Origin of the sequence: Haloarchaeobius caseinilyticus (genome assembly GCF_051207395.1) — an archaeon.
Classification (GTDB): Archaea; Halobacteriota; Halobacteria; order Halobacteriales; family Natrialbaceae; genus Haloarchaeobius.
This window is the reverse complement of sequence record NZ_JBPJZC010000003.1, coordinates 835,186-943,721: the sequence shown is the minus strand read 5'-3', so window position 1 is coordinate 943,721 and position 108,536 is coordinate 835,186. Positions and strand designations below refer to the sequence as shown.

Annotated in this window: 118 protein-coding genes, 8 tRNA genes and 1 other RNA gene (2 of these 127 only partly in view); 67 read left to right on the top strand and 60 right to left on the bottom strand. The window is 63.4% G+C overall.

Translation table 11 applies throughout. The annotated features are described in order from the left end of the window. The 5 genes in view from flaI to ACSC1P_RS17440 are tightly spaced (at most 3 nt apart) and all read right to left on the bottom strand, a layout consistent with a single transcriptional unit that may run on beyond the window. Window positions 1–953 carry the 5' portion of an archaellum flagellar ATPase motor FlaI gene (gene flaI / locus ACSC1P_RS17460; protein ID WP_435361470.1) on the bottom strand. 709 nt of this gene lie to the left of the window's left edge, so 953 of the gene's 1,662 nt are visible here — the first part of the coding sequence; its start codon is at window positions 951–953; its stop codon lies off the left edge, out of view. A 1-nt stretch (window position 954) separates the two neighbouring features. After that, window positions 955–1,686, bottom strand: a complete 732-nt coding sequence (gene arlH / locus ACSC1P_RS17455) for an archaellum protein ArlH (protein ID WP_435361469.1) — start codon at window positions 1,684–1,686, stop codon at window positions 955–957. Next, a complete protein-coding gene (arlG, locus tag ACSC1P_RS17450; RefSeq protein ID WP_435361468.1) occupies window positions 1,683–2,132 on the bottom strand; it encodes an archaellum stator protein ArlG in 450 nt (149 codons plus the stop codon). Before arlG ends, arlH begins: the two co-directional genes overlap by 4 nt. A 1-nt stretch (window position 2,133) precedes the next feature. Next, a complete protein-coding gene (gene arlF, locus ACSC1P_RS17445; protein ID WP_435361467.1) occupies window positions 2,134–2,568 on the bottom strand; it encodes an archaellum stator protein ArlF in 435 nt (144 codons plus the stop codon). A 3-nt stretch (window positions 2,569–2,571) separates the two neighbouring features. Continuing rightward, complete coding sequence (locus tag ACSC1P_RS17440) at window positions 2,572–3,537, bottom strand: FlaD/FlaE family flagellar protein (protein WP_435361466.1); 966 nt, start codon at window positions 3,535–3,537, stop codon at window positions 2,572–2,574. A 433-nt stretch (window positions 3,538–3,970) separates the two neighbouring features. On the opposite strand from ACSC1P_RS17440, the gene ACSC1P_RS17435 reads away from it, so the two are divergent. The 6 genes from ACSC1P_RS17435 (at window position 3,971) to ACSC1P_RS17410 (ending at window position 8,160) form a co-directional block, all read left to right on the top strand. Then, entirely contained in the window at window positions 3,971–4,546 is a 576-nt protein-coding gene (locus tag ACSC1P_RS17435; protein WP_435361465.1) for a flagellin, read from the top strand. A gap of 43 nt (window positions 4,547–4,589) precedes the next feature. After that, entirely contained in the window at window positions 4,590–5,048 is a 459-nt protein-coding gene (locus tag ACSC1P_RS17430; RefSeq protein ID WP_435361464.1) for a DUF7500 family protein, read from the top strand. Between the two features lie 220 nt (window positions 5,049–5,268). After that, the gene (locus tag ACSC1P_RS17425; protein ID WP_435361463.1) at window positions 5,269–5,850 is read left to right on the top strand and encodes a flagellin; all 582 of its coding nucleotides are present in this window, start codon (window positions 5,269–5,271) and stop codon (window positions 5,848–5,850) included. A gap of 3 nt (window positions 5,851–5,853) precedes the next feature. Then, the gene (locus ACSC1P_RS17420; RefSeq protein WP_435361462.1) at window positions 5,854–6,462 is read left to right on the top strand and encodes a flagellin; all 609 of its coding nucleotides are present in this window, start codon (window positions 5,854–5,856) and stop codon (window positions 6,460–6,462) included. Window positions 6,463–6,801: 339 nt separating this feature from the next. Further along, window positions 6,802–7,227: a DUF5807 family protein gene (locus ACSC1P_RS17415; protein WP_435361461.1), complete on the top strand. Its 426-nt coding sequence runs from the start codon at window positions 6,802–6,804 to the stop codon at window positions 7,225–7,227. A gap of 3 nt (window positions 7,228–7,230) precedes the next feature. Next, window positions 7,231–8,160 carry a carbohydrate kinase family protein gene (locus ACSC1P_RS17410; protein WP_435361460.1) on the top strand — a complete coding sequence of 310 codons (930 nt, stop codon included), beginning with the start codon at window positions 7,231–7,233 and terminating at the stop codon, window positions 8,158–8,160. A gap of 52 nt (window positions 8,161–8,212) precedes the next feature. On the opposite strand, the gene ACSC1P_RS17405 is transcribed toward ACSC1P_RS17410, so the two are convergent. Then, on the bottom strand, window positions 8,213–9,307 hold the full coding sequence (locus tag ACSC1P_RS17405) for a DHH family phosphoesterase (protein ID WP_435361459.1): 1,095 nt from the start codon (window positions 9,305–9,307) through the stop codon (window positions 8,213–8,215). A 178-nt stretch (window positions 9,308–9,485) separates the two neighbouring features. Between ACSC1P_RS17405 and ACSC1P_RS17400 the strand changes: the two genes are divergently transcribed. Together ACSC1P_RS17400 and ACSC1P_RS17395 are read left to right on the top strand one after the other, a co-directional pair. Beyond that, a complete protein-coding gene (locus ACSC1P_RS17400; protein ID WP_092936214.1) occupies window positions 9,486–10,217 on the top strand; it encodes a hypothetical protein in 732 nt (243 codons plus the stop codon). A gap of 32 nt (window positions 10,218–10,249) precedes the next feature. Continuing rightward, complete coding sequence (locus ACSC1P_RS17395; RefSeq protein WP_139246302.1) at window positions 10,250–10,453, top strand: hypothetical protein; 204 nt, start codon at window positions 10,250–10,252, stop codon at window positions 10,451–10,453. 45 nt (window positions 10,454–10,498) lie between these two features. Here the strand turns inward: ACSC1P_RS17395 and ACSC1P_RS17390 are convergent, their stop codons facing one another. Further along, window positions 10,499–11,581: a sensor histidine kinase gene (locus tag ACSC1P_RS17390; RefSeq protein WP_435361458.1), complete on the bottom strand. Its 1,083-nt coding sequence runs from the start codon at window positions 11,579–11,581 to the stop codon at window positions 10,499–10,501. 78 nt (window positions 11,582–11,659) lie between these two features. After that, the gene (locus tag ACSC1P_RS17385; protein WP_435361457.1) at window positions 11,660–12,091 is read right to left on the bottom strand and encodes a universal stress protein; all 432 of its coding nucleotides are present in this window, start codon (window positions 12,089–12,091) and stop codon (window positions 11,660–11,662) included. 480 nt (window positions 12,092–12,571) lie between these two features. On the opposite strand from ACSC1P_RS17385, the gene ACSC1P_RS17380 reads away from it, so the two are divergent. Continuing rightward, window positions 12,572–13,045: a universal stress protein gene (locus ACSC1P_RS17380; protein ID WP_435361456.1), complete on the top strand. Its 474-nt coding sequence runs from the start codon at window positions 12,572–12,574 to the stop codon at window positions 13,043–13,045. 17 nt (window positions 13,046–13,062) lie between these two features. Here ACSC1P_RS17380 and ACSC1P_RS17375 read toward each other — a convergent pair whose 3' ends face one another. Together ACSC1P_RS17375 and ACSC1P_RS17370 are read right to left on the bottom strand one after the other, a co-directional pair. Continuing rightward, on the bottom strand, window positions 13,063–13,611 hold the full coding sequence (locus ACSC1P_RS17375; protein WP_435361455.1) for a GNAT family N-acetyltransferase: 549 nt from the start codon (window positions 13,609–13,611) through the stop codon (window positions 13,063–13,065). Further along, window positions 13,608–13,976 carry a universal stress protein gene (locus tag ACSC1P_RS17370; RefSeq protein WP_435361454.1) on the bottom strand — a complete coding sequence of 123 codons (369 nt, stop codon included), beginning with the start codon at window positions 13,974–13,976 and terminating at the stop codon, window positions 13,608–13,610. Before ACSC1P_RS17370 ends, ACSC1P_RS17375 begins: the two co-directional genes overlap by 4 nt. Before the next feature lie 154 nt (window positions 13,977–14,130). On the opposite strand from ACSC1P_RS17370, the gene ACSC1P_RS17365 reads away from it, so the two are divergent. Then, window positions 14,131–16,185, top strand: a complete 2,055-nt coding sequence (locus tag ACSC1P_RS17365) for a beta-propeller domain-containing protein (protein WP_435361453.1) — start codon at window positions 14,131–14,133, stop codon at window positions 16,183–16,185. On the opposite strand, the gene ACSC1P_RS17360 is transcribed toward ACSC1P_RS17365, so the two are convergent. Then, window positions 16,089–17,069 (bottom strand): extracellular catalytic domain type 1 short-chain-length polyhydroxyalkanoate depolymerase, encoded by a 981-nt coding sequence (locus tag ACSC1P_RS17360; RefSeq protein ID WP_435361452.1) that lies wholly within the window; start codon window positions 17,067–17,069, stop codon window positions 16,089–16,091. The genes ACSC1P_RS17365 and ACSC1P_RS17360 overlap by 97 nt on opposite strands. 434 nt (window positions 17,070–17,503) lie before the next feature. On the opposite strand from ACSC1P_RS17360, the gene ACSC1P_RS17355 reads away from it, so the two are divergent. Together ACSC1P_RS17355 and ACSC1P_RS17350 are read left to right on the top strand one after the other, a co-directional pair. Beyond that, entirely contained in the window at window positions 17,504–18,220 is a 717-nt protein-coding gene (locus tag ACSC1P_RS17355; protein ID WP_435361451.1) for a DUF5806 family protein, read from the top strand. A 76-nt stretch (window positions 18,221–18,296) separates the two neighbouring features. After that, entirely contained in the window at window positions 18,297–19,121 is an 825-nt protein-coding gene (locus ACSC1P_RS17350; RefSeq protein ID WP_435361450.1) for a CPBP family intramembrane glutamic endopeptidase, read from the top strand. A gap of 20 nt (window positions 19,122–19,141) precedes the next feature. Here the strand turns inward: ACSC1P_RS17350 and ACSC1P_RS17345 are convergent, their stop codons facing one another. Both ACSC1P_RS17345 and ACSC1P_RS17340 read right to left on the bottom strand, forming a co-directional pair. After that, window positions 19,142–19,471, bottom strand: a complete 330-nt coding sequence (locus tag ACSC1P_RS17345) for a hypothetical protein (RefSeq protein ID WP_435361449.1) — start codon at window positions 19,469–19,471, stop codon at window positions 19,142–19,144. Window positions 19,472–19,590: 119 nt separating this feature from the next. Further along, window positions 19,591–20,103 carry a DUF7529 family protein gene (locus ACSC1P_RS17340; protein WP_435361448.1) on the bottom strand — a complete coding sequence of 171 codons (513 nt, stop codon included), beginning with the start codon at window positions 20,101–20,103 and terminating at the stop codon, window positions 19,591–19,593. Between the two features lie 105 nt (window positions 20,104–20,208). Here ACSC1P_RS17340 and ACSC1P_RS17335 point away from each other — a divergent pair, with 105 nt between their 5' ends. The 6 genes from ACSC1P_RS17335 (at window position 20,209) to ACSC1P_RS17310 (ending at window position 27,269) form a co-directional block, all read left to right on the top strand. Then, entirely contained in the window at window positions 20,209–22,677 is a 2,469-nt protein-coding gene (locus ACSC1P_RS17335; protein WP_435361447.1) for a dipeptide ABC transporter ATP-binding protein, read from the top strand. Between the two features lie 157 nt (window positions 22,678–22,834). Then, the gene (locus ACSC1P_RS17330; protein ID WP_435361446.1) at window positions 22,835–24,553 is read left to right on the top strand and encodes an ABC transporter substrate-binding protein; all 1,719 of its coding nucleotides are present in this window, start codon (window positions 22,835–22,837) and stop codon (window positions 24,551–24,553) included. A gap of 14 nt (window positions 24,554–24,567) precedes the next feature. Then, on the top strand, window positions 24,568–25,638 hold the full coding sequence (locus ACSC1P_RS17325) for an ABC transporter permease (protein ID WP_435361445.1): 1,071 nt from the start codon (window positions 24,568–24,570) through the stop codon (window positions 25,636–25,638). After that, window positions 25,635–26,615 carry an ABC transporter permease gene (locus tag ACSC1P_RS17320; protein ID WP_435361444.1) on the top strand — a complete coding sequence of 327 codons (981 nt, stop codon included), beginning with the start codon at window positions 25,635–25,637 and terminating at the stop codon, window positions 26,613–26,615. The genes ACSC1P_RS17325 and ACSC1P_RS17320 overlap by 4 nt, the downstream gene beginning before the upstream one ends. After that, window positions 26,615–26,956: a DUF7268 family protein gene (locus tag ACSC1P_RS17315; protein WP_435361443.1), complete on the top strand. Its 342-nt coding sequence runs from the start codon at window positions 26,615–26,617 to the stop codon at window positions 26,954–26,956. The genes ACSC1P_RS17320 and ACSC1P_RS17315 overlap by 1 nt, the downstream gene beginning before the upstream one ends. 109 nt (window positions 26,957–27,065) lie before the next feature. Further along, window positions 27,066–27,269 carry a hypothetical protein gene (locus ACSC1P_RS17310; protein ID WP_435361442.1) on the top strand — a complete coding sequence of 68 codons (204 nt, stop codon included), beginning with the start codon at window positions 27,066–27,068 and terminating at the stop codon, window positions 27,267–27,269. Here the strand turns inward: ACSC1P_RS17310 and ACSC1P_RS17305 are convergent. Together ACSC1P_RS17305 and ACSC1P_RS17300 are read right to left on the bottom strand one after the other, a co-directional pair. Further along, window positions 27,266–28,522, bottom strand: a complete 1,257-nt coding sequence (locus ACSC1P_RS17305) for a dihydroorotase (RefSeq protein WP_435361441.1) — start codon at window positions 28,520–28,522, stop codon at window positions 27,266–27,268. The genes ACSC1P_RS17310 and ACSC1P_RS17305 overlap by 4 nt on opposite strands. A gap of 24 nt (window positions 28,523–28,546) precedes the next feature. After that, window positions 28,547–29,251: a lipoate--protein ligase family protein gene (locus ACSC1P_RS17300; protein ID WP_435361440.1), complete on the bottom strand. Its 705-nt coding sequence runs from the start codon at window positions 29,249–29,251 to the stop codon at window positions 28,547–28,549. A gap of 53 nt (window positions 29,252–29,304) precedes the next feature. Here ACSC1P_RS17300 and ACSC1P_RS17295 point away from each other — a divergent pair, with 53 nt between their 5' ends. Beyond that, window positions 29,305–30,240, top strand: coding sequence for a DUF8155 domain-containing protein (locus tag ACSC1P_RS17295; RefSeq protein WP_435361439.1), 936 nt, complete (start codon window positions 29,305–29,307; stop codon window positions 30,238–30,240). A 13-nt stretch (window positions 30,241–30,253) separates the two neighbouring features. Here the strand turns inward: ACSC1P_RS17295 and ACSC1P_RS17290 are convergent, their stop codons facing one another. From ACSC1P_RS17290 to ACSC1P_RS17265, 6 genes are all read right to left on the bottom strand, one after another. Beyond that, window positions 30,254–30,970: a metal-dependent transcriptional regulator gene (locus ACSC1P_RS17290; RefSeq protein WP_435361438.1), complete on the bottom strand. Its 717-nt coding sequence runs from the start codon at window positions 30,968–30,970 to the stop codon at window positions 30,254–30,256. Between the two features lies 1 nt (window position 30,971). Then, window positions 30,972–31,973 carry a metal ABC transporter permease gene (locus ACSC1P_RS17285; RefSeq protein WP_435361437.1) on the bottom strand — a complete coding sequence of 334 codons (1,002 nt, stop codon included), beginning with the start codon at window positions 31,971–31,973 and terminating at the stop codon, window positions 30,972–30,974. After that, window positions 31,973–32,749, bottom strand: coding sequence for a metal ABC transporter ATP-binding protein (locus tag ACSC1P_RS17280; protein WP_435361436.1), 777 nt, complete (start codon window positions 32,747–32,749; stop codon window positions 31,973–31,975). Before ACSC1P_RS17280 ends, ACSC1P_RS17285 begins: the two co-directional genes overlap by 1 nt. Before the next feature lie 21 nt (window positions 32,750–32,770). Beyond that, a complete protein-coding gene (locus ACSC1P_RS17275) occupies window positions 32,771–33,859 on the bottom strand; it encodes a metal ABC transporter substrate-binding protein (RefSeq protein ID WP_435361435.1) in 1,089 nt (362 codons plus the stop codon). A 280-nt stretch (window positions 33,860–34,139) separates the two neighbouring features. After that, complete coding sequence (locus tag ACSC1P_RS17270) at window positions 34,140–35,093, bottom strand: aminopeptidase (RefSeq protein ID WP_435361434.1); 954 nt, start codon at window positions 35,091–35,093, stop codon at window positions 34,140–34,142. A 396-nt stretch (window positions 35,094–35,489) separates the two neighbouring features. Continuing rightward, the gene (locus ACSC1P_RS17265) at window positions 35,490–35,702 is read right to left on the bottom strand and encodes a hypothetical protein (protein WP_435361433.1); all 213 of its coding nucleotides are present in this window, start codon (window positions 35,700–35,702) and stop codon (window positions 35,490–35,492) included. Window positions 35,703–35,964: 262 nt separating this feature from the next. Between ACSC1P_RS17265 and ACSC1P_RS17260 the strand changes: the two genes are divergently transcribed. Together ACSC1P_RS17260 and ACSC1P_RS17255 are read left to right on the top strand one after the other, a co-directional pair. Further along, the gene (locus tag ACSC1P_RS17260; RefSeq protein WP_435361432.1) at window positions 35,965–36,978 is read left to right on the top strand and encodes a type II glyceraldehyde-3-phosphate dehydrogenase; all 1,014 of its coding nucleotides are present in this window, start codon (window positions 35,965–35,967) and stop codon (window positions 36,976–36,978) included. 130 nt (window positions 36,979–37,108) lie between these two features. Further along, window positions 37,109–37,498, top strand: coding sequence for an Hsp20/alpha crystallin family protein (locus ACSC1P_RS17255; protein ID WP_435361431.1), 390 nt, complete (start codon window positions 37,109–37,111; stop codon window positions 37,496–37,498). Between the two features lie 80 nt (window positions 37,499–37,578). Here the strand turns inward: ACSC1P_RS17255 and ACSC1P_RS17250 are convergent, their stop codons facing one another. The 8 genes from ACSC1P_RS17250 to ACSC1P_RS17215 form a co-directional block, all read right to left on the bottom strand. Further along, entirely contained in the window at window positions 37,579–38,454 is an 876-nt protein-coding gene (locus tag ACSC1P_RS17250) for an ATP-grasp domain-containing protein (RefSeq protein ID WP_435361430.1), read from the bottom strand. A 57-nt stretch (window positions 38,455–38,511) separates the two neighbouring features. Further along, window positions 38,512–39,042, bottom strand: a complete 531-nt coding sequence (locus ACSC1P_RS17245) for a 50S ribosomal protein L16 (RefSeq protein WP_435358153.1) — start codon at window positions 39,040–39,042, stop codon at window positions 38,512–38,514. Window positions 39,043–39,197: 155 nt separating this feature from the next. After that, on the bottom strand, window positions 39,198–39,428 hold the full coding sequence (locus tag ACSC1P_RS17240) for a helix-turn-helix domain-containing protein (RefSeq protein WP_435361429.1): 231 nt from the start codon (window positions 39,426–39,428) through the stop codon (window positions 39,198–39,200). A 567-nt stretch (window positions 39,429–39,995) separates the two neighbouring features. Then, window positions 39,996–40,190, bottom strand: a complete 195-nt coding sequence (locus tag ACSC1P_RS17235) for a cold-shock protein (protein WP_435361428.1) — start codon at window positions 40,188–40,190, stop codon at window positions 39,996–39,998. A 156-nt stretch (window positions 40,191–40,346) separates the two neighbouring features. Beyond that, window positions 40,347–40,541, bottom strand: a complete 195-nt coding sequence (locus ACSC1P_RS17230; protein ID WP_435361427.1) for a cold-shock protein — start codon at window positions 40,539–40,541, stop codon at window positions 40,347–40,349. Between the two features lie 186 nt (window positions 40,542–40,727). Continuing rightward, window positions 40,728–40,922, bottom strand: coding sequence for a cold-shock protein (locus tag ACSC1P_RS17225; RefSeq protein WP_435361426.1), 195 nt, complete (start codon window positions 40,920–40,922; stop codon window positions 40,728–40,730). Between the two features lie 155 nt (window positions 40,923–41,077). Then, the gene (locus ACSC1P_RS17220) at window positions 41,078–41,575 is read right to left on the bottom strand and encodes a histidine kinase (protein ID WP_435361425.1); all 498 of its coding nucleotides are present in this window, start codon (window positions 41,573–41,575) and stop codon (window positions 41,078–41,080) included. A gap of 222 nt (window positions 41,576–41,797) precedes the next feature. Further along, window positions 41,798–41,992 (bottom strand): cold-shock protein, encoded by a 195-nt coding sequence (locus tag ACSC1P_RS17215; protein WP_435361424.1) that lies wholly within the window; start codon window positions 41,990–41,992, stop codon window positions 41,798–41,800. A gap of 321 nt (window positions 41,993–42,313) precedes the next feature. On the opposite strand from ACSC1P_RS17215, the gene ACSC1P_RS17210 reads away from it, so the two are divergent. Next, entirely contained in the window at window positions 42,314–43,168 is an 855-nt protein-coding gene (locus ACSC1P_RS17210; RefSeq protein WP_435361423.1) for a DUF5995 family protein, read from the top strand. An 18-nt stretch (window positions 43,169–43,186) separates the two neighbouring features. Here the strand turns inward: ACSC1P_RS17210 and ACSC1P_RS17205 are convergent, their stop codons facing one another. Continuing rightward, a complete protein-coding gene (locus tag ACSC1P_RS17205) occupies window positions 43,187–43,441 on the bottom strand; it encodes a hypothetical protein (RefSeq protein ID WP_435361422.1) in 255 nt (84 codons plus the stop codon). A gap of 156 nt (window positions 43,442–43,597) precedes the next feature. Here ACSC1P_RS17205 and ACSC1P_RS17200 point away from each other — a divergent pair, with 156 nt between their 5' ends. Further along, window positions 43,598–44,683 carry a Gfo/Idh/MocA family protein gene (locus ACSC1P_RS17200; RefSeq protein ID WP_435361421.1) on the top strand — a complete coding sequence of 362 codons (1,086 nt, stop codon included), beginning with the start codon at window positions 43,598–43,600 and terminating at the stop codon, window positions 44,681–44,683. Window positions 44,684–44,913: 230 nt separating this feature from the next. Here ACSC1P_RS17200 and ACSC1P_RS17195 read toward each other — a convergent pair whose 3' ends face one another. The 5 genes from ACSC1P_RS17195 to ACSC1P_RS17175 all read right to left on the bottom strand — a co-directional run bounded on the left by ACSC1P_RS17195 (window position 44,914) and on the right by ACSC1P_RS17175 (window position 48,054). Then, window positions 44,914–45,915, bottom strand: coding sequence for a GNAT family N-acetyltransferase (locus ACSC1P_RS17195; protein WP_435361420.1), 1,002 nt, complete (start codon window positions 45,913–45,915; stop codon window positions 44,914–44,916). A gap of 660 nt (window positions 45,916–46,575) precedes the next feature. After that, window positions 46,576–46,649, bottom strand: a tRNA-Phe gene (locus ACSC1P_RS17190). Between the two features lie 345 nt (window positions 46,650–46,994). Beyond that, window positions 46,995–47,465, bottom strand: coding sequence for an LURP-one-related/scramblase family protein (locus ACSC1P_RS17185; RefSeq protein ID WP_435361419.1), 471 nt, complete (start codon window positions 47,463–47,465; stop codon window positions 46,995–46,997). 317 nt (window positions 47,466–47,782) lie between these two features. Continuing rightward, window positions 47,783–47,858, bottom strand: a tRNA-Ile gene (locus ACSC1P_RS17180). Between the two features lie 123 nt (window positions 47,859–47,981). Then, a tRNA-Asn gene (locus tag ACSC1P_RS17175) sits at window positions 47,982–48,054 on the bottom strand. A 130-nt stretch (window positions 48,055–48,184) separates the two neighbouring features. On the opposite strand from ACSC1P_RS17175, the gene cca reads away from it, so the two are divergent. Continuing rightward, window positions 48,185–49,540, top strand: coding sequence for a CCA tRNA nucleotidyltransferase (gene cca, locus ACSC1P_RS17170; RefSeq protein WP_435361418.1), 1,356 nt, complete (start codon window positions 48,185–48,187; stop codon window positions 49,538–49,540). On the opposite strand, the gene ACSC1P_RS17165 is transcribed toward cca, so the two are convergent. From ACSC1P_RS17165 to ACSC1P_RS17150, 4 genes are all read right to left on the bottom strand, one after another. Beyond that, a complete protein-coding gene (locus tag ACSC1P_RS17165) occupies window positions 49,519–50,532 on the bottom strand; it encodes a histone deacetylase family protein (protein WP_435361417.1) in 1,014 nt (337 codons plus the stop codon). The genes cca and ACSC1P_RS17165 overlap by 22 nt on opposite strands. 1 nt (window position 50,533) lies before the next feature. Further along, window positions 50,534–50,965: a histone family protein gene (locus ACSC1P_RS17160; RefSeq protein ID WP_435361416.1), complete on the bottom strand. Its 432-nt coding sequence runs from the start codon at window positions 50,963–50,965 to the stop codon at window positions 50,534–50,536. 78 nt (window positions 50,966–51,043) lie between these two features. Then, window positions 51,044–52,519 (bottom strand): single-stranded DNA binding protein, encoded by a 1,476-nt coding sequence (locus ACSC1P_RS17155; protein ID WP_435361415.1) that lies wholly within the window; start codon window positions 52,517–52,519, stop codon window positions 51,044–51,046. Window positions 52,520–52,673: 154 nt separating this feature from the next. Continuing rightward, window positions 52,674–53,180, bottom strand: coding sequence for a hypothetical protein (locus ACSC1P_RS17150; RefSeq protein WP_435361414.1), 507 nt, complete (start codon window positions 53,178–53,180; stop codon window positions 52,674–52,676). A gap of 160 nt (window positions 53,181–53,340) precedes the next feature. On the opposite strand from ACSC1P_RS17150, the gene ACSC1P_RS17145 reads away from it, so the two are divergent. Continuing rightward, window positions 53,341–53,413, top strand: a tRNA-Arg gene (locus ACSC1P_RS17145). Between the two features lie 297 nt (window positions 53,414–53,710). Here ACSC1P_RS17145 and ACSC1P_RS17140 read toward each other — a convergent pair. Further along, complete coding sequence (locus tag ACSC1P_RS17140) at window positions 53,711–53,935, bottom strand: DUF7564 family protein (protein ID WP_435361413.1); 225 nt, start codon at window positions 53,933–53,935, stop codon at window positions 53,711–53,713. A 211-nt stretch (window positions 53,936–54,146) separates the two neighbouring features. On the opposite strand from ACSC1P_RS17140, the gene ACSC1P_RS17135 reads away from it, so the two are divergent. After that, entirely contained in the window at window positions 54,147–54,761 is a 615-nt protein-coding gene (locus tag ACSC1P_RS17135; RefSeq protein WP_435361412.1) for a DUF309 domain-containing protein, read from the top strand. A 75-nt stretch (window positions 54,762–54,836) separates the two neighbouring features. Here ACSC1P_RS17135 and azf read toward each other — a convergent pair whose 3' ends face one another. Together azf and ACSC1P_RS17125 are read right to left on the bottom strand one after the other, a co-directional pair. Further along, window positions 54,837–55,598: an NAD-dependent glucose-6-phosphate dehydrogenase Azf gene (gene azf, locus ACSC1P_RS17130; protein ID WP_435361411.1), complete on the bottom strand. Its 762-nt coding sequence runs from the start codon at window positions 55,596–55,598 to the stop codon at window positions 54,837–54,839. A 100-nt stretch (window positions 55,599–55,698) separates the two neighbouring features. Further along, entirely contained in the window at window positions 55,699–56,079 is a 381-nt protein-coding gene (locus ACSC1P_RS17125) for a hypothetical protein (RefSeq protein WP_435361410.1), read from the bottom strand. A gap of 108 nt (window positions 56,080–56,187) precedes the next feature. On the opposite strand from ACSC1P_RS17125, the gene ACSC1P_RS17120 reads away from it, so the two are divergent. Next, window positions 56,188–57,174, top strand: coding sequence for a sialidase family protein (locus tag ACSC1P_RS17120; RefSeq protein ID WP_435361409.1), 987 nt, complete (start codon window positions 56,188–56,190; stop codon window positions 57,172–57,174). 48 nt (window positions 57,175–57,222) lie between these two features. On the opposite strand, the gene ACSC1P_RS17115 is transcribed toward ACSC1P_RS17120, so the two are convergent. Continuing rightward, a complete protein-coding gene (locus tag ACSC1P_RS17115) occupies window positions 57,223–57,453 on the bottom strand; it encodes a hypothetical protein (RefSeq protein ID WP_435361408.1) in 231 nt (76 codons plus the stop codon). Window positions 57,454–57,548: 95 nt separating this feature from the next. Between ACSC1P_RS17115 and ACSC1P_RS17110 the strand changes: the two genes are divergently transcribed. After that, a complete protein-coding gene (locus ACSC1P_RS17110; protein ID WP_435361407.1) occupies window positions 57,549–57,896 on the top strand; it encodes a dihydroneopterin aldolase family protein in 348 nt (115 codons plus the stop codon). A 168-nt stretch (window positions 57,897–58,064) separates the two neighbouring features. Then, complete coding sequence (locus ACSC1P_RS17105; RefSeq protein ID WP_435361406.1) at window positions 58,065–58,526, top strand: DUF5790 family protein; 462 nt, start codon at window positions 58,065–58,067, stop codon at window positions 58,524–58,526. Between the two features lie 45 nt (window positions 58,527–58,571). Here the strand turns inward: ACSC1P_RS17105 and ACSC1P_RS17100 are convergent, their stop codons facing one another. Both ACSC1P_RS17100 and ACSC1P_RS17095 read right to left on the bottom strand, forming a co-directional pair. Beyond that, window positions 58,572–59,288 (bottom strand): creatininase family protein, encoded by a 717-nt coding sequence (locus ACSC1P_RS17100; RefSeq protein WP_435361405.1) that lies wholly within the window; start codon window positions 59,286–59,288, stop codon window positions 58,572–58,574. Between the two features lie 75 nt (window positions 59,289–59,363). Next, window positions 59,364–59,558: a DUF7501 family protein gene (locus tag ACSC1P_RS17095; protein WP_435361404.1), complete on the bottom strand. Its 195-nt coding sequence runs from the start codon at window positions 59,556–59,558 to the stop codon at window positions 59,364–59,366. Between the two features lie 333 nt (window positions 59,559–59,891). Here ACSC1P_RS17095 and ACSC1P_RS17090 point away from each other — a divergent pair, with 333 nt between their 5' ends. Continuing rightward, the gene (locus ACSC1P_RS17090) at window positions 59,892–60,101 is read left to right on the top strand and encodes a DUF7511 domain-containing protein (protein ID WP_435361403.1); all 210 of its coding nucleotides are present in this window, start codon (window positions 59,892–59,894) and stop codon (window positions 60,099–60,101) included. A 113-nt stretch (window positions 60,102–60,214) separates the two neighbouring features. Here the strand turns inward: ACSC1P_RS17090 and ACSC1P_RS17085 are convergent, their stop codons facing one another. The 4 genes from ACSC1P_RS17085 to ACSC1P_RS17070 form a co-directional block, all read right to left on the bottom strand. Further along, the gene (locus tag ACSC1P_RS17085; protein ID WP_435361402.1) at window positions 60,215–62,143 is read right to left on the bottom strand and encodes an ABC transporter ATP-binding protein; all 1,929 of its coding nucleotides are present in this window, start codon (window positions 62,141–62,143) and stop codon (window positions 60,215–60,217) included. A gap of 143 nt (window positions 62,144–62,286) precedes the next feature. Then, window positions 62,287–62,586, bottom strand: a complete 300-nt coding sequence (locus tag ACSC1P_RS17080; protein WP_435361401.1) for a hypothetical protein — start codon at window positions 62,584–62,586, stop codon at window positions 62,287–62,289. Window positions 62,587–62,680: 94 nt separating this feature from the next. Continuing rightward, window positions 62,681–62,950, bottom strand: a complete 270-nt coding sequence (locus ACSC1P_RS17075; protein ID WP_435361400.1) for a DUF7538 family protein — start codon at window positions 62,948–62,950, stop codon at window positions 62,681–62,683. 65 nt (window positions 62,951–63,015) lie between these two features. After that, window positions 63,016–63,543 (bottom strand): DUF192 domain-containing protein, encoded by a 528-nt coding sequence (locus ACSC1P_RS17070; protein ID WP_435361399.1) that lies wholly within the window; start codon window positions 63,541–63,543, stop codon window positions 63,016–63,018. A 67-nt stretch (window positions 63,544–63,610) separates the two neighbouring features. Between ACSC1P_RS17070 and ACSC1P_RS17065 the strand changes: the two genes are divergently transcribed. The 5 genes from ACSC1P_RS17065 to ACSC1P_RS17045 all read left to right on the top strand — a co-directional run bounded on the left by ACSC1P_RS17065 (window position 63,611) and on the right by ACSC1P_RS17045 (window position 66,334). Continuing rightward, window positions 63,611–63,684 (top strand) — tRNA-Val (locus tag ACSC1P_RS17065). A 126-nt stretch (window positions 63,685–63,810) separates the two neighbouring features. Continuing rightward, window positions 63,811–63,945 (top strand): hypothetical protein, encoded by a 135-nt coding sequence (locus tag ACSC1P_RS17060; protein WP_435361398.1) that lies wholly within the window; start codon window positions 63,811–63,813, stop codon window positions 63,943–63,945. A 35-nt stretch (window positions 63,946–63,980) separates the two neighbouring features. Further along, window positions 63,981–64,187: a DUF7501 family protein gene (locus ACSC1P_RS17055; RefSeq protein ID WP_435361397.1), complete on the top strand. Its 207-nt coding sequence runs from the start codon at window positions 63,981–63,983 to the stop codon at window positions 64,185–64,187. Window positions 64,188–64,251: 64 nt separating this feature from the next. Further along, window positions 64,252–65,349 carry an aminopeptidase gene (locus ACSC1P_RS17050; RefSeq protein ID WP_435361396.1) on the top strand — a complete coding sequence of 366 codons (1,098 nt, stop codon included), beginning with the start codon at window positions 64,252–64,254 and terminating at the stop codon, window positions 65,347–65,349. A gap of 211 nt (window positions 65,350–65,560) precedes the next feature. Next, window positions 65,561–66,334: a mechanosensitive ion channel family protein gene (locus ACSC1P_RS17045; RefSeq protein ID WP_435361395.1), complete on the top strand. Its 774-nt coding sequence runs from the start codon at window positions 65,561–65,563 to the stop codon at window positions 66,332–66,334. A 64-nt stretch (window positions 66,335–66,398) separates the two neighbouring features. On the opposite strand, the gene rnpB is transcribed toward ACSC1P_RS17045, so the two are convergent. Beyond that, window positions 66,399–66,750, bottom strand: an RNA gene (gene rnpB / locus ACSC1P_RS17040) — RNase P RNA component. A 262-nt stretch (window positions 66,751–67,012) separates the two neighbouring features. On the opposite strand from rnpB, the gene ACSC1P_RS17035 reads away from it, so the two are divergent. The 3 genes from ACSC1P_RS17035 to ACSC1P_RS17025 all read left to right on the top strand — a co-directional run bounded on the left by ACSC1P_RS17035 (window position 67,013) and on the right by ACSC1P_RS17025 (window position 68,296). Then, a complete protein-coding gene (locus tag ACSC1P_RS17035) occupies window positions 67,013–67,621 on the top strand; it encodes a TIGR00296 family protein (RefSeq protein ID WP_435361394.1) in 609 nt (202 codons plus the stop codon). Between the two features lie 73 nt (window positions 67,622–67,694). Next, on the top strand, window positions 67,695–67,844 hold the full coding sequence (locus ACSC1P_RS17030; protein WP_435361393.1) for a TetR family transcriptional regulator: 150 nt from the start codon (window positions 67,695–67,697) through the stop codon (window positions 67,842–67,844). A gap of 239 nt (window positions 67,845–68,083) precedes the next feature. After that, window positions 68,084–68,296: a hypothetical protein gene (locus ACSC1P_RS17025; RefSeq protein ID WP_435361392.1), complete on the top strand. Its 213-nt coding sequence runs from the start codon at window positions 68,084–68,086 to the stop codon at window positions 68,294–68,296. A gap of 17 nt (window positions 68,297–68,313) precedes the next feature. Here the strand turns inward: ACSC1P_RS17025 and ACSC1P_RS17020 are convergent, their stop codons facing one another. Both ACSC1P_RS17020 and ACSC1P_RS17015 read right to left on the bottom strand, forming a co-directional pair. Beyond that, a complete protein-coding gene (locus ACSC1P_RS17020) occupies window positions 68,314–69,462 on the bottom strand; it encodes a nicotinate phosphoribosyltransferase (protein WP_435361391.1) in 1,149 nt (382 codons plus the stop codon). A 53-nt stretch (window positions 69,463–69,515) separates the two neighbouring features. After that, window positions 69,516–71,123 carry an Hvo_1808 family surface protein gene (locus ACSC1P_RS17015; RefSeq protein WP_435361390.1) on the bottom strand — a complete coding sequence of 536 codons (1,608 nt, stop codon included), beginning with the start codon at window positions 71,121–71,123 and terminating at the stop codon, window positions 69,516–69,518. A 94-nt stretch (window positions 71,124–71,217) separates the two neighbouring features. On the opposite strand from ACSC1P_RS17015, the gene ACSC1P_RS17010 reads away from it, so the two are divergent. From ACSC1P_RS17010 to ACSC1P_RS16985, 6 genes are all read left to right on the top strand, one after another. Then, on the top strand, window positions 71,218–71,793 hold the full coding sequence (locus ACSC1P_RS17010) for a cysteine hydrolase family protein (RefSeq protein WP_435361389.1): 576 nt from the start codon (window positions 71,218–71,220) through the stop codon (window positions 71,791–71,793). Window positions 71,794–71,906: 113 nt separating this feature from the next. Next, window positions 71,907–72,047 carry a hypothetical protein gene (locus ACSC1P_RS17005; RefSeq protein ID WP_435361388.1) on the top strand — a complete coding sequence of 47 codons (141 nt, stop codon included), beginning with the start codon at window positions 71,907–71,909 and terminating at the stop codon, window positions 72,045–72,047. Between the two features lie 270 nt (window positions 72,048–72,317). Then, complete coding sequence (locus tag ACSC1P_RS17000; RefSeq protein ID WP_435361387.1) at window positions 72,318–72,968, top strand: HVO_0476 family zinc finger protein; 651 nt, start codon at window positions 72,318–72,320, stop codon at window positions 72,966–72,968. A 30-nt stretch (window positions 72,969–72,998) separates the two neighbouring features. Then, complete coding sequence (gene pcm / locus ACSC1P_RS16995; protein ID WP_435361386.1) at window positions 72,999–73,628, top strand: protein-L-isoaspartate O-methyltransferase; 630 nt, start codon at window positions 72,999–73,001, stop codon at window positions 73,626–73,628. Between the two features lie 68 nt (window positions 73,629–73,696). Beyond that, window positions 73,697–74,614 carry a methyltransferase domain-containing protein gene (locus ACSC1P_RS16990; protein ID WP_435361385.1) on the top strand — a complete coding sequence of 306 codons (918 nt, stop codon included), beginning with the start codon at window positions 73,697–73,699 and terminating at the stop codon, window positions 74,612–74,614. Window positions 74,615–74,692: 78 nt separating this feature from the next. Then, window positions 74,693–75,418: a protein-L-isoaspartate O-methyltransferase family protein gene (locus ACSC1P_RS16985; RefSeq protein ID WP_435361384.1), complete on the top strand. Its 726-nt coding sequence runs from the start codon at window positions 74,693–74,695 to the stop codon at window positions 75,416–75,418. A gap of 18 nt (window positions 75,419–75,436) precedes the next feature. Here ACSC1P_RS16985 and ACSC1P_RS16980 read toward each other — a convergent pair whose 3' ends face one another. Next, a complete protein-coding gene (locus ACSC1P_RS16980) occupies window positions 75,437–75,883 on the bottom strand; it encodes a DUF7382 domain-containing protein (RefSeq protein ID WP_435361383.1) in 447 nt (148 codons plus the stop codon). 450 nt (window positions 75,884–76,333) lie between these two features. Here ACSC1P_RS16980 and ACSC1P_RS16975 point away from each other — a divergent pair, with 450 nt between their 5' ends. After that, window positions 76,334–78,202: an ABC transporter substrate-binding protein gene (locus ACSC1P_RS16975; RefSeq protein ID WP_435361382.1), complete on the top strand. Its 1,869-nt coding sequence runs from the start codon at window positions 76,334–76,336 to the stop codon at window positions 78,200–78,202. Between the two features lie 323 nt (window positions 78,203–78,525). Here ACSC1P_RS16975 and ACSC1P_RS16970 read toward each other — a convergent pair whose 3' ends face one another. The 4 genes from ACSC1P_RS16970 to ACSC1P_RS16955 all read right to left on the bottom strand — a co-directional run bounded on the left by ACSC1P_RS16970 (window position 78,526) and on the right by ACSC1P_RS16955 (window position 82,751). Next, window positions 78,526–81,537, bottom strand: a complete 3,012-nt coding sequence (locus ACSC1P_RS16970; RefSeq protein WP_435361381.1) for a bacterio-opsin activator domain-containing protein — start codon at window positions 81,535–81,537, stop codon at window positions 78,526–78,528. Between the two features lie 182 nt (window positions 81,538–81,719). Next, a tRNA-Asp gene (locus ACSC1P_RS16965) sits at window positions 81,720–81,792 on the bottom strand. 104 nt (window positions 81,793–81,896) lie between these two features. Next, window positions 81,897–82,355 (bottom strand): group I intron-associated PD-(D/E)XK endonuclease, encoded by a 459-nt coding sequence (locus tag ACSC1P_RS16960; protein ID WP_435361380.1) that lies wholly within the window; start codon window positions 82,353–82,355, stop codon window positions 81,897–81,899. A gap of 323 nt (window positions 82,356–82,678) precedes the next feature. Continuing rightward, window positions 82,679–82,751: transfer RNA gene (locus ACSC1P_RS16955), tRNA-Asp, on the bottom strand. Window positions 82,752–83,032: 281 nt separating this feature from the next. Between ACSC1P_RS16955 and ACSC1P_RS16950 the strand changes: the two genes are divergently transcribed. From ACSC1P_RS16950 to ACSC1P_RS16890, 13 genes are all read left to right on the top strand, one after another. Beyond that, a complete protein-coding gene (locus ACSC1P_RS16950; protein ID WP_435361379.1) occupies window positions 83,033–83,260 on the top strand; it encodes a DNA-directed RNA polymerase subunit H in 228 nt (75 codons plus the stop codon). Between the two features lie 3 nt (window positions 83,261–83,263). Then, the gene (locus ACSC1P_RS16945) at window positions 83,264–84,829 is read left to right on the top strand and encodes a DNA-directed RNA polymerase subunit B'' (protein ID WP_435361378.1); all 1,566 of its coding nucleotides are present in this window, start codon (window positions 83,264–83,266) and stop codon (window positions 84,827–84,829) included. 7 nt (window positions 84,830–84,836) lie between these two features. Beyond that, window positions 84,837–86,666 (top strand): DNA-directed RNA polymerase subunit B, encoded by a 1,830-nt coding sequence (rpoB, locus tag ACSC1P_RS16940; RefSeq protein WP_435361377.1) that lies wholly within the window; start codon window positions 84,837–84,839, stop codon window positions 86,664–86,666. A 1-nt stretch (window position 86,667) separates the two neighbouring features. Next, window positions 86,668–89,604, top strand: a complete 2,937-nt coding sequence (locus ACSC1P_RS16935) for a DNA-directed RNA polymerase subunit A' (protein WP_435361376.1) — start codon at window positions 86,668–86,670, stop codon at window positions 89,602–89,604. Further along, window positions 89,597–90,808, top strand: a complete 1,212-nt coding sequence (rpoA2, locus tag ACSC1P_RS16930; RefSeq protein WP_435361375.1) for a DNA-directed RNA polymerase subunit A'' — start codon at window positions 89,597–89,599, stop codon at window positions 90,806–90,808. The genes ACSC1P_RS16935 and rpoA2 overlap by 8 nt, the downstream gene beginning before the upstream one ends. A 5-nt stretch (window positions 90,809–90,813) precedes the next feature. Next, the gene (locus ACSC1P_RS16925; RefSeq protein ID WP_435361374.1) at window positions 90,814–91,233 is read left to right on the top strand and encodes a NusA-like transcription termination signal-binding factor; all 420 of its coding nucleotides are present in this window, start codon (window positions 90,814–90,816) and stop codon (window positions 91,231–91,233) included. Window positions 91,234–91,347: 114 nt separating this feature from the next. Further along, a complete protein-coding gene (locus ACSC1P_RS16920) occupies window positions 91,348–92,511 on the top strand; it encodes a tubulin/FtsZ family protein (protein ID WP_435361373.1) in 1,164 nt (387 codons plus the stop codon). Between the two features lie 74 nt (window positions 92,512–92,585). Then, window positions 92,586–94,460: a PAS domain S-box protein gene (locus tag ACSC1P_RS16915; RefSeq protein ID WP_435361372.1), complete on the top strand. Its 1,875-nt coding sequence runs from the start codon at window positions 92,586–92,588 to the stop codon at window positions 94,458–94,460. A gap of 575 nt (window positions 94,461–95,035) precedes the next feature. Continuing rightward, window positions 95,036–95,464: a 30S ribosomal protein S12 gene (locus ACSC1P_RS16910; RefSeq protein ID WP_435334789.1), complete on the top strand. Its 429-nt coding sequence runs from the start codon at window positions 95,036–95,038 to the stop codon at window positions 95,462–95,464. A 2-nt stretch (window positions 95,465–95,466) separates the two neighbouring features. Beyond that, window positions 95,467–96,081 (top strand): 30S ribosomal protein S7, encoded by a 615-nt coding sequence (locus tag ACSC1P_RS16905; RefSeq protein WP_435361371.1) that lies wholly within the window; start codon window positions 95,467–95,469, stop codon window positions 96,079–96,081. 134 nt (window positions 96,082–96,215) lie between these two features. After that, window positions 96,216–96,815 (top strand): biotin transporter BioY, encoded by a 600-nt coding sequence (locus ACSC1P_RS16900; protein WP_435361370.1) that lies wholly within the window; start codon window positions 96,216–96,218, stop codon window positions 96,813–96,815. Beyond that, the gene (locus ACSC1P_RS16895; protein ID WP_435361369.1) at window positions 96,815–97,519 is read left to right on the top strand and encodes an energy-coupling factor ABC transporter ATP-binding protein; all 705 of its coding nucleotides are present in this window, start codon (window positions 96,815–96,817) and stop codon (window positions 97,517–97,519) included. Before ACSC1P_RS16900 ends, ACSC1P_RS16895 begins: the two co-directional genes overlap by 1 nt. Before the next feature lie 9 nt (window positions 97,520–97,528). Continuing rightward, the gene (locus tag ACSC1P_RS16890; RefSeq protein WP_435361368.1) at window positions 97,529–98,263 is read left to right on the top strand and encodes an energy-coupling factor transporter transmembrane component T family protein; all 735 of its coding nucleotides are present in this window, start codon (window positions 97,529–97,531) and stop codon (window positions 98,261–98,263) included. 18 nt (window positions 98,264–98,281) lie between these two features. On the opposite strand, the gene ACSC1P_RS16885 is transcribed toward ACSC1P_RS16890, so the two are convergent. Continuing rightward, window positions 98,282–99,610, bottom strand: coding sequence for a serpin family protein (locus ACSC1P_RS16885; RefSeq protein ID WP_435361367.1), 1,329 nt, complete (start codon window positions 99,608–99,610; stop codon window positions 98,282–98,284). Window positions 99,611–99,714: 104 nt separating this feature from the next. Continuing rightward, window positions 99,715–100,467, bottom strand: a complete 753-nt coding sequence (locus ACSC1P_RS16880) for a DUF5781 family protein (RefSeq protein WP_435361366.1) — start codon at window positions 100,465–100,467, stop codon at window positions 99,715–99,717. 207 nt (window positions 100,468–100,674) lie between these two features. Here ACSC1P_RS16880 and ACSC1P_RS16875 point away from each other — a divergent pair, with 207 nt between their 5' ends. The 9 genes from ACSC1P_RS16875 to ACSC1P_RS16835 all read left to right on the top strand — a co-directional run bounded on the left by ACSC1P_RS16875 (window position 100,675) and on the right by ACSC1P_RS16835 (window position 108,123). Further along, complete coding sequence (locus ACSC1P_RS16875; protein ID WP_435361365.1) at window positions 100,675–102,861, top strand: elongation factor EF-2; 2,187 nt, start codon at window positions 100,675–100,677, stop codon at window positions 102,859–102,861. A 121-nt stretch (window positions 102,862–102,982) separates the two neighbouring features. Further along, complete coding sequence (locus ACSC1P_RS16870; RefSeq protein WP_435361364.1) at window positions 102,983–103,321, top strand: hypothetical protein; 339 nt, start codon at window positions 102,983–102,985, stop codon at window positions 103,319–103,321. A gap of 135 nt (window positions 103,322–103,456) precedes the next feature. Beyond that, complete coding sequence (locus ACSC1P_RS16865) at window positions 103,457–103,990, top strand: amino acid-binding protein (protein WP_435361363.1); 534 nt, start codon at window positions 103,457–103,459, stop codon at window positions 103,988–103,990. After that, complete coding sequence (locus ACSC1P_RS16860; RefSeq protein WP_435361362.1) at window positions 103,987–104,934, top strand: homoserine dehydrogenase; 948 nt, start codon at window positions 103,987–103,989, stop codon at window positions 104,932–104,934. Before ACSC1P_RS16865 ends, ACSC1P_RS16860 begins: the two co-directional genes overlap by 4 nt. Window positions 104,935–105,167: 233 nt before the next feature. Further along, on the top strand, window positions 105,168–106,433 hold the full coding sequence (gene tuf, locus ACSC1P_RS16855; RefSeq protein WP_435361361.1) for a translation elongation factor EF-1 subunit alpha: 1,266 nt from the start codon (window positions 105,168–105,170) through the stop codon (window positions 106,431–106,433). Between the two features lie 3 nt (window positions 106,434–106,436). Further along, the gene (gene rpsJ / locus ACSC1P_RS16850) at window positions 106,437–106,745 is read left to right on the top strand and encodes a 30S ribosomal protein S10 (RefSeq protein WP_435361360.1); all 309 of its coding nucleotides are present in this window, start codon (window positions 106,437–106,439) and stop codon (window positions 106,743–106,745) included. A gap of 103 nt (window positions 106,746–106,848) precedes the next feature. Next, window positions 106,849–107,469 (top strand): rhomboid family intramembrane serine protease, encoded by a 621-nt coding sequence (locus ACSC1P_RS16845; protein WP_435361359.1) that lies wholly within the window; start codon window positions 106,849–106,851, stop codon window positions 107,467–107,469. 33 nt (window positions 107,470–107,502) lie between these two features. Further along, window positions 107,503–107,574, top strand: a tRNA-Ala gene (locus tag ACSC1P_RS16840). A gap of 222 nt (window positions 107,575–107,796) precedes the next feature. After that, the gene (locus ACSC1P_RS16835; protein ID WP_435361358.1) at window positions 107,797–108,123 is read left to right on the top strand and encodes a hypothetical protein; all 327 of its coding nucleotides are present in this window, start codon (window positions 107,797–107,799) and stop codon (window positions 108,121–108,123) included. Between the two features lie 17 nt (window positions 108,124–108,140). On the opposite strand, the gene ACSC1P_RS16830 is transcribed toward ACSC1P_RS16835, so the two are convergent. Next, window positions 108,141–108,536: the 3' portion of a metal-dependent hydrolase gene (locus ACSC1P_RS16830; protein ID WP_435361357.1), read on the bottom strand. 177 nt of this gene lie beyond the right edge of the window; the window shows 396 of its 573 coding nt (coding positions 178–573); its start codon lies beyond the right edge, outside the window — the gene reads right to left on this strand; its stop codon occupies window positions 108,141–108,143.

Genomic DNA, 108,536 nt, shown 5'->3' with positions numbered 1-108,536 from the left:
CTCGGGATGAACGAGAGCGAGGCGTTGAGCGTCGTGGTCTTGCCCGACGCCGTCTCGCCGACGACGAACACGGTCTGTTCGTTCTCCAGACAGAGCCAGAGGTACGCCCCCAGCTCCGGTGAGAGCGTCCCCCACTTCGTAATCTGGAACACCGAGAGCGGGATGTCCTCACCCTGACGGATGGTGAGCGACGGGCCCTTGATGGACACGTCGTCGGAGAAGATGATGTTGATACGTGACCCGTCCGGCAACGTCGAGTCGATGATGGGGTGGGAGTCGGAGACGGGGGCGTCCATCCGCTCGCCCATGTTCCGAATCCAGTTTTGGAACGACTCGATGGAGCCGAAGTCGACGTTCGTGTTCACCATCCCGTACGTCCCGTGGTCGATGTCGCACTGGTGGGGACCGATGACGTGAATGTCCTCGTTCTCCGGGTCGGACATGACCGGGTCGAGTGGGCCGAGGCCGACGATGTCACGCTGGAGATGGTACCGAATCGCCTCGTAGGTTCCGCGGTCGACGGTTATGGAACTGCTCAGCCCACCCGTGAGTCCGCCGATGGCTCCTCCGACAGATACGACTTCGTCGAGCAGCGCGTCCAGGTGCTCTTCGAACTCGTCGTTCTCCGCGGGTGCCGGCCGCGTGACGGACCGGTCGAGGATGCGCTGGCGAACCTGCGCGTACACGTCACGTTGCTGGTCGGTGAGCGTCGGTTCGATGCAGTAGTACTGCGTGTTCATCCCGATGTCACCGTAGACGTGGATGTACACGTCGTCGCCCACCGGGTAGCAGACGTTTGGGCGGTCCGATTTGTAGTCGCCGGGGTCGGGGACGAGCGACGGGTACTCGCTGAACTCCGCGTGGAACTCTTCGAGGTGATCCATGAGGTGTGGGGTCTCCTCGGCCGCGTTTCGCAGTTCGGTCGTCATCCGACTGGTGCCGAACTCCGCCATCTCAGGCCACCGTCCGGTTCACGATAGTCATGCCACGCCCCTGCTGGACGTTGAACCCGATGGCGTCGTCCACCGGGTCGCGCATGTTCGCGTACCGCCGAACCCGAATGGTCCGCCGGGTGTCTTGCCCGACCGTCTTCGTCTCGATTTGGAGGAAGACGTCGGCCACGCTCCGGATGGGCATGAGTGCTTTCTCGGTCACTGCCTCGGGGTCGACGGTCAGGACGACCGATTTCCCCTGTTGGGTCATCTGCTGGAGGAAGGTGAGTACGGTTTCCATCTTGTGGTCCTCGTCGCCTTCACTGGTGATGGCGTCGAACGTGGGGTCGTTCCGCAAGAACGCGCTGAACGCGTCCACGACCACCACGTCGCCTTGCCAGAGCAGGCTGGGTTTGGTCAGTTGTGAGAGCAACTCGCGCTGCTCTTCGCCGCGATGCGTGTCCACGTCGACGTTGAGGAACAGCACCTTGCCGGTCAACAGCGGGTCGACGATGTCGTACGACAGCGAGTGCATCTGCTTGATGAACTCACTCGCCGCGAGTTCGGTCGACACGTACGAGACGTAGGCGTCTTCGCTCGCCATGCCGTAGGTCATCCGCTGGCTCAGCACCGACTTTCCTGCGCCGTCGACGCCCTCGATGAGGACGATACTCCCTTCGGGGATGCCGCCACCGAAGGCGTGGTTGACGCGGTCTGCGTCGGTCAGGCCGAGTGAGAAGTAGCCACGAGTCATACGTAGAACTCGAACACCTCTCTATCGCCGTTGACGACGATGACGACGCGGTGTGCGCCGGAGTCGAGGTCTTGGCCGGTGAGGTCGAGCTCGGCGACGTTGCCGCGCCGCCAGTCGGAGCCGTCGACGATGGTCAACGACTTCGACCCGGCGTACTGCCCGTCGACCAACACGTCGAGTCGACCCGCGTCGGTCGACAGCCGCGCGCTTCCCGTGTTCTTCACGAGGACGGTCACGGTGTCGCTCCCGCTGTCGTAGACGGCGGAACTCCCTGGGTCAGAGATTATCTCGACTTCGGTGTCGATTTTCTTCGCCGCATCTGCACTCTTTGCGTCTATCGAGCTACTCACCTCGCCGACGTTCGTCACCATCGTGCCCGCGACGCTCACGGCGATGAGCATCGCGGCGATGAACATGATCATACTCGAAACTGAGACACTCGCCATGTTACACCTCCACCACCGTCTGCGCGACACCGAATTCCGTCACGACCTTGACGCGACTCGGCGCCGACGTGACGCCGGTCAGTTCGAACTGGAGCTGTTCGCCCGGGACCCAGATATTCCGGCCAGCGTCGCCGTCGACGGTCGTCGTGGCCGCAGTCTGGAACGCACCCTCGACCAGTAGGTCGGTCTCGTCGACCGACAGCGCACGTGAGCCGACGTTCGTCACGTTCACGACGAGCGTCTCGGACACGTTGTCGTAGCTCACGTTCGTGACGTTGAGCGCGGTGTGACGCCGGTCCAGCGACCGCTCGTCCTGTGCGTCGCTCGCGCTGGTCACGCGCTCGTTGGCCGTCTCCACGACGGGGTAAACCGTCGAGACCATGACGAGGAGGGCCACGAACAGAATCGCCGCGGAGCCGCTGGTGCTGAATCCCATGTATCAGTTGGTGTCGTTCATCGCGTTCTGTACCGCCTCGAGTTTGAGGATGTACTCGTAGCTCTCGGCGTGGTCGTCACCGGTCAGTTCCTCTGGCTCTCTCGCGGGGTCGACGATCATGTCGAGGTCGGGCGCGGAGAGGACGTTCTCCAGGTGATGTTTCACCGCGGGCGAAATCCACCCCATCTCCTCGTAGTACGAAATCGCCCGGAGCGTCGCCGAGGGGCCACCCGTCCGCACGAGGTCGGTGAGCCACTCGAAGACGATGATGTCCGTCGCGTACGTATCCGCGAGACTCGCCAATTTGGCGTCGGCGTCGTCGGCCGCCGAGACGAAGCTGTCTGCTTCCGCGTCGTCCGTGTCCGCCGACTCCGCGTCGTCGTCGTGCGCATCGGACGACCCGGCGACCGTCTCGACCTCGATTTCGTTATCAGCGGCGGCCGGTCCACCCTTCAGGTCGTCGAACGAGACGGCCCCGCCGGACTCTTGCTGGCCGCCACCGAGACTCGGCACTGGTGCGGCTGCCTGCTGTTGTTGCGTCTGTTCCGGCCCGAAGCCGAAGCCTTCGACGTCGTCCTCGGCGACCCCGGGCTGGTTCGCCTCGACGAACGGGTTCGCGTTCGCGGTCAACTGGTCGTAGATACCGAGCAGTTGGCGAACCGTGTCGTTCATGTCCTCGATGCGCTCTGCGACCTGTTGCTGGGAGCCCTGGATGGTCTCCAGCTGTCCCGTCGAATCGTGGAGTTCGTCTTCGAGTCCGTCGAGCCGGTGCTCGAGCGTCTCGATCTGTTCTTCCTGGTTCAGGTCTTCGAGTGGAACGTCGTACGGTTCTGGGTCCGGTGCAGGCTCCTCCTCGTCCACCGCTTGTTCGTCGTCCGTCCCGTCTCCGTTTCCGGTCCCCGGTGCGGCCCCCTGGACGGGGCCACTGCCCGAACTGAGGAACTCGGTGAGGATGTCTAGCAGTCCCATATTGTGAACCTCAACTATCTTGTCTCACGTGTGCGACGCCGCAGTCGCAGTGCAGTACAGGACTGTCGTCCGTCGCGATACGTCTCGCAGTCATTGCCAGAAGGTAGAACAGATATCCGTATAGTACCGCGTACGGCCTCGACGGTCGACTCGGCGGACGTTTCGAGAACTGAGTCGAGCCCCGAATCGGGGGGTGTGGTGATACGTGTCTTGATAGGTGGAAGCGTCGATGGGGTACTCGGGGATAACTCCCCAAGCTGTGATGCGAAACATCGGCTCACCCCGGAACGGGGAACGAAGTTCGCGGCACTCCACCAGTGATGCCTCTCTCACGAGTCGGCGTCCGGAGCTGCCGGTCGGCCCTGCTGGGCCACGCGAAACGGTCGCGTCCATGTGGGCGCGAGTGGGCCACAATCACGGGGTGAATTTACCGATGTACGTAACGGAACAACAAGATGGTGACCGCGGACAGGTCGGAATCGGGACGCTGATCATCTTCATTGCGATGGTCTTGGTCGCTGCAGTGGCTGCTGGCGTGTTGATCAACACGTCCGGTATGCTCGAAGCGAAGGCGTCCGATACCAGTAGTGATGCACAAGCACAGGTCTCGAACCACATCTCAGTCGTCTCTGCGACTGGTGAAGTGAACGCTAGCGGAAATGGCGTCGATACGGTCAACATCACCGTGATGAAGGCCGCCGGCGCCGGCGACATCGACCTGACCAAGGCGTCGTTCGAGTGGGTATCCGACACGGCGGCAGTGACCCTGTCGTCCAGTGACTCTGCCGTCAATCTCACGGATATGAGTGGCGGCTCGGACACTACACTGAACAGCCGGTCCGACCGCATCCGCATCTCCATCAACGTAACTGATAGCGCTGTAGAAGGTGGAATGCTTCCAGAAGGCGAAAAAGCGATGCTGCAGATCGTCGACGCGTCCGGCGCGAAGACGCTCTACGGCGTCAACGTACCCTCGACTATCTCAGACGAGACGTACGTGAGAGTCTGACGGGAGCGACCACGGTGCCCCATCCGGGGCACACCGACCACACATGAACGAACGCACGAAACACGCAGATTCAACCGCGGACGGCGTCCTCTCACCGGAGGACCTGGCGCTCGACGAGGACCACGTCCGGTCGCTCGACGAACACCGCCAAGTCATCGCTGCCGGTGACGGCCCGTCTGCGAACTCGCACGGCGGCACGCCCCGAATGCCAGACATCGACGTGGCGACTATCCCAGACGCCACCGACACTGACGGCGACGGGGCGACGGCGACCACGGGGTCGCCCCAGCCCGCCGCTGCGTTAGCGGACCACAGTGCGCCGTACGGTGTGGACATCGCCGTGAAGACTGACGACGCTATCACGCACGAGACGATACACTCCAGCGACATCCGCGAGGTGTTCGAACGGCTGCTCCGCTGGTACGCACGGCAACTCGACGACGAGCTGCCACCGGAAGAGACCCTGGCGATCCTGCTCGACGCGTCCGGTCTCGAACTATAGTCAGAACACTGGTTGTTTCTCCAGTCCTGTTACCGTCCAGTCGCATCGTGACTGTACAACGCCGTAACTCAAAAGCGCAATACGAAGAGCGATTTCTGTACTGAATATCCAGCCCGTTACGAGTTCTGAGTCGAAGGCCGAATCGGCGTCCGAAATCCTACGGGCATTGATAGTAAGGGGGGTCCACGGAGTAAACGGGGCGCATCCCCCACAGGCAACAATGATAGTGGAAAATACAGTAGAGAACGAACGCGGTCAGGTGGGCATCGGTACCCTGATTATCTTCATTGCTATGGTGCTCGTCGCCGCAGTTGCAGCTGGCGTGCTCATTAACACGTCCGGCATGCTCGAGTCCCAGGCGTCCGACACGGGCGAGGACTCGCAGGCACAGGTTTCCAACCAGTACGACGTTATCACGGCAGTCGGTGAGGACGCTGACTCCAACCGCGCCGTCGAAACGCTGAACTTCACGGTCAAGAAGTCCGCGGGTGCGGACGCTCTCGACCTGAACCAGACGACTATCGAGTACCTCTCGGACGGTGACCGAGTCTCTCTCACGCACGACAACGGTGGGGCAAGCGGGAGTGCATTCGGCACGACCAGCGTCGCCGGGAACGGTGACGACGTACTCGAGAACGCGAGCGAGCGTCTCAAGATTACCATCGACCTCGCATCCGCCGCGAGTGAACTGAACGAGGGCGAAGAAGCGACCGTCCGCATCGTCGACCAGTCCGGTGCGACGACGATCTACGGCGTGAACGTCCCCGACACCATCTCCGGTGACACCTTCGTGGAGGTCTAAACAATGTTCGACGCAATCGCAAACAACGACGAACGCGGTCAGGTCGGTATCGGCACGCTCATCATCTTCATCGCGATGGTGCTCGTCGCTGCAGTGGCTGCTGGCGTGCTCATCAACACGTCCGGTATGCTCGAAGCGACGGCATCCGACACGGGTGAAGACGCACGTGGACAAGTCTCGAACCAGATCGACGTGGTCACGGCAGTCGGTAACGTCACCGGCTCGGACACCGTCGACTACCTCAACTTCACGGTCATGAAGTCCGCCGGCTCGGACACCATCGACCTTGAAGAGGCGACGGTCGAGTTCACGAGTTCGGACGCATCCGAGACGCTCGTCTTCGGAGACGGTGGGTACGCTGGTGACGGCACCTCGTTCATCGTCGCCGGTGCCGACGACCCGACCACGGGTCTCGCATCCGGTGCGAACGGCGTCGTCCTCCAGAACTCCTCGGACCGTGCAGTCATCGGCGTCAACCTCGGCGTAATCGGTGACTCGCTCGAAGAGGGTGAGGAAGCGACGGTCAAGCTCGTCGACCAGTCCGGTGCGACGACGATCTACGGCGTGAACGTCCCGGACACGCTCACCGGCAAGAGCTACGCGGCGGTCTAAACAGGCGGTTCCCAGCCGCTCCGAGTCATCGTCTGCGGGCGTAGCCACCTCCGGTCCGTCTTACGGATTCGGGGATGCGCCGGTACGAACGACCGGAGGCAAACCGCTGACAGCGTATCCAGCGAGGATGCGCTCGTAGACCCCGACCCGGACTTTCAGTACAGCACACAGACCGACGAAGTGGTGTATCCCACACCCCAGCCGCTCCCACGGCTGACAGAGGGACGGATAGTAGTCCCTCGCAGCAGGCAACACGCTGTTTTCGACTCGCGAGCCCCACGGGCACTTCCCACGTCCGTGACTCGCGTTCTTTTTACCCCTTCACGAGCAACTGCGACCATGAGCGACGCAGCCCGTGAGGAGTTCCTGACTGGCGAGCGACCGGACGACGTGGCACTGTATCTGGCCGATTCGTTCGTCGACGACATCGGCAGACTCGAAAAGTTCGGCGAGCGCACTGACGACGGCATTCTCATCGTCGTCGACGGCGAGAGTGGGCGGAACGCCTTCACCGTCGGTACTGGCGCGGACGCGATGACGTTCGCCCAGGAAGCGATGGGGACCGAGGGAACCATCGATGCCGACCTGACCGGTGGCGAGTGCCCCGAGTGCGACGACGGCGCGGTCGACTACGTGTTCGCGTTCGCCGAAGAACAGAACGAAGAGGTCGGTGGTCTGTACGCCGACGGCGACGTCATTCACGCCTACGCTCGCTGTACGTGTGAGGTGGCGTACAGCCACAAGTGGGTCGCTGGCGAGCGCTGAGTCGTGCCGACGGTCGTCACGGTCGGGAGCGCACTACTCGACCGACTCTACCCGGTGACGAATCTCCCGGAACCTGACGGTGGCGCGTTCGCCCGCGACGAGCAGGTCGCGGCAGGCGGTGTCGCGGCCAACGTCGCCGCCGGATTGACACGCCTTGGCCGGGAGACGGGCGTCGTCAGCCGCGTCGGCTGTGACCGTGCCGGCGACCGGGTGCTCGCAGATTTGCGCGACCGCGGCATCGACGCCTCACACGTCCAGTGTGGCGACGAGCGCTCCAGTTACACGATGGTGCTGCGCGACGACGACGGCGAGCGCATGATCATCGCGGGCGGTGAGAGCGTTCCGGCACTGCGACTGGACGAGAGCGATATCGAGTACTGCCGCGAGGCTGACGCCGTGTTCACCAGCGCCTACGCGCCCGACGAGGCGGTTTCAGCGCTCGCCGAGGCGGCACACGAAGACGATTTCCCACCACTCGTTTTCGACCTCGCAGGCCCGCTCGCGGAACTCGAGGGACGGGGAACTCGTCCCGAGACCATCGACGACCTGCTTCCAGTGGTAGACTGTTTCGTGTCGAGCGAGGTACCCATCGAGTCGTATCTCGGGTGTACCGGCCGCGAGGCAGTCGCCGAACTGCGCGACCGCGGTGTCACGCGTGCTGCGCTCACCCGCGGCGAAGACGGTGCGCTGTTGCTGGCGGACGACGAGACAGTCGACGTGCCTGCGGTGGCCGTCGACGCCGTCGACACGACCGGCGCAGGTGACGCGTTCTCGGCCGGCCTCCTCGACGCGTGGGTGCTCGACGGGCGGTCCGCCGACGCAGCGGGCCGGTTCGCGGCGGCAGTCGCCGCGGCGAACTGTGAGGCAGCGGGTGCTCGCGGTGGATTACCGACGCGAGACGCCGTGGAATCCTCGCCGGCGAAGCCGGACTAAAAGCGGGCTTCTCTCGGAATATTTCGAGGACAGACAGCAGACGTTCCGTCGATTAGCGTTCGGTCTCGACGCCTTCGTCGTCTTCCTCGTCGAGGTTCTCGAACGCGTTCAGGATGACCTGTTTGCAGGTCGCGCCGCGAGTCGTCCAGTGGTGGGAGTAGTCGAGCATGTCCGAGTAGATGCGGGGCTTGCAGCCGGCGGCTTTCGGGTGGCCGCCGCCGTTGACCTGTCCGGCGACTTCGTGGCAGCGCTCGAACGCGTCGGTGCCGCGGATGCTGGCCGAGCCAGCGGGCTTGACGATGACCGTCGCGTCAGCGCCCTGCTCGCGGAAGGCCTCGGCGACCTCGTTCTGTGAACAGCGACCGTAGGTGACGGCGACAGACCAGCCCTGAATCTGGCGAATCTCGCCGCGCTCGACGGCCTTCTGGATGAGTGCCTCTTTCTCGACGCGGCGCTCAGCGAGGAGTTCTTCTGCGTCTTCGGGCAGGTCGACGCCGTGTTCGGCGACGATGTCGACGTACTCCTCGGGGTCCGACCAGTACGCGAGGTCGGCGATATCGTCCGAGCGGGGGTCCTCGCGGAGCCAGAGGTCGTGGTCGCGGGTGACTGCGGCGAGTTCGGCGTACTTCTCGTCGAAGTCGAAGTCGAGCGAGCGAAGCGTCACGTCGGCGGTGCACTCCTCCTCGCTGTCGCCGACGACGAGGTCGACGCCCGCGGCGCGGACCTGCTCGGCGACCTCGTCGTCCCACTGGTGGTGGTCGAACCAGCGGACGGTGCCGGCGTGGTCCATGAGCGTCGCGAGTTCGTCCTCGACGTACTCGAAGCGGTCCGGGCAGAGGTCACAGACGAAGACGGTGACGCCGTCGTTGGCGTACTCCGCGACGAGTTCGAGTTTGTCCTCCAGTTCGTGGGGTCCGGCGGGGACCAGTGCGCCCTCGCCGAAGGCCTCGCGAATGAGTGCGACGCAGGCCAGTCCGTCGGCGTCGGGGTCGGCGACGACCGCGATAGATTCGCCGTCGAGTTCCTCGGCGACTTCCTGCTCTTCGCGGGCTTCGTCGATGTCGTCAGGGATAAAGAAGCCAGTCCCGGGGAGGATAGATTTCCGGGCCAGCGGCATGTCCTCGTCGTCGATAACGTCTTCGTACATGTCCAGCTAGTTCGGTGCCGTGCGGAAGAAACCGCCGGTTCCGTGGTCTCAGTGTGAGTTCGGGGCCGGGTCGATGTCCGAACGGGCTCACAAATTTGAGTGATTTTCGGTATTACTACCCAACACGAATTTCTTGCTTCCGATACTTTAATATCTAATGGCTATCACCAATGGTTGAATGTCAGATAGACGTTCGTTCCTGAAAGGTGTTGGTATCGCAAGCATTCCCCTGCTGTCGGGAACTGCACTCGCAGCGTCATCAAAATCAGCAGCAGAAGAGGGTGTCTGGTCGTTCGACCTGGAGAACGGCAAGCTGGTCGCAGACCAGAACAGTGCGAGTGCTTTGGATACACACTCTTCGAACGGAAACGCGGTCCAGATCGACCGGGAGACGGCATCCGATGTCACGGCCGAATTAAACGAACTCGAAAGTCGCGGCTTCGTCGAGTTCAGGAAAGCTGGCAAGTCCGAGCCCGGAAACGTACTCGTCACGCCAACCGACCGTATCGGTGAACTGTACCCGTCCTACGACACCGACTCGGACGTCGGTATTGCTTCCAGTCACTGTGGAAGCGGCGGCAAGAACGACTTCGAGGCGAAGTTGATCAGCGTCCCTCCGAAGTACAACTTCTACATCGACGATCAGGCGACGAGCGAACTCGTCGAAATCGCGATATACGGTGCGGGGGCCACCGCGGCGCTTACCTTCCTCCTGACTATTACCGGTGCTGGCTCGGTTCCTGCCGCTGTCACCGGCCTCATCAGTTCCCTGCTCGGAACGTCTGCGGCCCTTCTGAGTAACGAAAACGAGGGCGACGGTGTCATCATCCGAGTCAACTACATCCCGCCGTCGGGAACCTGGGCTGAGGTCGACTCCCAGTGCCACCCCGATGGCGGTATCCCGTGGTAATGATTAAACGATAGCACATCCAAGAGATGAACATGCCCGAGACCCGAGTACGACGCCCGACCCCGACCGCCATCGCGACGGTCAGCGCACTGGCGACGAGCTTCGCGACGGTCGCGTACGTGTACACCACGACCGCCACGACGGACGCCGTCGCGTTCGTGTTGGGAATCATGTTGATCTGCCTCGTGTACGTCACGCTGGACGCCTTCGGACTCGTCAGCGGTAACTGGTCATAACTCGCGCTCCCGGTCTTTTTTCGGGTCTGATACCACGATACAGCGTCACGCGTTCGGTAACGACAGCTGAACGACGGTCCCCTGCGGCTCGTTCGCCCCGAACGAGAGCGTCCCGCCGGACTTCGTGGTGACCCAGTAGATGAGCCACAGACCCAGTCCCGAGCCGTGCGTCAGGGAGTCTTCGGTCTCGCGGTCGAGCGCGAGGACTTCGTCGGCGGCGATGCCGCTCCCGGTGTCGGCGATGCAGAGTTCGACGGTGCCTGCCTCGTCGGCGTCGCTGACAGAGACGGTGACGACCGTGTCGGGGTCGTTGTGCCGAATCGCGTTCTCGACCGCTTCGGTCACGGCGAATCGGAGTCGAGGGTGGGCGACGACGGCGAGCGAGTCGGCCACATCGACGGCGATGGTCGCGTTCGGGTACACACTTTGCACGTCTTCGACGCTCTCGTCGACGACCGAGGCGAGGTCGAGCGTCGTGGTCTCGTCTTCGTCCCACACCTGATTCAGCCGCTTCGCGTGTTCGCTCAACCGCCCGACGTTGTCGGCGTGGGCCACGACTGTCTCCAGTGCGTGGCGAGGGGAGTCGTCCGTGTCGGACTCCAGCGCCTGCGAGGCGTAGCCACGGATGATGGTCATCTCGTTTCGCATGTTGTGCCGGAGGACTCGGTTGAGGACGGTGAGTCGATGGTTCAGCGCGTCGACGGCTTCGTTCTGTCGTTGCAGTGTCGCTTGCTGCGTGAGCAGTCGCTTTCGGAACTCGGCGATGCCGACGCCGATGGCGATGGTCGCGCCGGCGGCACCGGCGACGAGCAGTGGTTCGTTCCGGATGTCCACGCCGCTGAGTTCCTGCGTGGCGATGAACACGGTCGCGACGACGAAGCCGACGCCACCGAAGGCGAGGGCGACTCCGTTGAGCCGAAGCGCTTCGGTCGAGGTGAGCGACAACTGCGAGACGCGCCAGCCACCGTAGAGCAACCCCACAGCGATGACGAGCAAGAGAAGAGATTCGACGGCTGCCGGGACGGGTGTCTCCCGAGACAAGTAGAGATGTGCGACCCCGAACAGGAGGTACGCGACCCCAACGACAGCGACCGGTAGTCCGGGATACCGGTCCAGCACGTTTGCCATTCGTCACCAGATTCGCTGTGAGGGCTGTAAAGCTGTCGGCTAACTGTAAACTGCGGTGAAGTGTGCTAGAGCAGAGCGTCAGTCTTCTTCCTGCAACTGGCGAACCGTCAGCACTGGACGGTCGCAGGTGCGAACGACACGCTCGGCGACGCTCCCGATGAGGAACCGGTTTTCGCCGTGGCGACCACGCGTCCCGGTGGCGACCACATCGGCGTCGACTTCGCGGGCGAACTCGCAGATTTCGGCGGCCGGGCGACCTTCGCGAACCGCGGTGTGGACCTCGCGGTCGGTGCTCTCGGTGACCGATTCGAGGGCTTCCTCGCCCGATTCTTCGAGTGCGGTGCGGAACTGGTCTCTGACCGACTCGGGCGACGACTCCACCTCGGACGCGTCGACCACGTACAGGGCGTGCACGGTGGCGTCGAAGCGCTCGGCGAGGTCCAGCGCGACGGCGACGGCTCGTCTGACGCTCTGGGAGCCGTCGGTGGCGATGACGACGGTGTCGAACATACGCCGAGAGTCGGCGGCGTGTGGCTTAAAAGCCGCGCCATTCGTGGTGTGAACTCGTTTGTGGGTTGCCGGTGCTCTGTTTCGGTTGCGGATTGCTGTTGCTTGGTTCGGAATTGCAGTTGGAGGATTTTGCGTGGATGAGCAGTCGACTACTGCTGGTGTACATGACCGCCCCGCACAGCACCACGACTGGACCGTCGCCACAGCCTCCCCAACCGATTCGCGCCGCGGACTTCACGTCGTTCCGTCCGCGCCACTCATCCCTCGCGCGCTCCTCTCGGTCTCGCTTCGCTCACGGGTCGTTTTCACTCCCCGTTCACCACGAGGCGACGCCGTCGCCTCGCTGTCGCTCGACACGCTCGTCAACGCGCGCCAGACCGGTTGTGTCCCCGCACATCGCCCCGACGAGTCACGAGAACCGACACCACGCGGACGACCGACCCCTGTAGCTTTTTGGTTCCCCCCGTCCGAGATGTGGCTATGACCGACACTACGTCCGCGTCGCCCGGGTCGCTCGACATCGAGCTGGTGCTGGTCCCGGTCGACGGGAGCGACGAGTCCGTCACGGCGGTCGAGTACGCGGTCGCCGTCGCAGAGAAGTACGACGCGGCGGTCCACGCCGTCTACGTCGTCGGGCAGGACGTGGTCCGCGGTATCGAGGAGGGGGCCATCGAGCGGGCCGACGTGGCCGACGACGCCCAGTCGTTCATCGAAGACATCGGAGAGAGTGCGGGCATCAGCGGCGTCCCGTTGCAGAACTCGACGGCGTACGGCTTCTCGACCAAGCGCAAGACGCAGCATCCGGGCAGCGTCATCCTCGACACGGCCGACGACCTCGAAGCGGACTTCATCGTGGTCCCGCGCGAACCGATGACGAGCGACAGCGGCGACGTGCTGGCGAAGGCCGCGGAGTACGTGCTGTTGTACGCGAGCCAGCCGCTCCTCTCCGTCTAATCCGAAACCAGTCCGTCTCAGTCCTGCAGCAACAGGGCCATCTCCAGTTCGAAACTCTCCGAGCCGCAGGTCTCGAAGCCCACGTCGCGGTACAGCGACACTGCGGCCGAGTTCCAGCGTTCGACCGTGAGCCAGACGCGTTCGACGCCCTCCTCGTAGCCGTAGCCGAGCAGGGTCGTCAGGAGCTGGCGACCGATGCCGGCGCGCTGGTACTCCTGCAGGACGAAGATAGCGAGTTCGTAGGCGACCGCTTCGGTCTCGAACGTGCTGGTGTCGGGGACGAGCGTGGCGTGACCCACGACCTGGCCGTCGTGGCGGGCACAGATGTTGAGGCCGTCGCCGAAGATGACGTCGAGCCAATCGCGGACGCGGCTCTCGCCGGTCGGCGGGATGCCCTGTGCCCGGTCGGCGGGGTCGAACGCGACGTACATCGCGGTCACGTCGTCGAGGTCGGCCTCGTCGGCCGCGGTCAACTCGATGGTTCGTTCTTCCTTGTCGCTGAACGACCGCGGCGGGGTCGGAAACGGTCCGGCTGCGCTCTCTGGGTAGACGCGTTCTTTGCTCATCGAACGAGTTTGACGGTGATGTTGGCGTTGAGCAGGACGAACTCGGTGATCGGACCGAGTCGAATCTTTCCCATGGGGCTCTCGGTGCCGCCGCCGATGGCGAGTTCGTCAAATCCCTCGCGTTCGGCGATGTCGACGAGCGTACTTCCAGCGTGGCCCGAGACGGTTCGAACGTCGGCGTCGAGACCTTCCTTCGTGACGAGTTCGCGGGCTTGCTCGGCCACCTCGGACTGCGAGCGCGCCGCCTCGTCTTTCTCGACGACGACGATTGTGAGTTCGTCACCGGCCTCCTGTGTCCGCTGTATCGTCTTCTGGAGGGTCAGCATGGACTCGTCGCTCCCCTCGATACCGAGCAGCACTCTCATGTCTGTCGCTCAATGCGCTCGCCCGCGTGAAAACCGTTGCCCCGCGAGCGGTCGCACCGAACCGGTCGCAGCGAACCAGTTGCACAGCTAACAAGCTCAAATGGCCGTTTGAGGTTGGGATACTCCCTTTATCGTGAACGTCGTGGAGTCTCGTATGCGCTCGTCACTCCCCGCGCTCGCAGTGGCCGCCCTCCTCGTGCTGTCGGCGGTCGGTGCGGGCTACGTCGCCGTCACCGGCGGAATCGACTCTGGTCCACTCGACACTGGCCCCGACGATTCGGGGCCGGCCGCTGGTCCGAGTACCATTCAGACCGCCGAAATCGTCCAGTTCGACTCGGACGGCGAGTTCGAGACCTACGTCCGCCGGGCACAGTCCCGCGGCGGCTACGGTGGCATGGTCGCCTTCGGTGGCGGCGGTGCGACCGTCGATGTCGCGATGGAGTCGTCTACCGACTCCGCGTCGGGCGGTGCGCCCCAGTCCAACACCGCCGCTGGCAGCAGTGGCAGCGACGATGGGGCCTCGCGCGTCTCTGAGACCAACGTGCAGGAGTCCGGCATCGACGAACCGGACCAGTTGAAAGTCGCGCCCGACGGGTCGACGATGTACTACGCCGACCGACGAGGCTACTACGACGAGCGGGGGCAGACGCACGTCCTCGACACGAGCGACCCGGCCGCGCCTGCAGTCGTGGAGAACATCTCTGCATCGGGCAAGCTCATACTCGTCGGCGATACGCTCGTCGTCTTCGACAGCCAGTCAGTCGACGCCTACGACGTGTCCGACCGGGCGAATCCCGAGCGCGTCTGGACGAAGGCACTGAACTCGCACGTCGAAGCGGTTCGCCTGCTCGACGGGAGATTGTACATGGTGCTTCGCCAGCACGTCGACGCGGGCAGTCCGTGCCCAATCCGGCCGTTCGACGGCAGTTCGACCGTCCCCTGCACCGACGTGTATCACCCGCGCAGTCAGACCGACGCGAGCGTGACCTATACGACTGCAGTTCTCAGCCCCGAAACGGGCGAAACGCTCGATTCGGTCACCTTCCTCGGCACCTACGGCCAGTCGGCGACCTACGTCTCCGAGAACGCGGTGTACATGACCTACACGAAGCGCCCGAGCTACGCCGAGACGTTTGGCGCGTTCCTCCAGACTTCGGACCTGCTCGACTCGCAGGCCCAGGACAGACTCGACACGCTCGCAACCTACGACATCTCCCCGCGCGCCCGGCAGGTCGAACTCGGCGCAATCGTACAGGACTGGCTCGCCAGACAGGACCACGACGAGCGCCCCGAACTCCAGCAACGACTGTACGACGAGTACGGCCAGTACGTCGAGGAGCGAAAGCGTGACCTGCTCCAGTCGGGCATCGTCAAGGTCGCCATCGACGGTGACTCGCTCTCGGTCGAAGAAACGGGGCAGGTCCCCGGCCGGCCGCTGAATCAGTGGTCGATGGACGAACACGAGGGCAAGTTACGAATCGCCACGACGGTCGACCCATGGGGCGCGAACTCGACGAACGACCTGTACACGCTGAACGAAGACCTCTCCGTGGCCGGTTCGGTCGAGGACATGGGCGTCACGGAACGCATCTACTCGGTGCGGTTCATGGGCGAGTCAGCCTACGTCGTCACCTTCCGTCAGATAGACCCGTTCTACACCATCGACCTCTCGGACCACGCGAACCCCGAGGTGAAAGGCGAGGTGAAGCTCCCGGGCTTCTCGCGCTATCTCCACCCGCTCGGTGACGACCGGATGCTCGGTATCGGGCAGGAGGAGGGCAAGGTAAAAGCGACCGTTTTCGACGTGTCCGACCCGAACAATCCCGAGGTCGAGCACTCGAAGGTCCTCGACGCCCGGTGGTCTGCCGTCGCGCAGACCCACCACGCGTTCCTGCACGACCCGGAACACGACGTGTTCTTCCTCCCGACCGAACGCGGCGGCTACGTCTTCGCTGAAGACCTCTCGCAGCAGGTGTTCGTCGAGACCGACATGCCCGCGACTCGCGCGGCCTACCTCGACGACTACCTGTACGTGTTCAGCGACTCGGAACTCGTCGTCGTCGACGAGAACTCGTGGGACACCGTGACCGAGGTCGACCTCGGTGAGTCGCCCTACCAGCGCGAGAAGAACGACCAGAGTGCCTCCGAGGCATCCGGTGCCGATGGGGCGGTGAACGACTCGGCCGAGTCCCCGCCCGCCCAGTCGTGACCCATCCCGAACACCTGCCAGTACTCGACCAGCACGCGGCCTGACTCGTCGGCGAACCGTCGCCGTCGCCAGTCGTAGCCGCCCGTGGTTCCCGACACGTCTGCTTCTGCGGTCGTATCGACGGTGCCGTCGTCGCTCCCGTCGGTGACGAGGTCGTTCGTCTGGATGGCCTGTATCGTCGCCTGCGCGCCGTTGTCCGGGTCGACCGTGTAGTCCGCGCTCCCGTGGAAGACGATTGTGGGAACTTCGCCAACCACGCCGTTGTCCTGCATCGCGGCGTACGCTTCGTCGCCCTGGTTGTACGGGTCTGGCCCGCCGTAGGCCATCGACCACGTGGCACCACTGGCCGTCTCCGCGGCGTCGTACTCCAACCCGGAGTGAACACCGCCCGCGGCGTACACGCCCGGGTAGGCCGCCAGCAGGTTCGGGACCATCGCCGCGCCCGCGGAGAAGCCCGCGACGTAGACGCTGTCCGAATCGAGCGATTCTGTACTGACTGCGTGCTGGGCGATGGTCGTGATGGTCGCACCCTCGCCGGACCCCCGCGCCGTGTTGTAGTCGTAGTACCAGTTCCAGCAGTCGTAGGCGTTCGCGAGCGACGCCTGGTCCGGGTAGACGACGACGAAGCCCTCGCGCTCTGCGACGGCGTTCATTCCCGTCGCCCGGGCGAACTCGCGTGGCTCCTGTGCACAGCCGTGGAGCATCACGACGAGCGGTGCGCCCGCCGCGCCGCCGCTCGGCACGTACTTCGCGTAGTGATAGCCGTTCAGGTACTCGTCGGTGAAACTCCCGCTCGCCGCGCTCGCCGAATTCGCCGCCGCACCCAGCGTCGCCGTGGCCGCGAGCGTGGTGGCTGTCGATTTCAGAATGTCACGCCGTTTCATGACTCGTGTTGTCGTGGTGCGTGACTGTGCGATAGTTTGACGGGTTCATCTGTAAACCGTGACGGTGATTGGGAGTGGTGTCTGGCTGGCGGCGTCGATGGCGAATCAACCGCTATGGCGCGCGCTGGGTCGTCCGTCGAGCAATGCGAGACGGTCGACGTGTAGCCGCGCGAGGGATGAGCCAGACGGAACGTGCGAGGCGACAGAGTCGCCTCGGTGCGAACGGGGAGTGAAACGACCCGTGAGCGATGTGGAGTCTGGGGAATCGGATGGGGAGGGTGTGGCGGCGGTCATGTTCCATCGGCGCGAGTGATGTTGCAGGCAACACTACTCCGCTGGCTACGCTCCTGCCACAGTAAACGGCACGACACTCAGGCAGTCCATGGCTGATGTTCAGCGAAGCTTTTTCACCCTCCCCGATAGACCGCCTGCCAATGAGCGAGCAGACGCCGGAGCCGGACCCGGCAGGCGACGACGACTCGGCCGCCGAGGAATCGGCGACGGAGACAGGAGAAGCGACACAGGACGAATTAACAGTCGACGAGTCCCCGTCTGACGAGTCCCAGCAGACGACTGACCACACAGACGCTGCAACCGAGGCAGACGCAGCCGAGACCGACGACGAACCGACACCCGGCGTCCCCGACGAGGACAACCTCGACGTGCCCGACGACGTGGCGAAGTACGACCGGTTCAAGAAGATGGACGGTGCGGAGTACGAGCGCGTGAACGAGTTCCTACGCGACCGCACCTACATCACGGCCCGCGAGTGGGCAATCGCACGTCTCTGCTCCGACTTCCGCACGGAGACCGGCGTCGAGATGACCAAAATCGGCGAGAACCTCCCGGAACTCGTTCCGTTCATGACCGACACGTACACGCCGCAGGCCGTGAACCAGGCGCGCTCGGCGTTCGAGGACAAGGTGCGAACCGCGGGGGCGACGTTCCTCTACGGCGCGATGTGTGACTTCTTCACCGCCGAGGAGCTTGACGACGTGATGTACGAGGCCACGGAGGTGGCGAAGTTCCTGCTCGAAGTCGAAGGCGTGAACCTCACCGTCGAGGAGGAACTCGACGCCGAAGAGCGCATCTCGTCGGTGATGCGCGAAGTGAGGGAAGCGAGTTCGGAACTGCGAGAGAACGAGGAGTAAGTCGGATACAGGACGTCGGTTCCGCCTCGGTCTGCAACAACGTTTATCGTCGATTGGTCAGAACGCGTACGTAACGATGCGCGAGCCTCCGGGGAACTCCGGTTGGGGACGCGATGTCCCGAGTCCGGGCGACGACGGCGACAGCGACGGTGCCGACGATGGCGTGGTCACCGCCCGTCTCGGAACCTACTTCGGCGACACGCGCGACCTCGCCACGAGCCTCGTGCTCGTCTTCCCGCTGTTCGTGCTGTACCAGGTCGGCCTGCTGACGACCGGTGGGGTCAGAAACGGCGTCGACTTCGTGACGCGCCTGCTGTTCCAGCTCGTCGGGAGTAGCTGGACCGGGTATCTGGTACTCAACTTCGGACTCCTCGTGCTGTTCGGCTTCGGCCTCTTGCGCCTGCGCGACAGCGGCGACTTCGACCTGCGGGTGTTCCCCGCGGTGCTGGTCGAGTCGACGGTGTACGCGCTCCTGTTCGGCCGGGCCGTCTTGCTCGTGATGCAGACGTTCGGGTTCAACGCACTGCTCGCGACCGGCCCCGCGCTACAGGTCGGCCCGAGCTTCGGGCTCGTCACGATTCTCGTCCTGTCGGCGGGTGCTGGCTTCTACGAAGAACTCGTGTTTCGCGTGCTGCTCATGGGCGGCGCGTTCGTCCTCGGTGTGAAGGCGTTCGCCGTGAGTAAACCGGTGGCTGCGGCCATCGCTGTCGTCTTCTCCAGTCTGGCGTTCAGTGCGGTTCATCACGTCGGGGCGGGCGGGGAACCGTTCGCCCTCGGCGTGTTTCTGTTCCGATTCGTCGCGGGCGTGTTGCTCGCGGGCATCTTCTACGTCCGCGGCTTCGCTGTCGCAGTGTACACGCACGCAATCTACGACGTGGTCGTGATGACTGGGCTGCAGTGATTCGGGTTCGAGTGAGTGGGTCAGGCGGCCCGGGTCGACTCGTCGTCGGCCGGGTCGGGGTCGCTCCGTGGCTGTCGTGAGTCACTATCGGCTGTCGCCTTCTCGGGCATGATTCGGCTCTCTCCTGCTCGGTACTCGAGCAGTCGAAGCGTCGCGTAGCCCAAAGCGACGACGAGTGTCGCTAACTGGCCAGCGTTTACCAGCGCGCCGGGGAGGTCGGGCGAGACGATATGGACGAGTGGGAGGTTCCCGAGGACGACGCTGGAGAGGGCGAACCCGACGACGCCGAGGAGGAAGGTTCGCCACGCGAGTTCGAAGAGAAACCGGTATTCGCGCTCTTTATCGGTCATCTGGATAGCGAAGAGAGTCGTCGTGTCGGTGAAAAGGCATCGGCTATAGATGTGGGGGAGTGTGAGTTGTACTGCGTCGTTCTGACGATGCTACCGGAGCGCAAGAACTGTCTTCTACCTCACTCCTCGTCGTCGTCGCCGGGCAGGAACAGTTCCGGATTCTGTTGCGTGAAGGTGATGACTTCGCGTTGGTCGAGCGGTCGCAGGTGGACGCGGAGTTCGCCCTCCTCTTTGACCAGTTGCAGGAACTCCTGTGAACTGGTCGTGTCGTAGTAGAGCGGGACGAGCAGTGCGGTCTCTGTCGTCCGGTTCAACAACGCGGCGACGGCGAAGACGACGCCGCCCTCCTCGGCACGGAACACTTCGACCTCGTCGAACGCTCCCTCGGCCTCGTAGGCGGCCTGTACGTCGTCGAACTCGTTGTCCGGAAGCAACACGTCGAGGCCGGTGCGGCCGATATCGTCGGCCACGGCGGCCACGTCGCCGGGGTGGCACTCGATGGCCGCCCAGCCCTCTTCGCGGTACTCCTCGGCGGTCGCCTCCATGTCTTCGACGACCTGTTCCCACACCGGGACGACCCGGTCGGCGAGTCGTTCGACGTCGGCGACGTCCGGGGGCGTCTCGTCTTCCATACTCCGGGTCCGGGGAGGGAGCGAGAAAAGGGTTCCCCTTCGAGAAGTGAGAGCGACTGTCACGTGTGAAAAGGTATATCCCACCACCGTGGCCACGTTCGTATAATGAGTGACCTCCTATCGCTTTCCGACCTGCGGACGCAGTTCCGTACGGAACGCGGGAGTGTGAAGGCTGTCGACGGCATCGACTTGACCATCCGCGAGGGTGAGACGGTCGGGCTGGTCGGCGAGAGCGGGTCCGGCAAGAGCGTGACGGCGCTTTCGGCCATGCAACTCGTCGACGAGCCCGGCGAAATCGTCGGTGGGGACGTGACGTTCCACGACGCCGACCTCGCCACGCGACTGCAGGAGAAGTACGGTGCACGCGCCGACCAGTACGTCACGGACAACGTGGTCGACCTGACGGCCGCGCCCGAACACGTCCTTCGGGACATCCGCGGCGGCGAAATGAGTATGATTTTCCAGGACCCGATGACCTCGCTCAACCCCGCGATGACCGTGGGCGAGCAGGTCGCAGAGAGCCTGAACTTGCACCGCTACGGCGGCAAGCGCAAGGACTCGTGGCTCAACGCGGTTCGGGAAGTGTTCCCCGGCAACGACCTCGACGACGAGGTGGTCGACGACGTCATCGACATCCTCGACGCGGTCGGAATTCCGGAACCGGAGTCCCGGGTTCACGAACACCCGCACGAGTTCTCCGGCGGGATGCGCCAGCGCGTCCTCATCGCTATCGCGCTCGCCTGCCGGCCACAACTGCTCATCGCGGACGAGCCGACGACGGCGCTCGACGTGACGATTCAGGCCCAGATTCTCGACCTCGTCAACGACCTGCAGGACGACTTCGGCATGTCGGTCCTGTTCATCACGCACGACCTCGGTGTCGTCGCCGAGACCTGTGACCGCGTCGCCGTGATGTACGCGGGTGAAATCGTCGAAGAAGGACCGGTCGACGAGATATTCCACAACCCATCACACCCGTACACGTACGCGCTGCTCGAATCCATCCCCCGTGAGGACACCGACCGACTGACTCCCATAGAGGGGAACGTCCCGGACCTCATCGACATGCCCACTGGGTGCCACTTCGCGGACCGGTGTCCGTGGGCGCACGACGCCTGTCACGGGCAGGAGATTCCGTTCAAACAGCACAGCGGCGCCGACGTGGACCATCGAGCGAAGTGTGTCTTGGACGAGTTCGACGAGAGCGAGTATCTGGAGGACCATGAGACCACGACCGCTCAGACACAGACCTTCGACGGGGAGCCACTGGTCGAAGTCGACGACTTACACAAGTACTTCTCGCGGGCCGACGACCTACTCGACAAGTGGCTGGCGAACGAGCCACAGACGGTCAAAGCGGTCGACGGGGTCGACTTCGACATCTACGAGGGAGAGACACTCGGGTTGGTCGGCGAGTCCGGGTGCGGTAAGTCGACCACCGGTCGGAGTATCCTCCAGTTGCTCGAACCGACCGATGGGAGGGTTCTGTTCGCTGGCGAGGACATCACCGGCCTCGACAGCGACGAGTTGCGGAAGAAACGCCGCGACGCACAGATGATTTTCCAGGACCCACTGTCCTCACTGGACCCACGAATGACGGTGGGACAGACCATCACCGAGCCGCTGAAGATTCATGGCCTGCCCGAGGACACGGGTGGGCAGTCTCCTCGGGAGGCCCGGAAAGAGCGCGTCGTCGAACTCATGGAAGCGGTCGGCCTCGAACCTGCCCAGTACGACCGATACCCACACGAGATGTCCGGTGGACAGCGTCAGCGCGTCGGTATCGCCCGTGCACTAGCCGTCGACCCGGACTTCATCGTCGCCGACGAACCGGTGTCGGCACTGGACGTGTCCGTGCAGGCCCAGATTCTCAACCTCATGGAGGACCTGCAAGAGGAGTTCGGGCTGACCTATCTGTTCATCGCGCACGACCTCTCTGTCGTCCGGCACATCTGTGACCGCATCGCGGTGATGTACCTCGGGAAGGTCGTCGAGACGGCGGACACGGCCGAGCTGTTCGACGACCCACAACACCCCTACACGCAGGCGTTGCTGTCGTCGATTCCGAAACCCGACCCGCGAGCGGACACCGACGACCGTATCATCCTCAAAGGGGACGTACCGAGTCCCATCGACCCGCCGTCGGGGTGTTCGTTCCGGACGCGGTGTCCGCAGGTTATCCCCCCGGCAGACCTCGACGTGGACCAGGAGACGTTCCGCGCCGTGATGGACTTCCGTCAGCGCGTCGAACAGCGTGACCTCGCGCTCGACGCGGTTCACGAAGAAGTTGCGGAGGAACCACCGGAGCCCGAAGAAGCCGAGACACAGACCGCGACCGACGGTGGTGCCTCGACGAGCGACGTGGTCGAGACACTCCTCGACCGCGAGTTCGAGACGCGACCGACGGGTGAAGTCGGCAGCATCGTCGAGGACGCGTGTCGCTCGCTCGCGGCGGGTGACTGGGACGCTGCAGAAGACACACTTCGAGCGTCGTTCGAGAGTCCGTGCGAACGTGACGAACCGGCCCTCGCTGGCGACGGCCACCGCAACGCCTGTCACCTGTACGACAACTGATTTCGCTGCGCCGTTTTTTGCCGTTTTCGTCGGTCCCAGTGGCTATCACCACTGTTTCCTCGAACCATGGCAATTGTTGGCACAATAGGCCGCGGGATTCGATTATGGGGGTTTGTTCATCGTTATATTTATGCGTGGGCTGGTGCCATACGCGTTTATGGCACGTGACACGGTAGACCGTCGCAATTTCCTCAAAGCTGCGGGAAGTGCGACTATCGCGACAACTGCACTCGCTGGTTGTATCGGCAGCGACGACGACGGTAACAACGACGGGAACGGCGGTGACGACGGGAACGGTGGCACCGATGGGACCGACGGAACCGACGGCGGCGAGTCGGTGGAGCCGAAGGGGCTGCTCACCTACGCCCGTGGGAACAAATCCGGTACGCTGGACCCGCAGGCGACGACCAGTGGCGAGGACGCCAAGGTCATCCAGCAGCTCTACAACCAGGTCATCGAGTTCGAGCCCGGCAAGACGACGCTCAAATCCGGTCTCGCAAAGGAGTACAAACTCGAAGGCCAGGCGGTCAACCTCACGCTCCGCGAGGGTGTGACGTTCTCCAACGGCGAAGAGTTCACCGCCGACGACTTCATCGCCACGTACGAGCGCTTCATGAACGAGGACTACGAGTACTTCGTCGGCACCGAAAACCGCTCGTACTACGGTCCGTACCTCCTCAGCACCGTCACGAACGTGAAGAAGGACGGCGACTACTCGCTCACCCTCGAACTGAACGCGAAGCACGCACCGATGCTGCGTAACCTCGCAGTGTTCGCCTTCTCCATCATGTCGAAGAAGGCCATCGAGGGCGGCACCGACCTCACGCAGGAGGCCGCCGGCACCGGGCCGTTCACGCTCAACAAGTGGGACCAGGCGAACGCCCGCATCCGCCTGAAGCAGAACCCCGACTACTGGGGCGAGAAGGCAAAGGTCGAAGAAGTCGTCTTCTCCGAGGTCAAGCAGAACTCCTCGCGTGCGCAGTCGCTCACGAACGGTGAGGTCGACATCATCGACGGCCTCGGTCCGCAAGCGTCCCAGCAGGTCGAGAACGGTAGCTCGACGGAACTCGTGACGACGCCCGGCATCAACGTCGGCTACATGGCGATGAACATGGCCCGGATGGAGCCCTTCCAGAACAAGAAGGTCCGTCAGGCGATGAACTACGCCATCGACTCGAAGGCAATCGCCGAGTCCATCTTCAACGGTCTCGCAGTCGAGTCCAACCAGCCGGTTCCGGACAACATGACCGGCTACAACGACTCGCTCGAGATGTACAGCAAGGACACGGAGAAGGCCAAGTCGATGCTCGAAGAGGCTGGCTACGGCGACGGCTTCGACATGGAACTGTCGACGTTCCAGAACCCGCGGACCTACAACCCGTCGCCGCTCGACGCGGCCCAGACGGTCAAGTCCAACCTCAAGGAAGTCGGCATCAACGTCACCGTCAAGCAGATGGAGTTCAACGCCTTCATCGAGTACACCAACCAGGGCAAGCACGACGCGTGTTTCCTCGGCTGGATGACGGACAACGCCGACCCGGACAACTTCTTCTACGCCCTGCTCCACCCCGGCGTCGAGGAGATTCCGAGCGGGCAGGACTGGGTCAGCTTCGACAACGAGAACTTCAACTCGCTGAACGTCGCCGCCTGGGCGAACAGCGACTACAAGACGCTCGTCGAGGAGGCACAGTCCACCTACGACGAGGCGACCCGCAAGTCGAAGTACGAAGAGGCGTCCAAGATCGCCCACGACGAGGCCCCGTGGGTGTTCATGGACCACGCGAAGGAACTCCGCGGCGTCCACAAGCGTGTCAGCGGATTCACCATCGCGCCTATCAGTGGCCCGTACCTGAACAAGGTCACGCTCAGCGAATAAGCTGAGAACCACCCATGGTTTCGCTGCGATTCGTCACGAAACGGTTGTTGTTGCTCGTTCCAGTCCTCTTCGGAGTGGCGACGTTCGTCTTCGGGATGTTGCATCTATCACCCGGAGACCCCGCTATCCTGATGGCTGGACGACGTGCAGATCAGGCGTTCGTCGAGGAGATACGCCGTGAGCTCGGACTGAATCGGCCCATCTACGTCCAGTACGTCGACTTCCTCTGGCAGGTGGTCCGTGCGGACTTCGGTGAGTCGTTCATCCTCATGCGTGGGAGAGCCGTCTCTGACATCTTGGAGGCGCGCTTCCCCGTCACGCTCGAACTCGCGCTCTACGGACAGTTCCTCGGCATCCTCTTCGGCGTCCCGCTGGGCGTCGTGAGCGCCTTGAAACAGGACACCCTCACCGACCACCTCACGCGGGTAGGTGCACTGGCCGGTATCAGCGTGCCCATCTTCTGGAGTGGCCCGGTCCTCATCATGGTGCTGGCGAACTGGCTACGCGTGGTCCCGACAGGGGGCCGTATCGCCTACGAGTACTCGCCCGACACCATCACCGGACTCATCACCGTCGACACGTTCATCCAGTCGTTCGCCGACGCGGTGACGTTCCAGCCGCTGGACCTATACTTCAACTTCGACCCCGCGGACTTCGGGATGTTCATCGACGCGGCACACCACATGCTGTTGCCGTGTCTCGTCATCGGTATCTACTCGATGGCGCTCATCTCCAGGATGACCCGCTCGTCGATGCTCGAAGTCATCAGGCAGGACTACATGCGGACTGCCCGGGCCAAAGGACAGGGTGAGAAGATCACCATCCTGAAACACGGCCTGCAGAACGCCCTCATCCCGGTTGTCACCATCGTCGGTATCCAGTTCGGGACGCTGCTCGGCGGGGCCATCCTCACCGAGACGGTGTTCAACTTCAACGGTATCGGTACGCTCCTCGTCGAGGCAATCGCGGTCAGCGACTATCCCATCGTACAGGGGACTGTGTTGCTGTTCGCGTTCCTGTTCACGCTGGTGAACCTCGGCGTCGACATCACCTACAGCTACCTTGACCCGAGGATAGACCAATGAGTAACGTCGAAAACACACAACGAGTCGAGTCACGCGGGTTCCTCGATAGAGTCCGCGCCTCGCCGTTCCTCTCCGAACTGCTGTCGAACAGGCTGGCGGTCGCCGGCATCGCCATCATCGTCGCCATGGCGATAATCGCCATCGTCGCTCGGTTCACGCTCCACGATGCGGCCCACGTCGGGTCGTTCTTGAGCCAGCGACCGGAAGCACGCTACGCCTCGCCGAGCCTCGAATTCCCGTTCGGGACCGACAAGCAGGCGCGAAACATCTTCATCCGCGTCCTCTACGGGGCGTGGTACGCGCTCCTGTACGGTGGTATCACGGTCGCGGTTTCGACCGTCGCTGGTGTCGGACTGGGCGTCATCGCGGCCTACTTCGGCGACATGACCGACAACGTCATCATGCGGACGATGGACGTGCTGCTCGCGTTCCCGTCGCTGCTGCTGGCACTCGCACTCGTCGCCATCATCCCGAGCGAAATCACGCTTCCGAGCTTCGTGGCGGCGCTGCCCGGCGTGAACGAATCGTTTACACTCGGACTCTGGCGTGGCGTCGCCGCGCTGACGCTCGTGTACACGCCGCGGTTCGCCCGCGTCGTCCGCGGAGCGGCGCTGAAGGTGCTCGAAGACGAGTACATCGAGGCGTCGCAGTCGCTCGGGTCGACCCACCCACGCGTGTTGGCCCGTCACGTGGTGCCGAACTGTCTGGCACCGATTACGGTCCAGAGCACGCTCAACTTCGGGCTGGCTATCATCGACCTCGCCGCGCTGTCGTTCCTCGGCTTCGGTGCCGCTGTCGGCACGCCGACGTGGGGGATGATGCTCGACCAGGGCGTGAAGAAGGGGATGCTCACCGGCCAGTGGTGGTGGGCGTTCTTCCCCGGCCTGTTCCTCGCCATCACCGTCCTCGGGTTCAACTTGCTCGGTGACGGGATGCGAGACGCGCTCGACCCGCGGATGCGCGACGCGGTCGACTGATGGACCTCGCCCCGCGCGCCCGCCTCGTCGGCACGGCCGCCGGCAAAGGGACGGTCGTCGGCGCGGTTGTCACGCTGGTCGTCGGCCTCGTCATCGGCGACGTGGTCGCCGCCAGCGAACTCGTGTTCGCGCTCGGCGCGCTCGCGCTCGGCGGTAGCCTACTCGGTTGGTCCGGGTCGGTTATGGTCGGCGACGCGGTCGAAGCTCGCAACGCCCTGCTCGAAACAAACTCCGACTGGACCGAGGCGAAATCCCGACGCGCGATGGCGCGCATCGGCGGTTTCGGCGTCGGGACGATGGTCGGTTCGTCGGTCGTCGCGGCAGTCGCGTTCGCGGTCTGATTCACATTCTCGATTCGTCCAATATCGGGGGTTTCTAGCGCTTTCCGTACAGTTCAGCGGTACTTCTGTTCACACAAGGTATTCAAGGGAGACGACCAGAGAGATGCATATGCAACTCGTCGCTCTCGTCCTCGCGCCAGTTCTCTGGGCACTGGCGTACTTTCACCTGAAGTATCCTGCTCGGTTGTTCCGGTTCCAGAACGCGCTCGTCGGGAAGCACCCCCGCATGTCGGGAACGGGCCAGGTCGTCTACCGCGGAACGGGCGTCTTCTTCGCGTTGCTCGGCGTGCTGTTACTGCTTCTCGCTGTCTAACGAACGTTCTCGCCGACCGCATCACCGAACCCTGATTCGTCACTCCACACGACTTCGCCACGGACCATCGTCCACTCGGGGAACACCCCTCGTTTCCCCTCGAACGGCGTCCACCCGCACTTCGAGTGCAGGTCGTCGCCGCGAATCTCGCGCGGATTCTCCACGTCGTACAGCGCGAGGTCTGCGTCCATTCCCTCCTCGATGCGGCCTTTCTTCGGCAGGTCGAAGATGGCGGCCGGGTTCGCGGCGACGACGTCACGGACGCGCTCGTAGCTGAGTGTCTCGTTGCGGGCTTCTTCCAGCAGGAGCGGCACCATCGTCTCGACGCCCGGTACACCTGACGGTGCATCCCAGATACTCGCGTCTTTCTCCTCGCGGGTGTGCGGCGCGTGGTCGGTGGCGACGATGTCGACGGTACCGTCGGCGAGTCGCTCGAAGACGGCGGCGCGGCGTTCTTCACTCCGTAGTGGTGGGTTCATCCGCCCGAAGGTGCCCAGTTCGGTCAGGTCGTCGCGCGAGAGGAACAGGTGGTGTGGCGTGACTTCGCAGGTGGCCCCAGCCGCGGCGGCCGCGTCGACACCTTCCGGCGTCGAGGTGTGGGCGATGTGGATGTCGGTCTCGAACGTCGAGCCGACTTCGCAGGCGCGTTCGACCGCAGCGGCCTCGGCCTTCGCGGTGCGGTAGGTCGACCACGCGTCGGCGTCCGTGCGCTCTTTCGCCGACTCGTCGAACAGGTCGGCGTCCTCGGCGTGGACCGTGACCGTCACGTCGTGTTCGCCCGCCTTCGAGACGGCGTCGGCGAACAGTTCCTCTTCGATGCCCATGTCGCCGGTCGAGTCCGCGAGGAACACTTCCCCGAGGGCGAACAGTGGCCGGTCGAACAGCGAGTCCGGGTCCCAGTCTTCCGTGACGCCACCGTTGATGCCCCAGTCGACGAGCGATGCGGAGGCGAAGTCGGCCTTCTGGTCGAAGGCTTCTCCAGAAGTGGTCGGTGGGTTCGTATTTGGCTGGTCGACGACGGTCGTCACACCGCCCGCGGCGGCGCTTTTCGAGCCTGTCTCCCACGTTTCCTTGTGGCCGTACCCCGGCTGACGGAAGTGGACGTGTGCGTCGATTGCGCCGGGGAAGAGTAGTTTCCCGGCGGCGTCCACGTCTGGCTCGCCGTCTACGTCGCCGACTGTGGCGATTGTCCCGTCTTCGACCAGCACGTCTGCCGTCGTCCCGTCCGGCAGCGTCGCGTTGCCGATGTGCATACGTCACCTCCGCCGTCGCCCGTCCTAAATCTCCCGGAGGTGTTCGACGACCATGCCCGCGTCGCCGACGAGTTCGGCCTCCAGCGCGTCACGAACGACCTCGGGGTCGCTCGGCCCGCCAGCACGCTCGACGCTGCCGACACTGTCGGGGTCGAATGGGACAGAGAGAGCGTCGTACACGTCGGTGAGGACGGCTGCAAGGGATTCGTGATTTGCGACGGTGCAGACGCCGGAGGTGATGGCTGCACCTTTCGTGACTCGCTGGGCGATGCCGACGAGTTTTCCGACACACTGGAGCGAGTGCTGGCCGGGACAGAACGAGTCCGGCGGTTCGCCGCGTTCGGCGTCGACACCGAGGCTACCGAGGGCTCGCTGGACATCGACTGTGAGTGCCTCGTAGCGGTCGTCCATTCCGCGGCGCATGTCTGCGATGGGGGTGATTCGGGCGAACGCGAGCGTCGTCTCGCCGTCGTAGGCGACCGCCCGGCCGCCGACGTTTCGTTCGACCGGTGGGTAGCCGTGCTCGCGGGCGACCTGAACCGCCGCGTCGTACCCGTCTTCGCGGGCGTCACGGCGGCCGAAGGCAACCTGCCGGTGGGGTGCCCAGACGCGGACGACGCCTTCGACAGCCTCCCCACTGTTCTCTGCCTCGGCTACTTCGTCGAGCAGTCGTCGGGTCGCGTCTCTATCTGCGTCGACGCTCGCCGCCCGGCCCCGAATCACGCGCATGGCTGGCGCTTCGGGGCGACGTGTCTAAACCCGTGCGGTCCGAACGACCGCCGATGGCCGTCACACTGGGCGACGAGGTGCTGGCTCGTTACCCGCGATTCTCGCTGTACAACTCACCGTACCCGGCCCACGACACCGGCTGTGCGGTCGACCTGTATCCGGGACCCGAGTGGGACGGCCCTGCTCGTGCGGTGGTCGCCCCGAGTCCGGTCGCTGGCGAGGTCGTCGACACGCACACGCGCCGAGCCCCGTCGAAACCCTACGCGCCGGACCACGACCACCTGATTCTGGTTCGGGTCGACGCCGAGGCGACACCGGGGTTCGAGCGAGACGACGGGAAGGACACAGCACTCGTCGCCCGCATCATGCACGTCGACCCGGCGGTCGAGGCAGGTGACTACGTCGAAGCTGGCGACCCGCTCGGGACGACCGTTCGTGCAGGCTTCTTCGCGCCGTGGGTCGGAGACCACCTCCACGTCGGCTTCCGATACGAGGGCCAGAACCACCTTCGGGCGTCCGGGTCACTTCCCCTTTCCGTCGATGTGAGTCTGGAAGCGGTCGAGTGGGACGGGACCGGAACCGTCGTCACGGCGGACGAGACGTACGCGGTCCTCGACGCACCAGCGCACCCTGCACACGATGAGTGCTTCGCCGGTGTCGCGGCCGACGGCGATGGGTCGCTCGACGCTCGCGGCGTCCTCGACGGCGGTCTGCGTCACTACGACGGCGGTGGCCTGCTCGGTGCTGGCGGTAACGACGATTCCGTCTCCCTGCTCGGCCAGCGCGTCGGCGTCGCAGACGGCAGAACTGTCGACTGGGACGACGTGGCGGTCGTCGCAAACGGGACCAGAATCACGGGGCTGTCGCTCTTTCTGGCGCGGGATTCGGGCTTCGGGGCGAAACTCGTCTGCCCCGACGTGGATTTCGTGGTCGGCGAGTCAGTGACGGTCGAACTGCAACCGACCGACGACCCGACGATTCTCGGGTAGTGCCTGCCAGCGGTTACTCGCCGGACTGCTCGCTGACGAGGACCGTCGACGCGACTGCTTCGGGGAGGCTCGTCTGGCCACCGCCGTCGACGGTCACCGTCACCATGCCGAAGGGTGCTCGTTCGTCGAGGGTGAGCGTGGCCGTCGGTTCGATGCCGGCGGAGACCAGATGGTCGAGGACACGCTGGTCCTGCGTGAGGACCCGGGTCACCTCGACACTCGCAGCGATGGCGACCTCGGTGAGTGCGGTCGCCCCGGCGTCTTCGTCCAGCTGTAGGTCCGCGTCGGGAATCGGGTCGCCGTGTGGGTCGGTCTCGGGCTGTCCGAGAAGGTCGTCGATCTCGCGACACAAGCGGTCGCTGACGTGGTGTTCGAGGACATCAGCCTCCACATCGACCTCGCTGATGCGGTAGCCGAACACATCTAGTAAAAACGTCTCGACGAGCCGGTGGCGGCGGACCACGTCGAGCGCGAGTGTCCGCCCGTCGTCGGTGAGTCTGACTGGCTGGTACTTCTCGCGGTCGATGAGTCCCGCGGTTGCGAGCGCACCGAACATACTCGTCACGGTCGCGCGTTCGACGTCGATGCGCTCGGCGAGTTGTGCGTTTGTCACCCACCCGTTACCTTCCTCGCTCAACCGGTAGATGTGGCGGAGGTAGTCCTCCATGGTCGGCGTGACCGACTGCCGGTCGGGGGCATCGGCCGTCTCGTCGGCGTCGTGTGCCACCATCTCAGTCGGCCTGCGTCTGTGAGTCCGTGGCGTCGATACTCCCGAGTTCCGGCGACGCGTCGTCGCCCATCGCGGCCTGTACCTTCCCGACGACGACGGCAGCCACGTAGATCGCCACGGCGACGAGGACGATGACGCCCCCAGCCGTCGCTTCGCCGTAGTACGCGACGGCGATACCGAGGACGACGGCCAGTTCGGCGAGGACGATGGAGACGAGGAGTGACTCGGTGAAACTGCGAGACACTTGCGCCGCGCCCGCGACCGGCACGACGAGCATCGCGGCGACAAGGATGACGCCCATAATCTGCATCGCCCCGACGACGACGAGTGCGGTCAGCATGACCATCACGCGGTTGTACCAGCTCACGGAGAGCCCCGAGACGGCGGCGGCGGTCTCGTCGAAGGTCACGTACAGCAGCTGGTTCCGGGTCAGGCCGACCGTCACCACGATGATGGCGAACAGCACGAGGAGGATGGCCGCGTTCTCCTTCGAGACGGTCGAGAGGTTCCCGAACAGGTACTGGTTCACCCCGACCGCGAGTCCGCCCGCGTTGATGCTGATGAGCGTCGTGCCCAACGCGAACCCGGTCGAGAGGACGATGGCCATCGACACGTCGTTGTACGCGTCGGTCGCCTCCGAGATGAGTTCGATGAGCAACGCGGCCAGCATCGCGACGACGACGGCCGTCAGGTACGGCGAGACGCCGAAGTCGAGGACGGCGTTGAGGAACAAGCCGACGGCGACGCCGGCGAACGCGGTGTGTGCCAGCGCATCGCCGATGAGTGCCAGTTGCCGGTGGACGAGGAACGTCCCGATGAGCGGTGCCATCACGCCGATACACAGGCCGACGAGGATGGCCCGGTGCATGAACCGGTACTCTGGACTGATGAGTTCCAGCCCGGTCAGGTGGTACAGTTGCGTCATCGCCCAGTACCAGAACTCGAGGAACCAGTACAGCGGTTCGAGTGCACCCGACTGGAGCGCGAGGAACGCCGCTTGCATCAGTTGCCACCTCCCACGAGGTTAGCCGTCGTTCCGAACGCGCGACTGAGCGCGTCGCTCTCCAGGAACTCTTCGGTAGAGCCGTCGAAGTAGAGCTCTCGGTTGAGACAGACGACCCGTTCAGCGTGTTCGGCGACCGCACTCAGGTCGTGTTCGATGAGCAAGATGGTGATGCCGTCCGCGTTGAGCGACTGGAGCAACTCGTAGAACGCTTCGACCGATTCGACGTCGACCCCGACGGTCGGTTCGTCGAGGACCAGCAGGTCTGCCTCGCTGGCCAGTGCTCGCGCGATGAACGCCCGCTGGCGCTGCCCACCGGAGAGCTGCGTCACCCGCCGGTCCGCGAACGCCGCCATGCCGACCGTCTCCAGCGCGTCGTAGACGATGCGCCAGTCCTCGCTCGTCAGTCGGCCGAATCCGACGTGGGGGAATCGACCCATCTTTACGACCTCTCGGACCGTGATGGGCATCTCCTTCGCCGCGCTGGCGTGCTGGGCGACGTAGCCGATTCGCGCGCCGTCGTCGAATCGGTGTGACGGTTCGCCGAACAGCTGGGCCGTCCCCTCGTCGGGGCGTAACAGTCCCAGCATGAGCTTCATCAGTGTCGACTTCCCCGAACCGTTCGGGCCGACGACGGCGACGTATTCACCAGGGTCGATACGAAGCGAGATGTCTTCGACGACGGACGCGGCCGTGTACCCGAACGACACCTCGGACAGGTCGATGACCGGAGTTCTAGAACGTACGTCAGCCCCGGTCGTAGTTTCACTAGTCATGAGTTGCGGTCCTGTGGTCGATTAGTCGAAATTCCGCCACGCTTCGGCCCAGCCATCGGGACCGGCCTCTTCGGGCGACTTGTTCCCGAGCACGACCTCGAAGGTGGGCATGTTGATGTTGTACGCGATCTCTTCGTACCCCCAGTCGTTCGCGACCCAATCCTCGCGGACGCCCGCGTAGGGGGTCACCGGGAAGTACGCCTCGACCTGCGTTTCGGCCTGCAACTGCTCCGCTGGCTTGCGCGACTCGAAGACACCGTTCCCGATGTATTTGATGTCGTTCTCCTCGATGACTTCTTTCGCCTTCGTGATGTCCGAGGGCTTCACGTCGCCACTGGCGGCGAGGTTCACCACGAGCGGGCGCATCTCGACACCGTAGCGCACGCCGATGTACTGGAACGCGTTGTGTGCGGCGAGCTGGACGACCTTCCGGGACGCCTGGTCGAAGATGGCCTGATAGTCCTCGTCGATTCGCTGGAGGACGTCCGTCTTGTACGTCTTCGCGTTCTCACGCAGCGTGTCCTCGTGCTCGGGGGAGAGTTCGACGAGCCCCTCGGTGATGTTGTCGACCGCCGTCTTCGCGCGCCGAGGGTCGAGCCAGAAGTGGGGGTCCTTCCCGCGCCCCTCGCCGACGCCCTCTTCTTCGGGGTCGAGCGTCGCCGCGAGGTCCTCGAGTTCGACACCTGCCCGGGAGTTGATGAGCTGTGTGTCGACGCCGTCGTCTTTCAGCGTCTGGATAGCCCGGTCGGCCCACGGCTGGAAGTCCTCGCCGACGTGGATGAAGGCGTCTGCCTCGATGATCTGTCGGGTGATACTCGCGTTCGGTTCCCAGCCGTGGCCGTGCAGTCCGGTCGGGACGAGGTTGGTCACCGTGACCGGGGTGTCCGCTGCGATTTTTCGCCCGAAGTCGAAGAAGCTGAAGAACGAGGCGGCGGCGACCGGGCCGTCGTCGTCGTCCCCACCGTCGTTCGCGCTCCCACCGGAGTCAGTGCCGGTATCGCCACTGCCGAGACACCCGGCCAGTCCTGCGGAGAGGAGCCCGGAGCCTGCAAGGAGCGTCTGTCTACGAGAGAGTGCCGTGCTGCTGTCCGTCTGCGTCGTCTGTCGCATCGTTACTCCTGAATAGAGAAAACGAACTTAATAGTCGTTTCTACCTAAGCTCTAAATTAGACATATCTAATTCTGTGCGAATCGGTCCCCACGACCAGCGGCAAGCCGTATCGGGTCGTGCACGACACACACTGTAGTGTAGCCACTGCGTGGTTCAGCGGTGACCGACTGCAGAAACAGACCGGCGAGATGGGGCGACACTCGACGGCACAGCGATTCGTTGCCTCCTCGGGTCAGTGCTCGACTGTCGGGAGGTCGACAACCTCGCCGTCTCGCGGTTTCAGCGCTCGACAGTTGGGAGGTCTACGACCTCCCCGTCCGCATACAGCGTCGGGTCGCGGATGATGCCGTCCTGGTGGATGGGCGCGCTCACGTCGCCACCGATGCCGGCGTCGTCGCCGAATGCGATGTGGACTGTGCCGCCGGCCTTCTCGTCGAGCAGGACCGAGCCGACGAGGTCCGTGACGGCCGTGTTCGTCCCGATACCGAGTTCGGCGAGGTTGTAGGCGTCTCGGCCGACTTCCTCGGCGGCGACTTCGAGCATCTCGTTTATCTCGTCGGAGTCGGTGTTGGTGACGTAGCCGTCTTCGACTTCGATGGTCACCGTCTCGCCCTCGTTGAGCAGGCCGTGCGGGTCGATGGTGCCGTCGACGACGTAGGTTCCGTTCGTGGTCTCCGGCGAGACGAACACCTCGCCCGCGGGCAGGTTCGAGAACGCGCCCGGTTCGTGGACCATGCCGGTGTCAGAGCGCCAGTCGCGGTCGCCCGGTTCGAACGTGATGTCGGTGCCCAGTTCGGTCGTGACGCGTAGTTCGTCGGCGTCGCCGACCTGTTCGAGCATCGACTCGCACTCGGCCGCGATTTCGGCGTAGTCGGCGTCGAGGCCGGTCGTGAACACCTCTTCCGTGATGCCCGGCAGGGTCGCGCCGCGGGCACCGGCCTCGCAGGCGTTCCCGCGAGCGCGGGTGTGGCTCAGGCTCTTCGTCGTCGGCGCGAGGAACACGTCCGACGCCTCCATTGCGGCGGCGACTGGTGCAGGCGGTTCCTCACCGTGCTGGTTACCCGGCGGGTAGCACATGAGTGTCGCGTCGTCGGTGACCTCGCTCGCCACCTCGTACAGCGCCTCGCCGATGGGCAGGCGTTTGTCGTCGGTGACGACGAGACAGGACTCGTCGGGCTGGAGGTCGAGACACTGGTGGACGGCGGTCTCCGCAGGCTCTCGCAGGTCGCTCATGGCTTGGTGGTGTGATGGAGGCGAGTTAGGTGTTTTTGTGTGTGCTTGCTGCCCGTAGTTCGTCTTGTGGTTTTGGGGATTATTCGTGGTGTAGAGAAGCAGTTCACGAATCACGACTCTGTGTACGTATTGGTTGCTAGCGTCGGCGAGCAGTTCACGAATCACGACGGTACATGACCGCCACCGCAGCCACTACCTCCCCATCCGATTGCGCGCCTCGGCCTTCGGCCTGCGGTGCTCATCCCTCGCGCGATTCCGAGCCGAGGTCTCACTTTCGTTCGACACTCGGAACAGCGCGCGCCGGAGTGTTTGTGAAGAACGTCGATGCCCCACAACTCGTGTGGGTTCAGGAGAAAACCTTGGAGTAGGAATCGTTCGCAGTCGGTTCGCAGTCGGTTACAGCAGCGTGGCGATGACCATGACGACGATGCCGATGACGCCGAGGACCGCGCCGTCGGTCTGAACGTACTGCATCGGCGCGTCCCGATACGGGTCGTCGGGCGCGAACAACTGGTCGGCCGGTTCGTTCCGGTCGTGTGTCGTCCGGATGGCGTTGACGCCGCCGACGAACAACACCAGTCCAGCGATGAAGATTCCTACTGAGAGCATCGGCTTATTTCGACACTCTACTGGTAGGCTATAAAATATTTACACACTAATTCGTTCTAACCGACCGTTAAGCCGCAAAACCGTCCGGAAACCGGTCACCTCGACGACACGGTTTCGGGTGTGCTGTGTGTCTGCATGGGGCATCAAACTCGATAGATTATGTCGGCCATAAGTGCCGAAATCCGGCGGGAGAAACTTACTCGCGCCCAAAGTAACCAGTAGGGTCGAAACGTTTACCCCGTGAGGTGGAGGACGTTCGAGTATGATCCAGGTGGCAATCAGCGGCTACGGTACCATCGGCAAACGCGTCGCGGACGCAGTCCGCGCACAACCGGACATGGAAGTCGTCGGCGTCGCCAAGACGCGGCCGAACTTCGAGGCGCAGACGGCCGTGGACAAGGGCTATCCCCTGTACGCCGCCATCGAGGACCGAATGGACCAGTTCGACGACGCTGGCATCGAGCTGGCTGGCACTATCGAAGAACTCGTCGAGGCTGCCGACATCGTCGTCGACGCCTGCCCGTCGGGCATCGGCGCGGACAACAAGGCGATGTACGAGGAGTACGACACACCCGCGCTCTTCCAGGGCGGCGAAGACGCCGACGTGGGTGAGGTCAGCTTCAATGCTCGCGCGAACTACGACGCGGCGACCGAAGCCGACTACGTCCGCGTCGTCTCGTGTAACACGACCGGGCTCTCGCGCATCATCGCACCCCTCGAAGAGGAGTACGGCGTGAAGAAGGTCCGGGCGACGCTCGTGCGCCGTGGCGGCGACCCGGGCCAGACCGGCCGCGGACCCATCAACGACATCCTCCCGAACCCGGTCACCATCCCGAGCCACCACGGTCCCGACGTGAACACCGTCATGCCCGACGTCGACATCGACACGCTCGGTATGAAGGTGCCGGCGACGCTGATGCACACGCACAGCCTCAACGTCGAACTGGAGACGGAACCCTCGACCGACGAAGTGTACGAACTGCTCGACTCGCAGTCGCGCACCTTCGTCGTCCCCGAACACATGGCCATCGACGGTGCAGGGAAGTTGAAGGAGTACGCGATGGACGCGGGCCGCCCGCGCGCCGACATCTGGGAGAACGCCATCTGGGGCGAGTCCATCACGATGGAAGGACCCGACCTCTACCTGTTCCAGGCTATCCACCAGGAGTCCGACGTGGTCCCGGAGAACGTCGACGCGGTCCGCGCGGTCGTCGGCGAGAAGGGCCAGAAAGAGAGCATCGAGACGACGAACGACGCGATGGGCATGGGCCTGTAACGGACTGGCTCACTAGCGACTCCCCTCGCGATAAACGATAGTTCACCAACTATTCTCGGCTATTTCGGCTTCGAGCACGTCGCTTGTAAGGGACAGAAAGTTTTTCACCCGACAGACGCTACCGGCTTTCATGCGTCGTGACGACCGTGACGAACCGTTCGACGACTTCTTCAAAGAAATCGAGCGGATGATGAACGAGATGATGGGAGACCGGTCGGTCGATATGCACTACGAAGGCGACGCTGGATTCGGAACAGACACGCACGTCGACATCCACGAAACGACCGACGAGATTCGCGTCATCGCCGACCTGCCAGGGGTCGAAAAAGACAATATCAAACTCGAATGCGACGGTGAGGCACTGACGATCGGTGCCGAGAGTGAACATCGACAGTACAACGAACGCGTCGAACTGCCGACCCGGGTCGACGAACACTCGGCGACGGCGACCTACAACAACGGTGTCCTCGAAGTCGTCTTCGACCGAGCCGACACCTCCGCAGGCATCGACCTGCACTAACACACCCCCCAGTTCTTTCGCGTCTTCTCACGAGCCAGCGGTGGCCACTGAACCACTCCTCGCGTGAGCCGGGTCTGTCCTCAGGCTGACGCTGTGTCTCGAATCGTCGCCACCAACCGGTCGTAGAACCCGTCGTCGTACTTCTCTGCGTCGTCGATAGTCGGTCGGGCGTTCGTCTCGTTGACGAGGATTCGGTCGTCGGTGACCAGCAGGTCGACACCGAGGAAGGTGATGTCGAGCACCTCGGCCACACGCTCGGCGAGTCGACGCAGTTCGGGGTCGAGGTCGACCGGTGTCGCGCTCGCGCCGCGGTGGACGTTGTGCTTCCAGCGGCCTGCTTCTCGGTCGGTCGACGACAGTCGTCGCTCGACAGCCCCGACGTACGACCCGTCGAGGACCATCACGCGATAGTCGCGTGCGTCGGGGACGTACTCCTGTACGAGAAACGACCGGTCGCCAGTCGCGCGATAGTCGTGGACGAGGTCGAGATAGTCACTGACGCCGAGGAACGAGTCGAGGTCGCCGAGCCGGGCGACGCCGATCCCCCGAGTCGTCGAGTTCGGCTTGACGACGACCGGCCCGTCGATTTGCTCGTACGCTTCGACGAGCTCGCGCTCACCGACTGCGTTCGACACCAGTACCGTTTCGGGGACTGGCACGCCGGCCTGTCCGAGTTCGGCGAGGACACCTGCCTTGTTCCGTGAGGTGAGGACCGCGTCGCGGCCGTTCAGCCACGGCACGTCGAGGAGGGCGTCGGCGACACCGCCTTCCATGATTCTGCCTGGGTAGACGAACCCCACGTCGTACTCGCCGGGTGTGAACGGTGCTGTCTCTGGCGTGAGTGGGACGACCCGCTCGTCGACCTGCACGTGGCTGACGCCGATGCCACGGGCTTCGAGTGGGTCGCGCATGCGCTCGAACGTCTCTGCACGGTTGACGACGGCGAGGTCGACCATGGGAGGTCGTTCGCGCGCTCGCAGAAAAACGGTCCGTTTGCGGGTTCTCGCGTGGAGTTACGCGATGAGCTGTTCCTCGCCACGCTCGACGACGATGCGGCACGGCGGGGTAATCTTGTTGTAGGCGCGGCGGAAGGCCTCTTTTACGGCGGGGGCCTGGTCGACGGTACACCAGCAGGTGAACAGTCGGTCGCCTTTCTGACAGCGTGCGGCGGTGCCGACGATTTTCCCGAAGGCCTGTCGCATGCCGTCGGAGACACGGTCCGCACCCGCACCGGTCGCCTGCTTGTTCTCGCGCAGGACCTGGTGGGGGAACTTGCGGAGAATCATGGAGTAGTTGCCTTCGCCGAGTTCCTTGATGAGGTGGCGGTTCGCGGACAGGCGCGAGGCCTCCATCGAGCCGTGGCGAATCTGGCACTCCTCTTCGAGGTACAGACTGATCTGGACGGGCCAGTCGTCGGGGTCGGACGCGGTGTCGCCCATCTTGTGCTGTGCGATTTTCGAACCGGGAATCCCCGTGATGTACTCGCGGCGTGTGTACGACGGCTTGTCGATTTGCCGGTACATCGAGGCAGGTTTGTCGGACATGGTTATTACGGGAAACTGAAACCGAGCGTGAGGATAAAGCCTTCGAAGCGAGGTCGTTCGTCGGCGACGAGACGCGCCGACGAGCCCACATCGCACGAAAAACGGAAAGCGGGGGAAGAACGGCGGCCGAAAACTGCGGTGAGAAACGCCGCGATTCAGGCGCAGGTGTAGGTGTTCTCGTCGCGCTTGACGAGCCCTTCTTTGCCCAGCGACTTCAGGACGCTCAGGAGCGCGATCTTCTGCATGCCCAGCGTCTCTTGAATCTCGTCGACCGTCGCCTCACCGGTCGCGGTGAGGTAGAAGTACACGAGCTTGGCGCGGGGGGACGTGATGGTCTCCGGCAGCGGTTCGAAGGTGGGTCTGGCGACAGCCTGTTGAATGCTCATTGTGTTTCTGAGGTCGCATTTCTCCAATATAAATCTATCCTGGGGTAGATACAATCTGTTAATACGTGTTTAATTGCCAAACCAGACGCTGGCACATGAGTGGTCATGTACTGCATACAAATAGGACGTATCGGCACGCCTGACTCGGGGGTGTAGTTTCGAAAGTGAAGACGACGGTCGTGCAGCCACTCACGACCGCCGACTTGAGCACGAGTGGTGGTAGCGAGCGCACGAGACGTCCCAACGGACAGTCTCCGGCGCACAGCGGGTGACCGCTGCAACTCTTTCTTTGGACTGGTGTACTAAAATCGTTCGGTTTGGTGCAAACAATGGCTTATATGACTCAATATTGGATGTGTTTGTGTGGTTCTGGGCTGTATCTGGCTTTGTTTGTCGAAAAGGGCCGGGGTTACAGGCGAAAATTCGGCGTTCGTAGCGGATTGGATTCGTGTGACTCGTTGCAATTGGTCCCAGAATCGCTACCCGTCGGTGCCGAGGCTGGTGTCGCCACTGACAAAGTTGCGCCGTGAAAAGCGTAGTCGAGAGCTGTACGTTGGTCGAGTCGCCTTACAGACGGGAGAGGTTGTCCGCGCGCGGACCCTTCTCGCCGTCGACGATGTCGAACTCGACTTCCTGGCCCTCTTCGAGGTCCGGACCGCCGATGTCCGCCATGTGGAAGAAAATGTCTTCCTCTTCGTCCTCAGCGCTGATGAAACCGTAGCCGCCGGATTCCTTGAAGAAATCCACCTTACCTTTCGCCATTCCTGTGAGCAGAATGTACAGGCACAGATAATGGTTTCGAGAGTAGCCCCGGGTGTGAAGCCGTCTCACGACGGGTGCGGTGGCTCTCGATTCGTGTGCGGTTCGTACAGACGCTACGAAAGAACGACTGCCGTACTTTTCGTGAAGTGGATCGCCTTAGAGGCGGGTGAGGTTCTTCGCGCGGGGACCCTTGGGCGAGTCCTCGATCTCGAACTCGACCTCCTGTCCCTCTTCGAGGTCCGGGCCGCCGACGTCTTCCATGTGGAAGAACACGTCCTCGTCCGCATCCTCTGTCTCGATGAAACCGTAGCCGCCTGTGTCGTTGAAGAAATCAACCGTACCTTTCGCCATTGCCTTTGTAGAGAGAGCGAGCGGACAAATAATCTTTCCGGACAGATGGGTACTGGTCAGCGACGACGCCGTCGCTCGTCGGCGAGTCTCGCGAAAAATATGTGCCCGATAAGGGCGGATTGTTGCACCCGAATACAGCGGCAAGCGCCACCGGTTGGGGGAGATTCGTCCTCCTGAGACTCCTTCTTACAGGCGAGTCAGGTTCTTTGCGCGGGGACCCTTGGGCGAGTCCTCGATCTCGAACTCGACCTCCTGTCCCTCTTCGAGGTCCGGGCCGCCGACGTCTTCCATGTGGAAGAACACGTCCTCGTCCGCATCCTCTGTCTCGATGAAACCGTAGCCGCCTGTGTCGTTGAAGAAGTCAACCTTGCCTTTCGCCATTTCAGCTAAAGAGATGTGCGGCCTGCCGTTAAGCCTTCCGAGACACGACGCGAAATGGACACGACGGCCTGAGACGGTAGCATAGCCGCTTAAACAGCTGTAGAACGGGTCTTTACGCACAGAAATCGGGGTTCGAGGCGGTGTTGTTCGGCTGTTCACCGTGTGTAGTGGAACGCCGCGCCGAGGACGACGCCGTAGACCACGTGCCAGACGATGAGTGGGGTCGTCACGTTCGGTATCGGCACCGGTCCCAATCCGACGATGTCGAGCCACATCGGCATGATGATGCCCGTCCCGAACACGGCCAGGACGATTCCGTAGACGACACCGGCGGCGACGGACTTCCAGAGCCAGTCGCGAACGTCGAACAATCCGGGGTCGGCCAGGACGGCAGCGAACAACACGCCGAACACCGCACCGTGAAACACGTGTGCGAGCCAACCGACGAACAGGCTCCCTTCGAACCCGTACAGCCCTGCGATGGCGACCCGGAGCGTCTCCAGTTGGACGAGTGTGATGGCGATACCCATTACGATGGCCGCCAGCGCGCCCGAGAGTGCCCCGGCGCGCCACGCGAAGCGCGACTCAAACGGTACGTCGATGCCAACGCGCTGCTCTGCGTCGACTGCTGAGATATCGGTGTGTGGTGTCATAGGTGGGCCCGAGCGTGTGCTACTAATTGGCACTATCTGGGCATAAGGAATGGTCGCCGTCGACTGGAGAGTCAGGCGTTGTGACTACTCGACGGATTGTGTTTGATAAAATCACCGCCACCCGAGGTGAACCGGGGGACGTCGGGCTCCGGCCGACGAATCGCCGGACGGAGTACTGCGAGAATCGATTCGACCAGTCGTCGATGACGACTAAATCGAAGCTTAGAGTCGGGTGACGTTCGCAGCTCGGGGACCCTTCGGGGAGTCCTCGATCTCGAACTCGACTTCCTGACCCTCTTCGAGGTCCGGACCGCCGACGTCTTCCATGTGGAAGAATACGTCGTCGTCTGCGTCCTCAGTCTCGATGAAACCGTAACCGCCTGTGTCGTTGAAGAAATCAACGCTTCCCTTCGCCATTGCAGTTAGTCCCCTCTTCCACGGACGGTTAATACTTGTGGTTCTCAACCGCATCTGTACGAATGAGTGTTCAAAAATAGAGGTGTTCTGTAGACGAGTGGACGAAACCACCCGATTGGTCGCCGCACACCCGAATCGATACGTGATTTGCCGGTATTTTCCGTTCGAACCGTGAAATCACAGGGTTCGGAACACCGTCGAGGCCACGTGCGCAAACGGTGAAGTCGGACCGCCGAGCAAGCGGTAATCGTTATCTCAGTTCCCCGCATACTCTTGCAGAATGAGGCGAGGGGAACCGTGACTGGCACGAGCAGACACCGTGTGCGGAGCGGACTCGCTGGCGTCCGGAACCCGCGACCACCGACCGACGGCGAGCACGTCGGCGATGTCGACGTACTCGCGCTGAGTACGACGCCGTTTACAACCATCGCGGACGCGCACGACCGACTGCTCTCACTCGAACGTCTCCTCCTCGCCCGTGACGACCGCCGGGCGGTGTTCCTCTCCATCTACGCCCGTGTGACCGAACTGGTCGGCGCTGGCATCGACCGCGGCGAGTTCGAAGACGGTGCGTGGGTCGCTCGCTATCTCGTCGCGTTCGCCAACCGCTACCGACAGGCGTTGGTCGACTACGAGACAGGAAACTTCGCGGCGCTCTCTGACCCGTGGCAACTCGCCTTCACTACGGCCGAACGTGGCGACTGCCTCGTCGTGCAGGACGCGATGCTCGGCATCAACGCCCACATCAACTACGACCTCGCGTTCGCACTCCACGAAGCCGGTGTTTCGCCGGACCGTCACCGCAAATACGCCGACCACTGCAAAGTCAACGAGGTCCTTCGAAGTCTCGTCGACGAAGCACAGGACACGCTCGCCGATGACTACGACGCACCCGGGATTTCGACGGTCGACGCCTCGCTCGGTCGCCTCGACGAGTTCTTCTCCATCCAGACTATCCGCGAAGGCCGCGACAGTGCCTGGCGAAACGCCGTCGCACTCGACTCTCGCTGGGCGGTCCGCCGACGGTTCGCCCGCTGGATAACTCGCGTCACCGCGACCGGCGCTGCCTACCTCCTGTTGAGTCCGAACGCGAGTTCCCGGGTTCACGGTGCGCTTCGGGAGTTCGAGTCTGGTGCGAACGACGCTCGAGAGGAAACCCGTCTCGAACGCGACTAACTCGCCTGTCGGTGTCGCTCACCAGTCCCTTTCTCGCCACGTGACGTACGCGCCGACACAGCCGAGGAGCCAGACCACCCTCGCCCAGCCGAGTACCGTATGGGGAAGCTCTCGTCGGCTAAGTGCCTGTACCGGTTCCAGTGCCACCGGGGACACCGACCGAATCGCTGGAACGAGGAGCAGATGGAAGACACCGAGCAACAGCAGCCCGAGTACGATGACCTCGACGGCGATTCGAACTTCTCTCGCGTGCTTCGACGATAGGTCTGGCATCGTCCGTCGTGTGAACGGTCCTCGACAAATCTCTGTTGGATGCGGTCCCTCGTCACGCGGCCGCCGACCCGAGCTGGTTCTCGTGACCGACCAGTTCGATACCAGGGCGCGAACCCACGCCAGTCCTTTTGGTCCGCTCTCCCGAACGACTTGACTATGCGAACCCACCGGATCGCCATCGCTGGAATCGGTTCCGCCGCGGAGACACACGCACGAGGAATCGATTTGCTCGACGACGTCGAACTGGTCGCGGGCTCGTGTCGAACCGAATCGAAGGGGGTCGCGTTCGCCGACGAATTCGACTGCGAGTGGTACCCAGACACCGAATCGATGCTCGACGCGGAGACGCCGGACGTGCTCTCGGTGTGTACGCCCAGTGGTGCACACCTCACCCCGACGCTCGCGGCAGCCGAGCGCGGCGTCGACGTCCTCTGTGAGAAGCCACTCGAAATTACTGCAGCGCGCATCGACCGGATGGTCGACGCCGCGACGACGCACGGAATCCGACTCGGTGGTATCTTCCAGCGTCGGTACATCCCGCTGCTCCAGACGGTCCGGTCCGCCGTCGAGGACGGCCGATTCGGGACGCTCTCGGTGGCGACCGCGTCCGTCCCGTGGTGGCGCGACGACGACTACTACGAGGGTGGGTGGCAGGGAATCGCCGCACTCGACGGTGGCGGGGCCACCATGACGCAGGCCATCCACGCGGTCGACGCCATCCAGTGGCTCGCGGCGGCAGGGATGGACCTCGAACCCGAGGAGAATCCAGTGGCCGAGGTGTTCGCCTACACCGACACGCGCGCCCACGACGGCGACGCTATCGAAGTCGAGGACACGGCCGTGGCGTCGCTACGCTACCGAGACGGCACCCTCGGACAACTCCTCGCCACGACCTCGACGTACCCCGGGTCGGCGATGGAGTATCGAATCGCTGGCCGGGACGGGACCGTCGAAATCCGCGACGACGAACTCACGACTTGGCGATTCCGCGACTCGCGCCCGGACGACGAATCGATACGCACCGATTTCGGTCCCAATGGCCACGGCGGCGACGCTCCCGACCCGCTCGAAACGGCGAACATCCGCGCGTTCCTCGACGCCCGACGCACCGGCGAGCCGTTCATGCTCGACCATCAGGAAGCCCGCAAGGCCGTCGAAATCGTCGAAGCTATCTACGAATCTACCGCCACGAACCAGCCGGTCGCGATTCCGTCGGTGTCGGGTGGCTCCGTCGACGGGTGAAGCCGCGAACCGCCGCTCTTTAGGAACGTCCTCCGGTCATATACAGATGCTGACTGCATCTCGTCCACGTCGAAACCGTCGATGTAGGCGCGACTGTACCCCTAAACGCAATTCCTTACGAGTATCCTGGCCCGTCTATATCGCGTAAATTTTCGTCTCAGAAGACCAATGAATCGAACTCACGAATGATGGTGCTCGCACTCGAAGCGCGTAACCACGATCAGATTGCGCTAATATGCGATGAACTTGTACGCTTCTTTCGCGATACTAATCAGTTTGCCAGATTTAATTTCGTAGTATGGAACGATGTCTGGGTTGAACTTGCTTTTGTACTGTCCGAGTCGTTCGACTGCGGCCCGACCAAGATCATAGTGAGTGACAGAATCGATAGACGAGTCCGAGAGAATGTCTTGGATGATACGCCAATGGAGTAAACTGTTGACACTGCGGCCTTGGAAATTCGATCGCATTCCACCTTGCCAGAAGTACGCACAAGTATTCGAGTACAGGACTGTAATCCCACCGAGGAACTCTCCATCGGGTCCCTCAGCAGTGTAGACGCTGGCTCGGTCACCAAGCGTAGCTACGAGATCGCGTGTGTAAGCTCGGGATGTAGGGAAGCTGGCACCTTGTTCCGCGAACCGCTTCCGAAACTCATCGTACACGCGAAGTGCCTCTTCTGCACTCCCTACTGTCACATCTACCGGCACGTCATCGAAATATTTAATTTCTGAACGAAGGCTACGGGAGAAGCTTGAGAGGACCTCCTCTTCGTCAGTGCTCTGTAGATCGAGACGATAGGTAAAGCGTGGCTCAAAGTCGTAATCTGCCCACTTGTATGGACGAGGGTCTGTGTAAGAAGTGCTGAGAATTATATAAGACAAGGTGAGTGGCTTATCAGCGCCAATTTTCTGGAGGGCTCCATCTATGAACTTCCGATTGAGGCTCTCTTTTTTCCGACGCTTCGGACTTTGTGGCATAATAACCGGTCCCATTCGCCACAAACTAACTGCAGGTGGAGGGGAGAGAACCACAGTTACAGCTGGATACTCTCGAACGAAGACAGGGAGGAATCCTACTAGTTCTTGACCGCTGAATCCCCCGAAAAGCCGTAGCTCACTATCTGTATATTTGTCAGCTACTGCTAAGACATCCGGTGAATGGAATATCTCGACTCCCTCTTCGGGCAATTCGTTTGACCACTCATCTAGTGTGATCTGTTCTACATTCATTTATTGACAACACACTAGTTAATAGTCACTAAATTACATAATCAATCTGCTGCATGACATGTCATTTCGACCAGTCTCTTTTGCGTAATCAAAGAATAGATTATCAACTATTCGGGTAAATCAGAGAAACAGAGAGAGTGTGGAGGTACCGCTGAATTCAGTAGTGATTCAGTCGCGGCCGAGGAAGAGTTGCCTCCGTGCTGTGAGAGGAACTGAGTGTCAAATAGGCTGCGAGGGTAGTGATTTACGGGATTTATTCGAGTTGACTTCATATCGGGACATCACGGAGAAGTACGACGTCGGAGTTAAGGCTGTGAAGTGGCCGATGAAGGGGTGTGGTATCGGATTCATCGCTCGGGATCGCGGTACGCCGCCCGGAAGCATTAGATTCCTCCGAGAGCCTTGAAATCTCTAGACGGGAGCCATCCGTCGGTGATGGCCTTCTTGGTCTCACCGAGCCGCACGAGCCCGTCTCCGAGGTTTTTGAAAGTGAGTGAAAAGATTCGAGTAATTTCTTAGGCGCTACGGGTCAAATGTGAGTGAAGCGCCAGACGGCGTCGGGGCGCGAGTAAAAAGATGGTCAAATCTCATCGGGATATGCGCGGCGAAATCGAGAGAAGACGCTCTCGTCGTGCAATTGTGGTCCGAGGAAAAACGCTATGCCGCCTCCCGGATTTGAACCGGGGACAGCTCGATCTTCAGTCGAGTGCTCTCCCAGTCTGAGCTAAGGCGGCTTACACTGCTTACTCCGGCGATGACATAAAAAAGGATTTCGATGTGACCGCACCCCGGTGGTCGCTACCACACTGGGGCCGTCGTTCGAAACGTCGACGTGTCTACAAATCCAGTGAGTGCTCCTCCAGAGAGCACCTGAACGCCTTGCAGCCACAAGCCGGACCGAGTTCTGACCACGACGCGTCGCTTCGACCATGCTGAGAACACTCCGGTCGTTCGCCCGCGAGTTGGTGAGCCTCGTCATCGCTATCGTCACGTTCCCGCTTCGACTCATTCGCTCGCTGCTCTGAGAAGGGTGCCGATGGCGAGCCATCGACGAGAGTGAGACGGTGTCGACCGGTGGGTCACCGGTTCGGGTGTGCAATCATGTCGATTGCGACGGCACAGGCCACGGCGAGACCCTGGTCGAATTCTGGGGATACCTCGATACCGTAGCTATCTCGAACTCTGAACCACCGCTTCGAAACCTCGGCGACTCGCTCCCCGTTCCGAAGCAGTTTGTACTCGTGGTCGAGGACGTTCCCTTTCACCTCGAGCGGTTTCCCACCAGCCACCGAGACGGTGAACCGGTCGCGAAGCGGGGTGATGAGCGCCTTCTGCACCGTCGCCGCATCCTGTCCGTTCTTGCTGATGGTCATCGTGTCCTTGATGCGGACGACCCGCTCTTTGAACTTGTAGACGTCCTGGTTCTGTCGGTCGGTCATGTACAGCGTGTCGCGAACACGAAGCGCCTTTCCGTCGATGTGGAACCGCTGCTGGCCAGACTGGTCCTCGACGAAGTAGTCGTCGCCGATGGTGAGCAGTTTCTGGGTCATCTGGTACCGGTCCCACTCAACTTTCGCGTCCCGTCGCGCCCGTCTAGCCGCTCTTCTTCGAGGCATTGCAACTGTAGGTACGTGCGCGACGAGCATGGCCGATTTTACTGCTCTCAGTGACTGTCACGACCGAAATCAATCGACTCGGGTACCTTCTTCGAACCGTCGACGAGGCAAGTCTCACTGCTCACTGGTGTTCGCAGAAAATCATGGGCCCTGCCGGAGTACGAACTGCGGTCGCTCACTCCGTTCGCTCCTTGGCTCGAATCCAACAGAATTCTACGATTCGCTCGTCACTCCGTTCCTCGCAGAATCGATGGGCCCTGCCGGATTCGAACCAGCGATCACCCGGTTATGAGCCGGGGGCTTTAAACCAGACTAAGCTAAGGGCCCTGTGTCTGGTCGTTCACTACCGTTCCGTATCAACATTACGAACCGACTGTCTTCGCCGTTATCCCCTCCTTCAACGAGTTGTAACAGATAAACTGAGGACTAGTCGAACGAGTTCAGTAGAAGCGCCGTCACCAGGGCTCGAACCTGGGACCACCACGTTAACAGCGTGGTGCTCTACCAACTGAGCTATGACGGCTTACTGCAACTACAGATAGTCCCGCGGGATATAAAGAGACTTTCGCTTTAGGGCGGCGGTGTACCACGGTATCCACTGGCGTACGCTCCCATCGACACGCTTTCAGCGAGCGGCCATGTAGCGGGACAGCATGAGCGACGACGCGTTCGAGGAGACGGTAGCGGCGGTCCGCGAGCGGGTCGACCCCTCGCCGACGGAGCGAGAGACGCTCCGGGAGGCAGCAGCCGACATCGTCGAGCGAGCGGAAGACGCAGTCCACGAGTACTGTGCCGACGCCGACGTGATGCAGGTCGGGTCGACCGCACGTGGGACGTGGATTTCGGGCGACCGGGACATCGACGTGTTCGTGCGGTTTCCGCCGGACCTCGACCGCGAAACGCTGGAGCGCTACGGGCTGGCAGTCGGTCACGAGGTCCTCCCCGATGGCCACGAGGAGTACGCCGAACACCCGTACATCAAAGGTGAGTTCGAGGGGTTCGACGTGGACCTCGTGCCGTGTTTCCGGGTGCCCGAAGCGACCGACATCCAGTCGGCGGTCGACCGCACGCCGTTTCACAACGAGTGGCTACTGGGCGAACTCGACGACGGCCTCGCCGCGGACGTGCGGGTGGCGAAGCAGTTCCTGAAGGGTATCGGCATCTACGGGAGCGACCTCAAGACGGAGGGGTTCTCGGGCTACCTGACCGAACTGCTGGTTCTCGAATACGGTGGCTTCCACGAGTTCGTCGAGGCGGCCGCGGACTGGCAGCCACCGATTCACCACGACCCGGAAGACCACGCGGCCCGGTCGTTCGACGACCCGCTGGTCGTCATCGACCCGACCGACCCCGAACGGAACGTCGCGGCCGTCCTCGCGCCGCGCAACGTCGCGCGACTGCAACACCACGCCCGGGCGCTGCTTGCTGACCCAACTGTCGAGCGGTTCTTCCCCGAGTCACCAGCCCCGCTCGACGCCGAGGCCGTGCAGGTTCACCTCGACCGCCGCGGCACGTGGCCAGTCGCGGTGCGGTTCACACCGCCGGACGTGGTCGAAGACCAGCTGTGGCCACAACTCCGACGCTCGCTCTCGGGCGTCGTCAGCGAACTCGACCGGCGTGGGTTCGAGCCGCTCCGGTGGGCCGCGTTCGCTGACGAGACCGCCATCCTCCTCGTCGAGTGTGCCGTGTCCGAGCGGCCGGCTATCGAGCGCCACGAGGGACCGCCGATTCACGTCCGGCAGCACGCGACCGGGTTCTACCAGAAGTACGCCGAAGCGGATTCGTACGGGCCGTTCGTCGACGACGACCGGTACGTGGTCGAGCGCGAGCGCGACGTGCGAACGCCCGAAGCACTGCTCGAATCGGACCGGCTGTTCGACGTGGCACTCGGCACGCAGGTAGCGTCCTGTCTGCGCGACGAATACACGGTGCTGGTCGGCGACGAGGTCACAGAATTAGCTACTGAGTTCGGAACCGAATTGGCGGACTACTTCTCGCCTAGCCCGTGAACGTCGCGAATCGTCTCGATTCGCTCCGTCACGTCGGCTGAAACGTCTTCGTCCGGTTCGATAGGCTGGCGGCCGTCGAACGTCTCGTGGACGATGGCGACGCCGTCGGCCAGCACGTCGAGGCCGTAGCCGCCTTCGAGGACGAACGCGATGGGCATCTCGACGCGGTCACAGAGGTCGCGGAGTTGGTCGGTGAGCAGCGCGTAGCCTTCGGTCGAGACGCGCATCCGCGAGATGGGGTCGTGGCGGTGGGCGTCGAAGCCCGCGCTGACGAGCAAAAGGTCGGGGTCGAACGCGTCGAGTGCAGGTTCGATGCAGCGTTCGAACACGGCACAGTAGTCGGCGGTACCCGCACCGGCCGGGAGCGGGACGTTCAGCGTCGCGCCGTCGCCGTCGCCCTCGCCGGTTTCCTCGACCTCGCCGGTGCCGGGATAGAGACCCTTCTCGTGGACGGACGCGAAGAACACGTCGCCGCGGTCGTAGAAGATGTCCTGTGTGCCGTTGCCGTGGTGGACGTCCCAGTCGACGATGGCGACGCGCTCGGCGTCGCCTTCGTCCAGTGCGTACTGGGCAGCGACGGCGACGTTGTTCACGAAACAGAACCCCATCGCGTCGTCTTCGACCGCGTGGTGGCCCGGCGGCCGACCGATGGCAAACGGCGTCTCGCGACCCTGCACACCGTCGAGTGCCGTCTCGGCCGCCCAGCGCGCGAGCCCGGCACTCTTGAGGATGGCATCCCACGAGTCCTCGACTGCGACGGTGTCTGGGTCCCACTCACCACCGCCGTCGGCGCAGAACTCGCGAAGCTTCTCGATGTAGTCCGCGTCGTGGACCGCCTCGACTGCCGGGACGTCGACCGGGTCGCCGTCGACGTACTCGACGCCGTGCTTTCGCTTGAGGCCCTCGCGGATGGCTCGGAGGCGGTCCGGCGTCTCCGGGTGGCGCGGGCCGGTGTCGTGGTCCAGACAGCGGGGGCTGTAGCCGAATTTCATCTCATTCGAACAGGGAGAAGTACGTCTCGATGTCCTCACCCGTGATGGTCCGTCGGTCTGCGTGGCGCGCGAGTTTCGCCGCGGCGGCCGCGACGTTGTCGGCGTAGTCCTCCAGGATGTCGGCCAGTGCGATTCTGGCGTCCATCGAGACGCGATAGGAGTCGTCGATGTGCAAGCGTGCGATGCGGTCGATGGGGGCGATGGGGAGTTTGAGCTCGTCTTTGTCGATCGTCGTCTCGACCCCGAAGTCCAACGCCATCAGCGTCTTCCGACCGTCCGCCGTCGCTTCCTCGGCGGCGTCCTCCGCGAGGGTCGCACCGTGTATCTGGATGCGACGGGCCAACTCCTCGGCCGCGTCTGCACTGACCCGAAGGTCACCAGCGTTCCGTCGTATAATGGAGTCCACCGGGGCGAACGGTAGCTCAACGCTCATACCCGAAACCGAGTCAGCCTGGCCCTTTGTAGTTTTCCGTAGGCGCGTTCATCGCCGCCGATACCGGACGAGACTTCCTCAGAACACGTCGTCTGCGTGAATCGTCCCGTCAGAGACGGTCCCTCGTGCGGTGACTTCCTGCCCGAGGTGGACGTCAGCGTCGGTCTCGACACTCATCGTCTCCTCGCCGTTGTCGAGGATGACCGGATTTCCGGCCTGCACGACGGTGCCGGTGAACTCGACGGCTTCTTCCTGCAACGAGGCCGTCGCGCCACCGCTACCGGTCGCGCTCGTGGTCTCACTCCCAGCCGTGTTCGTGTCGGTGTCGTCGCTCGCATTGCCTCCGCTGGCCCCGCCCTCGACGTCACTCCCAAACGCGTCGAGGCCGGTCGGTTCGTCGTCGCCGTCGTCGGCCGACGAATCGCCGCCACCAGTGCCGACCTCTGCATCGTCGTCGAGCACGGTGATGCTCGAACGCCAGCCGGCCGACGCTTCGAGGTCGTCCTGCCAGCCGTCCTGTACCTCGACATCGGTGAAGGCGACGCGGTCGCCGGGGCCGATATCGTAGTCGGCCTTTTCGCCCCACAGTGCGACGCGGATGTCACCCGTGTCGTCCTGCACCCTGACGTTCCGAACCTGGCCCTCGGAGCCGTCGTCCCGGTCGAAGGTGCGCTTCGGGTCCGCAGAGCGGATGACGCCCGCGATGTCGACCGTCTGGCCGATTTCGAGTGCGTCGATAGCAGTGCTCTCCGGTTCGTAGTCGATGGACTCTTCCAACTGTTCGACTGCGCCGCGCTCGCCGACGTGGAGTTCGAGGCTCCCGTCACGCTCGCGCACGTAGCCGTCGACGATTTCGACGGAGACGCCGGCGTCCAGTTCGTCGGCGGTGTCGGCCTGCCCGTCCCACATCGTCACGCGCACGCGGCCGCTCGGGTCGCCCAGCACGAGATTCGACACCTTCCCCTCGGAGCCGTCGTCGCGGTCGAAGGTGCGGACCGGTTCCGTATCCAGCACGCGGCCCTGCAGGTTCACGTCCGACAGTCCGAGCGAGAGGTCGTCGATGCGGTACGTGTCGAGAATCTCCACGTCGACCTCTGCGTCGTCGTCGACTTCGACCTCGTCGACGTTCACTTCGAGGCCGTTGTAGCCCTCCTTCGGACGGCCTTTGATGCGAAGTGCTTGGCCGACTTCTAGTTCTTCGGTGACGGCGTCGGCCTTCTCGTCCCAGAACGCGAGCCGCACGCTCGCGGTCTCGTCCGCGACTTCGACGTTGACGACGCGCCCGTCCGGGTCGTCGCCGTCGCGTTCGAACGTTTTGACCTCGCCGATGGAGACGACCTTCGCGATGAACTTCGCCTCCTGCATCCCGGGGTCGATGTCGGCGATGCCGTTGACCTCCTTGTCCTCCAGTTCGTGCGCGATGAGCATCGCCGCCGTCTCGTCGTCGGCGAGTCCGCCCATCTGCTCGACCTTTGCCTCCACCGCCTCCCGGAACTCCTCCAGTGTGACCTCGTCGGCATCGAGGTCTTCGTAGACGTCCTCTATCGCGCCCATAATCGTATCATCTCGCAGGGAATCGGCGCGCTTAAGCGTTGTCCTTGGCGGGAGCAGTCGCTCCTGTCTCTCGATTTCAGTCCGTACCTGTGCGCGGCCATCACCGACCGTAGCCGCCCGTTGGTACAAAAACTCTCAGTGTGTCGCCGCCCGTCTACCGCGACCGTTTCGCGACCGTCTTGGTCTCGCCTTGCGAGGTGTGCTTGACCTCGACGTTCGCCGGGAGCCCGTTGGTGAAGCCCAGGTTCGCGGCGTACTCCACGGTCGCGAGACACTGGGCACAGCCCTCGGATCCATCGTCTTCGACGCCGACCGTGACGACCAGTGCGTCAGCCTCGGCGTCGAACGTCACGTCCGCGAGTGTCGCCTGATGGCACGGGTCGGATGCGGGAATCTTCCCGGCCACGTCGACCGCGCTGTCGCCGAACGAGACCTCGGCCTCGTCGCCACTGCCACAGTCGCTCGACTTCGTCTCGATGGACTGGTCGTCGAGTGCTGGCGTCGACTCGGTCGGTTCGTCGGTACCCGTCTCGGTGTCGGAATCGGTGTCTGAAGTCTCCTCAGCGCCGCCGCCTGCGCTGGGGGAATCGCTCAAACAACCTGCGATTGCACCGGTCGTGACGAGTGCAGCCGTCCGTTTCAGCATCTGGCGTCGCTTCATACTGCCACAGAGGAATCCTTATTTCAAAACCCTTCCCCACGGTGAAAAGCGAGTTTCAGTTTGGAAGGTTACCAGTCCACAATCGTGCCACGTGTCCGCAGTCGTCGATGAGCCTGCACATCGTAACCCTCTTATTGTAGTCGGCGGTACGTGTAATTGAGTCCTGGTAGGGTAGTGGACTATCCTCTTGGCTTGCGGAGCCAGGGACCGGAGTTCAAATCTCCGTCAGGACGTTTCCTTTCAGCACAACACCGCGAGCGAAGCGAGCGGTCTGTGCTGAACGAAACTCGAAGCGGAGATTTGAGCAGCGAGCAGCTTCGCTGCGAGTGAGTTCAAATCTCCGTCAGGACGCTCATTTCATTCGCGACCTAACGTGCCTCGTGCTCCCGCTGGTCGCACGAGACTCCGTCAGGACGTTTCTGCCGAACACAACACCGCGAGCGGAGCCGGTATCCTCTGGGGCACACAGCATCCGTAGCAGCAGCAAAACAGTCCGCCGTCGCCACCCCAGCTCGACGACGCGACAGGACTCACTCTTCCGTCTTGTCGAGGTCTTCGCGCTCCTCGTCGACTGGTTCCTCTACGGGTATGGTGTGGCGACGGGTGGTACGCCGCGGCAGCGGGCGCGGTGTCGAAGGGCGGTCACGCTGTACGTCGAGCCACCAGTCGTGGCACTCACTGCAGTAGTTCCCGTAGTACTTGCCCGTCAGTTGGAATCGCGTCCCGCACGCGATGCACGTTCGCCTGTCCTCCATGTTGTTTCTCCCCCAAAGAGCTGTCACACGCCGGCATCTTTCTATGCTGTGTGTTCTCTTGTGTCTATCAATATGGTGCCAAGAAACGTAAGGGTGACGGGAAGCAGGTATCCCGTACGTGAGGCTGTTTCAGGAAGAAACGAGGTGGTTTCTGACTCAGCAGGATTCCTGAGAGGACAGTCTTTTGCAGACTCCGAGCACAGTGACGACCATGCGTGCGTATCTCCGGGCCGGGCTGGCCGTGTTCAACGCGGGCGACTTCCACGACGCGCACGACGCGTGGGAAGCTCACTGGCTCGACCTGCCTGAGGGGTCCGACGACGAGCGATTGCTCCACGGGCTCATCCAGTTCACGGCGGCGTACTTCCACGCCCGTGAGCGGAACTGGGAGGGATGTGTCGGCCTCGCCGAGAGCGCGGGTGCGTACCTCGCTGGCCTGCCTGACGACTACCGTGGCGTGGACGTGGCGCGCTGTCGGCGCATCCTCGCCGAACTCGCGCGCGACCCAGCGGTCGTCGACCGGCGCGCACCGCCGAGGCTGACGCACGAGGGCCGGGTCGTCACGCTCGCGGACCTCGACTTCGAGGAGGCCGTGGTCGCCGCCCGGGTGTACGCCGACGCCGGCCCGTACGACGAGGACGTGGTCGAGTCGGCCATCGGCTTCGCGCAGGCCGACCGCGCCGCCGAGACGGGCGGGCGATTCGTCAGGCTCGTCGTCGACTTCGCCACCGACCCCGAAAACCGCGACCTCGTCTACCAGCGACTCCGTGGACACGTCTCGAAGCGGGAGCATCGAGAGAGCGACGTGGACGGATTGTTCGGGTAGGTTGCCCCGGTCACGTCGGCGAGGAACGCTAGTCGTTGCCGCGGTGCTGGTGGCCGTCGTCGTTAGTCGTCGTCGTTACTCCTCGTCCGCGAACTTCGCCGAATTGTCCAGCGGTGCGTACCCGAGTACGTCTTGCGCCCGCTCGATGGAGTAGTACTTCCGGTCGTTGTCGGAGATGCCGTAGACGATTTCGTAGCCGTACTCTGCCTTGAGACAGCAGTCGAACAGGTGCGCACAGTCGCGGTAGGAGAGCCACATCGCCTGGCCGCGCTCGTAGTCCTTCGGCGGGTGGCCCTTCGTGAGGTTGCCGATGCGGACCGCGACGAACGAGAGGTCGTGCATGTCGTAGAAGTAGCGCCCGAGCGTCTCACCCGTCGCCTTGCTCACGCCGTAGACGTTCTTCGGGCGGGGAAGTTCCTCGCCGTCGAGGCGGAAGTCGTCGTCCGGCCGGTACATCTCCGGGGTTCGCTCGTCGGTCTCGTACGCGCCGACGGCGTGGTTCGACGACGCGAAGACGATCTTCTCGACGCTGTCGGTTTCGGCCGCCGCCTTGAGGACGTTGTGCGTCCCGTCGATGTTGTTCTGCAAGACCGAATTCCACGGGGCCGAGGGACGCGGGTCACCCGCGAGGTGGACGACCGCGCCACAGCCCTGGACTGCCTCTCGCACCGCGTCTTCGTCCGTGATGTCCGCGACGACGAACGCGCCGGGGTACTCCTCGTCGTCGGTCGGCGGGTCGCGGTCGAGCAGTCGCCACTCGTACTCGTCCGCGAGGTCGTCGAGAATCGCGGTCCCGACGTGGCCACCAGCGCCGGTCAACAGTACGGGGTCGTCCATTCGGTCGATGAAACGGAATGGGACGGTAAGTAGGATACGGTTCGTCGCGGCCGTGTGGACGCTGCCTGCAGGCGTCTGGGGAAGTGAAACTTTCAGTCTGCTACAGTAGGTTTAACTCGCCTATCGTCTCCCGCTGTGTGTGTACCGGCACACCGTCGACTTCGACGGGTACGTCGTTTTCGACACCTGGCGGCGCGTCCTCGTCGATGATGAACAGCAGGTCGAACAGTGTCTGGCCGCCTTCCTCCTGATAGGTGGTGAGGCCGCCGGAATACGCTTCAGGGACGTACTCGAACGGGTCGACTGCTTTCAGCACCTGTAGCCGTCGCCGGTGCTCGGGGTCGACGAACTTGCTGCGCTTCGGTCGACCGTAGATGTCTCGCGTCAGCACCAGTCCGACGAGTTTCTCGGACTCGCCGGCCGTCTCAGCCTCCCGGACCGGAATCTCGACGAATTCGTCGTCGGTCGACTCGTCTGTCACGGTTCGACGTTGGCGTGCCAACGCAAAAAGACCGGTTCCGCACAGGTCATGGCAACCTTTGGTACTCATGCCCGGCGTACTTTCGCTCGCTCAGGCAATTTTTACCAGATGGTCGCTATCGACTCCTGCCGAGCGTACGTCGGCACCGACGACGGACTGTTCGTTTTCGACATCGAGGGGGAAGGGGTCGAGCGTGTCGGGCGCTCACTCGCGGGTGAGACCGTCAGGGAGGTTTCTGTCCATCCCGACGACCCCGCGACGGCGGCGGTTGGCTGTGGGTTGCGAGGGTGGGGTTTACACCAGACCACGCGTGCGGGCGACCGTGCGCGTCGCGTGGGCTTCGCCGAAGAGTGGGTCTGGGGTGTCACGCGCGACCCGGCCGACCCCGACGCGCTCTACGTCGGGACGGAGCCGCCGGGGTTGTACTACGGCCGTCCCGGCGAGGGGTTCGAACCTGTCGGCGAGTTCGCCGACTTGCCCTCACGCGAGGACTGGTCCTTCGGCCACGAACCGTTCGAGGCGGGCCACGTCCACGGTATCAGCGTCGCAGGCGAGACGGTCGTCGCGGCCGTCGAACACGGGGCAATCGTCTTCTCGCGTGACCGCGGCGAGACGTGGCACGATGCGCTTCCGCAGACCGACGCCCACGACACGGCTATCGTCGACGACACGGTCCTCGTCACGACCGGGACCGCCGGGGACTCGACCGGCGGACTGCACCGCGCACAGCTTCCGGAACTCACCGACTGGACCCACGTCGCTCGGTTCGACGAACTCTACGCGAAAGAACTCGTCCGCGGGGTCGACGGCCGTCTCTACCTCGACGCGATGTACGAGACAGGTGAAGCACACGTCGGCCTCTGGACGAGCGACGACGACGGCCAGTCGTGGACCAGTCTGGGTGCGGTCCCACCCGCCGACGTGGTCGGCTGTAACGTCCTCGATACGCATCCACGTGAGCCATGCGTGCTGTTCCACGCGACGCACAACACCTACGACTCGTGTCTCGTGGTCAGTACCGACCGCGGTGCGGCTTGGGAAGAGGTCGGGCCGAGTCTGCCGCGGATTCGGACCGTCGACGTTGTCGCGTTGTGAGAGTAGCGGTATGTGCGGGTCATACGGCCAGCATAGACTCTGGGTCGATTACGCTGCCCGGATATCGATGTTGTGGACCGCTTCGGGAGAGAGGAGTCGGTCGGTTGGCAGTTCGAGCCAGCCATCCCCGCGCATTCGGACAGAACCCTCGTGGAGGATGACTTCACCTTCCCGGTCGCCATACACGACCACATCCTCGTACTGGTGTTCGAAGATTTCCCGGAACGAGTCTCGAACGGCTTCCAGAAGTGCCGAGTTTGTACTGAGTGGAAACGCCATACCACCTGTTATATCTGATGGTTGAAAACTATATCGCGGACGACGACGACGAACCCGAACGCCCTTGCTGAAACCGCCCGAATCCAGAGCCACGAATGACTCCGACGGAAGCCGAGACGGCCTGTTTCGAGGCGGGCATCAAGTTCGGGACGCTGTACCACCAGTTCGCGGGCACGCCGCTCTCGCCCGAGAGCGCCGAGAGCCTCGGCCGGGCCATGGAGGAGGCCATCGAGAATCAGCCATTTTGCGTCGACGTGCAGGTGACGATGCGGACCGACCGCATCCGCGACGAACTCGCCGAGATGAGCGCCGCGTACACCGAGTTCACCGGCCGCTTCGCGGACATCGAGATGGTCATCGAGTACGAAGGAACCACGGTCAGAACGAGCATGGCGATGGACGGTGACTACCCGATGATGCGCGTCGACTCCGTCGAGGACTGACGCGGTCTGCGAGCGGTGGCGTCGACCGTGAGCGCGGCGATACCCCACCAGTGTGAGGGGTTCGTTTCGATTTCCGCTCGCTATGTTCGTGCGAGAAGGGCCGTGGCTGACGATTTCACTTTCACTTTCAGGCCGGTACTTAACCTTCCCCCGGTCGAAGCGGTAGCCATGAGTCAATCGACCCTGGACGACGACGACCTGTTCGGCGAGGCGGCCTCCGAGATGCGCGAGGACGTCGAAGCGTCACTGGAGAAGGCGTGGGCGGAACTCCCCGCGGCGGACGACGTGTGGGAGACCGACGCGGGGAACGTCCTCGGCGTGCTGAACGGCTTGCGCTCGGCACTCGACACCGGCGAGGCCGAGGAACACTTCCGCGACGCCAAGAAGTGGTACACGATGGGCAAGCGTGCGGAGGCGTTCGAGGACGCCGACGACCTCGAAGCCGAACTCGAAGACCTCGAAGCGGTCATGGAGGACATCGGCAGTGCGAGCGAACAGGTCGGCGAACTCACGTCGACTATCCCCGGTCTCCGCAGCACGCTGGAGGACGCAGGTGCAGAGGACGAGGCAGACGACGCAGACGAGGCCGAGGCCGATGCGGACGCGGACGCCGAAGAAGCAGAAGCGTAATCCGATTCTCGATTTTGAACCGACCGCACCGACCACAGCGACCGCTCAGCGCGCGTCGATAGCGTCGATGAGCGTCAGCAACTTCGCCGCCGCGTCGTCGAGGACCGCCTCGCCGCGTTCCTCGCTCGCCGAACTCGGGTCGCCGACGTTGCCACTTTCTGCGAACTCTGCGAAGTCGTAGGCGACGTTCACGCCCGAAACCCACTCGCCGAAACCGTCACCTGCGCCAGCCGCAGCGTCGTCGAACCGGTCTTCGTAGACGAGCCCGGCGTCGATGGCTTGCACGACGCTCGTCTCGATGGGACCGCCGTGACCGAGTCCGTCCAAGAGGTCGCTGTCGACTGTGTCGAACCAGGTGTAGGGGACGGCGTAGGCTGTTCCGTCGCGCGTGACTCGTGCGCAGACTTCTCGAATCGCGGGGACGTTCCCGCCGTGACCGTTGACGACGACGACGCGCTCGAAGCCGTGGAAGGCGAGGCTCTCGATGGTCTCACGGACGTACGCGCGGAAGGTGTCCGTCGAGACCCACAGCGTCCCGTCGAACTGGCGGTGTTCTTCGGCGACGCCGACGTTGACGACGGGTGCGACCACGAGTTCTTCGTCGGCTTCCGCCTCGGCGCGCGTGGCGATTTCGACCGCGCTCATCGCGTCGGTGCCGAGCGGTGCGTGTGGGCCGTGCTGTTCGGTACTGCCCACGGGGAGGAGCGCCACGTCCGCAGCTGTGTCTCGAACGTCGGTCCACGAGACATCGGTGAGGTGCATACATCGGCCGACGGCCGCGTCGCTAATCAGCGCACCGTTGTCGCAGAAGAAATCGTCGGTATTCGCGCCGTCTCGTCACCCGGACCAGCCGCCGCTGATGTCGTCGGCGATGTTCCCACGCCACAGCTGGAACCCGGAGTCACAGTGCTCACTGTCGGATAGGTGGTCGATGAACCCTGCGCCGGGGTCTGCGAGCTCCGCGTCGCAGAACGGACAGACGTTCGGATTGCTCCAGCTCGGCGTCGGTGTCGTGTCGGTGGCGCGCGACATATCACATTCGAACGGACGCATCGCATATGAAGCTAGGCACTACTGTATTAGGATGTACTCTAGCACCTAGTATGGATATAATTAAAATTGTCAGTAGTGGGCCCCTGCTGGATACGTGGCGGGTTGGCGGAGAACGCGCGACTGATAGTACGGATACCAGTACCTTCACACTGGTCCCAAACATGTCTGGGTCGTCAAAAAGGAGTGTCGCGAATTCGACGCGAATCCGGTCTACGTCTGTCGATTCTCAGTGGACGAGAGGTTAGGCCGTGGTTTTTATACTAACTGGCAAAACGTACGGATGTGCCACAGAAAGTGGCGACGAGGACACACATGACGCGGAACACCCTCCACGACGCTGGTACCAGTCGCGACGAACAGCGCGAGTCTGCTGACGCGGACGCACTGGACGCCATCGTCGAGCCGACCGACGACGGTGCAGAGGTCACGGTCTACCCGAAGAACGTCGACGAAGACGACCTGCTGACGACGTGGATCACGGTCGACGCCGACAGCGTGGCCGACCTCGACACCTGGCGATAGACAGTCCTGCAGTCGCAACGGTCCTCAGAACGAACTCGCGGTCGACTTTTTGGATGCGTTCGACGCCGAGTCAGTGCCACCAGTTGCAGTGAAAAACGGAAACAGCCGTCCGGTCAGTCGTCGCCGACTTCGGTCCGGGCCTGTCGCTGCTGTGCGCGCTCGATGAACTCCTCGGGGAGTTCGTCGATTTCACCGGCCTGCACACCCCAGAGGTGGGCGTACAGGTCGTCGTTACCGAGCAGTTCCTCGTGTGTCCCACGCTCTTTGATGCGGCCCTCTTCGAGGACGAGGATGGTGTCTGCGTCCTTGATGGTCGACAGTCGGTGGGCGATGGCGAACGTCGTCCGGTCGGCCGCGAGTTCGTCGATGGAGCGCTGGATGAGCATCTCCGTCTCCGTGTCCACGTCGGAAGTCGCCTCGTCGAGGACGAGGATTTCGGGGTCCTTGAGGATGGCACGCGCGATGGAGAGTCGCTGGCGCTGGCCACCGGAGAGCTTTACACCGCGCTCGCCGACTTCGGTGTCGTAGCCGTCGGGGAGGTTCTGGATGAAGTCGTGCGCCTCGGCCATCCTCGACGCTTCGACGACTTCCTCACGGGAGGCACCGAAGGTCCCGTACGTGATGTTCTCCTCGACAGTTCCGTAGAAGAGGAACGTGTCCTGCGAGACGTAGCCGATGTGCTTACGCAGGCTCGGGATGGTCACGTCGCGGAGGTCCTGTCCGTCGATTTCGACACTGCCCTCGTTCACGTCGTACATCCGGAGGAGGAGCTTCAGGACCGTCGACTTCCCGGCCCCAGTCGGGCCGACCAGTGCGAGGGTGTCGCCGCCGTCGACCTCGAAGGAGACGTCTTCGATGATGGTCTCCTCGTCGTAGCCGAAGGTCACGTCGTCGTACACCACGTCACCGTCCTCGACGACGAGATCGTCGGCATCGGGGTCTTCCTCGATGCGCGAGGGCTCGTCCATCAGGCCGAAGATACGCTCGGAGGACGCCTGCGCACGCTGGTACATGTTGATGATCATCCCGAACTGGGCCATCGGCCAGATGAACTGCTGGGAGAGGAGGATGAACGCGACGAACTGGCCGATGGTGAGCTCCCCGGAGAAGAACCAGGGGGCGGTCTGATTCGTCTCCCACAAGACGGCCCAGGTGCCGCCGACGAAGAAGGTGACGACGAAGCCGACACCCGCGAGGACGCGCAGTGCGGGGAAGAACTTGATTCGCGTCCCGATAGCGTCCCAGTTCGCGTCGAAGTAGTCGTGGGACACGTCGTCGACGCGGTCGGACTCGTAGTCCTCAGTGTTCGAGGTCTTGATGACCTGGACGCCGCCGAGATTGTTCTCAAGCCTGGAATTCAGCTTCCCGACCGACGAGCGCACGTCGGCGTACTTCGGTTGGATGGCTTGGACGAACTGGTAGGTGAAGAGGCCGATGAGTGGCACGACGCCGATGGTGACCAGCGCGAGTTGCCAGTTGTAGTAGAAGAGGATAGCCGCGATACCGAACACCATCACGGAGAGACGGAACATCGAGTTCATCCCCTCGTTGAGGAACCGTTCGAGGCGATTCACGTCGTTCGAGAGGATGGACATCATCTCACCGGTCTGTTTGTCGGCGAAGAAGTCCATGTTGAGCCGTTGCATCTTGTCGTAGGTGTCGGTCCGCACGTCGTGCTGGATGTTCTGAGCGAAGGAGTTCCATCCCCAGTTACGTGTCCAGTGGAACGCTGCGCCGCCGAAGAAGCCGAAGGCGATGAGACCAGCAGAGAGGAGCATCTGTCCAGCGGTGTCCTGTGGCAGCCACGCCTGCGGAACGAAGGGAATCGAGAACGTCCGGTTCCCCTGCAGTGTCGAGTCGAGAGCCAATGTAAGCACCACCGTCGGGATGAGGTCGAGCAGTCGAGCGACGATGCTCGACACCAACCCCACGACGAACGCGGTCTTGTTTCTGGACCCGTACTCGAAGAACAGTCGTCGCATGGCGGAATCCGCCTGCTGACGCTGTTCTTCGAACGGGTCGTCGTCTTCCGGAAGGTCCATTGTCCTGTTGCTAGGGTTTCGAATTGAAAAGGCTTGTTACGAATCGAAACAGTGCCGGAATCTCCCCGACTGCTCGGGGACAGACGAGTGACCGACTCACGAGTGCGAAGACGTACAAGATAGACTGCGAGACTGATGGCGGTTCAGCGTCTGTCGTAGTAGCCAGCCCGACACTCCGGACTGCAAAACGCACGGTCTGCTTCCTCGACGAACCGTGGTGCACGGACGAAATCTCGACCGTCGACGGCCTGCGTGAGTCGCGGATTCGCGGTCAGTAGGAGACGAGAGTCAGCGACGGCGGCGACGCCGTCTGCGGCGACGTCTGCGGCGACGGCCTCGCCGTCTTCGCTCGACCGACCACAAGACGTGAAAAACGCTACGCCGTCGAAGACGGTTCTGCCACAGGCAGCACAGCACAGGGGGGATTCCTCAACAGCAACCATACCGCAATCTTCGTCACGCTGGGGTATAGGTATGACTCGATTAGCTGTATAATTCTGGCGTCTGAGGCTCCGAACGGCCCGTTAATCCGAAATGTCAAAGGTGTCGTCCTTCGAGCGCAGAATCGATATCCGCCGCCGCGAGGTCTTCACGGATGCGCGCGCGGAGCGGGTCGGGCACGGTGTCTCGGCCGACGGGAACCGCGGTTTCCCCGTCGCCTTTGACTTTCCAGTACAGCACACACTCACTCGGGGCGTAGAATTCGATGCTGTAGCGGTCCCCAGCGCCCTGATAGTGGACGCGGGCCGCGAAGTCGGTCGCCTGCCAGCCGTCGAGTTCCGCCAGTCGGCTCACGGCGTCTGCCATACCGGTCGTGCTCGCCGAAATCGGGTAGTCGTTGCGGTTCGCCAGTGGCCTGGCGCGGCGGGCCGTCAGCTTTCGGTGTCTGCGTCGTCTTCGCTGTCGTACGTTACGTCGACCCTGTCGCCGACCTGTATACCGGTCTCGTTCGTGTAGCCCCGGGGTACTTCGAGGACGTACTGGCCGGAGCCGGTCGCGGTTATCTCTTCACCGTCCTGTCCCGGTTCGGGGGCGGGAACGTGGTGAATGCTCGTGATTCGTCCGTCCGACCCGACGAAGATGATGTCGAGCGGGAAGTCCATCTTCCGCATCACGTAGGTCATCTCGCCCTGTTCACTGTCGTAGACGAACCACATCCCCTGGCCGGATTCGAGCGACTCGTGGTCGCTCAGGCCGGTGTAGCGTTCCTGCCGAGTGTCGGAGACCTCTACCTGAACGGTCGCAAGCGTCGTCCCGTCTTCGTCTGTGACGACTGCGGTACCGTTCCCGTACTGGTCCTCGCCCGGCAATTCGACGAGTCCAGCGTAGTACACGAGTCCGAAGCCGAGGACGGCGACGATGGCCAGCGCCAGGAGGTTGAAAGCGCGCTCTCTGTCCACACACGACGTAGTTCCGTCGCCGACAAAAGGGAAGCGTTATTCCGCCCGCTCTGATACTCCCGAATGCGGGGTGGTGGTCTAGTTGGTTACGACATCTCCTTTACACGGAGAAAATCACCGGTTCGACTCCGGTTCACCCCACTTCTTCCGAATTGAGCCGTCGAGTGCTGACGCGGTCGTCGATGCAACCGGGGCGAGTCGTGACACTACTGTTCGCTACGTCTTTCCGTGACACACTTAACGACTGGCGTGAAACCCATGGCGAGAATGCCAGAGTACTACGTCACTGTGGATGGTCACGAGTTCGAGGGTCCCTTCAACGACCGAAAGGACGCGAAAAAGCGTGCAGACGAGTTGAACACGAACGAGGTCGGTGGGCGCTATACAGTCACCTCGAAGTAACGAACCCTCTTGCTCGTCGGTCGCGTACTCCTCGCATGAGCCTGCGAACCATTCCGCGGGAGGAACAACTCGACGAGCGAGTGTGGGACGACCCGGAGCGCTGTCCGTTCTGTGGCTTGCCCGTCTCGGACGGCGGGGCAGGCTTCATCGACCACATCGAGCACTCGCCCCCATGTGCCGAACGCTACGAGCGCTGGCTCGACCGGGTCGGCGACGACGTGCCGGGCGAGTGGGCCGGCTGACCGGGCTATGCCGGTGTGAACTGACTCCGGGCAAGTTTTGTCGTCGACACCCGAGGGTCGGAGCATGGACGAGCGAATTCACGAGCACGCCGAGGTGCTCGTCGACTGGAGCGCGCAGGTCGAAGACGGGGACAACGTGGTCGTCAACGTGGGTGCCGACGCACACGAACTGGCCGTCGCCGTCGCCGAAAAGCTGGGCGAACGCGGCGCGAACATGACGACGCAGTACAGTTCTGGCGAAGTGAGCCGTGCCTACCTCACCGCCCACGACGGCGACTTCGACGAGGACCCGGCCCATCAGTTGGCCCTGTTCGAGAACGCTGATGTCTACCTCCGGCTGGGTGGCGAGCGGAACACGAGTGCCCACGCCGACGTCCCGGCTGCGACGCGACAGGCGTCCGCGAAGGCGAACCAACAGATTCGCGACGCGATGATGGGCACCGACTGGGTGTCGACGGTCCACCCGACGCGCTCGCTGGCCCAGCAGGCCGGGATGGCCTTCGAGGAGTACCAGGACTTCGTCTACAACGCCGTCCTGCGCGACTGGGAAGAACTGGCCGACGAGATGGCCCAGATGAAAGCGGTCCTCGACGAGGGCGAAGAGGTCCACATCGTGAAGGAGAACACCGACCTCACGATGTCCATCGCGAACCGAACCGCGGTCAACTCCGCGGCCTCGGTCGCCTACGACTCGCACAACCTGCCCAGCGGCGAAGTGTTCACCGCCCCCTACGACACCGAGGGCGAGGTGTTCTTCGACGTGCCGATGACGTTCCACGGCAAGCAGGTTCGAAACGTCCACCTCACCTTCGAAGACGGCGACGTCGTCGACTACAGCGCCGAACAGAACGAATCGGTCCTGCAGGACATCCTGGAGACCGACGAGGGTGCACGCCGACTCGGCGAACTCGGTATCGGCATGAACCGCGGCATCGACCGCTTCACCGACAGCATCCTGTTCGACGAGAAGATGGGCGACACCATCCACCTCGCCGTCGGCCGTGCCTACGACTCGAACCTGCCCGAGGGCGAGGAAGGCAACGACTCGGCGGTCCACGTCGACATGATTACCGACATGAGCGAGGACTCATACATCGAAGTCGACGGCGAAGTGGTGCAGAAGAACGGGACGTTCCGGTGGGAAGACGGGTTCGAGGAGTAGCCCGAAGTCCACACCTACTGCTGCCGATGTCGAATCGACGCCTGCTATCGATTCTCACCGACTGGAGAACGTTACCACCCCGTGATGTTTCGTCGTCGCGGTAACCGCCTGTTGGACCCTCCAGCACGCCGCAGGTTCGAACCTGCCAGCCGAACTTTCTTATCTAAGGTGACACTCGCCAAATCCCTGTCTCGCGTCCTTATACACGAACATGTCTACCACAGCAGTTATCCTTCAGGTAGAAGAATTCCCGGGCGTCGTCGAACAGGTCGCGATGGAAGTCGCGGCGTACATTCCGAACATCATCGGCGCGCTCATCATCCTCGTCATCGGCTGGTTCGTCGGCCGCCTCGTGGGCAGAATCGTCGCCACGGCCGTCGACAAAGTAGAACTCGACCAGCAAGTCCTCAAGACACCCCTCGGCCGGATGCTCGGCGGGACAGAGCGCGCGGTCTCGAACGCGTTCGGGACACTCGCCCGCTGGTTCGTCTACGCGGTGACGTTAGTCGCGGCCACCGAGGTCCTCGCCATCGATACGCTCTCTGAGTGGGTCACGACGGTCGCCTCGTACCTGCCCGCGTTCATCGCCGGGTTCGCCGTCATCGTCCTCGGGTTCGTCGTCGCCGACTTCATCGGTGACGCCATCACCCGGACCCGGGCGGCCACAGAAGAGTCGCGCTACACTGGCCTCTTCGCGACGGCCACGCGACTGTTCCTCTACTTCACCGCCATCGTCATCGGCCTCGACACGATGGGGCTCGACGTGACGATTCTGTACGTCGTCGCACAGGCGGCCGCCTACGGCCTCGGTGCCGCACTCGCCATCGGCCTCGGTATCGCCATCGGGTGGGGGAGCAAGGACTACGTCGCCAGCCACATCGACAGCTGGATGAGCCGCGCAGGCAGCAGTGGCCCGACCACCCCGCCGACGGGCATGCAGCCCGACGGTGGCGACCTCGACGACCACGACCTCGCCGACGACTGAGCGGGGAGCAATCGCCCGAAAACAACTGGGACGACCCGGCGTCGTCACTCACGGTTTTTACTGCGGCAGAGAGGAGTAAGCCCCCTTCTGTTCGGCCCGGCATTCGGCTAAGCGTCCGTTCCCGTGTCCGGACTACCATAGTGGGACGGACTTGCACCGGTGAGGATTCGCCGTTCCATCCGTTCTCTCCCGTCGACGTTCTGTGGGTTAGCTCCCTTCCCTCTCGGGTCGGTTCGCGCACGTCATCACTCGGGGAGAGGGGTATCGTTTCTGTTCCATAGCCAGCGGTCTCCCGCTCCGGATTTGCATCCGGTCACCTGTCCAGACGGTGGGGGGACTTTCCTCGCGAGCGCGCCAGCGAAACTGACGCGGGTACACGCCCGAAGGCGTGCCGCGGCGGCCAGGCTCTCTCTACCAACAACACGTATCCCCGTTCCAGATTTAAACACCTCGGTCCCTCGGTCCAGCCGGACGAGTCAGTCGTGTCGCACGAACATATACTCTCGGAGAGTGAGATAGATACGTGGTCACACGTATCACTGCCGATTTGAGCGCGAATCCGTGTCGAAATCGAGACACGCAGTGGGGGTGAACCGCGAAAGTTCGCGTTCCACACCCACATAAAGGCGGCGAGGCGAAACGAAAGCGTTCAAGAGCGCGACTCTCCTTACTGGTGGTATGTCGCAGGCACAGAGCGTCCATCTCACGTACGACGACGGGGCACGAGCCGTCGAACTGGCGCGAGAGGCCGTCGAAGGGTTCGTCTCCAACGGTCGCCGCGAACAGCCTGGAAGTATGATAGATGCCTTCTACAACCGGACTGGTGCGTTCGTCCGGCTCGAATCTACCCGTGGCCGGGGGAGCCTCCGTGGGTGTGCTGGTGGCTACGAGACCACCGAACAGCTCGGGCACGTCATCGTCGACGCAGCTATCGAGGCCGCGAGTGAGGACTCCTGTGGCTCCGAGGTGACACCCTCGGAACTGTCCAACCTCACTGTCTCTGTCTGTTGTGTCTGTAACCTCGTTCTCACGGACGACCCACTGGCTGACCTCGAACTCGGCAAGCACGGCGTCGCCATCGATACCGGTAGCTCGACGGGCTGGCTCTATCCGACGGTTCCGGTCGAACACGGCTGGTCGAAAGAGGAGTACCTCGGTCGCGTCTGCCGGAAAGCTGGCCTTCCGCCGACGGCGTGGCAACAGGAGGACGTGGTCGTCACGCTGTTCGAGGGGCAGATTTTCCGCGAGCGCGACCCCGAAGGCAGCATTCAGGAACTGACCGCCTGAACTACGTATCGGCTTCAACACTGCAGTCCAGACTTCTCAACGGTTAAACCGGGTGCCGTCATAGGCTTCGCCGATGGCGAGCGACGACGTTCCCGCCGAGGCGAAGGCCGAAATCGCCGAAGCCGTGCGGAAAGCCCTCTCGAAGCACGGGTACGCGGGACTGACGACGAAGCGAGTCGCAGCGGAGAGCGAGAAGAGCGAGGCGAGTCTGTACTACTACTAGGACTCCAAAGACGACCTCGTCGTCGCGTTCCTCGAAACCTCGACCGGCTGGCTCTCTGCACATCTCGACGAGATGGCTATCGACGACCCGGCAGAGCGACTCCACCACGTCTGTGACCGACTCATGGTCGACCCAGACGACGAGTACCGTCGTGGCGTGGCTATCGGCGTGATGGAACTCCTCTCACACGCACCGTACACGAGACACTTCGCGAGCCGTTACTCGCCTACGAGCGCGACGTGCGCACGAGAATCGCCGACATCATCGCGGAAGGCATCGAGCGTGGTGTCTTTCGCGACGTCGACCCGACCGCGGAAGCGTCGTACATTCTCTCGACGACCGACGGGCCGACCGGCTGTTACCTCGCACTCGGCATGGACGACGTCGGCGACCACGTCAGAGAACGGTTGCACGCGTACATCGACGACCGCCTCGTCGCAGAACAGTCCTGAGAAATCTCTCGGCTACCCTACTCGAAACCGACCTTCTCTGCGTCGCTCGCGGCGTGCTGGCTGGCAGTCGCGAGGTCGAACTCTCGCACGAGTTCGCCGTCACGCAGCAGCGGTTCCATGAGTGGCGTGCCGTCGGTCGGACCCGGTTTGTCGGCCAACGCGACGGCGTGGCCGCCGTCGGGCGTCCGGTACACTTCTTTCTTCCCGGAGAGCTTCCCGCGCTTGCCCGCCAATTCGCCGTCGACCTCCACGATGTCGAGCGCGAAGTCGAGCGGGTTCGCGTTCGTGACGTAGCTGCCGACGCCGAAGCCGTCGACGATGTCGCGCAGGTCGCGCATCGTCTCGGGCGTCACGCCACCGCTGACGAACACGTCCACATCTTCGTGGCCACGTGCAGCGAGTTCCCACTGGACCTCGCGGACGATGTGACGGAAGTCGCCACGCCGAGAGCCAGTCGTGTCGAGGCGCACGCCGTCGAGGCGGTCACCCAGTTCGTCGACGGCACGGAGGACTTCGTCGACCTCGTCAGTATAGGTGTCACAGAGGGCGATTCTCGGAACCTCCTCGGGGACGGCCTCGTCGAAGGCGCGCCACGCGGCTTCCTGTTCCCCCTTGCCCATGCATATCACGAGCGCGTGGGGCATCGTCCCGCTGGCCTCGCGGCCCAACTGCTCGCCCGCGGCCACGTGCGAGAAGCCGTCGAAGCCGGCGACGAGCGCGCTTCGCTCGACCGTCGCGGCGATGGCCGGGTGGACGTGACGCGCACCGAAGGAGAGAACTGAGCAGTCAGGGGCGGCACGGCGCGCCCGCAGTGCGGCCGTCGCGAAGCCACTCGCCTGCGAGAGGAAGCCGAGCAACGAGGTTTCGAGTCGGGCGAAGTCGAGGTAGTCGCCCTCGATTCGCATCACTGGGCCGCCGTCGAACAGGCGGCCCTCCGGCAGTGCGTCCACGTCGACGGCGTGGTCTTCGAGGAGTCGCGCGGCGTTTTCGACGCCCGCGAGCACCTCGAACTCGTCCGTCGGGAACTGGTCTGCGGTCACCTCGGCGACGACGTGCGGGTTCTTGCCGGCGTGTTCGAGCGCACGCTCGGTCCGCTCGAAGTAGGCGTCGGTCGCCCGCCCGTCGCGGATGGCCGCAGCAGGAATCGTGTCGAACGGGTCGTTCATACGGTCGCTTCGACACCGCACCGGGTAAAGTCCACTGAAGCGGTCGCTGCCGGCTACGCGGCGATGGCGGCGATGGCAGCGATACGGTAGTCGGACGCGCCGACCGACTCGTCTTCGTTGTCCATGGTCACGGAGCTATCGTTCGTCGTCCCCGAACCGGCGTGAACGTCCGACAGCGCGTCGACCGAGGGCGCGTTCACGATGACGACTGTGTCGCCACGCTGGACGACAGAGAACGCGTCACCGAACTCCTGTCCGTCGGGGATGCGGTACGTGTTCGGTCGGCCGTCGACCGACTCGGCACCGTGGTACCCGAGCAGTTTCTGGTAGCCGTCGGCGAACTGTTTGGCGTCCTGTTCGGAGTCCCACGTCGACTTCCAGACGTAGCCGGTCTCGCTGGACGCGCTCGCGTCGCCTTTGACGTACGGAAGCAGACGGTCACCGTCCCAACCCGCGGTGTGTTCGTCGGCGTAGTTGTACGGGTCGGTCTGGTCGAGTCCCTGTCCCGCGATGTTGAAGTGCGCGCGGTAGGGCAGCACGACGTTCTGTGCCGACCCCGTCTGCTGGCTCTTCTCGAAGGACGGGTACCACAGCATGACGAACATGCCCGCCTCGCCGAAGGAGGCGTGGTCGGTCGGCCCGGCCACGTCGAGGACGTGCCAGCCGTTCGAACTCGTGTCGTCGATGGCCACGTCGGTCGGCTGGTCGGACTCGTACGCTGCGGGGTGGATGGTCTGTTCGGTACTCGCGGGCGGGTTCTCGTACACCGAATTGACGCCCTCCCAGCCCTGCTGCTCTTTGATGTTCTTCACGAACGCCACGCCGTCGCTGTACGGCTGTAACTGGACCTGGTACATCGCGACGTTGATGTTCGCTGCGCCGCCACTCTGGCCACCCTGTTGCTGGGGAAGCAGGCAGTCCCAGTTCGCGGTACAGCGCTGTTTGTACAACTGGTCGACGTAGTTGCCGTCGCCTTCGATGATGCCGTCTCTGGCGTTGTGCAGTTCCGTCGTCGACTGGTCGAAGCTGGAGATGTTCCAGCGCTGGTCCTGTAGCGCGTGGAACAGCTCTTGCGAGAGCGTCACCTCGTTCATCTCCGGCGTGTCGGAATCGGAGACGATGACGATCTCCTCGTTACTGGGCGAGTAGAAGCCGCCGACACCGCTGCCGTAGTTCGCACGTTGTGCGGCCACGGCGTCGGCCGACTCGTTCACGGCGAACACCGCCTCCCACTTCACGTTCTGGTGGAGGCGCGCCTTCGTCGAGGTGTTCCCGGACGCGAGTCGTTCTCGGTAGTCGGCGCGGGAGATGACCGAGACAGGGACCGTCTTCTCGAACTCGACCTTGCGAATCTGTTCGACGCGGGCCATGCCTCTGGCCACGACTTTGTCGAGTTCGCTGTCGTTCAGGCCGTCGCTCCGGTCGACGGCGATGCTCTCGTTGTACCAGTAGCCGGCCTCCCAGCCGAGCGTGTCGCTGGCCGGATCCGCGAGGCTGCCGCCGGTTCCGTTCGGACCAGTCGAATCAGTGCCGTCGGTCGTCGTCGGTTCGTCTCCGCTTGTCGGGGCCGTCGTCCCGTCCTCCGTGTCATCGGTGGCGGTGCCACCACAGCCAGCGAGGAGGACCATCAGGACGACGATGACGGTCGCGAGTCTGCGCACGCCTCTCACATCGGACGGCGCGCGCAAAAACGGACCGGCGAAACTGTTGGGTGTCGGCGCAACCGATTTGGGTACGTCCGGCGAATTTTCTCCCATGAAGTTCGAGCCAGACACCACTGCGCTGGTGGTCGTCGACGTGCAAAACGGGTTCTGCAAACCGGATGGAAGCCTCTACGCACCAGGGAGCGAGGCCATCGTCGAGCCAGTCGCGTCGCTGGTCGACCGAGCGCACGGCGCCGGGGTTCGCGTGGTCTTCACGCGAGACGTGCATCCGCCGGGGCAGTTCGACGACGCGCACTACTACGACGAGTTCGAGCAGTGGGGCGAGCACGTCGTCGAAGGCTCGTGGGACGCCGAACTGGTCGACGAACTCACAGTCGGCGAGCGGGACCACGTCGTCGAGAAGCACACCTACGACGCCTTCTACGACACCGAACTGGACGGCTGGCTCTCGGCACGGGGCATCGAGAATCTCGTCTTCTGCGGGACGCTGGCGAACGTCTGCGTCCTCCACACCGCCGGAAGCGCTGGCTTGCGGGACTACCGGCCGGTGCTCGTCGAAGACTGCATCGGAGCCATCGAGGACGCCCACCGAGAGTACGCGCTGGAACACGCCGACTGGCTGTTCGGCGAACTCGCACAGCACGGCGACATCGAGTTCTCAGACTGAGGTCGGTCTCGAAGGGGCGAACAGGCGACACTGGCCAGTTTCGTCCGGCGGTGTGTCGCGCACCCGACCACGCCGGCCGGCCGTTTTCAGCGGATGGGAAATCTGGCCGCGGAATGGTACTTGAAGGGTTGGCTGGCGACGACTGCCGACTTCCCGGCATGGCGCGCGCTGGCGAGTGTGGCGAGCGAGGCGGCGCAGCCGCCTCGAAGCGAACGGCGTTAGCGCGGAACGGAGTTCCGCGAGAAGAGCCGTGAGCAGGCCGCGAGCAGGAATCGCGCGAGGGATGAGCCGTCTCGCCGGAGGCGAGCGGCGAATCGGATGGGGAGGCCGTGGCTGCGGTCTCTACCGTCGTGATTCGGAGTCTGTTTCGCGCCGCAGTCACCGGAAACGGCCCTCTCGGACGGAACACTGTTCATTGCTTCCCGATGGACCACAGCGACGCATCTCAGAACACATCTTGTCACGCCTCACCACCCCGAGAACAGGTCCGACGCCTTTTACCGTCGCACGCACTAGCACTGCCTATGAGCGATGTCGCAGCGCGTCTCGCGCTTGCTTGCCCCTCGTGTGGCACGGCGGAAGCCGTCCACGAGGTGCTGAAAGAGCGAGGCGACATGTACACGGTTCGCTGTACGGAGTGCAGTCACGTCCACAAGGAACGCATCGAAGAGGAGGAGACCGTCGACGTGAAGGTCATCGTCAGCCAAGACGGCGACTCTTTCACGGCCCGCGTCGACGCACCCGCCGAGGAGACCGTCTCCGTCGGCGAGGAGTTCATCCTCGACACCGAGGAGGCCATCATGACGGTGCGAATCACCGACCTCGAAGTCGGCAAGGAACAGCGCGTCGAGCAGGCGCTGGCGAAGGACGTCGACGTGTTCTGGACCCGTGCGGTCGGGAACGTCGGCGTGAACGTCACCATCCACCCGCGCGACGGGCGGCGGAACGACTCGCGCTCGGAGAAAGTCCACGTCCCCGGTGACTACGAGTTCACCGTCGGCGAGGAGGAAGTGTTCGGCGAGAACGAGTTCACCATCAAGGGTATCGCCGTCCGAGACGACGCACAGGGCTACTACCACGACCACATGGACCACGACGGCGACTCGGCTCCCGCGAAGGACGTGAAGCGTGTCTACGCGTGGGACGAGGAGACGACCGCCTGGTCTGCCTGGTAGGGGAAACGGAGTCACAGAGGACAGAGACGTATGGACTTCGATGCGGCTCGGAACGCACTGGTCGACTCGCTGGCTGACCGCGTCCGTCTCCAGCACGGGTCGACACTGGACGCGATGCGGGCGGTCCCCCGCCACGAGTTCGTCCCGGCAGACCGCCGTGATGACGCCTACGGCGACCACCCGCTGCCCATCGGCGACGGGGCGACCATCAGCGCGCCACACATGGTCGCCATCATGGTCGACGTGCTCGACGGAGACCCCGGCGAGCGGGTCCTCGAAATCGGGACGGGCTGTGGCTACCACGCCGCGGTCACGGCCGAAGTCGTGGGTGCAGAAAACGTCTTTTCAGTGGAGTACACCGAGCGACTGGCCCGCGAGGCCCGCGAGCGACTGGACCGCCTCGGCTACGGCGACGTGTCTATCCACGTCGGCGACGGCCACGAGGGCTGGGCCGACCACGCGCCGTACGACGCGGCGTATCTGACCTGCGCTGCGCCGGACATTCCGCCAGCAGTCGTCGAGCAGGTCCGGCCCGGTGGTCGATTGCTCGCACCCATCGGACGCGAGAACCAGCGACTGGTCTACGCGACCCGCCGGGCTGACGGCTCGCTCGACAGGGAAGACCGCGGGGGGGTGCGATTCGTCCGGATGCAGGACTGATTCGTGGTCGGGTTTTCGACACCGGCGGAGACCCCGGATTGACGTACTTGTCACTCGTTCGTTCGCGCATGACCGAGGACACGGAGACGCTGTTTCTGCTGTGGGCCGCTCGCGCGACGGGGATTCTCGACGCGTTGCTCGACGACGCCGATACACCGGCTGAGGTCGCTGCAGAGACAGGTGTCACCGAGCGCGCGGCGCGACTGACCGTCGAGACACTGGCCGACGAGGGGTTCTTCAAGACAGTCGACGGGACATACCAGCCCACCAATCGAACACTCGGCTTTCTGGCTGTGAGCGATCTGCGCTCGGTCGGGCAGTTCCCACACGAACTCGACTTGCTGGACTCGCTCGGGGCGTTGCCGGCGACGATGCGGGGCGAGCAGGATTCGGCCGATGAGCCCGATTCGCCGTGGAACCGTCTCGGCTACGTGCAGGCGACGCCCGAGGCGACGGTCCGTGCGTCGGTCACGGTCGCTCAGCACGCGGTTCCCGGGCCAGCGACGGTTCTCGACCTCGGTGGCGCACCGGGTACCTACGCGATGGAGTTCGCTCGGCGAGGCTACGACGTGACACTGGCCGACACCGAAACGCGACTGGCCGAGAGTGAGTCGTTGCTCGCCCGCGAGTCGGTCCAGACGCTTGCGACCGAACTCGTGCCATCGCTCGATACCGACGCGCTCCCGACTGTCGACTGCGTGTTCGTCCCGATGCGGACCCACGAGTTCTCGCGTGAGACGAACCGCGAACTCGTCGCGGGCGCGGCCGACCTGCTGGCCGACGACGGCTGGCTGGTCGTCGTCGACTACCTGCGCGACCGGTCGGCCCGTGCGACCGAGACGACTGTACGGTCACTTGCGACTGGGGACGGAGAAGCGTACACGAGCAGTGACTACCGGGAGTGGTTCGACGCGGCGGGCCTGCGAGCGGTGCAGGTACGCGGCGTGCCCGGCACCGAACGACAGGCAGTACTGGGTCGGCAGTAGGACCCCCTATCGCTGCTGACCACCGGCCCATCGCTTCGGGGCGCGGGGTTCATTACCGTGCGTCTCCGAGGCCGAATTATGGAGCCAGCGGTGTTGCGCGAGGACATGGTCGACAGCCTCGAACACGACGCGAAGGGCGTCGTCTCCAGCGAGTCGGTCGGCCTCGCCATGCGAGAAGTCCCTCGCCACGAGTTCGTGGGCGACGACCAGACCGCCTACAGCGACCAGGCACACGACCACGGAGGGACGACGGTCCTCGCACCGAGTCTCGTCGCCCGACTGTTCGAAGGGCTCGACGTGCAAGCGGATGATTCGGTCCTCGTCGTCGGCGCTGGCGTCGGCTACACGGCGGCAGTCGCCGCGGAACTCGCCGGGGCGCGCAACGTCTTCGCGGTCGACATCACGCGCCACGTGGTGTACGACGCGAGAGCGAACCTCGACGCGGCAGACTACGGCAGCGTGTTCGTCGACTGCCGAGACGGGTCGCGTGGCTGGCCGGAGTACGCCCCATTCGACCGGATTCTGGTCGAAGCCGCGGCCGTTTCCCCACCGCGGGCACTGCTCGACCAACTCGCTCCCGGTGGCCGACTCGTGATGCCCCGCGGCGTCGGCGAGCAGTCGCTCGTGGCCGTCGAAGGCGACGAGGTCGTCGAGCGATTCGGTCCAGTCACGTTCGCCCCGCTGCTCGTCGAGGGCGAACAGGCCGGTGCCATCGAGCGAAACCGCCAGATGCGCGAGGACCGCGAGCGCGCGGCGAAGGCGGTCCAGCGCGGCTGGGAGTACGACTGGATAGAGTGGGACTGAGTCGGAGCAACTGGCGAGTCACTCCTCGATGACGAGGATGACCGTGTTCGGCCGCTGGTCCGCGTATTCGCTGCCGGCAGGCGGTTTGATGTCGATTTCGAGCGTTCCTTCTTCTTGATTCGGTCCGAGCGTCGGCGAGATGTCGAGCGTCGCTTCGCCGTCGTCGCCGGTCTTGGCGGTCTCGATGCCGTCGAGTCGGGCGGTGTCACCTTTGACGACGACGGTCGCCCCAGCGACTGGTTCGCCGTTCGTGTCGACGACGGTGATGGTCACGGACTGGTCGCCTGGCGTGATGACGTCCGGGGTCGGCTGGGCGTCGACTTCGGTGACGGTGAGGCCGCCGATTCCGGAGATCATGTTCATCATGACCGAGAGACTGGCGACGCCGACGACCAGGGCGATGACGAGTCGAATCGGGAGTCCTTCGATGGCGCGCGTGTCCCATGTGAGTGAGTCGAGACGCATACCCTCGGTGGCCGCCCATCCGTACTTGAACCTTCAGACGACGTCGTGCGATACTGACAGAATATGGTGATCTCTAGTGGTTGTTCGTCCGGCCGCACCAGCGACCCCACTGTGAGACGCCGAATATAATCTCAATTCTGACTGGTTGAGCCACTATCTCAAGTGAATCTTTGAGCCTTCACCGGAATTAATACCCGTGCGGATGAATCATCGACTGTCGACAGGAACTGCCGCCCACTGTCATCCCTGACTGACTCCCAATCAGCCCTCCTGTCGACGCTGCCGCTCATTGTGGATCGATAACGTCCAGAAATATCTGGGCCTTTTGGCAAAAACACTGCAGTTATGTCTGATTCCGAAATTATTTCTGTTTATATATCTTTCTGTTGGACAAAAACTCGCTTATCTAATCGTGTCGCTTATCCGATTAGTGTGTGTACTGGTGAGCGTATGTCAGACGACCAGTCCCTCCAGCGTCGGACGTTCCTCAAAGCGACCGGCGGCGCGGCAGTCGCCGCCACACTCGCCGGATGCTCGACCAGCAACAGCTCGGGCACGGACGAACCGACGGACGACCAGACCGACGACGGTACGATGACCGACACCGAGACGGACCGTCCGAAGGAGAAGTCCGACAAGACGTTCCAACTCATCAGTGCGACCGTCAGCACGCTCGACCCAGTCAAGGCGACAGACACCGCTTCCGGGAGCATCATCCAGCAAGTTTTCGACGCCCTGATGAACTACCCGAACGGGGTCATCGAACCGGAGCCACTGCTGGCGAAAGACTTCGAGGTGTCGGACGACTATAAGACGTACACGTTCAACCTGAAGGAAGGAGCGAAGTACCACAACGGCGACACGGTCACCGCGTCGGACTTCGTCTACTCGTTCGAACGACTCGCGGCCTCGCCGAACTCCCGTCGCGCCTACTTCGTTCTCGACTCGATGGGCGTCACCCACGAGACGATGACCACGACGAACGAAGACGGCGAAGAGGTTACGACGTACAAGCCCGGCACACTCGGCATCACGGCAGAAGACGAGACGACGCTCAAGATGGAACTACAGGGGCCGTTCCACTCCACGCTCGAAATGCTCGCCTACACGTCCTTCTCGGCACTTCCCGAGGGTATCGTGGGCGACATCGACGGCCACGACGGCGAGATGGGGTACAAAGAGTTCGCGACGAGCAACCCCGTCGGTGCTGGTCCGTTCAAGTTCGGGAAGTGGGAGACGAACACCCAGGCAGAAGTCACGCGCTTCGAGGACTACCACGGCGAAGGTCCGTACGTGAAGAAGGTTCACTGGCAGGTCATCACCGACCCCGACGCGTCCTACAACTACAGCCAGAACAAGAACTCGGACCTCATCTCGATGCCCACGGCGAAGTACGACCCGAGTCTGGTGAAGAACGTCTCGACCGACGAGCGGAAACGGAAGATCGGGAAGTACGGCCCAATGCGGAACGGTGAGACGGCGGACTACCTCGCGGTGCCGACGATCAACACCTTCTACGTCGCGATGAACGGAAAGAACGTCGAGAAGCCCGCCCGGAAGGCCATCGCCTACGCGATGGACCAGAAGGAGGGCGTCGAACAGGTGTTCAAGGGTCGCGGGCAGGCCGCGTACCACCTCACGCCGCCGGGTATCTTCCCCGATGGGCCGTCGAACTACGAGCAACACGCCAAGGAGAACTACCCCTACGGGTACAACGAGACGCGTCTCGACGACGCCCGTCAGGTCATGGAAGACGCTGGCTACGGGCCGAACAACAAGTACGAAGTCACGTTCACGACCTACAAGTCCCCGACGTGGCAGGGGCTGGGTAAGATTCTCCGTGACAAGCTCACGAACGCCCACATCAACATGCAACTCGAGGAGGCTCCCTTCAACACCCTCCTCAACCGCGGCCGGAACGGGAACCTCGCCGCGTACTCGCTCGGGTGGGTCATGGACTGGCCCGCACCGGACAACTTCTGGGGTCAGATGACGCCGACGAGTCTGACGGACACGAACGGCGGCGCGAACGGGTTCTACGTCGACTGGGACGACGTCGAGAACGGCAGCCAGCAGAAGGCGAACAGCGCCTGGGAGACCATCCAGAACAACCAGGCACCGACCGATGCCGGGATGAAGAAACGCAACGAGGCCTACCTGGAACTGGAGAAGGCCAACTGGGAGGACATGCTCATCCTGCCGGCGTACCACCGCGTCGACGAGCGCTTCGCGTACGACTGGGTCGACATCGACCGCTTCGGTGGCGGTGGCGGCAGCCGACAGAAGTACAACAAAGTGACCATCGGCGACCGCTCGTAAGCCGACTCGTCATCCCACGCGAATCACTCTTTTTTGCCGTCGACGCGACAGCGACGCCGCCAGCCACGATAGTGACGAGACCAGCCACGACAGTGACGGCAACTCGAGACCGCCGGCTCTGTCGCTATCGACGCGTTCTATCGAGACGCACACCGACCGAGACACAGCTAACTCTCTCAGGTGTTGGGTTCGCAGGAAGGGGGTTGGGGGGAGTATGGGGGTGGCGACAGCGTACTGCTGCTCGTTCGCCAACTACTGCTATGAGAGGGATGGGATTAACAGTTTATTCTATCTGATTATACCTGTGAAGACGGTACCTCTAATCAGTTAGAGTCCTCGTCGAACACGGTGCCGACGACCTTGCGCTCGGCAGCCCGGAGGTGATAATGATACGTCGGTGGCGTCACGTCGAGCGCGTCCGCGAGCTTTTCACCGGTCACTTCTCGCGGCCAGTGGTAGAACCCGGCGTAGAACGCCGCCTGCAACGCCTCGAACTGTCGTTCAGTCAGTGCGTTCTCGACCCACGACCGCAGGTCGCGGTGCTTTCGCCCCGACCGCGTCGTCTCCCGCCGTGCGCCGAGTTCGGTCTCCGGGTAGGCCTCGCGCAGGTCCGTCCAGAGACCGCGCGTGTCACCACCCTGTGGGAGTTCGACCAGCAACTCGGTCTGGCCACCGGTCGATTTCAGTTCCCGAAGCGTGCCGTCGTACTCGCGCAGCAGTTCGAACAGGTGCGGTTCGGCCAGTCGCATCTCGAACAACGAACGGCCTTCCTCTTCGTCGTGCGAGATTCGCGTGACGGACGAGATGGACGACCACCCGTCGACCGTCTCCTCGACCGTGTCCGGGTCTGCCCCCTCGACCGTGACGAAACAGAGGTGCGAACCGTCCGGCCGCGCGATGGCACCGTCGATTCTGAACGTTCCCTCGACCTGTTCGGAGAGCCGGCAGAACGAGAGTCGAGTGTCTCGCATCAGGAACTCCAGTTCGATGCGGCTGTCGGTCACCAGCGCCCGAGTCCGCTCGACCGCGTGGATGGCGTAGCCGATGGTCTGGCCGAGTTCCGCCAGTACGGTCAACTCGCGGTCTGTCACCGTCTCCGGCGTCGCACCGTGGAGTACCAGCACGCTGTAGACGCGCTCGTTGTCGACGAGTGGGACCGCCACGACCGACTGGAAGCCGTAGGTGAGCGCCTCGGTCCGCCGCGATTCCCACGCTGGATCGTTCAACACGTTCTCGACCACCTGCACGGACCGTTCTTCGGTCGCCCGCCGACACAGGTCTCCCTCCGGCGTCGGGTCGGTCGGGTCGTCGGTCACCCGGTCGACGTAGTTCGCGTCGGCGTCGGCGTACGCGAGCACCGCGGTCGACTCGTCCGCTTCGTCGACTTCGCCGATCCACGTCGCGACGTACGGTTCGGCGTCGGCCAGTCGGTCGCAGACTGCCTGTTCGATGTCCCGGCGGGTCGACGCCTGTGCGACCGCTCGGTTCACGTCGCGGACGATCTTGTTCGTGTGGTTCAACTTTCGCAGTTCTTCGTTCTGCTGGCTCAGCGTGCGGTCGTGTTCGCGCAGCATCCGCTCGCGCTCTGCCCGGTCGAGCGCCGCCTCGGTGTTCGCCGCCAGAATGTGCATCAACTCGATGGTCGACTCGTCGAAGCCGTCGACCTGCCCGGAGACCGAGACGATTGCCCCGTGCGCACCCAGTGGGATAATGAGTTCACTCCGAACCGCAGGGTCCAGTCGCCCGTCACAGTCGCTCACGTCACGATGGTACTGCGACTCACCCGCACTGAACGCGTCCCACACGTTGCTCTGACCACGGTCGACCGTCGGTGGCGTTCCCAACAACTCGGCCGTGTTCGGCGTCGTCGCGGCCGGTTCCAGCCGTCCCGCTTCGTTGTCGAATCGGTAGACGACGAGCGCACTCAGCCCGAGCAAATCCGCCGCCGTCTCGACTGCGGCCTCACAGATGTCCGTCTGCGCCTCTGCACGCATCAGGTCCCGAGTCGTCTCGTGCAGCGTGTTCAGCGTCTGCTCGTATCGCTTTCGTTCCGTGATGTCCGTCGCGATGGTCAACACCGCTTGCTCACCCTCGTACTCGATGACCCGTGAGGTCGTCTCGACGTGAATCACCGAGTCGTCCTCCGTCACCAGCCGCCGTTCGATACGCGTCGGCTCCACCGTGCCAGTCCGCAGGCCTTCGATGGCCTCGCGTGCATCCCCACGCCCCTCCGGATGCACGTACTCCAGTATCGAGTTCCCTTCCAAGGTCTCGTCGCTCCCGATACCAATGAGCGTCCGAAACGCTGGATTCACGTACACCAGTTGCCCGTCCCGGTGGACCACGACTGGGTTCGGTGACACCTCGACCAGCGTCCGGTACCGCTCGCTGCTCTCTCGCCGCTCCGTCTCGATGACCGCCCGTTCGACCGCACTCGCCAGGACCGTCGCCACGTTCTGCAGGAACGTCACGTCGTCCTGCGTGAACTTTCGATGGGTCGTCGCATGCGCTTCCAGCACTCCCCACGTCCCACCGCGCAGGCCGATGGTGACGCACGCCCCACTCTTGAGTTCCGCCTCGGTCATGACGCCGGTCGGGTCGAAGCGCGTCTCTGAGCACACGTCGTCGACGACCAGCACCGGCGACTGCTCGGCCACGACGTGTTCTGCCTGCGCCGATGGCTCGTCACCGGCCGCCCAGCCGACCTCCGACTCGGTCGTCAACTGGTTCCGTTCGTCGTCCCGGCGGAGCACGCGGACGTGACTCACGTCCAGCGCCCGCGCGACTCGACGAACTGTCGTCTCGAACAACACCGCTAACTGTGGTTCGTTCAACGCCTGTTGCCCGATGGACGCGACCGCCTCCTGCTGGCGAATCCGGTCCCGAAGCGCGCTCTCTGCGCGGTACTGGGTCACTGCGTTGTCTATCTGGTTTGCCAGCAAGGTGTAGCGGTCTCGCCCCGGTTTCTTCTGTAGGTATTGGGTCACGCCCGCCGCGATGGCGTCGCTCGCGATCTCCTCGGACCCCTTCCCCGTGAAGAGGATGTACGGTAACCGATCGTCGCGCTGACGCACCGCCTCTAACAGCTCCAGCCCGTCCATGCCGGGCATGTCGTAGTCACTCACGATGCAGTCGACCGGGGTCTCGCTGTCGTCAAGCGCCGAGAGCGCCTCGCTCCCGTCGGCCGCGATGACCACGTCGATAGCGCTGTCTTCACGCTCCAACATCACCTGCGATACCTCTGCGAAGTCGGGGTCGTTGTCGACGAAGAGAACCGTGACACCGTCAATCGCACGCACGTCTTCTTCGAACTGCCCTACCCCGTCCTGTGCCATGGCCGGTGCTACGGAGCGAAGGTACTAAACGATTAGAGTCGATTCGTTGGTGAGTCGTCGTCGACGTCAGGACTGTCACGTGATAACCGAAGCCCGACACAATCATCGCGGGAACGAAACGAACTCGCTATGTTCGCAACGCAGACAACACTGGTTGCTCGTCGGTTGAGTTCGTCAGAAAACGCCCGAGGCGGGATTTGAACCCGCGTCACGACCGTGACAGGGTCGTATGATGGGCCACTACACCACCCGGGCACCTGTCTGCATTACTTCGTACTGGCCGTGGTTATTAATGGGTGTCGATGTGGATGCTCTATGAGTTTTGTTCACACGACGACTGCGGTACGTTGGTGGTCGAATTACCCGAACCGATTCGCCACGCGATATTCGTCGGCCCAGTGTATCTTCGACTTTGGTGCCTTCGGGTGTGGCTCCTCGACGCGGAGCCGCATCTCCCCGCGGCCGGTCTCCGCGATTGGGACCCAGTACACCTCGCCTGTCTGTGGAGAGTACACCGCGAAGACGTCCACGTCTTCCTCCGTGTAGTCGACGTCGACGCGTCCGGCTCGTCCGTCAGTCGAACTGTACAGGTTGAAGCGGACGGTACCGTTGACCCAGTTCCCGGTCTTACACTGAACTCGAAAGCGGCTGCGACCATCGTCGACGACGAGGTCGTATCTGTCGCTATCACCGAATGGGACGGAGACAGATACGCCGAGTTGCATCAGTGTCGCGAGAATCGTCGCCTCCGTCTCGTCGCCTTTGCGCGAGGGATTCACGTCGAGATTCGAGCGCTCTCGTATTTCAACTAGTACCAACGCCTGTCCCTCGCTCGTGTGAGGTGGCGTCAGGAAACCGTTCGATTCGGGATTTGAACCCTGTACAGACGGTCTGGCTCGCTACGCCCGCCAGTTGCGACTGCTGGTGTTCACATTCTCAACCCTGTCGCTCTTCGAATCACGTCGTTCTCGCAGTGAGACAAGCTCACTGCTCGTGGAGTTGATTTCGCAAAAACGCCCGAGGCGGGATTTGAACCCCGGTCGCTCGTTGCACTCGCTCCCTGATTCAAATCCCTTGACACCGTATTCCGAACACGACTCACTCGTCGCTGCGCTCCTCGTTCGTATTGTGTTCGCAAAAACGCCCGAGGCGGGATTTGAACCCGCGTCACGACCGTGACAGGGTCGTATGATGGGCCACTACACCACCCGGGCTTGCTGCAATCAATCGTTTTGCTGTCCCAGTATTAAGGCTTTCCAATCGATGGGCGTGTGGTAGTCGCGAACGTGGGGGCAAACATTTTACGAGAGTAGTCCAACTGTGGGGACGAAACACATCACACGGACCGAGATACTCGTCGGAACGACTGCCAGACGCCCCGACCGGAACCGATAGTCTTACCTACTGGTCGAGTTGGCAAACGTTAAATGGGTGCCTCCGATAGTAGCCTGTAGTATCTCGTGACAGTCGCTTCTCCCGCCGGCCAGACACACCCATGGTAGACGTAAGCCAACACGAAATGGTTCCGGAGCACACCATCGTCGACGAGGACGAACTCTCGGAGGTGCTTTCGGAGTACAACATCGATAGAACAGACCTTCCGAAACTCAAGCGAAACGACCCGGCGCTCCCCGACGACGCAGAGACGGGAGACGTCATCAAGGTCGTTCGGAACTCACGAACCACAGACCGAGCGGTCGTGTACCGCCTCGTGGTGGACTGAATTATGGAACGAGCAAAACGACGCGCAATCTCGAAGGAGTACTTCTCGAAGGACAGACTCGCCGAACATCACTTCCGGTCGTTCAACAGCTTCCTGCTGCGTGGCATGCAGGAAGTCGTCGACGAGAAAGCGACCATCGACACGGACATCGGTGACAAAGAGGGCGAAGAGCCGGTCCACGTCGAACTCGGCGACGTGCGTGTGGTCACCCCGCGTGTGCGTGAAGCCGACGGGTCAGAGGAACTGCTGTACCCGCAGGAGGCCCGCCTCCGCAACATCACCTACTCCGCGCCCGTCTTCATGGAGATGTCCATCGTGAAGGGCGAGGAGGGCGAAGAGCGTGTGGTCGACTCGACCGAGACGAAGATCGGTCGGATGCCCATCATGGTCGGGTCCGAGAAGTGTAACATCTCGGGCTTCTCCGACGAGGAACTCATCGAGATCGGTGAGGACCCCGCCGACCCCGGTGGCTACTTCATCGTCAACGGCTCGGAGCGAGTCCTGATGACGAGTGAGGACCTCGCACCGAACAAGATTCTCGCCGAGTACGACACGAAGTACGGCGACGAGATTCAGGTCGCGAAGACGTTCTCGCAGCGTCGTGGCTACCGCGCACTCGTTCTGACCGAGCGTAACCGCGAAGGCCTGCTCGAAGTGTCGTTCCCGTCCGTCTCTGGGAGCATCAACTTCGTGACGCTCGTGCGCGCGCTTGGTCTCGAATCCGACGAGGAGATCGTTCACCGCGTCAGCGACGACCCCGAGGTCGTCAAGTACATGCTGGAGAATCTGGAGGCTGCCGAGGTCCAGACGCAAGAGGAAGCTATCGAGAAACTCGGTAAGCGCGTCGCCTCCGGCCAGGGCAAGAACTACCAGCTGAAGCGTGCGAACTACGTCATCGACCGGTACCTCCTGCCGCACCTCCACGAGGAGGGCGTCGAGGAGGAAGACGTGCGCATCAACAAGTCGTACTACCTCTGCCGGATGGCCGAGGCGTGTTTCGAGCTCGCACTGCAGCGGCGCGACTCGGACGACAAGGACCACTACGCGAACAAGCGCCTCAAGGTGTCCGGCGACCTGATGAAGGACCTGTTCCGGACGGCGCTCAACAAGCTGGCACGTGACGTGAAGTACCAGCTCGAACGCGCGAACATGCGTAACCGGCAGCTCTCCGTGAACACGGTCGTGCGGTCCGACGTGCTGACGGAGCGACTCGAACACCCCATCGCGACGGGGAACTGGGTCGGTGGCCGCTCGGGTGTCTCCCAGCTGGTCGACCGGACCGACTTCATGGGTGTGCTGTCGCACCTTCGTCGCCTGCGTTCGCCGCTGTCGCGCTCGCAGCCGCACTTCGAAGCGCGTGACCTGCACGCGACCCAGTGGGGTCGCATCTGTCCCTCCGAGACGCCGGAGGGGCCGAACTGTGGGCTGGTGAAGAACTTCGCGCAGGCGATGGAACTCTCCCAGAACATCGAAGACGAACAGGGACTGAAGCGAGAACTCGCATCGATGGGGGTACAGGGCATCCCCGGCCTCGAAGGAACCACCGCACAGGAGCCCGCAGACGACTGACTGAATCATGGCAACACAACAGCGCGAAGCGAAAGTCTACGTCAACGGTAGTCTGGTCGGGACACACCCCGACCCGGAAGAGCTCGCAGAACAGATCCGCGAGGCGCGCCGACTCGGCGACGTTTCGGAGATGGTCAACGTCTCCGTCAAGGACCGCACTCGTGAGGTCATCATCAACGCGGACGCGGGGCGTGCCCGCCGTCCGCTGCTCGTCGTCGAGGACGGCGAGGCACTCATCTCCGACGAGGAGTTCGACGCCGTCAAGAACGGCGAAATCGAGTTCGAAGACCTCGTCGAACACGGCTACGTCGAGTTCATCGACGCCGAGGAGGAAGAGGACATCTACGTCGCGGTCAACACCGACGACCTGACCGAGGACCACACGCACCTCGAAGTCGACCCGCAGCTCATCTTCGGTATCGGTGCGGGGATGATTCCGTACCCCGAGCACAACGCCAGTCCGCGTATTACGATGGGTTCGGGGATGATCAAGCAGTCGCTGGGTCTGCCGGCGGCGAACTACCGAATCCGACCGGACACGCGCCAGCACCTGCTGCACTACCCGCAGCTTTCGATGGTGAAGACGCAGACGACGGAACAGATCGGCTACGACGACCGTCCGGCGGCGCAGAACTTCACCGTCGCGGTCATGTCCTACGAAGGGTTCAACATCGAGGACGCGCTCGTGCTGAACGGCGGGTCCGTCGACCGCGCGCTCGGTCGCTCGCACTTCTTCCGTACCTACGAGGGCGAAGAGCGCCGGTACCCCGGTGGGCAGGAAGACCGCTTCGAGATTCCGAGTCAGGACGTGCGCGGTGCTCGCGGTGAGGACGCGTACACGCACCTCGACGAGGACGGCCTCGTCAACCCCGAGACGCGCGTCGGCGAGAACGACGTGCTGCTCGGCAAGACGTCGCCGCCGCGGTTCCTCGAAGAGCCGGACGACATGGGTGGCCTCTCGCCGCAGAAGCGTCGGGAGACGAGCGTGACGATGCGTTCGGGCGAGTCCGGTGTCGTCGACACGGTCACGCTGATGGAGGGTGAGGACGGCTCCGAACTCTCGAAGGTGTCCGTGCGCGACCAGCGGATTCCGGAACTCGGCGACAAGTTCGCGTCTCGGCACGGGCAGAAGGGTGTTATCGGCCACATCGCGCCGCAAGAGGACATGCCCTTCACGCAGGAAGGGGTCGTCCCGGACCTCATCGTCAACCCGCACGCACTGCCGTCGCGGATGACGGTCGGGCACGTGCTGGAGATGCTCGGCGGCAAGGTCGGCGCACTCGAAGGCCGACGTGTCGACGGGACGCCGTTCACCGGCGAGTCCGAACAGGAGATTCGCGGTGGCCTGCAGGACGCTGGCTTCAAGTCTTCGGGCAAGGAGACGATGTACTCTGGTGTCACCGGCGAGAAGATTGAAGCGGAAATCTTCGTCGGCGTCATTTTCTACCAGAAGCTGTACCACATGGTCTCGAACAAGCTCCACGCCCGTTCGCGTGGGCCGGTACAGGTGCTCACGCGCCAGCCCACCGAGGGTCGTGCCCGCGAGGGTGGCCTGCGTGTGGGTGAGATGGAGCGGATGGTGCTCGTCGCCCACGGTTCCGCGATGGCACTCAAGGAACGCCTGCTCGACGAGTCCGACCGCGAGTTCATCTACGTCTGTGGACAGTGTGGGATGAGCGCGGTCGAGAACGTCGACCAGCGCCGTGTCTACTGTCCGAACTGTGGCGAGGAGACGGACATCCACGAAATCGAGATGTCCTACGCGTTCAAGCTCCTCCTCGACGAGATGAAGGCGCTCGGTATCGCCCCCCGACTGGAACTGGAGGACGCAGTCTAACATGGTAAGCTCATCGACACCGAAGGAGATCGGCGAGATCAACTTCGGACTCATGGACCCGGAGGAGTATCGGGAGATGTCCGCCACGAAGATCATCACGGCGGACACCTACGACGACGACGGTTTCCCCATCGACATGGGGCTGATGGACCCGCGACTGGGCGTCATCGACCCCGGGCTGGAGTGTAAGACCTGCGGGAAGCACTCCGGGTCGTGTAACGGGCACTTCGGTCACATCGAACTGGCCGCGCCCGTCATCCACGTGGGCTTTACGAAGCTCATCCGTCGCCTGCTGCGCGGTACCTGTCGCGAGTGTTCGTGCCTCCTGCTGACGGAGGACGAGCGCGACGAGTTCCACGCACAGCTCGACCAGACGCGCTCGCTCGGGCGTGACCTGAACGACGTGACGAAGGCTGCGATTCGACAGGCTCGCAAGAAGGACCGCTGTCCCTTCTGTGGCGAGATTCAGTTCGACATCCAGCACGAGAAGCCGACGACGTACTACGAGGTCCAGCAGGTGCTGACCTCGGAGTACTCCCAGCGCATCGCCGCCGCGATGCAGCCCGACCCCGACGACGAGGAGGACCAGGGGATGGGCCGCGAGGAACTCGCGAACGAGACGGGCATCGACCTCTCTCGGGTCAACCAGATTCTCTCGGGTGAGTTCCGCCCGCGCGAGTCCGACCGCAAGGCGCTGGAGAAGTCCCTCGACATCGACCTGACCGAGGAAGACATGAACAAGCTGATGCCCTCGGACATTCGCGACTGGTTCGAGGACATCCCGGACGAGGACATCGAGGTGCTCGGTATCAGCTCCGAGAAGTCCCGTCCCGAGTGGATGATTCTGACCGTCCTGCCGGTCCCGCCGGTGACGGCGCGACCGTCGATTACGCTGGACAACGGCCAGCGCTCCGAGGACGACCTCACACACAAGCTGGTCGACATCATCCGCATCAACCAGCGGTTCATGGAGAACCGCGAGGCTGGTGCCCCGCAACTCATCATCGAGGACCTGTGGGAACTGCTCCAGTACCACGTGACCACGTTCATGGACAACGAGATTTCGGGCACGCCGCCGGCGCGACACCGCTCCGGCCGCCCGCTCAAGACGCTCTCGCAGCGTCTCAAGGGCAAGGAAGGACGCTTCCGTGGCTCGCTGTCCGGCAAGCGTGTGAACTTCTCGGCTCGTACCGTCATCTCGCCGGACCCGACGCTCTCACTGAACGAGGTCGGTGTCCCGGACCGCGTCGCCAAGGAGATGACGCAGACGATGAACGTCACCGAGCGCAACTTAGACGACGCACAGCGCTACGTCCGCAACGGCCCCGAGGGCCACCCGGGCGCGAACTACGTGCGTCGACCGGACAACCGTCGCCTGAAGGTGACGGAGAAGAACTGCGAGGAACTCTCGGAAAAGATCGAACCCGGCTGGGAGGTCAACCGACACCTCATCGACGGGGACATCGTCATCTTCAACCGGCAGCCCTCGCTGCACCGGATGTCCATCATGGCCCACGAAGTGGTCGTGATGCCGTACAAGACGTTCCGGCTGAACACCGTCGTTTGCCCGCCGTACAACGCTGACTTCGACGGTGACGAGATGAACATGCACGCGCTCCAGAACGAGGAGGCACGCGCCGAGGCGCGCGTCCTCATGCGTGTGCAAGAGCAGATTCTCAGCCCGCGCTTCGGGAAGGCCATCATCGGGGCCATCCAGGACCACATTTCGGGCACCTACCTGCTCACCCACGAGAATCCGCACTTCAACGAGACGCAGGCACTCGACCTGCTGCGTGCGACCCGCATCGACGAACTGCCCGACCCCTCCGGCGAGGAGAACGGCGTTCCGTACTGGACGGGCCGCGCGCTGTTCTCGGAACTGCTGCCCGACGACCTCAACCTCGAGTTCGACTCGTCGACCGGCGACACCGTCGTCATCGAAGACGGGCAGCTCGTCGAGGGGACCATCGACGAGGACGCAGTCGGTGCGTTCGACGGGGAGATCGTCGACACCATCACGAAGGTGTACGGCAACTCGCGTGCACGCATCTTCATCAACGAAATCGCGTCGCTCGCCATGCGGTCCATCATGCACTTCGGGTTCTCCATTGGGATCGACGACGAGACCATCCCGCTCGAGGCACAGGAGCGCATCAACGAGACCATCGAGGACGCGGAGGCACGTGTCCAGGAACTCATCAAGACGTACGACGCGGGCGAACTCGAATCGCTGCCGGGTCGGACCGTCGACGAGACGCTGGAGATGAAGATCATGCAGACGCTCGGAAAGGCGCGTGACAACGCTGGTGACATCGCCGAGGAGCACTTCGGCGAGGACAACCCGGCAGTCGTCATGGCCAAGTCCGGTGCGCGTGGGTCCATCCTGAACCTGACCCAGATGGCCGGCTGTGTCGGACAGCAGGCAGTCCGCGGCGAGCGTATCAACCGTGGCTACGAGAACCGTACGCTGAGCCACTTCAAGGAGAACGACCTCTCCTCGAAGGCACACGGCTTCGTCGAGCACAGCTATACCGGCGGCCTCGAACCGCGTGAGTTCTTCTTCCACGCGATGGGTGGCCGCGAGGGGCTGGTCGACACGGCAGTCCGTACCTCGAAGTCCGGCTACCTGCAGCGCCGCCTGATGAACGCGATGGCCGAACTCGAAGCGCAGTACGACGGCACGGTGCGCGACACCAACGACCGCATCGTCCAGTTCGAGTACGGTGAGGACAACACGAGCCCGGTGAAAGTGGCATACGACGCAGATTCGGAGATCGACGTGGACCAGATCACGGACCGCATCGTCGAGAACGAGTTCGCCACCGACCAGGCGAAAGCAGAGTTCCTCGGCGAGCAGGCTCGCCCGACGGACCTGTCCGAGCACGCGGAATCACGTCGGAATCCCGACCTCCTTCAGGGGGTGGAGTCGGATGACTGAGTTCGACGTTTCCGAAGACGTCGAGGCAGTCGTGACCGACACGGAACTCCCGCGTCGCCTCCGTGAAGAGGTTTACCGCGTCGTCGAAGCCCGTGGCCTCGGCATCGAGGAAGCGGACGAAGTCGCCCGTGCAGTCGAGAACCGCTATCTCGACACCCGAGTGGACGCGCTCGACCCCGTCGGGGTCGTCTCGGCGCAGTCCATCGGTGAGCCGGGGACGCAGCTGACGATGAACACGTTCCACTACGCGGGTGTCGCAGAGATCGACGTCACGCAGGGCCTGCCACGGCTCATCGAGCTGGTGGACGCCCGCAAGACGCCCGACACGCCGATGATGACGGTGTATCTCGAAGACGAGTACGCCACCAACCGCGAGAAGGCACACGAAGTCGTCTGGCAGATCGAGGCGACGAAGATTCTCGCACTGGGTGACATCTCGACGAACGTCGCCGACATGCGCGTACAGGTCAGTCTGAACCCGGACACGCTCCAGGAGCGCTGGCCGACGATGGAGAGCACCGACGAGATCGCTGGCGAAGTCGCGGAGATCATCCAGGACTCGCTCGGCGTCAAGACCGTCCAGCAGGGGGCGAACATCCAGTTCGGCCCCGAAGAGCCGTCGTACCGTGACCTGCTCCAGCTGGTCGAAGAACTGCGTGAGATTACCTTCAAGGGTATCGAGGAAGTCTCGCGTGTCGTCATCCGGAAGGAAGACCTCGAAGAGGAGTCGACGGAGGCCGAGGACAACAAGGAGTTCGTCCTCTACACGGAGGGGTCGGCGTTCGGCGACGTGCTCACCATCGAGGGCGTCGACGCATCGCGCTCGACGTGTAACAACATCCACGAGATCTACGGCGAACTCGGTGTCGAGGCGGCCCGCGAGGCCATCATCGAGGAGACGAGCAACACGCTGAAAGAGCAGGGTCTCTCGGACGTGAACGTCCGGCACCTGATGCTCGTCGCGGACATCATGACGAACCGCGGCGAGATCGAGTCCATCGGTCGCCACGGTATCAGTGGCAGCAAGGACTCTGTGCTGGCCCGTGCAGCGTACGAGGTCACGGTCAACCACCTGCTCGACGCCGCCATCCACGGTCGCGTCGACGACCTCAACGGTGTCGTCGAGAACGTCATCGCCGGCAAGCCGGTACGCATCGGGACTGGCGACGTCGACCTGCGGATGGGTAGCGTCGGCGGAGACTGAGACGAATGGGCATCACGCTGGACGGTGACGCGCTCCAGTTCATCGCCACGTTCGAGGCGGTCACCGGTGCGGACGCCTCGGACTGTGTCGTCGAAGACGACCGGTTGTTGCTGGTCGTCGCGCCCGGCGACATGCCCGACGCCATCGGCCCCGGTGGCGCGCACGTCCGCGAGTTCGAAGAACAGGTCGGCCGCGAGGTCAAACTCGTCGAAGACTCGGACGACCCGGCGGACTTCGTCGCGAACGCGCTGGCCCCGGCGGCGGTGTACAACGTGACCATCAGCGAGGGCGACGAGACCGTCGCCTACGTCGAGGTCGCACAGGAAGACCACGGCGTCGCTATCGGTCGCGGTGGGCGGACCATCGAGGCCGCGAGGACGCTCGCAGGGCGTCACTTCGACATCGACGACATCCAGCTGACCTGATTCGGACCTCTCACGGTCCGAACATCTCGTTTCCCTGCAGAAACTTATCTACTCGGAGAGCGTACAGGTAGCCGATATTATGTCTGGTACTCGAACAGCGGGGGGTGTTGCACAGTGAAACTCGCGATGATCGGCTTCGGGCAGGCAGGGGGGAAGATCGTCGACCGCTTCATCGAGTTCGACCGGCAGACGCGCGGAAAGACCGTGCGTGCGGCTATCGCAGTAAACTCGGCGAGTGCGGACTTACAGGGACTGAATAACATCGCGCCGGAGCGTCGCGTCCTCATCGGGCAGACGCGAGTGAAGGGTCACGGCGTCGGCGCGGACAACGAACTCGGGGCGGAGGTCGCAGCGGAGGACATCGCGGAGATTCAGGCGGCACTGGACGGCGTTCCGACCCACGAGGTCGACGCGTTCCTCATCGTCGCGGGTCTCGGCGGCGGCACGGGCAGCGGTGGCGCGCCGGTGCTGGCGAAGCACCTGAAGCGCATCTACAGCGAACCGGTGTACGGACTGGGAGTCATCCCGGGCACCGAGGAGGGCGGCATCTACACGTTGAACGCAGCACGCTCGTTCCAGACCTTCGTGCGCGAGGTGGACAACCTCATCGTGTTCGACAACGACGCGTGGCGACAGACTGGCGAATCCGTCGAAGGTGGCTACGCCGCCATCAACGAGGAACTCGTCCGCCGACTCGGCGTGCTGTTCGGTGCGGGTGAGGTCGACCCCGGCGATGCCGTCGCAGAGAGTGTCGTCGACTCCTCGGAGATAATCAACACGCTCGCCAACGGCGGCGTGTCGACCATCGGCTACGCGGTCGAGCAACTGGAGTCGGAGAACGGTGGGCTCTTCTCGCGCTTTGCGAAGAAGGACCTCGACGAGGTCGACGAGACCAACCGCATCACCTCGCTGGTTCGCAAGGCGACCCTCGGGCGACTCACGCTGCCCTGTGAGGTACAGGGTGCAGAGCGGGGGTTGCTCGTGGTTGCTGGGCCGCCGGAGCGACTCAACCGCAAGGGCATCGAGCGCGGCCGCAAGTGGCTCGAAGAGCAGACCGGCTCGATGGAGATTCGCGGCGGCGACTACCCACTCCCGAAGGAGCAGTCGGTCGCGGCGGTCGTCCTGCTCTCTGGTGTGACCAACGTGCCGCGCATCAAGGCACTCCAGCAGGTCGCCATCGAGGCGATGGAGAACATCGAAGAGTTGCGCAACGAGTCGGACGCGAAACTCGCCGACTTGCTCGCGACCGGGGACGAAGAACTGACGCCGCTGTTCTGAGTCGGTCGGGTTCCCGAAATTCGTTTTGCAGGACTGCCAGCACGTTTAGTAGCGCCCACGTAAATCGTGGTGCTATGGTGACGCCGATTCAGGTGGTGCTGGTGGGCACGGCGTCGACGAACGACGGGTTGCTGGCCGAGCGGACGGCGTTCGCGGTCGAGCGGGTGCCGGATATCGTGGCGCTCCGCGAGCGACTGTCGACCGGCGACGACGATATCGAGTGTGTCGTCACCGGCCACGACCCGGCCGGTGTCGACTGTCTGGCGGTTCTCGCAGCGGTCGACGGGCGTGTCCCAGTCGTCGTGGCGACACAGCACGGGTCCGAGGAACTGGCTGGCGACGCGGTCGCGGCCGGTGCTGCGGGCTATTTGCCCGTGGCTCCCGATGCTGCGGGTGAGCGGCTCGCAAAGCGCGTCTCGGCCGCGGTCGCCGACGTGCGAGCGCGGTCGGTCAGCGACACGACTGTGAGCGACGAGGATGAAACCACAGCCGACGACGACGCTTCGGTCAGTCCCGAGCGCCGCGTCCTCGCCGAACAGTACGAAACCGTCGTCGAGACGGTCCCCGCGGGCGTGTTCGTCCTCGACGCCGACGGGCGAATCCTCGGCGGCAACACACGTGGGGCGGAACTCCTCGGCGCTTCGCAGTCGGCCCTCGTCGGCACGTCTGTCCTCGACCTGGTCGACGAGGGCGTCGTCGACGCTCGGGTAATCGAACAGTACGCGGCGGCCGCCCGCGACCTCGTGACCGGCGACGCGGAGACGGCCACGGTCCGCTGTCCCGCCACGTTCGATGGCGAAGAACGGACCTACGAGGTGCGAATCGCACCGCGCTCACCCGGTCCCGACGGCGAATTCCGCGGGACCATCGGTATCCTGCGCGACGTGACCGACCAAGAGCGTCGCCGTGACGAACTCGAACGCTACGAGACTATCATCGAGTCGCTGGCCGACCCCGTGTGGGCCGTCGACAGCAGTGGCGTCGGCACGTTCGCGAATCAGGCGTACGAGGAGCGGTTCGGGTGGACGCAGGACGCCGTCGACGACGGTGCAGTCCACTTCACCGACACGCTGACCGACGAAGCCACCCGGACTATTCTCGACGCGACGGCGGAACTGGTCGGTCCGGGCGGTCCCGACCGGACCACGGTCGAGGTCGAGATGGTGACCGACGACGGTCGGACGATTCCGGTCGAGGACCACCTCGGACCGCTCCCAAGCGACGACGGCGAGTTCCGCGGCATGGCCGGCGTCGCCCGCGACGTGAGTGACCGCAAGCGACGCGAACGACGACTACAGGTACTGAAGCGCGTTCTCCGGCACAATCTCGGGAACGACATGACGGTCATCGCAGGCTACGCCGACTTGCTCGCGACGGACGCGAGTTCGCCCGAGCAGGAAGCGCGCGCCGAGACCATCCGCGAGGTCGCCGAGCGACTCGTCGACGCGAGCCACAAGGTCCGCCAGTTAGAGAGCATCATCGACCACGAGCCAGCCGATCGCAGGGCGCTCGACGTGGCTGCGCTGGTCGACGCCGCGGTCGGGCGCGTCAGCGAGCGATTCCCCGCAGCCGACATCTCGGTCACGCGCCCGGACGAGTGCTACGTCTCGGCGCACACCGGCCTCCAACACGCGGTCGAACAGGTGCTCGAAAACGCCGTCGAACACAACGACCGCGACACACCGTCGGTCACCGTTGCTGCTCGGTGTGATGCTGAGTGGGTCGAGTTCGAAGTCGTCGACGACGGCCCCGGGACACCGCTGCAAGAGCGCCAGGCCGTGACCGACGGGGACGCGACGCCGGTCGACCACGGCAACGGGGTCGGCCTCTCCGTCATCGAACTGGTCGTCGACTCGCTGGAAGGAGAGATGACTATCGAGGATGCTGGTGACGACGATAGTGAGACTGGGACCGTGGTGACGTTGCGACTGCCTGCTGCGGAGACGTGATTGGCTGTTGTGTCGGTGGTCGTGATCGCTGGTGCTGTCGTGGTCACTCTCGTGTTTGCTGGTATTGCAAAGCAGTTCTCGAATCGTGGTGCACATGACCGCAGCCACACCCTCCCCAACCGATTGTGTCCCCAGAAATCTTCGATTTCTGGTGTACTCACGAGATGCACTGCGTCTCGTGACTGCTCCTCGGCCTTCGGCCTGCGGTGCTCATCCCTCGCGCGATACCGACTCGCAGTCTCGCTCGACATGCTCTCCAGTGCGCGCCAGAGTGTTTGTGGCGGCTCGCGTCGCCGGGTCTTTCTCGTAAAAGCCGGGGATGCGTGAATCCATGTCCTCACCCACCGAAGCGCAGTACAAAACGGTTACAGATTCCGTACTCTCTCCGTTCCGCAGGATTCCGGAACGAACGCCGCTGAGAGCACCTTATCGGGTAAGACCCGCTGAGAGTGCGTATCTCCGAATCACGAAACGGCCTCAGATTCCTCCTTTGCCCCCTCTCGTGCCCGCACAACCCGTAACTCCCGAGCGAAAGAGGGAGGCTTAAGTGCCTTCGTCAGATAGCCTCTGGTACTATGGCAAACGGCAAATACGCCGCTCGCAAACTGAAGAAGGACCGCCAGAACCAGCGGTGGTCCGACTCGAAGTACGCCCGACGTGAACGCGGGCTTCGCAAGAAGTCTGACCCCCTCGAGGGTGCACCGCAGGGTCGCGGTATCGTCCTCGAGAAGGTCGGCATCGAAGCAAAGCAGCCGAACTCGGCAATCCGGAAGTGTGTCCGTGTTCAGCTCATCAAGAACGGGAAACAGGTCACCGCGTTCTGTCCCGGTGACGGTGCGATTTCCTTCATCGACGAGCACGACGAAGTCACCATCGCCGGTATCGGTGGTGCGAAGGGTCGCGCGATGGGTGACCTCTCCGGTGTCAACTACAAGGTCGAGAAGGTCAACGGTGTCTCGATGATCGAACTGGTTCGCGGTAACGCAGAGAAACCGGTGCGCTAATCATGGCGGCAGAAGACTCCCCCGAGCCGGAGAAGCCCGCCGGCACCGACGACGAGGGCGCACGTGCGAAGCTGTTCGCCACGTGGGACATCACGGACATCGAGTACCGTGACCCCTCCACGGAGCGCTACATCACTGTGACGCCCATCGCGCACACGATGGGCCGCCACGCGTCGAAGCAGTTCAAGAAGTCCGAGATCTCCATCGTCGAGCGACTCATCAACCGCATGATGCAGACGGAGGACAACACGGGCAAGAAGCAGAAGACGCTCAACATCGTCCGTGACGCCTTCCACATCATCGAAGACCGCACGGAGGAGAACCCGATTCAGGTTCTCGTCCGCGCCGTCGAGAACGCCGCCCCGCGTGAGGAGACCGTCCGCCTCAAGTACGGTGGCATCTCGGTCCCGAAGGCAGTCGACGTGGCCCCGCAGCGCCGCGTCGACCAGTCCCTGAAGTTCATCGCCGACGGTGCGTTCAGTGCGTCCTACAAGACGCCGACGTCCGCCGCCGAGGCACTCGCACAGCAGATCATCGGTGCGGCCAACTACGACGTCCAGACGCACGCCATCAACCAGAAGGAAGAGAAAGAGCGCGTCGCGGCCGCGGCCCGCTAAACTCTGCGAATCTTCTCTCGTCTTTTCACCCCTCGTGAGCCGTTGCTGCGGTGGTCGCTGTCGCTGGTTCTCCCGTCGCACCCACCGCTTGTCAACCGGTACGATTTTGCAGGTTGACGAGGGAGTTTGCGTGTATGGCAGAACGTGAGCGCAGTTCGGAGGAGTACGGGAACGTCGACCTCGTCGGCGACGAGACGGTCAAGATGGTGGCAGCATCGGCGATGTTCGCCGCACTGACAGCGGCCCTCGCACAGGTGTCGATTCCGATGCCTGCCGGGATGCCACCGGTGACGGTACAGACCACCGCGGTGTTCCTCGCGGGGCTGTTGCTCGGTGCCCGATGGGCTGGGTTCTCGATGGTGCTGTACCTGCTGACAGGCGCGGCCGGCGCACCGGTGTTCGCGAACGGCAGCGGCGGGTTCGGGTCACTGGTAGGGTACACCGGTGGCTTCCTGTTCGGCTACCTACTCGCGGCGGTGGTAATCGGTGCAGTCGTCCACCGTGGGCTCGGTCGGCGGCCGCTCTCGCAGGTTTCGGTCGTGACGCAGGTCGGTGCAGTCGTCCTCGGCATCGCCATCATCTACGTCCTCGGGACGCCGTGGATGGCGTCGGTGCTCGGACTGTCGATGCAGAAGGCGTTCGCGACGATGCTCCCCTACCTCCCCGGTGACCTCATCGAGATGGCGGCCGTCGTCGCGCTCGTTCGTGCGGGCGACCTCGACGGAATGGTCTGATGATACAGGTCACGGACCTGGTTCACCGATTCGGTGACCATCGCGCGCTCGACGGCGTCTCGCTCACCATCGGAGACGGTGCGTTCGTCCTGCTCGTCGGTGCGAACGGCAGCGGAAAGACGACGCTCGTGCGTCACTGCAACGGCCTCCTCGAACCCGACTCGGGGACCGTCGAAGTCGATGGTTCGCTGGTTTCGGCGAACCCCGTCGCAGCGCGGACCAGCGTCGGGATGGTGTTCCAGCACCCCCGCGACCAGTTGGTCGCCGCCACTATCGGCGCGGACGTGGCGTTCGGTCCCGAGAATCTTGGACTCGCCCGCGAAGAAATCGACCGCCGGGTCGCGGACTCGCTCTCGGCCGTCGGCATGGACGGTCGTGAGCACGAACGCGTCGACGAACTCTCCGGTGGGGAGCAATCGCGGGTCGCCATCGCGGGGGCGCTCGCGATGGACCCCAGCCACCTCGTGCTGGACGAACCGTTCGCCGGACTCGACAAGCGGGCGCGCCAGTCTGTCCTGAGGCGACTCGACGACTTGCACGCGGCCGGGACGAGCGTCGTCGTCGTCACGCACGACCTGCGTGACCTGCTCGACCGAGCGGACCGCGTGGTCGCGATGGCCGACGGTCGGGTCGTCGTAGACGGTTCACCGACCGAGATTCGGGCGGAACTCGGCGACCTCACCGTCGACGTTCCACCGGTGTAGCACCTGTCCATGCTCTCCTACACGTCGGGCGACTCGCTCGCCCATCGACTCGACGCCCGCGGGAAACTCGCCGTCCAGGTCGGGTTCGCTATCGCCGTCTTCGCGGACACGAACCCAGCGTGGCTCGGCGCGCTCGCTGTCTTCGCGCTGGGGGTGCTGGCCGTCGCGCGTCTCTCTCCGTTGGCCGTCCTTCGTGCGTATCGGTACGTCTTCGCGTTCTTGCTGGTCGGCCCGCTTCTCGCGGCGGTCACGCTCGGCCCGCCGTGGCTAGTCGCGGCGCGAGCGGTCGACTCTGCGTTCGCCATCTCCCGCGTCGTGCTCGTGCTGTTCGTGAGTGCGGCATACGTCACGACAACGCCGATTCGGGAGACGCGGGCGGCGGTTCAGCGACACGTTCCCGGGAAGGCGGGACGGCTCCTCGGCGTCGGAATGGCACTGACGCTCCGGTTTTTGCCGCTGCTTCGCCACGACGTACAGGCCATCAGGGACGCGATTCGCGCCCGTGGCGGTGACAATCGGTCGGTCGTGGACCGGACGCGGCGACTGCTACTGGTGAGTCTTTCGCGAGCACTTACGCGAGCGGACCGGCTGTCGGTCGCCTTGCAGGCCCGCTGTTTCTCGTGGAACCCGACACCGCCGGCAATGCGGTTCTCGCGGATTGATTTTGCGGTACTGGCTGTCGGTGCAGGACTGGGACTCGTCGGCATCGTTCGGACGCTCGCTCCGGTCGTCGGGGCATTCTGACCCTGGTTCGGACGCTGCTTACTGTGTGTCCTGTGCCGCACCAGCGTCGACCAGTCGCCCGAGGAACACAACGGAGTCGGTCTCCCGGTGCCGGATGGCGAACAGGAACGGCCGGTTCGCCTCGAACGTGAACGGGTCCATCGGTGCGGACTCGTCGCCGACGACGACGCCCGTCGCGGCGGTCGCTTCGGTCCCTTTCTCGTCGACCGCGACGAAGCTCTGGTGGACCACGTCGGTGATGGCAAGGCGTTCCTCGGTGCCTGGCTCGACCATGCCGCTGAAGTCGGCGAGCTTGTGGTCGAAGGCGTCGGGCATCCCGAGGGCTTTCAGCGTGTCGTTCAGGGCGACCTTCGAGCCGAATGTGAACTTCGGCAGGCGGACGGTCCCCTCGCGAGGTTCGAGTGCATCGAACAGTCCGTGGAGGCCGTCGGCGTCGAGTGACTCTTCGACCGACTCGAACTCGCCTTCGGCCGGGAGGACGACGACCATACTGGCCGCGTCACCCTCGTAGGGCAGTTCGAGAACCTGCACGCCGTCGACTTCGGCGTAGGGGAACTCCTCGTCGTGGCGCATCATCGGGACCGTAGACTCGGTCCCATCGAGCGCGGTGAACGTCGCGTCACCGGTCGCCCCCTCGGCGAAGGGGAGCGACCAGGCCGCCTTGAAGTACACCGCGTTGGTGGCGACGAGGCGAGTCAGGTCGGTGATAGCGCCTTCGGGGAGGAGGTCCACGATTTTGTCTTCGGTCTGGTCTTCGACCCAGTCGTTGATGGTCGCACGCGAGGGTTCGGGTTCACCGGCGAAGTCGAGCGTTCGCAGGCCAGCACCGTAGTTGACGGCGAGCGTGTCGAGATAGTTGTCCGAGAACGGGTACGACTCCTGGCCCCAGATGGCGTTGACGATGTCCAGTCGGAACGCCTCGTCGTCGGCGCCTTCAGGCAGTTCGAGCGCGAGGTCGAGGCGGTTGAACGTCGCGTGAAGGTCGGCCTGCTCGCCAGCGTAGTGCAGCGTCTCGGCTATCTGGGTCTCGGTCTCGCCTTTCGAACCGGCCCACACCATCGCCATCGCCAGCGAGATGCTCAGTGGGGAGACGAACAAATTCTCGCCCGCGGCCGCGGCGACCCGGTTGTGGTGGACGTCCAGGGCGAACTGGGTGTTCGCGCGAACCTGCGCGTCGAGGTCGCCCTCACTCACTGCGGGGTTCGTCTCGCGGTCGACGTTCGAGAGGAGTAGCCCCGGCGTCGCGCCGGCGGCGTCGCTCCGAAGCCCGCCTAGACAGCCCGCGAGCGCGGGCAACGAGAGCGCACCCGCGAGTGCGAGTACCTCTCTACGGTTCCAAGTGTGCATGCAGAACGAAACGCGTGCTGAACGTATCTCTTGTCCGTTAGATGAAACGCGCGTTTGACGAAACTGGGTCTCCGCAGTTTCCGCGGCTTCAACGTGCACTCCGGTCAGTCTGCCGCCTGGTGCCCGGAGAGCGCGTACTCTCGCGTCACGTCGACTAGCGCTTTGCGGTACTCGCTCTTGCTCGGGTCGTCGACCAGCGAGACGAACCGATGTTTGAATCGGTCGACGTTCACGTCGGGCGCGTCTCCCGCGGCGACGCGTGCGAGGTCGTACAGCGGGTGGTCGTCCGGCACGAGGTCGTGACGCTCTACGAGCGCGAGCGCGAACGCCGCGTTGACCGCCGTGATGTCCGGGTCGGCACCGGGTGTGATAGGGTTCAGGCCTGCTCGCGGTGGCGTCGGTTGGTCGGCGATGGCCGCGGCCAGACTCGATTCGAGGAACGAGACGAGTTTGTCCGCCGAGGAGACACGCATCGTGATGTCGTCGGCGTAGATGTCCTTCATGTGGTTCGCAATCTGGTAGCAGTGCGAGAGTTTGCGGCGTTCGACGCTGTTGCCGGCGAGACCGAGGTAGAGGGCTTCCCGAGTCGACTGCACGTGCGACGGGTGCTCCTCCTCGTAGCGAGCCATGTGCGCAAATTCGTGGACCGCCAGCTCTGTCGCCATCACGCTCGTCGCCGCTCGGAGAGAGATGTTGAGGACGTGGTGGTCCTCGTAGTGACCGGTCCACGTCCGCTCGTCCGGGTTCTCCCGGACGTGGACGTACACCGGTAACTCGACGTCTGCGTCGGTCTCGAAGAGGCCCTGGGCGCGGAGAAACGGCGCGGTCGGCCCGGAACCCTGTACACGAACATCCATGCTATCAGTCAACACGTAACGTATCGGTATGAGGATTGTGGCACCGTAGATAGGGTATCCGCGGTCGCAGTGGGACCGAACTGGTACGTACTGTGTCTACTATTGACGCACCGACGCGTTCTCAGCCGCCCGAAAACGGCCGACTCACGCAATTCCGCCCGAACGAAAACAGCATACTTTTACCCGCCCTGTCGGTACGCAACACCAATGGGTAGACGAAAGAAGATCGTCGAACAGTGCGAACGGCTGATGGACAACCCGGAGCACATCCGGAACATCGCCATCGCCGCGCACGTCGACCACGGTAAGACGACACTCACAGACAACCTGCTCGCTGGGACGGGCATGATCGCCGACGAAGGTGAGGCGACCAAGCTCATGATGGACACGGAAGAGGACGAGCAGGAACGTGGGATCACCATCGACGCGGCAAACGTGTCGATGACCCATGAAGTCGACGACCAGAACCACCTCATCAACCTCATCGACACGCCGGGCCACGTCGACTTCGGTGGCGACGTGACGCGTGCGATGCGTGCAGTCGACGGCGCACTCGTCGTCGTGGACGCAGTCGAGGGTGCCATGCCGCAGACGGAGACCGTCGTTCGGCAGGCGCTCCGTGAGGGCGTGAAGCCGGCCCTGTTCATCAACAAGGTCGACCGCCTCATTTCCGAACTGCAGGAAGGTCCCGAGGAGATGCAACAGCGTCTCCAGAAGGTCATCGGTAACGTCAACGAGCTCATCGCTGGCATGACCGAGGACATGGACGACGTCGACGACTGGACCGTCTCCGTGCAGGACGGCACCGTCGCGTTCGGGTCCGCCCTGTACATGTGGGGCGTCTCCGTCAACTCCATGCAGCGCACCGGCCTCGACTTCGGTGACATCATCGACCTCGAGCGCGCGGACAAGCGCCAGGAACTCCACGAGAAGACGCCGCTCTCGAACGTCGTGCTCGACATGGTCGTCGAGCACTTCCCGGACCCCATCGAGGCGCAGCCCCGTCGTATCCCGCGCATCTGGCGTGGTGACGACGAACTCGACGTCGCAGAGCAGATGCGTCTGGTTGACGACGACGGCGAAGTCGTCTTCATGTGTACCGACATCCACATGGACCCCCACGCGGGTGAAGTCGCCACGGGTCGTGTCTTCTCCGGGACGATGGAGAAGGGCCAGGACCTCTACGTCTCCGGTACTGCGGGCACCAACCGCCTCCAGTCCGTCGGCCTGTTCATGGGTGGCGAGCGCGAGGAAGTGGACCACGTTCCCGCAGGGAACATCGCGGCCGTCACTGGCCTGCGTGACGCCATCGCTGGCTCCACCATCTCCTCCATCGAGATGACGCCGTTCGAGTCCATCGAGCACATCTCGGAGCCGGTCATCACGAAGTCCGTCGAGGCGAAGAACATGGACGACCTGCCGAAGCTCATCGAGACGCTCCGTCAGGTCTCCAAGGAAGACCCGACCATCCAGATTACGATTAACGAGGACACTGGTGAGCACCTCATCTCCGGTCAGGGTGAGCTGCACCTGGAAGTCATCACGCAGCGCATCGAGCGCAACCAGGGCATCCCGGTCATCACTGGTGAGCCGATCGTCGTCTACCGCGAAGCGCCGCGCGCCGCGACGGACGAGGTCGAGGGCATCTCCCCGAACCGCCACAACCGGTTCTACATGACCCTCGAACCGATGAACGAGGACATCGTCGAGAAGATTCGTCTCGGCGAGGTCTCGATGGACATGCCCGAACTGGAGCGCCGTGAGGAGCTGCAGGAAGCCGGCATGGACAAGGACACGTCCCAGAACGTCGAGCACATCTTCGGGACGAACATCCTCATCGACGACACGAAGGGTATCCAGCACCTGAACGAGACGATGGAACTCGTCATCGAAGGTCTCGAAGAGGCCCTCGAAGACGGTCCGCTCGCCGGCGAGCCGGTCCAGGGCGCACTCCTGCGCCTGAAGGACGCCCGCCTGCACGAGGACACCATCCACCGTGGTCCCGCACAGGTCATCCCCGCAGTCCGCGAAGCAGTCCACCGCTCGCTCATCCACGCGGGCGTCGCACTGCTCGAGCCGATGCAGAACGTCCGCATCGACGTCCCGAACGACCACATGGGTGCTGCCTCCGGCGAGATTCAGGGTCGCCGTGGCCGCGTCGACGACATGTACCAGGAGGGTGACCTCATGGTCGTCGAAGGCGTCGCACCGGTCGACGAGATGATCGGCTTCTCCTCCGACATCCGCAGTGCGACCGAGGGTCGCGCGTCGTGGAACACGGAGAACGCCGGCTTCGAGTTCATGTCCGACAGTCTCCAGACGGACAAGATCATGGAGATTCGCGAGCGCAAGGGCATGAAGCTGGAGCTGCCCGAAGGCGCCGACTACCTGTAAGGCACTTCGTCTCTCTTTCTGTTCTTTGCTGTCGTCGAGCGACCAGCGTGTCGATTCACCAAACTGTCGTGTAGTCTTTCACAAAGTTTTTTACACACAGCGGTCGCAACGAAAGGCAATCGTGGCGTCTTCGTGCCCACACTGTGACCGAACGTGTCTCCCCGTCGGCGTCCGGACGACGGTCAGTTCGACGCCCATCGCCCCAGCAGGGGGTGGTGACGAGGGAACCGACGCCGACTCGGTCGACGGAGCGACCGCCGGTGAGCGAGAGGTGTTACACCAGCGGCGGGTCGACCTCGCGGACCGGACAGTCGTCGTTCGTGCAGTCGCGCTACGCCCGGACGACCCCGAACCGGTCGTCGCCCAGCGCTGCCCGTCCGCGGACTGTCCAGGTCACGACGATGCGACCGAGCGCATCGTCTCACACCTCGACCGGCTCGCGGCGACCTATCGCGACTGATGCTGATTCTCCATCGGCGCGAACGTCTCTGGCACGAGAGGAGAGATTTGCGAGTGGCTGAAGGCTTATATCGCTCGCTCGGGTCAGACGTAGATATGCACAGACGAATCGCCGTCTTCTCTGCGGGTGATGTCGATGGCGACTGATGCCTCTGAGACGAGACGGGCGTACACGGTTCGCCTCGAGCTCGTCGACGAGCCGGGCGAGCTGTTGCGCGCGCTCCGTCCCATCGCCGACAACGGGGGGAACTTACTCTCTATCTTCCACGAGCGCGGCAACCTCACACCGCGTGGGCACATCCCGGTCGAGGTCGACTTAGAGTGCGTCCCGAGTCGCTTCGACGGTATCGTCGAAGCGCTCAAAGAAGCCGGCGTGACGGTGACACAGGCCGGTGAGGACCGCTTCAGCGCGCAGACGAGCGTGTTGCTCGTGGGCCACCTCGTCGAGACTGACCTCTCGGACACGCTCTCGACCATCGAGGAGTGCGCCAAGGCGTCGGTGACCGACTTCGCGCTCGATGCGCCCGCGGGCACGGACGACGTGTCGAGTGCTCGGGTCCAACTCGCGGTCGAGCCAGACGAGACCGAAGCGGCGCTGGCATGCGTGCGAGACGTGGCCGACGAGAAAGGACTGCGTGTCGTCGAACCGCTCGTGGAGGGTGAGCCATGAAACTCGCCGTCCTCGGTGCCGGTGCGGTCGGCCGGTCGGTGGCGCGACTCGCGGGCGAACGCGGCCACACCGTGACCGCCATCGCCGACTCGAGTTCGGCGGTCGTCGACCCGGCTGGCCTCGATGTGGACGCCGTCTTGGACAGAAAGGCGGCACGCGGCCGCGTCGGCGACGCCGACCCCGACGCGGCGGTCGCGACCGAGTACGACGCACTCGTGGAGGCGACACCGACGACGCTCGGCGACGCGGAGCCCGGCTTCTCGCACGTCCGAACCGCACTCGAACGCGACCGTCACGTCGTGTTGGCGAACAAAGGACCGGTCGCGGAACGGTATGCCGACGTACGCGAGCTCGAACACGAGAGCGCGGGCGAGGTCCTGTTCGAAGCGACGGTCGCCGGCGCGATTCCAGTCCTCGGCACCATCACTGACTACGGATCCGGACAGGTCACCGCCGCGAAGGGCGTCCTCAACGGCACTGCGAACTTCATCCTCACGCGGATGGCCGCGGAAGGGCTCGACTACGAACACGTCCTCGCGGAGGCACAAGACCTCGGTGTGGCCGAGGCTGACCCCGCCTTCGACGTGGAAGGGACCGACGCCGCCCTGAAGTGTGTCATTCTCGCCAACGTCCTCGCCGACGGCGACGCCGAGTACACGCTCGCGGATGCGGACGTCGAGGGCATCGTCGACATCCCGACCAGTGCGCTCGAACTGGCGAAAGAAGACGGGCGCACGGTCAGGCTCATCGGTGAAGCGACGCCGGACGGTATCCGCGTCGGTCCCCGACTCGTGCCGGCAGACAGCCCGCTCGCGGTCAGCGGGACCGAGAACATCGTCCAACTGGAGACGACGCACGCGGGTCGGTTCGCGCTCCGCGGCCGAGGTGCTGGCGGCGACCCGACCGCGTGTGCCGTGCTGGCCGACGTGGCTCGACTGGAGTAACCCGTTCCTCCTGCCGTTCTGTTGGCGTCGTCGGGTACTACTCGAACCGACATGCAGCCAGTTTCGACCAGTCCGAAACCCCCGACGCGAGTGAGTTGTCTGCCTGCCTTGGTGTGGTGTCGCACGGCAAACCGCAAGACGGCGTCGGGGTGTCGAACGAACTGTATCGAAATGGTTTTAACCGTTTCTGCCGAAAGATTTCCACACAGCGCCTCTGCGCGTGAGATACAACAATGAGCGACAAACCGCACCAGAACCTGGCCGTCATCGGCCACGTCGACCACGGCAAGAGCACACTGGTCGGGCGACTCCTCTTCGAGACGGGGAGCGTGCCCGAGCACGTCATCGAGCAGTACCGCGAAGAAGCAGAAGAGAAGGGCAAGGGTGGCTTCGAGTTCGCCTACGTCATGGACAACCTCGCTGAGGAGCGAGAGCGTGGTGTCACCATCGACATCGCCCACCAGGAATTCGACACCGACGAGTTCTACTTCACCATCGTCGACTGTCCGGGTCACCGTGACTTCGTCAAGAACATGATCACGGGCGCGTCCCAGGCAGACAACGCGGTCCTCGTCGTCGCGGCAGACGACGGTGTCGCGCCGCAGACCCGTGAGCACGTCTTCCTGGCACGCACGCTGGGCATTGGCGAGCTCATCATCGGCGTCAACAAGATGGACGTCGTCGACTACAAGGAAGACTCCTACAAGGACGTCAAGGGCGAGGTCCAGAACCTGCTGAAGCAGGTCAACTTCCGCTCCGAGGACGCGACGTTCATCCCGATTTCCGCGTTCGAAGGCGACAACATCGCCGAGCGCTCCGACAACACCTCCTGGTACGATGGCGACATCCTCCTCGAGGCCCTCAACAACCTGCCGGCACCGCAGCCGCCGACGGACGCGCCGCTGCGCCTGCCCATTCAGGACGTCTACACCATCTCCGGCATCGGTACGGTCCCGGTCGGCCGTGTCGAGACGGGTATGCTCAACGTCGGCGAGAACGTCTCGTTCCAGCCGTCTGACGTCGGTGGCGAGGTCAAGACCATCGAGATGCACCACGAGGAAGTGCCGGAAGCTGGCCCCGGTGACAACGTCGGGTTCAACGTCCGTGGCATCGGCAAGGACGACATCCGCCGCGGTGACGTCTGTGGCCCCGCCGACGACCCGCCGACGGTCGCCGAGACCTTCCAGGCACAGATCGTCGTCATGCAGCACCCGTCCGTAATCACGGCGGGTTACACGCCGGTCTTCCACGCCCACACGGCACAGGTCGCGTGTACCATCGAGTCCATCGACAAGAAGATGGACCCCTCCTCGGGCGACGTCGCAGAGGAGAACCCGGACTTCATCCAGTCCGGCGACTCCGCTGTCGTCACCGTCCGTCCGCAAAAGCCGCTCAGCATCGAGCCGGCCGGCGAGATTCCGGAACTCGGCTCCTTCGCTGTCCGTGACATGGGCCAGACCATCGCGGCTGGCAAGGTCATGGGCGTCAACGAGAAGTAAACAATGCAGCAGGCACGCGTCCGGCTCGCCGGGACCAACCCCGACGACCTCGACAACATCTGTGACGACGTTCGCGAAATCGCGAGCAAGACCGGTGTCAACCTGTCGGGTCCGATCCCGCTGCCGACCAAGACGCTGGAGATCCCCTCCCGCAAGTCGCCCGACGGCGAAGGCACGGCGACGTGGGAGCACTGGGAGATGCGCGTCCACAAGCGTCTGATCGACCTCGACGCTGACGAGCGCGCGCTCCGTCAGCTCATGCGGATTCAGGTGCCGAACGACGTCAGCATCGAAATCGTCCTCGAAGACTGAGGGCGGTTGGTGGCACCGTGCCACCACTCTCTCGCGCAGTATCGTCTTCGAGTTTGAGTCGAACACCTGAAACATTTTGTAGCTGCGGCACTCCTCTCTCTCTATGGTACGTCGTTCACGGAGTCCGACGCTTACCCTCCTAGTCGTCTTCTGTCTGGTCTTCGCCGTTCAGTCAGCAGTCCGACTACTCGGCTTCGTCGGCCTCGGGTGGGTCCACGGACTCCTGTTCACCCTCCACTCACCCATGCAACAGCCGTGGGCACTCGTCACGAGCGTGTACGCCCACGCGAACCTTACGCACCTGCTCTCGAACGCGCTCGCACTCGCCCTCGTCGGCTTCGTCCTCGAACGCTCGACGACGAACCTCCGCTTTCACCTCTTCTTCCTCATCAGCGGCGCGCTCGCTGGCCTCGCAGAGGTGTTGCTGACGTTCGGGAGCGTCGCAGTCCTCGGCGCGTCCGGGGCCGTCTTCGCCCTCTACGGCTACGTCCTCGGCGGCAACGTCGTCACCGACCGCCTCCTCTCGAAACTGGACCTCCCACGCTCCGCTGAGTACGCCGTCTTCGCCGTCGTCGCTATCGTGGTGACACTCGCGACCGGTGCCCCCGGCGTCGCCCTCATCGCCCACTTCACCGGCCTCCTCGTCGGCGTCGCCGCCGGCCGACTGCGCCTCCTCGCTACGTCACACCACGGCACGTACGCCAGCCGAAAGGAAAGCTACTAATACGCACCAGTGGCTACGATTGATTGCGTTCGCGGGCTCGTAGATCAGGGGTAGATCGCTTCCTTCGCAAGGAAGAGGCCATGGGTTCAAATCCCATCGAGTCCACTAATTTCTCGCGACACCAGCCGACGAGCGAAGCGAGTCGGCGGTGTCGCGGAAATCTGAACGATGAAGATGGGATTTGAAGCCCAGTGAGTCGCAGCCCGCGCAGGCCGAAGGCCGAGCAGGAACGTCTCACGACGGGTTCACAATCCCATCGAGTCCGAACACTACCAGGACCGCAAAGCTGTACGTCTACCTTATACTTCATTCCGCCCAACTAGCAGTATGGTTCGACGGGTCCCGTTAGAGAGCGGTGACGTCGACTTGCCCGAAGAAGCGGGCGGGAACGACGTGACCGTCGTCGTCTGTATGGACGCCCGTACGGGGGAGGAACTGGAGATGGTCGTAGGGAAGACGATTCCCGTCCCGGAGACGGGCGATTACGTCAGTATCGGTACGATCGACTCCTTCGAGACAGAGACGGTCACCGACGACGGGCGGCCGTACGTCGTCGAGGAGCGGGGGATTCAGTACTACTACCACAGGAACCAGGCGCAGGAGTTCACGGGGACGACGACGATAGTGTATCTGATGGTCGCCCCAGCCGAGTAACGAGGGGCTGCTGTGATTCAGGGCGAGTCGCGACGCCCGTGGTCGGTCCCGCTGTCGACACGGCCGACAGCGCGGCGAATCGTCCGTCTCGTCGGGACGGTCTGCTCGCGTTCTGTCCCGGCCCACCAGCTAGCGACGGTGGCGAGCATCCCGAGCGTGAACAGCGTCTGGTTGGCGGCCGGGTTGGCTGCGGCGACCAGGTTCAGCGTCACGTGCCCCTCGACGACGGGTGCGAGTGGGCTGATGCCCATCGGCGTGACCACGTCACCGGTGAGGTGTGCGATGGTGGTGAGCGTCCCGACGAGCATCGCCCAACCGGCCGAGGTGACGGCGACTGTGGCGCTCCGACGGCCGTAGACTGCGGCCCCGCTGGCGAGGACGACGCCGAGTGCGACGCCGAACCAGACGGTGTG

Coding starts and splice junctions, on each gene's coding strand:
- arlH (WP_435361469.1), bottom strand. CDS start 1,686: ATGACTCGTGGCTACTTCTCACTCGGCCTGACCGACGCAGACCGCGTC.
- arlG (WP_435361468.1), bottom strand. CDS start 2,132: ATGGCGAGTGTCTCAGTTTCGAGTATGATCATGTTCATCGCCGCGATG.
- arlF (WP_435361467.1), bottom strand. CDS start 2,568: ATGGGATTCAGCACCAGCGGCTCCGCGGCGATTCTGTTCGTGGCCCTC.
- ACSC1P_RS17440 (WP_435361466.1), bottom strand. CDS start 3,537: ATGGGACTGCTAGACATCCTCACCGAGTTCCTCAGTTCGGGCAGTGGC.
- ACSC1P_RS17435 (WP_435361465.1), top strand. CDS start 3,971: ATGTACGTAACGGAACAACAAGATGGTGACCGCGGACAGGTCGGAATC.
- ACSC1P_RS17430 (WP_435361464.1), top strand. CDS start 4,590: ATGAACGAACGCACGAAACACGCAGATTCAACCGCGGACGGCGTCCTC.
- ACSC1P_RS17425 (WP_435361463.1), top strand. CDS start 5,269: ATGATAGTGGAAAATACAGTAGAGAACGAACGCGGTCAGGTGGGCATC.
- ACSC1P_RS17420 (WP_435361462.1), top strand. CDS start 5,854: ATGTTCGACGCAATCGCAAACAACGACGAACGCGGTCAGGTCGGTATC.
- ACSC1P_RS17415 (WP_435361461.1), top strand. CDS start 6,802: ATGAGCGACGCAGCCCGTGAGGAGTTCCTGACTGGCGAGCGACCGGAC.
- ACSC1P_RS17405 (WP_435361459.1), bottom strand. CDS start 9,307: ATGTACGAAGACGTTATCGACGACGAGGACATGCCGCTGGCCCGGAAA.
- ACSC1P_RS17400 (WP_092936214.1), top strand. CDS start 9,486: ATGTCAGATAGACGTTCGTTCCTGAAAGGTGTTGGTATCGCAAGCATT.
- ACSC1P_RS17395 (WP_139246302.1), top strand. CDS start 10,250: ATGCCCGAGACCCGAGTACGACGCCCGACCCCGACCGCCATCGCGACG.
- ACSC1P_RS17390 (WP_435361458.1), bottom strand. CDS start 11,581: ATGGCAAACGTGCTGGACCGGTATCCCGGACTACCGGTCGCTGTCGTT.
- ACSC1P_RS17385 (WP_435361457.1), bottom strand. CDS start 12,091: ATGTTCGACACCGTCGTCATCGCCACCGACGGCTCCCAGAGCGTCAGA.
- ACSC1P_RS17380 (WP_435361456.1), top strand. CDS start 12,572: ATGACCGACACTACGTCCGCGTCGCCCGGGTCGCTCGACATCGAGCTG.
- ACSC1P_RS17375 (WP_435361455.1), bottom strand. CDS start 13,611: ATGAGCAAAGAACGCGTCTACCCAGAGAGCGCAGCCGGACCGTTTCCG.
- ACSC1P_RS17370 (WP_435361454.1), bottom strand. CDS start 13,976: ATGAGAGTGCTGCTCGGTATCGAGGGGAGCGACGAGTCCATGCTGACC.
- ACSC1P_RS17365 (WP_435361453.1), top strand. CDS start 14,131: ATGCGCTCGTCACTCCCCGCGCTCGCAGTGGCCGCCCTCCTCGTGCTG.
- ACSC1P_RS17360 (WP_435361452.1), bottom strand. CDS start 17,069: ATGAAACGGCGTGACATTCTGAAATCGACAGCCACCACGCTCGCGGCC.
- ACSC1P_RS17355 (WP_435361451.1), top strand. CDS start 17,504: ATGAGCGAGCAGACGCCGGAGCCGGACCCGGCAGGCGACGACGACTCG.
- ACSC1P_RS17350 (WP_435361450.1), top strand. CDS start 18,297: ATGCGCGAGCCTCCGGGGAACTCCGGTTGGGGACGCGATGTCCCGAGT.
- ACSC1P_RS17345 (WP_435361449.1), bottom strand. CDS start 19,471: ATGACCGATAAAGAGCGCGAATACCGGTTTCTCTTCGAACTCGCGTGG.
- ACSC1P_RS17340 (WP_435361448.1), bottom strand. CDS start 20,103: ATGGAAGACGAGACGCCCCCGGACGTCGCCGACGTCGAACGACTCGCC.
- ACSC1P_RS17335 (WP_435361447.1), top strand. CDS start 20,209: ATGAGTGACCTCCTATCGCTTTCCGACCTGCGGACGCAGTTCCGTACG.
- ACSC1P_RS17330 (WP_435361446.1), top strand. CDS start 22,835: ATGGCACGTGACACGGTAGACCGTCGCAATTTCCTCAAAGCTGCGGGA.
- ACSC1P_RS17325 (WP_435361445.1), top strand. CDS start 24,568: ATGGTTTCGCTGCGATTCGTCACGAAACGGTTGTTGTTGCTCGTTCCA.
- ACSC1P_RS17320 (WP_435361444.1), top strand. CDS start 25,635: ATGAGTAACGTCGAAAACACACAACGAGTCGAGTCACGCGGGTTCCTC.
- ACSC1P_RS17315 (WP_435361443.1), top strand. CDS start 26,615: ATGGACCTCGCCCCGCGCGCCCGCCTCGTCGGCACGGCCGCCGGCAAA.
- ACSC1P_RS17310 (WP_435361442.1), top strand. CDS start 27,066: ATGCAACTCGTCGCTCTCGTCCTCGCGCCAGTTCTCTGGGCACTGGCG.
- ACSC1P_RS17305 (WP_435361441.1), bottom strand. CDS start 28,522: ATGCACATCGGCAACGCGACGCTGCCGGACGGGACGACGGCAGACGTG.
- ACSC1P_RS17300 (WP_435361440.1), bottom strand. CDS start 29,251: ATGCGCGTGATTCGGGGCCGGGCGGCGAGCGTCGACGCAGATAGAGAC.
- ACSC1P_RS17295 (WP_435361439.1), top strand. CDS start 29,305: ATGGCCGTCACACTGGGCGACGAGGTGCTGGCTCGTTACCCGCGATTC.
- ACSC1P_RS17290 (WP_435361438.1), bottom strand. CDS start 30,970: ATGGTGGCACACGACGCCGACGAGACGGCCGATGCCCCCGACCGGCAG.
- ACSC1P_RS17285 (WP_435361437.1), bottom strand. CDS start 31,973: ATGCAAGCGGCGTTCCTCGCGCTCCAGTCGGGTGCACTCGAACCGCTG.
- ACSC1P_RS17280 (WP_435361436.1), bottom strand. CDS start 32,749: ATGACTAGTGAAACTACGACCGGGGCTGACGTACGTTCTAGAACTCCG.
- ACSC1P_RS17275 (WP_435361435.1), bottom strand. CDS start 33,859: ATGCGACAGACGACGCAGACGGACAGCAGCACGGCACTCTCTCGTAGA.
- ACSC1P_RS17270 (WP_435361434.1), bottom strand. CDS start 35,093: ATGAGCGACCTGCGAGAGCCTGCGGAGACCGCCGTCCACCAGTGTCTC.
- ACSC1P_RS17265 (WP_435361433.1), bottom strand. CDS start 35,702: ATGCTCTCAGTAGGAATCTTCATCGCTGGACTGGTGTTGTTCGTCGGC.
- ACSC1P_RS17260 (WP_435361432.1), top strand. CDS start 35,965: ATGATCCAGGTGGCAATCAGCGGCTACGGTACCATCGGCAAACGCGTC.
- ACSC1P_RS17255 (WP_435361431.1), top strand. CDS start 37,109: ATGCGTCGTGACGACCGTGACGAACCGTTCGACGACTTCTTCAAAGAA.
- ACSC1P_RS17250 (WP_435361430.1), bottom strand. CDS start 38,454: ATGGTCGACCTCGCCGTCGTCAACCGTGCAGAGACGTTCGAGCGCATG.
- ACSC1P_RS17245 (WP_435358153.1), bottom strand. CDS start 39,042: ATGTCCGACAAACCTGCCTCGATGTACCGGCAAATCGACAAGCCGTCG.
- ACSC1P_RS17240 (WP_435361429.1), bottom strand. CDS start 39,428: ATGAGCATTCAACAGGCTGTCGCCAGACCCACCTTCGAACCGCTGCCG.
- ACSC1P_RS17235 (WP_435361428.1), bottom strand. CDS start 40,190: ATGGCGAAAGGTAAGGTGGATTTCTTCAAGGAATCCGGCGGCTACGGT.
- ACSC1P_RS17230 (WP_435361427.1), bottom strand. CDS start 40,541: ATGGCGAAAGGTACGGTTGATTTCTTCAACGACACAGGCGGCTACGGT.
- ACSC1P_RS17225 (WP_435361426.1), bottom strand. CDS start 40,922: ATGGCGAAAGGCAAGGTTGACTTCTTCAACGACACAGGCGGCTACGGT.
- ACSC1P_RS17220 (WP_435361425.1), bottom strand. CDS start 41,575: ATGACACCACACACCGATATCTCAGCAGTCGACGCAGAGCAGCGCGTT.
- ACSC1P_RS17215 (WP_435361424.1), bottom strand. CDS start 41,992: ATGGCGAAGGGAAGCGTTGATTTCTTCAACGACACAGGCGGTTACGGT.
- ACSC1P_RS17205 (WP_435361422.1), bottom strand. CDS start 43,441: ATGCCAGACCTATCGTCGAAGCACGCGAGAGAAGTTCGAATCGCCGTC.
- ACSC1P_RS17200 (WP_435361421.1), top strand. CDS start 43,598: ATGCGAACCCACCGGATCGCCATCGCTGGAATCGGTTCCGCCGCGGAG.
- ACSC1P_RS17195 (WP_435361420.1), bottom strand. CDS start 45,915: ATGAATGTAGAACAGATCACACTAGATGAGTGGTCAAACGAATTGCCC.
- ACSC1P_RS17185 (WP_435361419.1), bottom strand. CDS start 47,465: ATGACCCAGAAACTGCTCACCATCGGCGACGACTACTTCGTCGAGGAC.
- cca (WP_435361418.1), top strand. CDS start 48,185: ATGAGCGACGACGCGTTCGAGGAGACGGTAGCGGCGGTCCGCGAGCGG.
- ACSC1P_RS17165 (WP_435361417.1), bottom strand. CDS start 50,532: ATGAAATTCGGCTACAGCCCCCGCTGTCTGGACCACGACACCGGCCCG.
- ACSC1P_RS17160 (WP_435361416.1), bottom strand. CDS start 50,965: ATGAGCGTTGAGCTACCGTTCGCCCCGGTGGACTCCATTATACGACGG.
- ACSC1P_RS17155 (WP_435361415.1), bottom strand. CDS start 52,519: ATGGGCGCGATAGAGGACGTCTACGAAGACCTCGATGCCGACGAGGTC.
- ACSC1P_RS17150 (WP_435361414.1), bottom strand. CDS start 53,180: ATGAAGCGACGCCAGATGCTGAAACGGACGGCTGCACTCGTCACGACC.
- ACSC1P_RS17140 (WP_435361413.1), bottom strand. CDS start 53,935: ATGGAGGACAGGCGAACGTGCATCGCGTGCGGGACGCGATTCCAACTG.
- ACSC1P_RS17135 (WP_435361412.1), top strand. CDS start 54,147: ATGCGTGCGTATCTCCGGGCCGGGCTGGCCGTGTTCAACGCGGGCGAC.
- azf (WP_435361411.1), bottom strand. CDS start 55,598: ATGGACGACCCCGTACTGTTGACCGGCGCTGGTGGCCACGTCGGGACC.
- ACSC1P_RS17120 (WP_435361409.1), top strand. CDS start 56,188: ATGGTCGCTATCGACTCCTGCCGAGCGTACGTCGGCACCGACGACGGA.
- ACSC1P_RS17115 (WP_435361408.1), bottom strand. CDS start 57,453: ATGGCGTTTCCACTCAGTACAAACTCGGCACTTCTGGAAGCCGTTCGA.
- ACSC1P_RS17110 (WP_435361407.1), top strand. CDS start 57,549: ATGACTCCGACGGAAGCCGAGACGGCCTGTTTCGAGGCGGGCATCAAG.
- ACSC1P_RS17105 (WP_435361406.1), top strand. CDS start 58,065: ATGAGTCAATCGACCCTGGACGACGACGACCTGTTCGGCGAGGCGGCC.
- ACSC1P_RS17100 (WP_435361405.1), bottom strand. CDS start 59,288: ATGCACCTCACCGATGTCTCGTGGACCGACGTTCGAGACACAGCTGCG.
- ACSC1P_RS17095 (WP_435361404.1), bottom strand. CDS start 59,558: ATGTCGCGCGCCACCGACACGACACCGACGCCGAGCTGGAGCAATCCG.
- ACSC1P_RS17090 (WP_435361403.1), top strand. CDS start 59,892: ATGACGCGGAACACCCTCCACGACGCTGGTACCAGTCGCGACGAACAG.
- ACSC1P_RS17085 (WP_435361402.1), bottom strand. CDS start 62,143: ATGGACCTTCCGGAAGACGACGACCCGTTCGAAGAACAGCGTCAGCAG.
- ACSC1P_RS17080 (WP_435361401.1), bottom strand. CDS start 62,586: ATGGTTGCTGTTGAGGAATCCCCCCTGTGCTGTGCTGCCTGTGGCAGA.
- ACSC1P_RS17075 (WP_435361400.1), bottom strand. CDS start 62,950: ATGGCAGACGCCGTGAGCCGACTGGCGGAACTCGACGGCTGGCAGGCG.
- ACSC1P_RS17060 (WP_435361398.1), top strand. CDS start 63,811: ATGCCAGAGTACTACGTCACTGTGGATGGTCACGAGTTCGAGGGTCCC.
- ACSC1P_RS17055 (WP_435361397.1), top strand. CDS start 63,981: ATGAGCCTGCGAACCATTCCGCGGGAGGAACAACTCGACGAGCGAGTG.
- ACSC1P_RS17050 (WP_435361396.1), top strand. CDS start 64,252: ATGGACGAGCGAATTCACGAGCACGCCGAGGTGCTCGTCGACTGGAGC.
- ACSC1P_RS17045 (WP_435361395.1), top strand. CDS start 65,561: ATGTCTACCACAGCAGTTATCCTTCAGGTAGAAGAATTCCCGGGCGTC.
- ACSC1P_RS17035 (WP_435361394.1), top strand. CDS start 67,013: ATGTCGCAGGCACAGAGCGTCCATCTCACGTACGACGACGGGGCACGA.
- ACSC1P_RS17030 (WP_435361393.1), top strand. CDS start 67,695: ATGGCGAGCGACGACGTTCCCGCCGAGGCGAAGGCCGAAATCGCCGAA.
- ACSC1P_RS17020 (WP_435361391.1), bottom strand. CDS start 69,462: ATGAACGACCCGTTCGACACGATTCCTGCTGCGGCCATCCGCGACGGG.
- ACSC1P_RS17010 (WP_435361389.1), top strand. CDS start 71,218: ATGAAGTTCGAGCCAGACACCACTGCGCTGGTGGTCGTCGACGTGCAA.
- ACSC1P_RS17005 (WP_435361388.1), top strand. CDS start 71,907: ATGGTACTTGAAGGGTTGGCTGGCGACGACTGCCGACTTCCCGGCATG.
- ACSC1P_RS17000 (WP_435361387.1), top strand. CDS start 72,318: ATGAGCGATGTCGCAGCGCGTCTCGCGCTTGCTTGCCCCTCGTGTGGC.
- pcm (WP_435361386.1), top strand. CDS start 72,999: ATGGACTTCGATGCGGCTCGGAACGCACTGGTCGACTCGCTGGCTGAC.
- ACSC1P_RS16990 (WP_435361385.1), top strand. CDS start 73,697: ATGACCGAGGACACGGAGACGCTGTTTCTGCTGTGGGCCGCTCGCGCG.
- ACSC1P_RS16985 (WP_435361384.1), top strand. CDS start 74,693: ATGGAGCCAGCGGTGTTGCGCGAGGACATGGTCGACAGCCTCGAACAC.
- ACSC1P_RS16980 (WP_435361383.1), bottom strand. CDS start 75,883: ATGCGTCTCGACTCACTCACATGGGACACGCGCGCCATCGAAGGACTC.
- ACSC1P_RS16975 (WP_435361382.1), top strand. CDS start 76,334: ATGTCAGACGACCAGTCCCTCCAGCGTCGGACGTTCCTCAAAGCGACC.
- ACSC1P_RS16970 (WP_435361381.1), bottom strand. CDS start 81,537: ATGGCACAGGACGGGGTAGGGCAGTTCGAAGAAGACGTGCGTGCGATT.
- ACSC1P_RS16950 (WP_435361379.1), top strand. CDS start 83,033: ATGGTAGACGTAAGCCAACACGAAATGGTTCCGGAGCACACCATCGTC.
- ACSC1P_RS16945 (WP_435361378.1), top strand. CDS start 83,264: ATGGAACGAGCAAAACGACGCGCAATCTCGAAGGAGTACTTCTCGAAG.
- rpoB (WP_435361377.1), top strand. CDS start 84,837: ATGGCAACACAACAGCGCGAAGCGAAAGTCTACGTCAACGGTAGTCTG.
- ACSC1P_RS16935 (WP_435361376.1), top strand. CDS start 86,668: ATGGTAAGCTCATCGACACCGAAGGAGATCGGCGAGATCAACTTCGGA.
- rpoA2 (WP_435361375.1), top strand. CDS start 89,597: ATGACTGAGTTCGACGTTTCCGAAGACGTCGAGGCAGTCGTGACCGAC.
- ACSC1P_RS16925 (WP_435361374.1), top strand. CDS start 90,814: ATGGGCATCACGCTGGACGGTGACGCGCTCCAGTTCATCGCCACGTTC.
- ACSC1P_RS16915 (WP_435361372.1), top strand. CDS start 92,586: ATGGTGACGCCGATTCAGGTGGTGCTGGTGGGCACGGCGTCGACGAAC.
- ACSC1P_RS16910 (WP_435334789.1), top strand. CDS start 95,036: ATGGCAAACGGCAAATACGCCGCTCGCAAACTGAAGAAGGACCGCCAG.
- ACSC1P_RS16905 (WP_435361371.1), top strand. CDS start 95,467: ATGGCGGCAGAAGACTCCCCCGAGCCGGAGAAGCCCGCCGGCACCGAC.
- ACSC1P_RS16900 (WP_435361370.1), top strand. CDS start 96,216: ATGGCAGAACGTGAGCGCAGTTCGGAGGAGTACGGGAACGTCGACCTC.
- ACSC1P_RS16895 (WP_435361369.1), top strand. CDS start 96,815: ATGATACAGGTCACGGACCTGGTTCACCGATTCGGTGACCATCGCGCG.
- ACSC1P_RS16890 (WP_435361368.1), top strand. CDS start 97,529: ATGCTCTCCTACACGTCGGGCGACTCGCTCGCCCATCGACTCGACGCC.
- ACSC1P_RS16885 (WP_435361367.1), bottom strand. CDS start 99,610: ATGCACACTTGGAACCGTAGAGAGGTACTCGCACTCGCGGGTGCGCTC.
- ACSC1P_RS16880 (WP_435361366.1), bottom strand. CDS start 100,467: ATGGATGTTCGTGTACAGGGTTCCGGGCCGACCGCGCCGTTTCTCCGC.
- ACSC1P_RS16875 (WP_435361365.1), top strand. CDS start 100,675: ATGGGTAGACGAAAGAAGATCGTCGAACAGTGCGAACGGCTGATGGAC.
- ACSC1P_RS16865 (WP_435361363.1), top strand. CDS start 103,457: ATGGCGACTGATGCCTCTGAGACGAGACGGGCGTACACGGTTCGCCTC.
- ACSC1P_RS16860 (WP_435361362.1), top strand. CDS start 103,987: ATGAAACTCGCCGTCCTCGGTGCCGGTGCGGTCGGCCGGTCGGTGGCG.
- tuf (WP_435361361.1), top strand. CDS start 105,168: ATGAGCGACAAACCGCACCAGAACCTGGCCGTCATCGGCCACGTCGAC.
- rpsJ (WP_435361360.1), top strand. CDS start 106,437: ATGCAGCAGGCACGCGTCCGGCTCGCCGGGACCAACCCCGACGACCTC.
- ACSC1P_RS16845 (WP_435361359.1), top strand. CDS start 106,849: ATGGTACGTCGTTCACGGAGTCCGACGCTTACCCTCCTAGTCGTCTTC.
- ACSC1P_RS16835 (WP_435361358.1), top strand. CDS start 107,797: ATGGTTCGACGGGTCCCGTTAGAGAGCGGTGACGTCGACTTGCCCGAA.